This window comes from Nocardioides sp. AX2bis, from assembly GCF_902506435.1.
Taxonomy (GTDB): Bacteria; Actinomycetota; Actinomycetes; order Propionibacteriales; family Nocardioidaceae; genus Nocardioides.
Window position 1 is genome coordinate 1,873,915 of the sequence record NZ_LR733215.1, and the last position, 113,997, is coordinate 1,987,911.

The window sequence follows — 113,997 nt, forward strand, 5'->3', positions numbered from 1 at the left end:
CGCGCGCTGGGCGTCGACCCGGACCGCCCGTCGGTGATCTTCGTCGGCCGGATCACCCGGCAGAAGGGGCTTCCGCTGTTCCTCCGCGCCGCCGCCGCGCTGCCGCCCGAGGTGCAGCTCGTGCTCTGCGCCGGGGCCCCCGACACCCCCGAGATCATGGCCGAGGTCGAGGCGCTCGTCGCTGGGCTGGCCGCCGAGCGGGACGGCGTCGTGTGGATCGACCGGATGCTCCCGCGCACTGACGTGGTCGCCCTGCTGACCGCCGCGACCGTCTTCGCCTGCCCCTCGATCTACGAGCCGCTGGGCATCGTCAACCTCGAGGCGATGGCGTGCGAGACCGCGGTCGTGGCCACCGCGACCGGCGGCATCCCCGAGGTCGTCGTGCCGGGCGAGACCGGCTGGCTGGTCCCGATCGAGCAGGCCGACGACGGCACGGGCACCCCGCTCGACCCCGAGCGCTACGTCGCCGACCTCGCCGAGGCGCTCGTCCGCGCGGTCTCGGACCCCGAGGTCGCAGCGGCGTACGGCCGGGCCGGCCGCCTGCGCGCCGAGCAGTCCTTCAGCTGGGACGCCATCGCCGGCACGACCATCGGGATCTACCGGGACCTCACCACCCGCTAGCCCCACGGTGGTCGAGGAGCGAGCGCAGCGAGCGTCACGAGACCAGCCCCAGCCCCACGGTGGTCGAGGAGCGAGCGCAGCGAGCGTCACGAGACCAGCCCCAGCACCACGGTGGTCGAGGAGCGAGCGCAGCGAGCGTCACGAGACCAGGGCCAGCCCCACGGTGGTCGAGGAGCGAGCGCAGCGAGCGTCACGAGACCAGGGCCAGCCCCACGGTGGTCGAGGAGCGAGCGCAGCGAGCGTCACGAGACCAGAGCTCGCTAGCCCTGGTTCACCCGCGCCGCCTGCCGCACGAGGTGGTCCCGCTCGGCGGTGCTCGACGCCGCGCGTGCCGCCTCGGCGTAGAGCCGCGCGGCGGTCGCCCGGTCGCCGTCGCGCTCGCGCAGGTGAGCCTCGACCGCGGTGCGCCGCGGCACCGCGTCGTTGACGTCGGCCAGCGCCGCCAGCCCGGCCCGCGGGCCGTCGGCCTCGCCCACGGCGACCGCGCGGTTGAGCCGGACGACCGGGGTGTCGGTGAGGCGGAGCAGCTCGTCGTACCACTCCACGACCTGCACCCAGTCGGTCTCCGCGACGCTCGCGGCGTCGGCGTGCAGGGCCGCGATCGCGGCCTCGGCCTGCATCGGGCCCAGCCGGTCGCGGGCGAGCGCGGCCTGCAGCACCTCGACCCCCTCCGTGATCGCCCCGGTGTCCCACCGGGACCGGTCCTGCTCGGCGAGCGGGACGAGGCTGCCGTCGGCGGCGGTACGCGCGTCGCGCCGTGCGTGGTGCAGCAGCATCAGCGCCAGCAGGCCGGCGACCTCGGGACGGGCGTCGTGGGCCGGGTCGACCGCGGCCAGGAGCTGTCGCGTCAGCCGGACCGCCTCGGCCACCAGGTCGACGTCGCCGGAGTGGCCCTCGTTGAACACCAGGTAGAGCACGCGCAGCACCGTGCCCAGGTCCCCCGGCTGGTCGAGACGGGTGCCGGCGACGGTGCGCTTGGCCCGGCTGATCCGCTGCGCCATCGTCGCCTCCGGCACCAGGTAGGCCTCGCCGACCTGCCGCGTGGTCAGCCCGCCGACGGCCCGCAACGTCAGCGCGACCGCCGAGGACGGGGTCAGCGACGGGTGGGCGCACAGGAAGTAGAGCGCCAGCGTGTCGTCCGCACCGGCCGCCGGGCCCGGCCCCGGCTCGTCCTCGACCCGCACCTCCCGGCGCCGGCGCGAGGTCTCCGACCGCGTCGCGTCCAGGAACCGGCGCCAGGCCACGGTGACCAGCCAGCCCTTCGGGTCGCGCGGCGGGTCGGTCGGCCAGGTGCGTACGGCCTCGACCAGCGCGTCCTGGACGGCGTCCTCGGCCGCCGCGAAGTCGGCCCCGCGGCGGACGAGGACGCCGGTGACGCGGGGGACGAGGGTCCGCAGCAGCGTCTCGTCGACGGTCACTCGCCGGTCACCCGGCCCGTCACTCGGTGATCGTCGGCGGCTGCTCGAGGAACGGGCGGAGCTCCAGCCACTCGTGCAGCGGCTCGCCGCCGGCCCCGGGGGCCGACGACAGCTCGGCGGCCACCTCGAGCGCCCGCTCGTGGCTGTCGACGTCGATCGCCATCCAGCCGGCGACGAGGTCCTTGGTCTCCGCGAACGGGCCGTCGGTGACCGCCGGACGCCCGGGCCCGTCGTAGCGGACCCAGGTGCCCTCCGGCGCGAGCGCCTGGGCGTCGACCAGCTCGCCGGCGGCCTCGAGCCGCCCGGCCAGGTCGTTCATGAACCCGATGTGTGCCGTGACCTCGTCGGGGGTCCAGCGGTCCATCGGGACGTCGTTGCCGGCGGCGGGGGCGCCGCGGTAGTGCTTGAGCAGCAGGTACTTGGCCATCGTGGTCCTCCTCGGGTGTGCGACCCATCGTGGTCGCACTCACCCCGGGGACGGAACCGTCGGGTCGGTCTCGACATCGGCCCGGCTCGTCCTCGTGGGGATCCCGGCGGCGAGGCGGCGGGGTCATCCCCGCCACCACACCGAGCCGGTCATTGGCGTGGCGCCCACCCTTGACCTGCCTCCGACTGTGCCGCGTCGGGGGAGGGGTCCGCCCAGTGCCGAAAGTCCTCTCGGGCTGGGCGTCGTCGCGAAGGTGACGTCCGGTCCCGGGTTTGAGACGATGCTCGCGAGCCCTCCCGGCTCCCGGACGAGCGGCGCCGTACCCGGAACGCGACAAGACGGCGACCTGGGAGAGGTGTGTCATGGCATGGATCGTGCTCGTGGTGTCGGGGCTGCTGGAGGCCGTGTGGGCCACCGCGCTGGACCGCTCGGACGGCTTCAGCCGGATCGGCCCGACGGTCGTGTTCGGGGTCGCGCTCGTGCTCAGCATGGGCGGCCTGGGGTGGTCGCTGCGGGAGCTGCCGGTCGGCACGGCGTACGCGGTGTGGGTCGGGATCGGTGCGGTGACCACCGTGAGCTTCGCGATGGTGACCGGCGCCGAGTCGGTGTCGGTGCTCAAGGCGGTGCTGCTGGTCGGTCTGGTCGGCTGCATCGCCGGGCTGAAGATCGTCGAGGGCTGATCCGCCGGGCCGCTGCCTGCCGGACGGGGTTGCGGTGAGGCGGCAGGACGGCACAGTGGGGGCATGCGTCGCCCAGCTGCCGTCCTGCTGTCCTCCACGACGTGCGTCCTGGTCCTGGGGCTCGCGGTGCCCCTCGCCGGGGCTGCGGGGGCTGCGGGTGCCACCGGGGCCGCGGCCGGGCGGCAGGACTGCGTGACCCGGGCGGAGTTCCGCGCCGTCGAGCAGGGGACGACGAAGCGGGCGGTGCACGCGACCTTCGGGACCGCGGGCGTCTTCGGTGACGGGGGCGCCGGCGGGTTCAGCCGGCTCTACGACCAGTGCCGGGCCTCGACGCCCGGCGGGGAGCAGTGCGACGTGGTCGTCGAGTACGCGGCCGGCCCCGAGCAGCGGCCGCGTGTCGGCGCCAAGAGGTTCGACGGCGTCTGCGGCTGACCCTGCGCGTGACCCTGCGGCTGACCCTGGCGCCCGGACGTGGCTCAGAGGTGCTGGAGGACCGCGGCCGCCACGGCGCCGAGCGCCACGATCAGGAGCACGGCCACGGCCTGCTGCGCGTCGGACGCCCCGCGCTCCCGGGCGCTGCCGGGGCCGGTGGTGGGGCGCGCGGGGCGGGCGGTGCGGCGCTGTGGTCGGGTCACGCGGTCCTCCGAGACGGGTAGGGGCCCGGCTGCGGGCCTCGGACTGTCAGACGCGGTGAGGCGGACATCGGTTGCCTGGGTGCCCAGGAGTCGTCAGGTGGCACGAACAGGCGTACGTTCGAGGAACTGATGCGGGTCGGCCCGAGGGGCTGACAGCACGCGCAGAGTTCTATGGCCCGCGATCTGGTCACTTGCCCGGACCAGATCGCGGTTCGTCGATCACCCCGAATCAGGTGGACGACCACCCGGGCGTGGCGAGTCACTCGACGACCAGGACCGTAGCCGTTGCGAGGCCCCCGGGTGGATCACCCCTAGGGGCCCGAGGTCGTGGTGGGTCCGTGCGGCCACTGGTCCTAGGACGACCGGCCAGGTCGTTCGGTCCTGGTAGCCGGGACCGCGGGCGCGGCATGCTCTGAGGGCAGGACCGGACGGACCAGGAGCTGGTGTCCCTCCGAAGGACGGCCGGCGCGGAGCGTGACCCCATGCACCGCTCCGCCCGGTCGTCATCCGGATCCGTCCGACCGCGGGACGCCGCTCAGTGCGCGGCGCGACCTGCCGTTGGGTGGTGCGGCGGCGCCTGCGGTAGGGGCCCGAGCGGGCGGATCGCCGTGGCGGGCAGCCAGCTCTGCCGCACGTACGGCCCGTCGCCCCGCGCCCCGACGCCTGCCTGGGCGGAGATCACCCAGCCCTCCCACCCCTGCGGCGTGGAGCGCCACGACAGCAGCAGTCCCGGCACCCGGTCGTCGGCCCAGACCCCCGTCAGCGACACCCAGACGTGCTGGGCGCGGGGGAGGACGGGCATGGGCCCACGTTAGAACATGTGTTCGACCGGTTCCATCCCCGGCGTCAGTGCGCGTGCGCGGGGTGGCGGCAGTCGCAGGACGAGGGCGATCCGTGGGCGTCGTACGCGTCGAGGTCCTCGGAGCACCCGGGCGCCAGGCGCAGCAGGCGGTCGACACGACGTCCCAGCCGGGTGCGCGGCGGCGTCGCATGCCTGCAGTCCGGGCAGCGCAGTGTTGTCCACTGGGGAGTCTCCGTCACGAGACTCACCCTAGGTCCGGACCTCCTCCCCGGGGTCGATCCGCACGCTCCGGGCCTGTTCTGGACGACCCGGTGTGAGGTAACCCACAGGTCTGGACCGCACAGGTGCACAAGGCCGTGCCCAGGGGGGTTCGGCCCGCGAGACGCCCCGACACGCACTGGATCCGGGCCGCCGGCGCGTTTGGTCCTCGCGCTCCCGTCTCCTACGTTCACCCGCGGCCCCTCATCAGGGAGGCCGCACCCCGACGTCGCCGAGACCCGCCGCGTCGGAGTGCCAGCAATGAAACGACGGCGGGTGCGGAGGAACCATCGTGGCGCCGCGACGCGGTGCCACCGGGGTGAAGCCGCCACCGGGTCCACCAGGGCCCACCGGCGGCCGGGCACCTCCAGGCCCGAACCCGACAGCTAACTTCGTAGGCGTCCGGAGGAACACATGTCTTTCGCACGCAAGAACGCCCAGCGCCCCGGCAAGCACCGCGCCGAGGTCGAGCACCACCACGGCCGCCGCGCGGCGGCCACCGTCGCCCTGGCCGCCGGCCTGGCCGCCGGTCCCGCGCTGACCAGCCCGGCCAGCGCCGCCGACTACACCGTCCAGTCCGGCGACACCCTGTCCTCGATCGCCCAGAGCATGGGCACGTCGTGGCAGGACCTGTACGCCGCCAACCGCGACGTCGTCTCCAGCCCGACCACGATCTACCCGGGCCAGACACTGCAGACCGGCGGCGGCTCCTCGAGCTCGTCGCAGGCGGCCCCCGCGGCGCCCAGCAGCGCCGCGTCCGGCGTCGTCGAGGCGGCCAGCCAGTACGCCGGCGTGCCGTACGTCTACGGGGGCTCCACCCCGTCCGGCTTCGACTGCTCGGGCTTCACCAGCTACGTCTTCGCGCAGGCCGGCAAGACCATCCCGCGCACCTCGGCCGCCCAGGCCGCCGCGGCCACCCCGGTCTCGGCGGACAACCTCCAGCCGGGCGACCTGATCTTCTACTCGCCGGGCGGCTCGGTGTCGCACGTCGCGATCTACGCCGGCGACGGCATGGTCTGGGAGGCGCCGGGCACCGGCGGCTCCGTGCAGTACGCCCCGATCTGGGACGTCGAGCGCTCGTACGGCCGCTTCTGAGCCGACCGCTCGAGCACTGAGTGAGTCGTGTGCCTGAGCACGGTCGAGAGGCCGTGCTCAGGCACACGACCCGTTCCCAGTAGCGCCGACCCGACGTACGTTGGGCCCGTCCGGCCCGCCACGGGTCGGCGCTCTCGGGAAAGGCACGACACGATGAAGCGAGCCCTCGTCCGCACCTCGGTGGTCGCGGCGGCACTCGGCGCCTCCGCGCTGACGTCTCCGACCTCCGCCGCACCACCCGCTACGGCAGTAGCCGCAACGCCCGCAGCAGCAGCGCCGGCCGCCGGCCCCCTCGCCGACGGCGTCACCCACGACGAGAACCCCGGCGTACCCGTCGGGGCGTCGTGGACCGAGCACTACTTCGCCGCGCCGCAGGCCGGCTCGCCCACGAAGGTCACGCTGCACGCCGACGTGCTGCGCCCGGAGGGACTCGCTCCTACCGAGGAGACACCGGTGGTCCTGTCGGTGGGGCCCTACTTCAACCACGCCGGGCAGACCGGTCGGGAGACCGACGAGGTCCAGCCGAGCTCGCGCTTCGACGACCTGATCGACGGTGCCCGGCTGATGGAGCGCGGCTACACCGTCGTGCTGGTCGACAACCGCGGCTTCGGCGCGAGCACCGGCTGCCTGGACTGGATGGGCGCCGGCGAGCAGGCCGACGTACGCAAGGCCGTGCGCTGGTCGGCCTCGCGACCCTGGTCGACCGGCAAGGTCGGCATGTACGGCAAGTCGTACGACGCGGTCACCGGTCTCTGGGGCGCCGACCTCGACCCGCGGGGGCTCGAGGCCGTGGTGGCCCAGGAGCCGCTGTGGAACATGTACCCGTACCTCTACTCCAACGACGTCCCGCGCGGGAACCAGACCGGGACCCCGCTGGCGTACAACTCGATCGCCTCGCTCGGCGGCACCAGCGGGGACACCGACCGCTACAACGAGGCCGCGGCCTACGAACAGCAGCACCCGGAGTGCCTGGCGCGCAACCTGCGCGACAACGTGGCGAACACGAGCCAGCAGGACCCGTACTGGACGCTGCGCAACCAGGCCGTGAAGGCCGAGGGCGCGCGCACCCCGCTGTTCGTCACCCAGGGCTTCACCGAGAGCAACACCAAGCCCGAGCAGATGGAGCAGTACCTGCGCAACCACGTCGGGCCCACCCGCGGCTGGCTCGGGCCGTGGGAGCACGTGCGCGGCAACGAGGTCGATCCCGAGACCGGGGATCTCTCGCAGGGCCGGTCCGGCTTCTTCGCCGAGGTCGGACGCTTCTACGACCGCCACCTGAAGGGCATCGAGCCGTCCTCCGGCAACGACCCGGCGTTCGTGGTCCAGGACAACTTCGGGGACTGGCGCGCGCAGCGCACCTGGCCGATGGCCGACACGACCCGTGCCGTCGCGCTCGGCTCCGGGCGGTACGTCGACGCCGGCCCGGTCGACGAGGCGGCCGTACGCCGCGGCGACGCCGCCGGCACCGGCCTCAGCGCGGCCCAGGCGCGGCGCGTGGCCGAGCAGCAGGTCCCGCCCACGACCGTGGAGCGGCGCGACGGGGACGTGGACCAGCAGGTCCGCAGCTCGCTGGGCACCGCCGCCGAGCGTGCGGACGCCGAGCTGTCCGCGGCCGGGCTGCTCCCCACGTCGTACCAGACCTGGTCGCGACCGGTCCGTCAGGAGACCCGGGTGACCGGGACCCCGCGGGTCACGCTCAAGACGCGCGGCGAGGGCCAGGTCTACGTCTCGATGTGGGACGTCGACCCCGAGTCTCAGACCGCGACGCTGATCAACGAGAACGTCGCCGAGCTGCGCACCACCGGCCGCACCTTCGACCTGAAGGGGATGGACTGGACGCTGGCGAAGGGCCACTCGATGGCCATCGGCATCGGGACGATCACCGGCGGCAGCTGGCGCGCCCTGCCCAGCGGGCGGGTCGTGACCGTCAAGGACGCGGCCGTGCGCCTGTCCACGCAGTCGACGGCCGACGACCGCCCCACCCAGGGCGCGGAGTCGCCGTGGCTGTCGCGCTACATCGAGGACAACACGATCGGCAGCGGCGAGGTGCCGACGGGGACGTTCCGGGTGCCGACGCCCTGAGGTAGCCCGGAGGTAGTCGCGAGGCGTGAGTCGTGTGCCTGAGCCCTGTCTGTAGGCCGTGCTCGGGCACACGACTGCGTGCGCCGGGTCCGCCCACGCCCGCCTGAACGCGTCGGTCGCCGTAGCGCCACGGACACCGCGTGGAAACACCGCCGGGAGAGGTTTCAGGCAGACGACACGGTGTCGTCCCTCGTGAACGACGGAGCTCCTTCCTTGCCTCACCAGCCTCTCCCTCTCGGGTCCGCTACTCCCTCCACCCCCGGTACGCCCGCGCGTGCTGGGGCCCGCTCCACACGCTGGCGGGCCCGCCTCGCCGTCGGCGGGGTCGCCCTGTCGGTGGCCGCGACCGCCTTCGCGATCCCGGCCCCGACCCTCGCCGCGGCGCCCGCCGCCGCGACGCCGTCGGGCCCCGCCCCCACGCCGGCCGGCCTCGACCTCGCCGACGCCTCGATCGCCGACCTGCAGGCCGCCCTGGCCGCGGGGGAGACGACCTCGGTGGAGCTGGTCGAGGCCTACCTCGACCGGATCGCGCGCCTCGACGAGGACGGGCCGTCGCTCAACACGGTGCGCCACCTGTCCGCCGATGCGCTCGCAGACGCCGAGGCCTCGGACGCCGCGCGTGCCGCCGGTGAGGACCTCGGCCCGATGGCCGGCATCCCGATCCTGATCAAGGACAACATCGACCACGCCGGCGACCCGACGACCGCGGGCTCCGTGGCGCTGGCCAACTCCTACCCGTCGGGCAACGCCACGGTCGTGGACGCGCTGGAGGAGTCCGGCGCGATCATCCTCGGCAAGACGAACCTGACCGAGTTCGCCAACTTCATGACCAGCGGCATGCCGTCGGGGTACAGCTCGCTCGGGGGACAGGTGCTCAACCCGTACGACCTGTCGCAGACGCCCAGCGGCTCCAGCGCCGGCTCCGGCGCGGCCGCCGCCGCGTCGCTGGCCGCGGCCACGGTCGGGACGGAGACCTCCGGGTCGATCCTGAGCCCGGCCAACGCCAACTCCCTGGTCGGCATCAAGCCGACCGTGGGCCTCATCAGCCGGACCGGCATCGTGCCGATCTCCGCGACCCAGGACACCGCCGGTCCGATGACCCGCTCGGTGGGCGACGCGGCCGCGATGCTCTCGGCGATGACGACCGGCGCGGACCCGGAGGACCCGGCCACGCAGGACGGCCAGGCCGACGCCTTCGACGACGTCGACTACACCGAGTCCCTGTCGACCGACGCGCTCGCCGGCACCCGCCTCGGCTACGTCGCCTCGAGCAACGAGACCTACCTCGCGGCGCTGCAGGTGCTGCGCGACCAGGGCGCCGAGCTGGTCGAGGTCGCCTCGCCGACCAACACGACTGCGCCGAGCATCCTGACGTACGAGTTCGAGCGGGACCTGAACGCCTACCTGGCCCGGTTGCCCGAGACCGCCCCGGTCTCGACGCTGGAGGAGGTCATCGCGTTCAACGAGGCCAACGCCCGGGTGGCGCTGAAGTTCGGCCAGACGCTGCTCACCGCGTCCGCCGAGGTCGACCTCGAGGACCCGGAGCAGGCCGCGGCCTACGAGGCGGCGCGCACGCAGGGGCTCACCGAGACCCGGGCCGGCATCGACTCGACGCTCACCGCGAACAACATCGAGGCGATCGTCAGCAACGCCGGCACCACCGGCATCGGCGCTCGCGCGGGCTACCCGTCGCTCACGCTGCCGGCCGGCTACGCCGCCGCCAACCGGCGTCCCGTGCCGATCACCTTCCTCGGCACGGCCTACACCGAGGAGACCCTGATCGCCCTGGCCTCGGACTACGAGGAGGCCGCGGCGGTCCGCCGCAGCCCGCAGGAGATCAACCCGACGGCGTTCGACTGCACCTGGGTCAGCCCGGAGACCGCGCCCGATGAGGACTGCCTCGCCGAGCCGGCCGCCGACCCGGTGGCCTCGACCACGCTCGCCGCGGCGGTCCGCCCGGTCGTGAAGAAGGGCACCGCGGCCCGCATCCGCGTCGCGGTGGCCGCCGGCGACGTCGTGCCCGAGGGTCGGGTCACCGCTGCGCTGGACGGCAGGCGGGTCGACCGGTCCACCCTGGACGGCGGTCGTGCGGTGCTCACGCTGCCGCGCCGCCTGGCTGTGGGCAGGTACGTCGTCACCGTCGCCTATGCGGGATCCGACGAGGTCGCCCCCTCGCAGGACCGGGTACGCGTCCGCGTGCGCCGCTGACCGGAGCCGCGAGGCGTGAGTCGTGTGCCTGAGCACGGTCCCTGCGCCGTGCTCGGGCACACGACTCCGCGGGGTGGGGGTCGTGGGTCGGATGACGCGCTGGAGCGCGTCGGATGACCCACGACTGCGTCCGCGCCTTCTCTGCCCGGCCCCGCTAGCCTGCGCAGGATGCACCGCATCTTCACCACCAGCGTCGCCTCGGTCTACCCGCACTACGTCGCGAAGGCCGAGCGCAAGGGGCGCAGCAAGGCCGAGGTCGACGAGGTCATCACCTGGCTCACCGGCTTCGACGCCCCCGCCCTGGCCGCCCACCTCGAGGCCGGCACGACCTTCGCGGATTTCTTCGACCAGGCCACGCTCAACCCGGACGTGGACAAGGTCACCGGGGTCGTCTGCGGGGTGCGGGTCGAGGACGTCGAGGATCCGTTGATGCGGAAGATCCGCTACCTCGACAAGCTCGTCGACGAGCTCGCCCGGGGCAAGGCCATGGAGAAGGTGCTGCGGTCCTGACGGTCGCCCGCGCCGGTCACCCGACCAGCGGCAGGCGCACCGTGAAGGTGGTGCCCACGCCGACGACGGAGCGCACGTCCACCCGCCCGCCGTGGTTCTCCACGAGCGAGGCCACGATGTGCAGCCCCAGCCCGGTGCCCTGGATCGCCTGCCGGCGGGCGGAGGAGCCGCGGAAGTAGCGGGTGAACAGCCCCTCGACCTCGTCGGCGGGGATGCCCATCCCGGTGTCGGTGACCTCGAGCAGCGCCTGGGTGGCGTCCGCCGTGACCCGGCAGGTCACGGAGCCGCCGGCCTCGCTGAACTTGATGGCGTTGCCGGCCAGGTTCAGCACGACGCGCTCGAGCTGTCCGGCGTCGCCGGTGACCAGCACGGGCCCGTCGGCGAGGTCGAAGGAGACGTCGAGGTGCAGCCCGGCGGCGAGCGCGTCCACGAGGTCGCGGACCTGGTTCACCACCTCGCGGAGGTCGACCTCCTCGTCCTCCATCGGCACCTCGCCGGTGCTGAACCCCGAGAGCAGCAGCAGGTCGTATGTCAGCGCAGTCAGCCGGCCGGCGTTGCGGGCGATCACGTTCGCCCACGTGCGCTGGGCCTCGGTCAGCGACTCCTCTTCCTGCAGCATCTCGGCGTAGCCGGAGATGCTGGCCAGGGGCGTACGCAGCTCGTGGCTCACGGTCGCGACGAACTCGTCGGTGGCCCGGTTGAGCTCACGCAGCTGTTCCGCGCTCTTCCGCTCGAGCTCCAACGCCTTGACGAGCAGCTCGTGGGTCAGCTTCTCGGCCCGGCTGCGCTGCAGCCCTCGCAGCAGCGCGTCGGCCAGCCGCGGCCCGTCGTGCTCGCCCTTGACCAGGTAGTCCTGGGCGCCCTCGGCCAGCGCCCAGAGTGCCAGCGTGTTGTCGTCCGTGCCGGTGATGACCATCAGCGCGGTCTGGGGGGAGGCCCCGCGCACCGCGCGTACGACGGTCCCGCCGTCGGCGTCCGGCAGGGTGAGGTCGGCCAGGACGAGGTCGTACTCGTTCGTGGCGAGCAGCCCCATCGCGTGATCGAGGTCGGGGGCGATCTCGATGACGACATCGGCGAACTCGTCCTCGAGCAGGCTCCGGATCAGCTCGCAGTCGGTGGGGGAGTCCTCGATCAGCAGGAAACGCAGCCGGGTACCGCGGTCCAGCGCGAGCACGCCGCTCGAGCGGTGGTCCCGGGCCGACCGTTCCGCCGCCGACGTCATGTCCGCGGCCCGGCCGGCCCGGAGCCGGCCGCCGTCCACGGCCGGCGCGGCGGGCAGCGTCACGCAGAACCGGCTGCCGCCCAGGGGGGACGCCTCGACCCACGCCGTGCCCCCCGAGCGCTCCGCGACCTGCTGAACGATCGCCAGCCCGATGCCGGTGCCGGGGTAGGCCTCACGGCCGTGGAGGCGGGCGAACATCGCGAAGACCCGGTCGGCGTGGTCGGGCTCGATGCCGATGCCGTCGTCGTCGACCTGCAGCAGGACGCGCCCGTCCTCGAGGCGTCCGGTGACCTCGACCCGGGACACCGTGCCTGGGCGGTGGAACTTCACGGCGTTGCCGACCAGGTTGGACAGGACCGCGACGACGGAGGACTCGTCGTAGCCGACCACGGGCAGGTCCCCGACGCTGACCCCGGTGGCGGCGAGCGTGTCGACGACCCGGCGCGCGACGGCGGTGGTGTCGACGTGGTCGCCCGGCGGGTCGACCAGGAGGTAGCGGGAGTACTCGAGCAGGTCGTCGATGAGGACCTGCATCCGCGCGGCCCCGTCGACGACGTGGCCGACGTAGCGCAGCCCGCGCTCGTCGAGGACCGCGGAGTAGCGCCGCTCGAGCAGCTCGGCGAAACCGGTCATGGCCCGCAGCGGCTCGGAGAGGTCGTGGGAGGCCACGAAGGCGAACTGCTCGAGGTCGCGGTTGGAGCGGGCGAGCGCGGTGTTGGCCCGCTCCTGGGTACGCCGCAGCGTGTCGAGCTCGGTGGTCGACCGCACGCGCTCGGTGACGTCCTGGACGCTGGTGGCCAGGCCCGCGACCTCACCCTCGGCGCCGCGCAGCGGCGAGACGGTGAGCGAGACCGCGATCCGTCGCCCGTCGGGCCGCAGGTGCCAGGTGTCGAACCGCTCCACCCGCTCGCCCGAGAGCGCGAGGTCGCGCACCTGCTGCAGCTGCTGGGTGCTCACCTCGGGCAGCAGGTCGCCGGCCGAGCGCCCGACCATCTCGCGGGCGGAGCAGCCGTAGACCCGCTCGGCGGCGGCGTTCCAGCTGGTGATGGTGCCGGCCAGGTCCTCGCTGAAGATGGCGTCCGCAGAGGCCTCGACGATCTGGGCCAGCAACCGTGGGTCGCTGATCTGCGGGGTTCCGCGCACGAGGGGGACGCCGAGGCCCGTGGGAGCGCGCATCGCGCCTCCGTCTGAGGTTGTCCGACCCGGTGGGGACGACGACGGGCGAGAGATGGTCGGGGACCGGTGGGTTCCAGCTGACCATCTTGTTCCGCCGCTGCGATTCCACCCTACGCGCGGGGGACGTGCACCGTGGTGACGCCGGGATCCGGGTACCAACAGCGGGAGGAAGGGGACCGACGGCCCCCGCCCCCGTGGTGCGTGCTCTCAGGACATGTCCACCGTGGGCTCGACCGAACCGGTCGGGCACCTCGGGTCACGGCACCCGCCGAAGGTCAGGTCGGCCTCGAAGTGGTGGACGCCGGTGCCGTCGGTGCCGGTAACGGCGCCGTGGCCGAGGGTGGACGCGGTGGGGGTGGAGGTCATCTCGACATCTCGTTCTCTGGGGACGGGGCCCCGGTCGCTGCGTAGGAACAGGATCGGCCGGAGCCCCTCGCCGCCGCACCAAGGCCTTCGGTGCGGCGACTGCTCGGGGAGGTGCCGTCGGGTCGGTGACCCGGGCGCCTTACTTGGTGTTGACGGTGATGGTGGCGATGCCGACCAGCAGGCCGGGCGTGACGGCGTCGGTGCCGAAGGTGTCGTTGAGCAGCGGGGCCGCGACGTCGGAGATCTGGACCTCGGTGCCCTGGAGGATCGCCTTGTTGCCCTGGGTCTGGAGGGGCTTCAGGGTGCTGCCGTCGAGCTTGAACAGGTAGGCGCTGGTCACGGCGACCTCGCCGTTGACGGTCACGTCGCCGTAGACCCGCGAGACGCCCGGGTCGACGTTGAGGTTGGTGAGCTCGACGGTGGTGCCGCCCGCGGAGAGCGAGAGGCCGGAACCCTCGTGCTGGACCTGGCCGATGACGTACGGCGAGACCTGGCCGGGCTCGAAGACGGTGACGTTGCCACCGGTGATCGGGAAGACCAGCGAGCCGTCGGTGAGCTTGGCGTCCCCGGTGACGCCCGGGGTCAGCTTGAGCTGGGTGAGGGCGTCGGTGAAGCCCTTGTCGAGGGCGATCTTGGTGTCCTGGCCGGTGAGCGCGTCGATCGCGGCGACCGGCTGAGGCGGGGTCTGGGCCTCGGTGGACGACGAGCTCGACGAGCCGGCGGAGCTGGCCGAGGCGGGGGCCGCGTCGCTGTCGCTGCTGCACGCGGCGAGGGGGCCGGCGAGGAGGCCGACCGTGGCGATGGCGGCGAGGCCGCGGCGGGTGCGGGTGGAGAACGTGGTGGAACGCATGGTGGAGCCCTTCAGAAGGAAGCGCCCAGCTCGGGAGACCCCCGTGGGCGTTGCTGCACACGTCGTTCGGTGCGGGGGCGCCCTGCGCTTGGTCTGCCGCGGAATCTCAGCCGACTATCAGGAAGGCGTCTCGTGTTCTGGCGCTCGTCGTCCGGTTCGGTCAGCCGCCGAGCTCGAGCGTGAGCAGGTGGTAGCTCAGCGTCTTGCCGTGGCCGTCCAGCGTGGCGGCGCCGGTGACGCCGCCGGCCAGCACCCCGGGGACACGGAAGACCAGGCCGGGCAGGAGCGGGAGCTCGTGCCTCAGCACCTGGCCGCGCACCGCCGCGCCGAAGTGTTCGGCGACCCGCGCGACGGTGAGCCGCTCCTGGAGCAGGTCCCAGCCTGCGGCGTCGCGGGGCAGCACGGCCAGGATCAGGGTGTCGCCCTTGTCGCCGGCGCGCACGTCCGCCACGTCGTCCACTCTCATGTCACGCCACCTCGATGATGTCGACGCCGGTGTTGACCAGGTCGCGGGGGATCAGGCAGGACCGCACCGCGACCAGGGGCCGGACGCCGGTACGCGCGCCGCCACCGCCCGCGGGCCCGTTGGTGTAGAGCGCCTCGACCTCCCAGCCGACGGCGTGGGCGGCCACCTCGCTGTCCACGCGCGCGGCCACGCGCAGCCGCACCTCCGGCGGGTCGACGGCGGGGGAGGCGAGTCCGCGGAAGGCGGCGCCGGTGCCGATGAGCTCGACCTCCGCAGCGCCCGGGGGCAGGCCGTGCACGGCGACCAGGCGCTCGAGGACGACCTCGGCGGCCAGCTCGGCGCGCTGGAGCGCCCGCGGACCGGCGTACGAGATCTGGCCCTCGCCGAGCCAGCCACCGTCCTGGCCCAGGGTGACCTTCAGCTGGGCGGGCCGGGTCCTGCCGGTCGCACCGCCGGCCAGCACCTGGTCGGGGCCGGTCTCGGTGAAGGTGACACCGGTGAAGTCGGCGGTCACGTCCGGGGTCAGGTAGCCCCCGGGGTCGTCGACCTCGTAGAGGAGCTGCTCGGCGCAGGTGCGGGCGTCGAGACGGCCACCGGTGCCGCTCAGCTTGCTTAGGCGCACCTCGCCGGCCGCGCTGACGTCGGCGTACGGGAACCCCAGGCTGGCCAGTCCGGTGACCGGCTTCGTCACGGGGTCGGCGAAGTAGCCGCCGGTCAGCTGACCGGCGCACTCCAGCAGGTGGCCGGTCATCGTCGCTACGCCCATCATGTGGTCGTCCTCCGGGTCCCAGCCCAGCTCATGGCGTATTGGGCCGACGTAGAGCGAGGGGTCGGCCAACCGCCCCGTCACGACGACGTCGGCGTCCTCCTGCAACGCCTGCACCACCGGGTCGGCGCCGAGGTAGACGTTGGCCGAGATGAGCGGGCGGCCCGCCGAGACCGGCTCGCCGGTCTCCCACACGACCGGGTCGACGGCCCGGACGGCGTCCAGCACGTCGTCGCCGGAGACGACGGCGACGCGCGTCCCGCGTAGACCCAGGTCACGAGCGACGCCGGCCACCGCCGCCCCGGCCGCGCCGGGGTTGGCGGCGCCCGCGTTGGTCACCACCCGGGTCCCCGAGGCCCGGCACGGTGCGAGGACCGCACCCATCCGCCGCTTGAGCAGGGGGTCGTACCCGAGAGCGGGGTCGCGGCGCCGGCGGGCGTGGCCCTCGGCCACGGTGCGCTCGCCGAGGCACTCGAAGACCAAGTACTGCAGTCCGCCCCGCACCGCCAGTTCGACGGCGGGGTCGAGCCGGTCGCCGGCGAAGCCCGCGCCGGCGCCGAGCCGGACGCTGGTACGTCGCGTAGTCACGACGCCCACAGGGGGACGGCGCCGGTGGCGACGGCCACGACGAGCATGATCAGGCTCAGCAGCCAGACCCACCCGAACAGGGCGCGGATGTGGCGTCCGATGTCGACCCCGGCCAGCCCGACCAGGAGGAAGAAGGAGCCGGTCAACGGGCTGATCGGGAACCCGACGGTCTCCTGGCCGACCAGGGAGGCGCGTGCCAGGTCCGCGTTGGCGACGCCGAACTCGGCGCCCAGGCCCTGGAGCACCGGCAGCACGCCGAAGTAGTAGGCGTCGGGACCGAAGAGCAGGCTGAGCGGGACGCCGAGCACGCCGACGAGGAGGGGGAGCCCCGGCGCCCAGGAGGCGGGCACGATCTCGGCGGTGCTGGTCGCCATCGCGGTCACCATGCCCGAGCCGTCGAGGATCCCGAGGAAGGCCCCGGCCGCCAGGAGCGTGGAGGCCATCAGCATCGCGCCCTCGGCGTGTGCCTGGATGCGGGCCGTCTGCTCCTTCAGGCCGGGGTAGTTGACGACGAGCGCCACCACGAGCGCGACGAGGAACAGCAGCTCCGGCGGCGCCAGCGTGGTGACGAGGCCGGCGATCGTGAGCACGGTCAGCGCGATGTTGATCCAGAACAGGCGGGGGCGACGCAGCGCCGCCTCCTCCTCGGTGAGGTGGTGTCCGGGGGCGGACGGGGTGTCGTCGTCTGAGGGCCCGGCCGCACCGGTGCTGCCGGACCCGGCGTCGGGGCCTCCCACCGTGCTGAGCGACCGGTCGTCGGCCGTCGCTGCGAGCCGTGTCGTCTCGCGCCGCCCGAGGAAGTAGGAGATGGCGAGGGCGCCCAGCATGCCGGCGATCTGGGCCGGGATGAGCGGCACCCAGAGCTCGTTCACGCCGACCCCGGAGGTGGTGGCGGCTCGTGCGGTCGGACCTCCCCAGGGCAGCAGGTTCATCACGCCGGCACCCATGCCGACGCAGACCGTCAGCGTGAGGCGCTTCATCCCCAGCCGGTCGAAGAGCGGCATCATCGCGGGGATGGTGATCAGGAAGGTGGTGGCCCCGGCGCCGTCGAGGTGTGCCGCCATCGCCAGCGTGGTGGTGGCCAGGCAGACCGTCACAGGGGCGTTGCCGGCGAACGCCACGATGCGTCGGATGATCGGGTCGAACATGCCGGCGTCGCGCATCACGCCGAAGTAGGCGATCGCGAAGACGAACATGGCGGTCACCCCGACGACGCCGGCCAGGCCCTCGGACACGTAGGCGCCGATCTCGGCAGGGCTGTTTCCGGCCACCAGGGCGGTGACGACGGGCACGCCGGCGAGCGCGACGACGGCGGCCACCCGGTTGGTCAGCAGGAGGGCGAGAATCACGCCGATGGTGAGGAACCCCAGGAAGGTCAGCACGGTGTCTCCGATCAGGTGGGCAGGACCCGCTCACTGTGACGGGCGCCATACGTGCCGGTCCAACATTCGTTCGCGATAGATTGATGCGCTATGGGCATCGACGTCGGGATTCGACACCTCCGGGCGGTGGTCGCGGTCGCGGACGAGTCGGGGTACTCCGCTGCCGCGGCGCGGCTGCACACGGCGCAGTCCTCACTGAGCCGGACGGTGCAGGACGTCGAGCGCCGGATCGGGGTGCGGCTGTTCGAGCGCACGACCCGCTCCGTGGTGCCGACCCGGGAGGGCGCAGAGTTCTGCCTGCTCGCGCGAGGGGTGCTGGCCGAGCATGACCGGGCCCTGGCTCACTTCGAGGGGTTCCTGCGGGGCGACCGCGGGACCGTGTCGGTGGCGGTCCTGCCGTCGCTGGCGGCGACCCTCCTGCCGCCGGTGCTGGCGGCCTACCGGGCGGCACGACCCGACGTGGCGGTCGAGGTCCGCGACGGGCTGGCGGGGGAGGTCACCGCGCTGGTGCTGAGCGGAGCGGTCGACTTGGCGCTCACGGTGGCCGAGGACCTGCCGGCCACGCTGCAGGCCGTCACGATCGCCGAGGACGACTACTTCCTGCTCGTGCCCTCGAGTCACGCACTCGCCACGCAGGCCGGGGTGACCTGGGCGGAACTCGGGGGCGAGCCCTTCGTCGCCTTCGACCACGCCTCGAGCATCCGCACCTTCACCGACCGGGTCCTCGCACGCGAGGAGGTCCCGCTCGGCCCGGTCACCGAGGCACGCAACGTGGGGTCGGTCGCCGGCCTGGTGGGCGCCGGTCTGGGTGTGTCCGTCGTCCCGGCACTGGTGCTGCCGATGACCGGTTTCGCCGACGTCGTGGCCGTCCCGCTGCGCGACCCCGTGGGGCGCCGGGCCGTACGCCTGTTGCGCGACCCGCGCCGCCCGGTGGCCCCGGCCGTGGCCGGTCTGGTCACGATGCTGGCCGACGCGGCCACCCACGGCATCGGGCTCCCGGCGGGGGCACGATGGACCGCGTCCGGCTCGCCTGACCCACGACTCAGCCCATCGAGTGGACGCGCCTCGGGGTGATCGCGAGCAGCAGCCGCTGCTGGTCGCGGCCGCCGTACCAGGGGTAGGGGTCGCCGAGGTAGCGCTGGGCGAGGACCTCGATGTGCTCGGTCGCCCCGTCGGTGGTGGCGCGGGTGACCCGCCCGCGGATCTCGTGGTACCTGCTCGGATTGGCCGGGTCGGAGACGGCGACGCTGACGCGGGGGTCCCGGTCGATGTTCCTGGCCTTCTGATGGCCCACCACGGTGTTGATCAGCACGTGCTCGCCGGCCGCGTCGACGTCGACCCAGGTCTGGGTCAGCTGGGGCGAGCCGTCGGGCATGGTGGTGGCCAGGTAGCAGGTCGCCCCCGAGCGCAGGAGCGCGACGAGGTCGGCGCCCATGGTCGGCGGCTCGGGCGCAGGGGCCGGTCGTGAGGAGGTCATGCGCCCATCGTCCCCCGGCACGGTCAGGACACGGACGCGTGCGACGGCCGGTTCGCCGGGTCCGGGGCAGGCTGCTCGGGGGCGGGCTGCTCGGGCGGCGCGTCGTCGGCGGGGCGCTCCGAGGGGATCCGGGCGATGAAGGTGCTGCCGTGCCCCAGGGTGCTGTAGAGGGTCACGGTCCCGCCCATCAGGCCGGTCAGCTCGCGACAGATCGCCAGGCCGAGGCCGGTGCCGTCGTAGCGCCGGGTCATCGAGTCGTCCACCTGGCTGAAGGACTGGAACACCGACTCCTGGTCCGCCTCGGCGATCCCGATGCCGGTGTCCCACACGACCAGCTCCAGCACCTCACGCGGCCCCTCCTCGCCCGTCTCCTGGAGGGTGGCGACGCGCAGGGTCAGGCCGACCCGCCCCTCGTGGGTGAACTTCAGGGCGTTGTCGAGGAGGTTGGTGACCACCTGGAAGAGCCGGCCGGGGTCACCCACCACCAGCCTTGGTACGGCCGGGTCGACCTGCCACTCGAAGTCGATCGCGGCCCGCGCCGCGCGGGGCTCGTACAGCTCGGCCACGTCGGCGGCCATCGCGTGGACGTCGAACACCTGGGTCTCCAGCTCCACCCGGCCGGCCTCGATCCGGGAGAAGTCCAGGGTCCGTTCGACGAGCGCACCGAGCCGGGTCCCCGAGCGGTTCATCCGCTCCAGCAGTCCCGCCTGGAACTCGTCCAGCTGGGTGTCGGCGAGGATCTCACCCATGCCGAGCACCGCCGTCAACGGCGTCCGGAGCTCGTGGCTCATGTTGGCCAGGAACATCGACTTGGCGCGGGAGGCCTCGAGGGCGGCGTCGCGGGCCGCCTCGAGCTGGCGACGGGTGCGTTCCTCGGAACGGATCAGCCGCGCCGTGCGTACGACGGCCAGGGCGATCAGGACCGCCGTCCCGACCAGGAGCTGCAGCAGCCGGTCGGGCTCACCACGCAGGTCCCTGGCGAGCTCGAGGAGGGGCGGCACCGCGAGAGGCCCCAGCGCGACCGTGAGCTGCGCGGCCGAGCTGCGGAACGCCGGCGGGCCCGCGGTGTCGGTCGGAGGTTCGGCGCTCCAGCCGGCGGCGAGAGCCAGGAAGACGGTCGCCGTCATCCATGCCAGCCCGGTCAGCGTGGTCGCGGTGTCGCCGTCGAACCCCAGCGCGTAGGTGATGTCGGCGACCAGCCACAGGCACACCCCGGTGAGCAGCGGGATGCCCAGGCTCGCCCGGGCCCTCCTGCTGACCAGGACCCGGACCACGAGGGCCAGCAGGATCGCGTCCGCGAGGGGGTACGCGATCGCCACCACCCGCGCCAGCAGGGACAGGCTCGAGTCGGCCGCGATCGACTGGAGCGAGAAGCTCCAGAACAGCAGCACGCTGACCGCCACGATCGTGAGGAGGTCGATGGTGAAGTCCAGGTCGACGCGAGCACCACCCCGACCCGAGCCCCGGGCGAGCACGACCCACAGGGCGGCGCACAGGGCGACGTAGCTGGCGAAGAAGAACGGGTCCGCGACCGAGACGTCGGTCCGCGCGCCCATCAGGTCCAGCGCGAACCACAGCACCTCGCCCATCGAGGTCAGGGACACCCCGAGAGCGATCAGGTACGGCACGACCCGGTGGCCCCGCGGGGCACGCGAGGCCCCGATCCAGGCACCCACGCTGGCTCCGACCACCACCAGCATGTAGCAGGCGGTGGCCGTCATCCCCTCGGGGTCGACCCCGGCGTAGACCGCCATCGCGACCGCCGCGGCCGCCAGCGCGATGGCGACGCTCCACGATCGCCGTCCCTTGCTCGGCATCCCCGGACCGTAGGTCCTGGACCCTCGTCACCGTGGTCGTTTGACGGGGTTGTCTCGGTGACGAGGCACCTGCCGTCACCGTCGCGGAGACGGCTCGTTGTCCCGGCATGCCAGCACCTCTGGGGTTCGACCGCCGCGACGAGCGCGGCCCGGTCGGCGCGCTCGCTCGGTGGTGGTGCGTCCGCCGGGTACGCCGCATCCGTGCGGCACTGCGCGCCTGAGCGCGCGTGCTGTCGCGGCTCCGGTCAGGCCCGCCCCGTACCGTCGACGAGATGCGTACGACGATGCCCACCAGAACCACCCTCGCCGGCCTGGCCGCCGCGCTGCTCCTGCTGACCGCCTGCGGCGGTGGGGGAGAGGACGAGCCCAGCGGGGAGTCCTCGGCCTCGTCCGACTCCTCGGAGTCCGCGGCCGCGGAGCCCGAGGGGTCCGAGCCTGACGCGGCCGACGTCCCCGAGGTCGTGGCCGAGGTCAACGGCGAGGAGATCACCCGCGACGAGTTCACCGTGGCCTACGCCGCCCTGACCCAGCAGGCGACCGCGCAGGCGCAGGCCGGCGGCGCGCAGCCGGACGAGGACACGCTCAAGGAGCAGACCGCCCAGAACCTGGTCGACACCGAGCTGCTGCGCCAGGAGGCGGACGCGCGCGGGATCGACGCCTCGGAGCAGGCGGTCGACGACGAGATCACCTCGCTGGCCGAGCAGAACCAGCTGCCGTCCGCGCAGGCGTTCCTCGACGCCGTCGCGGAGCAGGGCACCTCGGAGGACGTGGTCCGCGACCAGGTCGAGACCCAGCTGCTGGTGGAGGGTCTCGTGGCCGACGAGGCCGGTCAGGAGATCGAGCCCACCGAGAAGGACCTGCGCACCCTCTACCAGCAGGTCAAGCAGCAGCAGTCCCAGTCGGGCCAGCAGGCCACGCAGGCGATCCCGCCGTTCGACCAGGTGCGCGCGCAGCTGAAGGACCAGGCGGTCTCCGAGGAGCAGGGCCGCGTCGCCCAGTCCCTCGTCGACGGGCTCACCGAGGACGCCGACATCACCATCAACCTCTGAGCTGACTCCCGCGTCGGTACGTCAGCCGTGCCGCGCCACGTCGGCCGCCAGCATCTCCGGCCACGTGGCCAGGTCGGCCGGCGTCCGCGCCACCTCCAGCCGGGCGTTCGGCAGCAGGTCCGCCAGCGCCTCGGCGGTGGAGACCGGGTGGGCGGGGTCGTCGGTCCAGGCCAGGATCGTCGTCGGCACCGCGACGTGGGTCAGTTGCGTCGTGGGTGGGAGGTCGGCGAGAGCGGCTCCGCGCAGCAGTGAGGGGAGCAGCTCCTCGCTCACCTCGGGCAGGGTCTCGGGGGTGTCCACCGTCGCCGGCGGCCGCGGCGCGAGGCGACCGGCCTCCACGAAGGCGGTCATCCCGTCGGTCTCGACCAGGTCGGCGGCCTCCCGGTAGTCCGCGGCCTTCGCGGCCCGGGTCTCCCAGGCGGTGGGCGGCACGACGAGGGTGAGCCCCACGAAGCGGCCGGGGTCGCGCACCGCCGCGTGCAGAAGGGTGCCGGTGCCCATCGACGGACCCACGCCGTGCACCTGCTGGCCGGGGAACCACTCGTCCAGCAGCCACAGCAGGTCCTCGGCCAGCACCGACCAGCGGTAGTCCTCGGGGGCGGTACGACCCGTGGAGCGGCCGTGACCGCGGGCGTCGTACCGCAGCAGGCGGGTCCCGCTGAGTCCGCGCCCGAGGTCGAGGTCGAGCAGGCGGTCGCGCCGGCGGCTGGAGGTGAGGCCGTGGAGCTGGACGACGGGATGCCCGCCCTCGTCACTCAGCTCCACGTCGAGCTCGGCCCCGGGGACGGTGAACGTCGGCACGGTTGCTCCTCGCAGACGCAGGTGAGGCTCTACGGTACCGGGATGCGGCTTACCAACGTGGCGCAGCTGCGCCTGCCGTTCGGTCGGCTGTGGGGGTACGACCTGGCCGTCGGCGCCACCGGCGACGAGCTCCCGGTCTCCTTCGACCAGCGACGTCACGTCGGCAACGGGGACCGCGCCGGGTCGTGGATGGCCCTGTCGTTCCGGCTCACGGAGCCGGTGGACCGCGACGACCTCGCGACGGCGTGGCTCGCCGTCGTCGCACGGCACGGCACGCTGCGCTCGGTGTTCTCTCCCGGCGCGGACGGACCGGTGCTGCACCAGGTGGAGGTGGGACCCGGCGGGTGGGCCGAGCACGCCATCGCCCCCGGCCAGGCGCCCAACGACGCGCTGCGCGAGGTGCTGGACGAGGCGTGCTCGCCGTACCGGCGTCCCTCGCACCGGCTCTGCGTCCTGGAGACGGCGACTGGGCCGACGGTGGTGGTCGCCGCCGACCACGCCCACACCGACCTGTGGTCGATGCTCGTCGTCGCCCGCGACCTCCTCGGGGGTCTGGGCGCGGTGGGTGCCGGTCGCGCGCCCGCGGTCGGGGCGGTGCCGGCGTTCGCCGAGCACACCGCGTCCTTGCGGGAACGGCCCACGGCGCCGCCGGAGGTACGCGCGCGGTGGGCGGAGATCCTCGGCGCCTGCGGCGACGTGATGCCGCGGTTCCCGATGCCGCTGGGCGACGTCACGACGCCGCAACGCGAGCGGGTCGAGGTGCGCGACGTCCTCGACGTCGACGACAGCGCCGCCTTCTCGGCCCAGGCCCGCGACGACGGCGTCTCCACCCTGACGCTCGTCGTCTCCGCCATGACCGCCGTGACCCAGGACCTCGCACAGACCCCGCTGCGCGCGGTGTTCCCGGTGCACAGCAGGTACGACGCGACCTGGCACGACTCGGTGGGCTGGTTCATCACCAACTCCGTGCTGGAGTCGACCGACCCGGCCCCGCGGGCCTGCGCGGCTGCGCTCAAGGAGGCGATCGGGCTCGGGTCCTGGGCCCTCGAGGACATCCTGAAGCCGTGGGGAGGGATGCCCGAGGCGCCCGGGATGTTCGCGATCTCCTGGCTCGACCTGCGCCGCCTGCCGGTCCGCATCGACGCCACCGGCCTGGAGGCGCAGTACGTCGGGGCCGCGATCCGCACCGACGGCGTCATGCTCTGGTTCGTGCTGGACGAGTCCGGACTGCACCTGCGCTGCCGCTACCCCGACACCGTCGAGGCCCGGGACAGCGTGGGCCGTTGGCTCGACGCCCTGGTCGCACGGCTGCGTACGGCCGCCCGCGCCTCGGTGGGCGGCCGGCTGGTCCTCGGTGACCGGGTGTTCCGGGTGCAGCGGGCGGCTCGCGCCGACGTCGCTGCCCTGGCTGCGCTGTTGGCCGACGAAGAGGGCGATGGGGCGAGTGGGCTGGGGGAGGGGACTGACCTGGCGCACCACGAGGCGGCGTACGACGCCATCAGCCGCGACCCAGCCCAGTACCTCGCCGCGGTGCGTGACGAGGGCGACCGGATCGTGGGCACGATGCAGCTCACGGTCATCCCGGGTCTCTCGCGGGGCGGCACGACCCGGTTGCACGTCGAGGGCGTCCGGGTGGCTCCCGCGGAGCGCGGGACCGGCTTGGCCGCCGCGATGCTCGACTGGGCGCACGTGCACGGACGGGTACGCGGCGCCACGGTCGCCCAGGCGAGCACCGACTCCGCCCGGGACCGGCCGGACGCGTTCTACCGGCGGCTGGGGTACGAGAGCACGCACCTGGGGTTCGAGCGGCAGCTCTGACCCGTGCCGGCGCGGCCGTCCACCTGCGTCAGGTGCGGCGCCGGCCCAGTCGGAAGCCGACGGCCGCGGCGACGACCAGCAGCCCGATGGCTGCCAGTGCAGCGCCGGCCAGCTGCCACCACGACACGATCACGACCGACCCGTCGAGCGGAGAGTCGCCCCAGCCCATGGTCCAGTCGGGGTCCTCGCTCAGGGGCGTGTAGGCGAACCAGCCGAAGTCCGCCGGACCAGGCTGGTTGGCGAGACCAAGGACGACACCGCCGACCACGAGGACCAGGCCGAGGATCCACCACAGATGACGACGCATCTGGTGAGTATCGACGACCCGGCGGGGGAGCGGCGATGCCTTATGTCCATGAAGCGGCTGCGGGGGGATCGAGTTCTTGTTGAGGTGGAAAGCGAAACGGGTGATGTGAAAAGAATTGATCTACCTCCCATGAGCAATAGGAATTGGAGGCGATATTGGGTTTGAATTGTTGAGATCGGGGCTACCGCAAGACCTGGCCTGACGTCCAGTTTCGTCGTAAACTCGCAGGTCAGGCCATGTTTGGTCTTGTGACAGAAGCGGACGGCAATGGACACAAATAGACGCCGTTGTTCCTCGCTTGTTCCTCGAAAAGCGACACTGGGAGTGCACAAGATGCCTCGCAAGAAGGAGAGTCGACGGCGCAGTTTCGGCCGGATCGAGCCCCTCAACTCGGGTCGATATCGTGCGGCCTACATGGGCCCGGACGGCGAGCTCCACCGCGCACCCGTCACCTTCTCCGCCCGTGACGATGCCACCGCGTGGCTGTCGGCTCGCCGCGCCGAGATCGAGATGCAGGTGTGGGCGCCGGATGCGTCGTCGCGGGGCAGCTTTCGGCGGTCGACCCCGACCTTTCAGGCCTACGCCGACCTGTGGGTCGAGACGCGGAAGACGAAGGGCCGCGAGCTGCGGCCGACAACGCGTCGGCAGTACCTGATGTTGCTGGACAAGTTCATCTACCCGACGTTCGGCGAGGTACGCATCGACCGCATCACAGCAGAGGACGTCAACGCCTGGTACGACGGTCTGGCGCCCGGGCGGGAGACGATCCGGGCCCAGTCGTACAGCCTGCTGCGCACGGTCTTCAACAGTGCCGCGTCGGAGCGACCGACCCCGTTCATCCCCTATAACCCCGCCCATATCCGCGGCGCCGGCAACACCAAGCGCGCCCATCACGTGGAGCCGGCGACGCTCGAGGAGTTGCGGATCATCGTCGACGAGCTGCCGGACCGCTACAAGCTGATGGCCCTGTTGGCCGCGTGGTGCGCCATGCGTTTCGGAGAGCTCGCGGAGCTGCGCCGAGGCGACATCGACCTACGGACGAACCGGGTCAAGATCCGGCGGGGTGTGGTGCGCGTGGACGGCAAGTTCATCGTCGGGCCGCCCAAGAGTGATGCAGGGAGCCGAGACGTCGCGATCCCGCCGCACCTCGCCCCGCTGGTCAAAGACCACCTCGCCGACCACACGGCGGCCGGCCGGGACGCCCTGCTGTTCCCGGCATCGGCGGACGAGAACCTGCACATGGCGCCGTCGACGCTCTACAAGGTTTTCTACCCGGCTCGGAAGGCGGCCGGTCGCCCGGATCTACGTTGGCACGATCTGCGCCACACAGGTGCTGTCCTGGCCGCTCAGACAGGCGCAACGTTGGCCGAACTGATGGGCCGCCTGGGTCACACCACACCGGGTGCCGCGATGCGGTATCAGCACGCTGCCGCTGACCGCGACGCCGAGATCGCGAGACGACTCTCTGAGTTCGCGCTGGGCGGTAGCGCGTAAGCTGCGGACCCACCTCGCGGTTCCCACCTGTTGGCCACAGAGGGCCGGGCGAGCCAACTCAGACCTTCAATTGTCGTCGTGGTCGCGGTGGTGGGTCTGAACGAAGTGGATCAATTCTTCGGCTTGAGCCTCCTCGTTGCGAGACCACGCGTAGGAGCGCGCATTCGCGTAGTCGCGACGAAAAGTCACGAAGGCGGGCGGCGGCGTGGGGGTCCCGGAATCCTGGATTTCTGGGCCTGCGTTGCGCGTCGATGCGATCCGGATCCCCGACCAGCCGTCCGCACGGATCGTCAGTCCTGTGCTGGCGCGAACGTCGGCGACATGCGGACGTTCTACCTGCACGCGGACGACCTCCCCGTGACCGTCCCGGGATGGTTCGTGGACCCAGCCGACCGGAAGTGTGGCGGGCGTCCCGTCGCCGGTTATCAGCGCGAGACCATCCGTATCAAGAATCATGTCCACGAAGACGGCCCAGCGAAAGAACTCGCCGAACCCGGGCGAGGACGAGACGTCGTGATCGGCCATCCACGTGAGCGCTGCCGCGCACATCTCTGAACGCCCAACAGCGAGCTCGTCCTCAAGGTTGAGCGCGGCCGTTAGGTCCTCGAGGGACGCCGGGTAGCCGAGGTGATGAGACGACTCAAGACCGGCCTGGTTGGTGGTGTGGAACACCGGGCCACGTGCGATCAGAGTGATCCCGACCACGAGCACCTGCCCCGAGTCGGTCGGGATTGCCCGCAGAGCGAGGACGGCAGCGTCGCGCCCGGTCTCATCGTCGTCAGATCGGATGCGGAGGTCCGATGTCATGAATGAAGGATTGCATCCACGACGCTCGATGGGGACCCTGGCGGAGGCGCACTTGTCGACCCAGAGTGACCTGCAGTGCGCCCGGAGTAACTGCGCGGCATCGATGTCAACTGCTGACCCCTTTGGGGGCACGGCGTCGCGCGCGACGTCGGAGCCCCGACGCATCGCGGTTGGCATTCTGAACTTGACTGACAGTCGCGGTGGAATGCGGCGGTCCAGCCGTCGGGGGTTACTGAGCTGGGCGGGCGGGTCGACTGCAGCTACGGTTCGGTTTGGTCCTGCTTCGCGCGCTGACGGCCGGCGGCGCTGAACTCGGTGTGTCGCGCTTACTGAAGCGGGACACCGAAGTGCGGGCCGGGCCGGTGGAGGCCAGTAGGTTGGCACGATGGCCAGTGCGGTGCGGCGACTCCTCGATGAGCTGTCGTGGGAGGGCAACGCTCGCAAGTACCGAGGGGGAGGTCTCGGCCTCGAGAACGTGTTAACGACCGAGGTGTTCCAGGCCCTCGACTTCCTTCCGCGCGATGCCTTTCTTGGTGCGGTGCTGCGCGCGGCCGCGGGCGCGGATGCCGTCCGTGATCACGCGGCCGCTCAGGTGGAGCGGGCGGTAGTCGATGTCCTGCCTGGTGACCTGATCGAGCCCGATCTGTCATTGCGGGTCCAGCCTGACGTGGTGATTAGTTCGCCGAGCACGTATGTGTTTGTGGAGGCTAAGAGGATCAGATCACCGTTGTTTTCGGTGGAGCAGGTGGCGCGTGAGCTGCTGGTGACCGCACACCACAGCGCGGGTCGTCAGTCGCTCCTGCTGCTGGTGCTTGGCACACCACCGCCGTTGCGGGTGAAGGGACACGGCGCAGCGCCGGTTGATGAAGCCCTGCAACTGGGCGTGGACAGTATCTCCGCGCGGCTGGGGCGCGAACTTCCGGTACTGGACGCGGCTTCATCGGTCGCCTATGTCACCTGGTCCGAGATAGCGGCGCAGGCCGAGCGTGCCGGCGCCGCTTACCGCGCGACCGATGACGGTGCGGGCCAGACCGTTCAACGGCTCGTGGCGTCACTGACACAAGCCGTGCGAGTCCACGGCTAGCGGTGGCTGCTCCCCGGGCAGCTCCGTGAAGGTTGCTGTGGCAACCGGGCGACGCCAGACTCTCCGGGATGCCTACCTTCCTCACGCAGCTCGCTCGTATCGACACCGATAGGGCGGTAGCCCTCGCCCGGGAGGAACTGGGCGAGCGTGGCTCGTGGCCTTCTCCGGTCCGTTTGGAGGGTCTCGGTCTGTGCGTGTTGAACGCGGTCTTCAGCACGGGTAACCAGTCCGACGCGGTTGTGCGCGTGCTGGGTCGCTACTGCGCACGTCGCGACGAGCAGGGGGCCGATCCCAAGCGCGACGGCCCAGATGAGTTGATCGCGGAGATCGAGCGGTGCGGAGGGCCGGATGAGTTCGCCGATGAGCTGGACAACCACTGGCGCGCGTGGCAGTCGAAGGCCGCCCCGTACAAGACCACGGTCATCCTCGGTGCCGCGCAGCTGTTGAAAGGATCAGACGTTCAGACGAGCGACGACTTAAAGCTGGCCATGGCATCGGCGGACGAGCACAACCGGCTCAAGTCCGGGTGGCTGGCCCTGCCTGGTCAACGAAGCGGGTTGACGTGGCGCTACTTCCTGATGAATTCCGGCATGCCGGGGATCAAGGCGGACCGAATGATCACGCGCTGGGTGAGTCGTGCTGTTGGCCGGACGGTCAAGCCGACGGAGGCGGAGGCGATACTGCTCGCGGCTGCTGAGCGTTTGAGCGTCGATGCGAACCATCTCGATCACGCGGTCTGGGCGGTCCAGCGAGGTCGGAGGTAACACCTGGCCCAGCGCCGTCGCGAAGGAAAAGAGCCCGCAGCCGACTTTCAGGTGGCTGAATTCGTGGTTGCACGACCAAGTTCAACAGTTGGCGGAGGTCGAACGCGGAGTGACGCACCACGGTCATACGCTCGAGTTCAGCAGGCGTCATTTGCCAGTTTTGATGAGGAAGAGGAGCCGACATGGCTGACGATTACACGTCAATTGTTTACGACTACTTGAGGTCCCTGGGCCAGCCCGGCGACGAAGTCATGACCGCCATTCGCCCGTGGCTCGAACGTGAGTACGGCCTCAGCTATGCGGAGGCCGCCAAGGCTCGGTCGATCGCGATGAAGGAACTCAAGGCGCAGGGCAGGGCCGAGCGGTTGAATACGCGCAGTCGGTACGTGCGCATCCTCGCCTGAGTCGGACCTGCTGCCGGATCGGCGCACAGCGTCCGCCAGCGCAGAGGCGGTGGTATGACGCGGGTCCCGATTGAAGTCAGCGGGCCTGGCGGCTAACCGGCGCTACTCGACCAAACTCAGCAGCGACTCCCGCGCTCTGTCCATGACGATCGAAAGTTCCTCGCGCACTTGATCTGCAGAATCGCCGAGCGCCTTCTGGTCGGCGAGCGCCTTAAACGTTGTCACGGCGTCGACGAGCGTCCTGGCCCCTTCGACGACCGCCTTGTCGCGCCACAACAGTTGGACCCGGTACAGAGCGCTCCACGCACTCGCTCGGAGTTCGCGGAGCTCGAAAGCCACAGCGGTGTGGTCTGCGTCCACGCCTTGCGCACGCGCTTCGTACCAGTTTTGGAGTTGAGCCCTCCGGTAGGACATCAGCGTGTCCGCAAACTCGGCAAGCGCTTCTCTGCGGAGGTCGCTGATACGCCGTTGTTCCTCCGCCAAACTCCGACGGTCTTCGGCTCGGGCATGGAGCAACTGTGTTGAGAGTGACGCAGACAGCGTTCCCAGGATGCCGATGATGGCGATCCACAATGAGGTCATGCGCCTAGCGTTTCATGCCATCGTCGCTGGGACCCGGGCTCAAGCGGTGGTATGACGCTGGTGCCTCGCCCTGCGACTACTTGGCCCTTGCTGTCTTTACCAGGGGACTGCTCCGATTGTCTCGCCAAAGCGTCAGATCATGCCGCACAGAGCACAGGCAGACGCGAGTCGTCGGCAGGGTGCTTTGCGCTGAAGACAGACGGTCAGCGAGGGTCTCCCTCGAGTTCATCCGGCGGTCGGGCACCATCGAGAGCTCGCTGCCACTGTTCGCGGTACGTTCCCTCTTGGTCGAGTTGACGCGACAGCTCCGCTAGTTGGCGTTGTGCCATGAGGAGCCTTTGGCTTTTCACCACGGCCGTCGACTCAAGATCCGCCTGCAGAGGATCTAGCCAACGCGAGAAGGTTTCCTCGTATCGATCGACAAAGGTGGCGAAGCCGATCCAACTGCCTGGTGCGCCGTTCACCCGCATCAGCTCGGCCACCGCACGTTGCTCTTCACGCCATACCATAAAGGACTGCCCGTACTTGTCGCTGGCGAGCGTTCGGCCGATCTCTCGAAGAAGAGCGGCCACTGGGCGGGTCGCCTCATCGTCTCGAAACTGCAGTAAGACGACGCGGTCGTAGAGAGATTCAACGACGCACCAATACCGCGCGAACCTATAGAGGGTGCTAAGACTTGCGATAACTGCGCGATGGTCATCAGCGGAAAGGTACGCGAGAAAGTGCCGGCGCCGCATGTTGTCGAGGCGATCGGCGAGGTCAACCGCAGCAGAGACGAGGGGCTCCCGCGCTCGGTCGAGCTCCGCCTTCGCCGTCTTTTCGTGCTCCTCTAGCTTGGCCCGTTGTTCGAGGTCGGCCGTCAGAACTGCAAGCTCCCGTTGCTGAGACTGCTGTGCATCGGCCAGCCTGCCATTTGCATTACGTGTACGAGAGTTGTCAGCAAAACTCAAGCAGGCGACGATCAGGGCGGCCAGCGCAGCGATGAACGCTACAAGTACGTCGACGGCCATAGGACATCCAGGCACTTCTTGGCGCCGGCGGTCAACCCCCGGCGAGTACCCGGCAACTATAGGCGCGTCGTGCCGAGGCGCGCACGATCGACGGCACCCGGGCGGGACATCTCGGAAGCGAGCCACACCGCGTCCGCGAAGCCAGCCACTGACGAGGCTGACCGGTTTCGTGGTACGAACCACCTTCAGGACTACCCGGGCGCCAAGGTGCGACTCCCGGACCAGAAGTTGTGGCATGTGAAGCGTCGTGATCGCGGCGGAAAGACGCACCCTCTTTACGCACCGATCGCGGCCGTTTCGGACGCCGCCGGGATCCGGCCCGCCGGGCCTGGCCGCGTGAGACCCTCACGCGCGACCTACCCGTTACGTGGTAAGCGACCGTCGATGAGCCCCCTGTTGCCTGCAACGATCACGGGTTCGTGACCTCGGCGTGGGCGTATAGAAGCTGCCGCCACGTCCGTCCCGGTTGTGGCTTCGGAGTGAGCAGACTGCAGTCAAGCGGAACTGAGCAACCGCCCATCAGCTGATTCGCATCTGGCCTCAAGACTTTCGACTGGCTCATCGCGCGCGTGAGCTCAGAGCGGTTGGGGTTGAGAAATGAGATGAGCAGGTCGACTTCTTCGGTGGCGTAGATCCGCCATCGGTAGTGCCGGTTCCGAAACTTTAGAAAGCTACGAAGTTCGGCTGTAGAGCCCAAGGCCGTCGCAACGATGATCCAAGTGTGTATGTCCGCTGCGACGATCGGTACCAAGTCGCGCTCGGCCGTCGTCAAGTCGAGCATCATCGGATTGACTACCGACCCGCCGTAGGGATGAGCAAGGACGCAGATCCCCGAAACCTCCTCGGCACGAACGAACCGGGCCCCGGTCGCGTCGACAATAGGACTACGACCTGTTGTGAGAGCGTCGAGGCGCTCCCTGACCTGACCGATGGCCGCGACGACGTCGGTCTCGAAAGCGCCTCCGATCCCACCGATGCCGTTTGGCGTCATTCGTGCCTTGCATTCAAAGATCACCTCGACCGGATTGCCTAGGGCGCCGTCGAGTTCACCCTCGTCTGCCGGGGAAACCCGCACCTTTAGCGGCCTACCGGTGCTCGCTGGCTGAATGTTCAAGGCGTCAGCTAGACACAGCTGTGTGACGCGCTCGAAGAACTCTCCCTTGGAGGTTGCTGGCAAGCGCAGAGACGCAAGGCGATCGTCAGCGAGTTGGAGGACGGCGTGCTCGAGACCGAGGGCAGCCGGCAGAGTGGCGATCGGAAGAAGCTCACCGTTGGGGTACAAAATCCATGGCTTTGCGTTGATGTCCCGGTGGAAGATCGCGTCCTGAAGAGGCCTCCCCGCGAGGCTGCCCGCACGTTGCGCGAAGTTTTGGGCGAGCGCTTTGGCTGGTTGTGACAGGTTCAACGTGCCCGTGGTGAAGTAGCCGATAGTCGCGTCAAGCAACGCGTCGACGGCGCCCGGCGTCAGTTCGGGGATGCGCTGACTAGCGACCGGGTTCTGCGCCACCTCTTGAGCCATTGACGTACAGATGAGCCTGGTAACCCACGCGTACCGGATCTGCTGCGACGCGACACGGTGCAGGCCCTCCGCGTCAGCAGAGGTCGTGGCTAGAGACTGAGGGTCCGCGGTGATGAGGGTCAGAATGAAACGGACGGCCCACCACTCGCCGAGTTTCTTATAGCAACGCGTTGCGAGTTCCTTGGAACGGATCGTGCCCGAAGCAGTCGTCGCGAGCGTCCAAGTCAGTCTGGTAGCGAGGGACGACTTGACCAGCCACCGGACGTCCGGGTCATCCACATCCACAAATTCTGGAATCGCGATCATGGGGTCGGCGTCGCTAGCCAGGGCCCGGAATTCCTGCTCAAGCCGTGTCAGTTCTCGAGTCAACGCGGCGACTGACGACCGGAAAGTCGTTGTGCCCTTGACCTTCACGATTCGCGTGGTGCGGCTCGCCTCGCCTGAAAGCCAACCGAGCAAGTCCTTCGCGAGCGCTTCGTTCATTCTCTCCCCATATGCGTTTCGTCGATGGTCTGGCGCTTGTTCTCGACGCCGCCATTTGGCAACGCTCGCGCGGGCAGGCTACCGGCAGCCTTCGCGACCACGGCTTAAGCGCCGACCCGACCCCAGAACGCGATCACAATCGCGACGTACGCAACACCCCGCACACCCACGGCCAGAGACCACCTAGTCGGTCAACTGACATGGGGCGCGGGTCGCGGATTTCGACCACACAGGCTCAGGAACCGATTGAGCGTCCGTTCTCTCGCTCTCGTCCGCCCGGTCAATGTGCTGACGGCCAGAGGATGAGTGGGAGCCCGCTGCTGGGCCAGTAGTCGCACTTCCACCTATTGCGGCGACCGCTCATCGGCACGACAGTGCGTTCCGGGACCGCGCCAGCTCGCGGCTACTAGACGATTCCGTTAGGACCGGTGTCTGGCCAGACTCGGTCTAGGTGATCGGCGGGCAGCTCTCCATGCGGCTGCCCACCGGCTGTTCTGGTGTGGCTCACTTCCGGTCTTCGGCCCGCCGGTCACCGTGACGAGGCGTGGCTCAAGAAGGGGACTGCCCAGCTCGTAGTAGCAATGCCCACCTCGCCGTCCACACCGGATCGAGCACAGGCGGGAGCAGTACATGGTTCAGCAGTCAGAGCGCGTGATTATCGGGGTCGATCCCCACAAGCTGTCCGCGACGATCGAGGTCGTCGACCAGCATGAGCAGTTGCTCGGGTCGGGCCGGTTCACTACAGACCGTGCCGGCTACGCCGCGATGCGCGGATACGCGAAGACTTGGCCGGACCGGGTTTGGGCCGTCGAAGGAGCCAACGGTGCCGGACGACCTCTCGCGCAACGGCTCCTCGAAGACAGCGAACGTGTTGTCGACGTGCCAGCCAAGCTGTCTGCTCGGGTCCGGCTTTTCGACACCGGCCACAACCGCAAGACCGACGCCCACGACGCCCACGCGGTCGCGGCCGTCGCGGTACGCACCAAGAATCTGCGAGTGCTGCAGGTCGACGGCGAACTCGAAGCACTGCGAATGCTCACCGACCGCCGCGAAGCACTCACCCGCCGGCGGTTCCAGACCGTCGACCGTCTTCAGGCCCTGCTCGCAGAACTCCTGCCAGGACAGGCCAAACGCGACCTCACCACCGGCCAGGCCAAGGCCATGCTCGCCTCTGTCCGGCCTCGCGACATCGCCGGGAAGACCCGACGACGCATCGCCGCCGAGGAGCTCGCCGAGCTGATCGCGGTCGAGGCCAAGATCAAGAAGTCGACCGCCGAGTTGATGGCCATCGTGTTGGCCCGCGGCTCACACCTGATGAACATCCACGGCGTCGGACCCGTCGTCGCCGCGAGGACGCTCGCCGACGTCGGTGACGTCACCCGGTTCGCTGACCGCAACCGGTTCGCGTCCTGGACCGGCACCGCACCCCTCGACGCCTCGTCGGGTGAGCAGAACCGGCACCGGCTCTCACGCGCCGGGAACCGGCGGATGAACCACATGATCCACATCGCCGCGATGAGCCAGATCCGCCTCGACACCGACGGCCGCGTCTACTACCGACGCAAGCGAGCCGAGGGCAAGAAGTCCCTCGAAGCAATCAGGTGCCTCAAGCGCAGGATCTCCGATGCCATCTACCGCCAACTGATCGAGGACGCACAACGCGCCGCCGGGGACGCTGGCACGGGTCCGGGAGGGCACTGCGGGGCGACTCTTCGATCCAGCGCGGTCGACCTGCACCCGCACATCGACACTTCGGATCAGCCACTTCCCGGACCCGCGAATCAGACGCTACGCCCGACGCCGCCAACCCGGAAGAGGTCACTCGAGACCACCGGTTGACAACAGAAGGGAGCCGGAATGACGCTGGGACGCCGTCCGTCCACGAGCTGAGGAGCTGTTGACCTTAAGTGGCTAACTAGGAGGATCTGCGAGCTCAACTCAGCGCTTGAGGGCGAGCGCTGACTGCGCCGAATCCTTCTGGAATCTGGCAGGCTCAACTCGTGCTCCAAGTCTCCTTGCCTTCGGTCCAGTCTTTGCGCGTCTTCATGACGGTGCGAGATCAGGTTCTGTCGTCGGGTACGGCGTTCCTGATCGAGGAGGGCGGAACCACGTTTCTCGTTACGAACCGCCACAACCTCTCCGGTCGACGCTCAGACACTGACGAGGTGCTCAGCAAGACTGCAGCGACCCCTGACTCAGTCACAGTCCTTCACAATTCTGACTCGGGCCCCGGCCACTGGGTAGTCGTCAAGGAGCCCCTGCTCGATCAAGATGGTCGGCCCCTCTGGCTAGAACATCCAGTTCATGGTGGTCTGGTGGACGTCGTTGCCCTTCCACTTACGCAACTTGCAGGAGTGAGTACGTTCCCCTACGCCTTCGATGAGCTTGCGATTCAACTCCCGCGCCACATCACCCTGGACTTGTACGTGGTGGGCTACCCCTTCGGTCAAGGCTCGCTCGGGGATTCGGCAGCACATGGAGTCGCACTTTGGACTCGAGGCACGATCGCGTCTGAATGGACCCTCGATCACAGTGACCTACCGCGGTTCCTGATCGACGCTAGAACTCGCCCTGGACAGTCCGGTTCGCCAGTGATCTATTACAGTCCAGGTGGCAGCCTGATGCTGCGCGACGGGACTATCGGCGTTGCGAATGGTGAAGTCGTAGAACTATTCGGGTGCTATTCCGGACGTGTCAACGCCGAGAGTGATCTCGGGGTGGTTTGGAAGACCTCTGCTATTGAACAGGTCGTGCACCGTGGAGTGCGCCCCGCAATGCTGTGACAGGCAGCACAGGTGTAGCAACGAGGGACAGTATGCGCGAAGGGTCCCTCATAAGGACTGAGAATACCGCGGACGAAGAGGCAATCCACGATCTGTGGCCCACCGCTCTACGTCCTGAGCCTGCCTGCCCCATCCCCAAGCGATGATTGCGCCATCGGCATCGAGTTGGCCCGATTCGGACAACCCGAAATGGTGAAGGAGCACCGTATGAGCGTTGCGCGCTGCGCGTAGTCTACCGACCTGGTCTTGGCCTTGATCAAGGTCGACAGCGCTCCGGGCCTGAATCGGGCGGGGGATCGCGCGGGTACCCCGAATCCGATGCAAGCCCTCATTCGATGCGGACTGAATTGTTAATGGAGTATCGAATGGTTCGGTGACCAGGCCCTGCTTCGCAAGCCCAATCACCACCTCAGCCGATCCCCAGGATCCTGCTTGATAATTAGCCCAGGAAACGGCGATGTCTGCAAGCAAGATCGTGTCGTCCGCGAGCGTGAGTTCGCCGATGCACGCTCGGTCCTCGCGACTGGATCTGGTAGTGATCGGCGTTGCCGCAAACACCCTTCCGTCCACATACAACTCTAGATACGCATCTCGCGGGTCGGTGTCTTCGCCGCCCACGCGAGCTGCCGAGCCTGAGATCGTGACACGCTCCGGAGCAGCTGTAGGCGTTCCATGAAGGTTGAAAATTCGGCTCAGTGGCGAAGCAAATCCGTACTCGCGCCACCAGTTCGTAATGGTTTCGACTGCGTGCTGGTCCAGACGTTGAGGTGCCGGTGACTCGGGGACGATCGCCAGGTATAGCCAGATCTCGTCCTCAGCCCGCTGGAGGGCACCAAGCCCTGCCTCGAGTGTCTCTACCCGGAGCGCCTGGCGCGCTGAGCGTCCGGCAAAGCGGGCTCGGTAACGCTCCGCCACTTCGTGCTCGAGGAGCCAGCGCGTGTCGGTGCCGTCTCGAACTGGGTACTGCAGCGGTCGCCGAGTGTTGCCTGTTGCGCCTTGGACCGCATGCGGCGCAGCTGGGCTCGGCGGGACAATCAGTGCTAGGTAGTATCCGCCGTCAGCGGACTCGATGGCGATGGAATAGAACTGTGGCGATGGGCTGGAGTAGTTGAGAAGCGCCTGACGCAGGCGCTGGGTGACTGCGCCGGGGTCGGCAACAGTGGGCTCGGCCCTTGTCGCGATGTCGTTCTCATCACGAATACCGACCAGGATGAGGCCGCCGAGGTGGTTGGCGAAGGCGCAAACGTCCTTCGCGAACTCCTGCTCAGCGCCCCAGCTTCTATCCGCCTGAGTTGCAACGGTTCCAGACTCGCTGAGGTGCGGCCTCAACTTGAAGTCCAGTTGGTCGGTTTCGCGCGCACCAACCTCGACCAGGCGCTTGATAACGGCTTCCGTCAACCCGCTCTCGTCGAGCGAAGTCTCGAGCACGGCTTCGAGTGCGGCTGAACGCCAGATTGGCACGGCAAGGTCCTCCAAAAGTCGGGGTACGCCAAACCTATCGGGAGCTAGCGGCGGAACGGGCAAAACTCGGCGGACACCGACGAGTGCAGCGCAACACGGTTGACGCCACGGCGCCCCAGCCATGGGTAGGTTGACGTCGAACAAGTTGACGGAAGAGGAATCGAATGTCTACAGACGGTCGCGGACCAGGCTACGTGGATTACTCGCAGAACATGTTCAAGAAATTGGACAAGCAACACAACATTATGGTGCTCGTCGGGAACGGATTCGACATCCAAGTTCTGAAAGACTACAGACAACCGGTCGATTCTCGTTACTCGTCCTTTTATTACCACCTTAAGATGCGTGACTTCGACTCGGCGAACCGCCTGCTAGTCCATATGGAGGAGGCGCTAGCGGATGGTTGCGAGAACTGGGGTGACATCGAAGCTGCAGTCACGGCCGCAGTGGAGACAGGTCGGCATCGGGCGGGAGAGATTTTCGCAGACCTCCGAGCTATGCAGGCGCAATTCGCGGAGTTCCTGCAGGGAGTGGTTCCGAACCGACTGCTGGGTGACCTAGGGGCGGACGCTGTCGCGAACGGATGGAGCATGAGGAGCCTCGCCGAATTCCTGCACGACATCAGAGACGCACAAACGTTCAATTCCATGCAATTCCCGGTCAACGCCGGAACCCACTATGGTCTGTTCAACTTCCTCTTCGTGAACTTCAACTACACAACGTTGCTCGACAATTATGTCTTCCTTGATCAACTGCAGTTCACTCCACGAAAGTGGTCGACAGTCGACACCAACTTCTCGTTCAAGAACGACCCGGGTGGGCACCTTCACCCGAGCAACGCCACCGATGCCGGGCAGTCTGGCTACGTCCTCACCGATGTAGTACATCCTCACGGTGTTCTGAGCACCCCCCGCTCGCTGCTCTTGGGCATAGATGCGGAAGACGACTACGACAAGGGCCAGAACCCGTACAACCAGCTAAAAAAGCCCTACTGGGCGCAGAGCAACGTGCTTTTCCGAAGCCACTTCGCTCAGACCGAACTCTTCATCGTCTTCGGGTGCTCGCTCGGTGAGAGCGACGGATGGTGGTGGCGCAACATCGCCCAGGCCGTAAGCAGTGGCAATGCCGAGGTAATCATCTATCGTCGGAAAGAGATCGGACTGACGCAGCAGTCGGTCAAGGACTTGTTCCTGAGGGTTGCCGGGTTCGAGCGCCCAAGCGAAGTTCGAACGGAACTAGAGAAGAAACTATGCGTCATTATCTACGAGGATTCCGATGATCGCGTTTTTTTGAGCACTAAACGCATTTGAGGGACCGCCTTTCGCGCGTAGCCGCCCTCAACGGGGCCACGGCGCAGGAGTCGAACCGAACGAGCCTCGCGCGTGCAGTTAAGGGACACTCGCAGGGGCGATCGCGATCAGAAAGGCGGCTTGTCCCGCGTGTTGGCGGACGGTTCAGGGGCTAGAGGCTCAGGCCCGAGCTCGCTCGTCTTTTGCGCAACGTAAGTGAAGATAGTGCGTCCTGCATTGATCGCGAGAAGAGCCTCGGGATCGCCCAACAGTCTCCGATTGGGGTGCGCAGCGCTCGCGTTGTTGCGGATGGTGTTCAGCGCATCGAGCGTCGCGGCCATCGAGTATAGGACCTGACTAACGTCGCCCGCCCGCGCTCCTGCCGGCCTGAGTCTTGGATGATGCGTACGGAGTTCTTTCATCGCCTTCTGCAATGTCGCGGCCTCAGGGAGCTGAATTCCTTCCGCTGCGCAGAGCGCCTTCATGTGCCCGTGGAGCGCCGTATGGACGCGATCGACGGCGCTTACTGGCCCGCCACTTCGCAGCAGACTCTCTGCATCGGATAGCGCCCTGCGAACGACTTCGCTGGTGCTAGCCGCCTGTAGCTTCGGGCCCGCGACCACGGGCTCGCCATCGAGTTCCGCAATCCATCTCAGAATTTCGGGTTTGAACCTGGCTCTTGCCTCCGGGCGCCCGTCAACCGGGAACCGTTCGAGTACACCTCTCAGAATCCGAGACTGCCGTGCGGCGGTCTGCGACGACAGAATCTCGATGAAACGCTCACGCGTAGTCCCAGCAAGTTCGTCGGGAAAGATGTCGTCGATGTCGCAGTATTCTGGGTAGAATTCGGTGTGGGTGCGATAGGAGAAGTCACCTAGATAGCCACTCTCTACCCCGATATAGCGGCTGACTACCTGCATTACCTGTTGCTTGGTCAGAGCCATCAATCAAGCACCCGCCCTCGACGGGGCACACTCACAGTCTTGCTCCGTCCCGACCTTCATCACACACTCCATTTTGAGCGAACGCTGCCGGCGCACGCCGGGACGCTCTCAGAGTCAATCACTGCCTCAGCATGCCAGTCGGCGCCGAGAGTTGAACAGCCTCAAGCGGCTTTCCGGAGCACTGTGCCCAGTGCACGTCAGTCCGGGCGAAGCGCATCACCCGAGGTTTGTCAGCGCCGTGCCGAGGGGATTGGCCGTAGCGCGGCCTCGAGTTCGTCGAGACGGATGCGGATGGGGCGTCGGCCGCACTGGTAGGCGGGGATCGTACCGTCGCTGATGCGGCGCCTAATTGTCCTGGTGGAGAGCGACATGATCTCGGCGGCTTCCTCGAGGCTGACATAAACAGGGAGCTCGGCCTTCCTGCTCATGATGCATCCGCCTTGCGCATCGTGGGGTCCGAGTGGCCGGGTGTTGCCGAGTTGAGGAAGCGGCGTGCTTCGGCGACGGTGATGTAGAGGCGGCCGCAGCCGTCAAGGCGCGCCCAGCGAGGTCCGACGCTGCGCCGTCGCCAGTCGCGGACGGTGCGTTGGGGCGTGCGAATGAGGGTGCAGAAGTCCTCAAAGGTGAGCAGGCCGTTGTCGTTCCACTCGGCGGGGATCTGGATTGGCTGCACGGGCGTCTCCTTAGTTATGGCTGTACCCACTGATGTCCGTACGGGTGCCGGTGGGATCGACGGCGGCCCGTCGATCGTGGTCAGCGGTGGAATGACGGTGTCCCTGAGGTACATGAGGAGTCGAGAACTGGCGGGGTGATCCTCCGGGCCGCGCGCCTCTGCCTGGTGGCGGGGTGGGGGAGCTTCGTGCGGGCGCAGGTCATGTGCGCGCCTTCGGAAGGGATGCCAGGACGTTGCGGCGCGAGGCACTGCCGGGAGGGCGACGTGAGTGCGGCTCCTGTCAGATTCTGAATCCGGGTGGCGCTGAATGCGGCCGGAGACGCTCCTCGTGATGCTCGTCGATCCGTTGCTCCTTGCGCAGCTGTCGGCGGGGGGATGCGTGAGGGCCGTAGCGATCGATGTTCTCAAGGGCGCGTTCACGGGCGTCAGTGGGTCCGAGGTCGGCGCGGTCGCGCGCGAACACAGCTGTCCATTGGTCGCGGGCGTCCTCGCTGTTCTCCGCGACGAGGTGGGCGGTGTTGGTTCGACGGCCGCGGGTCATGCCGACGTACGCCGCAGCGGCGCCGGTGGCCTCACCGACGAGCAAATGGGCGTGGTCGACCGTTTCGCCTTGGGCGCCGTGGACGGTGGTGGCGTACGCGAGCTCGACATGTTGGCGGACATAGGGCGCGGGCAGGATCCGTTCGCCGCGACGTCCACGCACGAGCAGACCGCCGTCGTCGCCGATGCCGGCCACCGTCCAACAATCGCGGTTGGCCACGCCCAGGTTGCGGTCGTTGCGGCGGGTGGTGATGTGGTCGCCGAGGCCGATGGGTTCACCGGCTGAGGTGATCAGTGCTCCGGTGGAGACGGTCTGGCCGGTGGCCAGGCGTTGGTCGCGGATCGCGGCGTTGAGTGTGGTGACCTGTTCGCGGGTGTCGGCGATGATCCTGCCGCCGTCTTGTGCGGCTCCGGCGACGGCGGCGAGGCGCTCGACCTCACTGCGATGGATAGTGATCTGGCCGCGTTGGTGCAGCGCGTCGAAGACCTTGCCGGAGTCCTTCCCGGTCCGCATGAGGAGGCTGAGGGCGGCGTACTCGGGATCGCTGAACCGGTGCACGGTGTCCAGGACGAGACATGCCTCGGGGCGTGCCCAGCGGGCGGCGTGGTCGAGTACGCCGCCGCGGCCGACCGCGGGGAGCTGGTGGCGGTCGCCAACGAACGCGACGCGAGCGTGGGCCTGGTCCGCGATGGTGAGCAAGGCGCGTGCGGTGTCCTGGTCGAGCATGCCGGCCTCGTCGACGAGCAGAAGATCACCTGGCAGCAGCCGCGCCCGCGCGCTGGGCTCCGCGTGGCGGCGGGTCCAGTGGCTGTCGGTGTCCCAGCGGTACCCGTGCTGGTGGACCAGCCAGGCTGCGGAGAACGCGTCGGTACCGAGCTGTGCCTCGGCTGCCCGGGCGGCTTTCAGCGTCGGGGTGACCACCACGAGCCGGTGCGACCGGATCTCGACGAGTCGTCGAGCCACGTCAAGCGTGCTGGTCTTACCCGCTCCGGCGGCGCCTTCGATCACCAGGAGAGGACCCGTGCCGGTCAACGCGGCCACCACCCGCCGTTGTGCGGGGTCCAGTTCGCCTCCGAAGGCCAGGAGGCCGATCCAGGAGGGGGTCGCGGGTTGCTCGGCGCGTGCAGCGAGGCGGGTGACCAGGTCTGTCTCGACGTTAAGTACGTCGCGGGAGGTGAGGGTGCGGATGTGCTCGGGTACGTCGTCTCGAGTCAGCAGAAGCTCGCAGCGGTCGACGGTGCGGCTGGTCAGGTCCTCGACCAGTTCGCGGCGTACCGGCGCCGGGGTGACGACGCCGGCGGCGGCGATGATTCGTTCGACCTCGCCACGGATGTCGGCGGCGTTCCAGGCCGACCGCCGGGCACCGAGCCTCGTCAGGACGAGGTCGGTGACTGCGTCGCGGTTGATCCGACCGATCGCGGTCCACGGCCGGTCGCCTTCCTGAACAGGGGAGTGGGGCGGGGTGAACCCGAGGCCCCGGAGCTCGTCGCGCCACCGCTCGGCCAGCTGGGTGCCGTCGTTGGGGACGACCTTGTCGGGTCGCGCAGTTGCCCAGGCGCGGCGGTCCCATGCGCGGCGTAAGCGTGGGCCGGGTTCTTCGGCGGGGTGTTGCCTGCGCCAGGCGGCCTCGTAGCGGTCGATGTTGCGCGTGATCTGCGCGGCGCGGGCGCTGAAGGCGCCGGTGTACGGCGCGAGCTGGGCGATCTCACCGGAGTCGGGGTCCACGGTGTAGCCGTGGGCGGCGAGGGTCTCGCGGAACTGGGGGTCGCACGCGACGGCGGCATGCCCGATCCCGTTGATCGCCTCGATGCTGTCCACCACGCCCACCGAGTGCAGCCCCCGCCACCGGCCTGCAGCGAAGACGCGCGCGTTCATCTGCAGGTGCAGGTGGCGGTGCGGGTCTCCGGCACGGGAGGTGTAGTGCCGCACCACGGCGGCCTCGAGTTGCTCGACCGGCACCTGCACCTGACGGCCCCGTGGCCCGACGCGCGTGGTGGCGTGCTCAGCGAGCCAAGCGATGATCTCGGTCGCAGCACGGTCTTGGGCTGCGTCGTAGGCGGCAGCGATCTTCGGGTGCAGCGTTGCCGCCAGCGACCAGGTCTTCGGACCGTTCACCACGACCTCGACGAACCGCAACCCCCGCTCGTCTGTGCGGAGCCGGCCCTTCGCCGCACCGGTCGCGATGTCGTAGCCGGCGACCCACCGCTCGTAGGCGTCCCCGTCCAGCGTCCCCCCGTCCTGAACTGCGGCGATGCTGCGTCCCCCCACCGCCGGGGGAGCGGTGGCGACGTACCTGGTCGCGACCCCCGTGCCCTCAGCGAGGTAGTAGTCGTCGACCCGGGAGCGGTCGGCTTCCACGTAGGAGCGCGCCGCAGAAGGGGAGCCGCGGTAGAACTTGACCCCACCGTGCACGCCTCGTCACCGCCCGTCAGCCGTCGTCACCTAGCCTTGAAACGACGTTCGGCCCGCCCCGAGGGGCGGACCGATCTACGGACCTTCGTAGCATGCGTGCCGCTCGATTTAGAGGCGGTTGTGGCGTTGGGCGGTGACTGAAAGCGGGACTCGTCATCCGTCGTCAGGGGCGGGGCTACAAGCGAGGTGAGTGCTCGGTTCCGGCACGTCGAGGGGCCAGGGCTTCTTGAAGGTCCGGTGGGCGGTACTCCAGTCCCTTGACGGCTTTCCCGTTCCCCGCCGGGGTCTTCGTCATGTTGGACCGGTGAACCTCAGCAACCACCGCGTCGAGGTCAATGCCGTAGTGCAGGGCTGCGCCGTAGACCACGTAGGCCAAGTCCCCGAGGGCGTCAGCGACTCCCGTCACGTCGCCGCCCTCGACGGCGAGCCGCAACTCTGCGGCTTCCTCGTCGATGAAGTCGCACCGGAGCATGGCTCCGTCGACGTCAACCGTCGGGGTGGAGCGGATAGAAGCACCGACGTACTCGTGAAACTGCCGTAGGAACTTGCTGGGTGACTCAGCCATGCGCGAACGGTACGGAACGAACGACTCGGCAGGTTAGGGTCGCGGCGTAATCCGCTTCGGCCCGACAGTGCGCGTCACGACGACAAGCCTCCAACCCGTGCGGGAAGACATGCGTGCCTTCCTGGAGTCGTCGTGCCCCTGCTTCGCGCGTCCGCATCGGGCGTTCGGACGCTCATCGAGAGCGGCCGGTTGGTCGATTCGTTGACCGAACAGTTCCGATTCCGTCGAGGCCACTCCCCGTCGCCAGGCGAGGTCCGATCCTGGGATCGCAGCATCGGCGTCGTGGTCAACGACCTCCGTGACGCCGGGCTCGACGACGTCGAAATGCTGCTCGAGTACCAGCTCCCGCTCACGAGCAAGCGCGCCGATGTGGTGCTCTGCGGGACCCATCCGCGGACCGGCAACTCGTCGTACGTCGTGCTCGAGCTCAAGCAGTGGACCGAAGCAATGCTGAAAGACGGCACCGATGATGTCGTCTCTATCGGGGGCTACGGTGACCACCTCCACCCCGGCGAACAGGTCCGTCGGTACTGCGTGCATCTCACTGATTTCGTTGCCAGCTTGGCGGACGAGCCACACCGCGTGACTGGGGCCGCTTACCTCCACAACGCAACCGATCTTGGTGTCGACGGATTGTTCCAACTGCCGGCGACCGAGCAGAGCAGGGTGTTCACGGGACAGGGTCGCGGCACGTTTGTGGACTTCCTCAGGACCAAGCTCGCCCCGGAGAGCGGAGCGGCCGCCGCGGATGAGCTCTTGAACGCGGCTGTCCGGCCGAGCAAGCAGCTGATGGCGCTAGCGGCTGAAGAAGTGCAGCAGCGCGAGATGTTCAACCTCCTCGACGAGCAGCAGGTCGCCTACTCCGAGGTGCTGCGTGCGGTTGAGGCGTCGCGTCGCGGCAACACCAAGGAAGTCATCGTGGTCACCGGGGGCCCAGGGTCTGGAAAGAGCGTTATTGCCTTGAGCCTGCTCGGCGAGCTCTCCCGACGAGGTCGCCCTGTTCTCCACGCCACCGGGTCCTCGGCCTTCACCCAGTCGCTTCGCCGCATCGCGGGCAGCCGGGCCCCTCGAGTCCAACAGATGTTCAAGTACTACAACCAGTTCATCGATGCCGAGAAGAACGGCCTCGACGTCCTGATTCTCGACGAGGCCCACCGCATCAAGGAGACCTCGACGAACCGGTATACGCGCGCATCGTTGCGGACCGGCCGTCCACAGGTCGAGGAACTGATCGACGCCGCACGTGTGCCGGTCTTCTTGCTCGATGAGCACCAGGTCGTTCGCCCGTCCGAGCGCGGAACAGTTGCGGAGATCGAGGGCGCCGCCCTGCGCATGGAGTGCAAGGTGACGCACATCGATCTGGACGGGCAGTTCCGGTGTGGCGGTTCCCGCGTCTACGAGATGTGGGTGCTGCGACTCCTTGGCCTCGAGCCGGGCGGCCCCATCAGGTGGGAAGGCGATGACGGGTTCGAGCTCTCAGCCGCTCTGACTCCGTCGACCATGGAGCTCAAGTTGGCGAAGTTGCTGGACGAGGGCTACTCCGCTCGAATGGCCGCTGGCTACTGCTGGAAGTGGCGCGACCCAGAAAAAGGATCCGACTCCTTGCCGGAGGACGTCGTCATCGGCGACTGGAGCAAGCCATGGAACAACAAGCGGGACACGTCGTTCGCCGGAGCACCCGGGACGCCGTACTGGGCCACCGACCCAGCCGGTTTCAACCAGGTTGGTTGCGTCTACACGGCTCAGGGTTTCGAGTACGACTACGGCGGCGTAATCATCGGACCGGATCTGGTGTGGCGCACCGACGAGTGGGTCGTACGGCCCGAGTACAACCAGGACACCCAGTTGAAGCGCGGCAATCCGACCGGGCTGGAGCGAGCAATACTCAACACCTACAAGGTGCTCCTGACCAGGTCGATGCGCGGCACGTCGGTGTTCTCGACTGATCACGAGACCAACGAAATGCTGCAGCGCCTGGTGCGTGCCTGACAGTGTCACTAGAGCAGTGAGTCTCGCCGATCGGTGCCGTTCTCGGCGGCATCCTCTCGGCTTGGTGCTAGGCGTCAGGCATCTTTCCTGGCGCTCTCCACCATGTCGATGAACGACTCCACGCGGTGCGCGTCGCACGAAGAAGGCCACGACGGGCAAGTCCAACGCAGCCGAGATCCGGGCATGGGGCCGGGAGAACGGGTATGAGGTTCCGGATCGCGGACGCGTTCCCGTGGCAGTCGTTGAGGCATACGAAGCATCGAACTGACACCTGCACGACGAACGTGCCCAGCACATCATGTGCCGGGCCCGTTCGTTGCTTCACTAGAACGTCGCGCAAGTCAGTCATGGTGCTGACGGAACACAGAGTAGGGCGATGCGATGGACTCGTCGCTTCTGCGCGTGACAGCTCGTCTCGATGAGTTCGACAACACCTACGTTCTTCGCCCGATCAGGCCTCCAACCGCAGCTGCGTACGGCTACAACCGCGACGCCAGGCGGGCTGTAGCCGACGGTCTCAGGAAGCTGCAGGCACCGGACAACACGTCCAGTCCTGATGCTGCCCGCCGGGTTCCTTTCGTAAGAACTGCCAATCTGGCGCAGGCGAACTTCGGTGGCCCTTAGCCTTCGCGGCATGCGTCTCGGACTAGTTGCACTGACCTGCACGCTCGGTGTCGTCGTCGCAGGGTGCGCTGACTTGCCGAGTGACTCGTCATCGTCGTCGTACTCGAATCCAAGTAGCGAGGCTTCGCCGAACGATGAGCCGCAGTCGAGCCCACGTAAGCAGAATGCTGGACGGGAGAAGGCCGCAGCGAAACCATCGCCTACACCCACTCCCACGCCGAAGCCTGCGCCCCAGGGGCCAGGAGGTTTGTCACCGACAGAGGTGTCAGCCGTCCACAACATCGCGCTGCAGACTGGGTATTCGTTCCAGGGCATCGCGCCACGCGACTCGGCGCTCCTCGCCGTCACAGTTTGCGAGCGTGTGGCAAGCGGGGCCACTAGCTGGGAAGCGGAGGAGCGCGAAGCCATCGCGAGCGGGGCGCCGCCGAGCGCAGCCTCTAAGTGGAACGACTACATCCGCGATTACGTCTGCTAACTCACGAGTAAGTTTGGCGGCTCACTTCGACGGCAGGGCAGCCTTGTAGACGTAAGGCTTGGCCACATCCAATGCCTGGTCGGCGGTGTAGTGCCAGACCTTCGGGGAGTTGAGGGCCGACGTGACGACGGCCAGGCGCCAACCAACCTGATTCTCTGCCGCCCTGATCTCGTTCGCTGTCAGAAACACGATTGGCTTCGTGCCGCTGAGGCCCTTCACCTCGGCGCGAACTATCTCACCCGACCTCGTGTGTTTGAAGGTGATGTCCCAGCCGACCTTGTCGGAGCTGACGTCGTCATACGTCCACTCGTCGCCGTAGTGCTCGATGACTGCCGCCATCGCGATGGCTTCAACGATGGCGTTCTTGGCAGGGGAGCCGTGACCTGCGCCCCCGCCAGTAATGGTGATGGTCTCTTGATCCGGAACGTCGTCAGTCCAGCCAGGCAGGACTTGTTCGAGTAGCTTTAGCTGCTCTTTCGACACCCAGGACGGATTAGATCCGATGGCCATGCGTTGCACCTCGAGGTCGGTGACACCAGACGCCGCGATCTCGTCAGCACTGACCGCAGCGTTGAGCAGAGGGATGTCGACCGGCACGAACAGTTCGACGGCATCGCGTGCTTGCTTGTCCAGCCAGTAACCAATGTCGCTGAAGTAATCGTCGTCGTCCTCGGGCTCGACCTGCCCCGTGACCCGTCCGACGCCCCAGATGCCGCGGGTCATCCGCCGGCCGTTGCCGGACACCCAGAGAATGATCTTGTCGTTGGGCGCCATCATGTCCGCGCGGTAGCCAGGGACGACGCTCCAACTATTGATCTCGTCCATTCCATCGGCCATTGCGCCTGGCAGGTCAAACTTGGTCTCGGGATCGCACTTGATCAGCCACGCGCCGAGGTTGTCCTCCGTGATTGCCCGCTCCGCCATGCCGCGTTCCTACCACGCCAACTTCACCGTTCGGCCTGATCTGGCGCAGCAGTCGGTCGACAAGGGCGACCAGCTGAACGTCGACCGCGGGGAGAGCAAGACGCCATACAAGCTCAAGCTCGACTACGAAGACGTGTCAACATGCCCGCTTCACAGCCGCTGCCGCTGTCGCATCCTGCCGGTGCGTTAGCTCAACAACTTGGCGAGCAGGAACGGCAGCTGACTGGTCAGAACCGCAGTGGGAATCACGTCTGCAGTCACAGAGCGAAGGTGCCCGGGAGCAATCGCGGTCTCGACTGCCAGCTTGGCGGGTCTTCTGGATCCCGGGACGATCAATCGGACTGACCCAGGGAACGAGATCAGGCTCTGGCTCCGTGTGACGAAGCAACCACCGTCTCCGGCAACCCACAGGCCGGCGCTGGCAATGACGACGGCACGAAAGGCTTTCGACCTGTCGGGTACATCGCCTTGGGTGGCCACGGAACCCTGTGGGATTACCGGAACGCCGGCCCCGTGTGGGACCTCGGGCGGAATTTGAATCCCATAGTCGATCGAGGCTGGTTTGGTGACTTTGCAGATCACGGTGCTCGCAAACGGCAAGCCCCAACGCCCAGTGACTCTCTTCGGTGCGGTTCGGCAGCGCATAGGGGCCATCGTGGTTCACTGGCCGACTTGACCGGACCGCTGGGTCCTTGCGCTTATGAGGCCGCGAGCAGAAACCGTTGACCTCTGATTTCGCCTGAAAACGCACCAGGTGCTCGACATGTGTGACTTTGAGCCATTGGGCCCCAAAAGGCGGTTAGCAATCTGCCTGAACGATCGAGCGTACTGAGACAATCCCGTCTCATTTCGAAAAGGCTCCTGCGGTACTGCGTGTCTTTCTTGCTGGGCAGCCATATCGCATTCTTCGCTGTTAGCCAGACCCGCCACAACTTGATTTCTGTGGCTTCATCCTTTTTCATGGCTCTATGGGGGCTACGAAGCGCTACATGGAACTGATCGAGTCGCGCGGATGGTCCGAGACAGACACCGTCATCTGCAGCTCTTGCGTCACTGACGAGGCTCTCCAAGAGGCAGTGAGGGCTGAGGGGGGTGACGACCCCTGCGACTACTGCGACGAGACACCTGTTGCGCCAGAGGGGACCGCTCCCTTCGACGTGATCACTGAACTCGTAGTCGATGGCCTGCGCTCTGAGTACGAGGATCCGAACCAGAGCATGGGCTGGGAGGGGGGTTATGTCGGGGCCATCACCCATGACACGTGGGATCTCGTCTGGGACCTAGAGATCACTGAGATCGAGAAGGTCCATGACGACCTCCTGCGTGCCATTCAGCTGGATCTGTGGTGTCAGCGAGACCCGTACGCGGCTACGCCCACCCAGGCCCTGACCTGGGGGTGGCAGGGCTTCCGGGACTACGTCAAGCATCGGCGGCGCTTCACGTTTCTAGTTCAGGACGACTCCACGCTCGACGGTGCGGGAAGTCTGCCCATGCACGCCGTCCCATCAGCGGTCGTCAACGCGGTTGCGGAGTCCGACCTCGTGATCACGCTCCCGGCAGGGACTGAGTACTGGCGTGCTCGCGTGCATGAACCGGGGGAGTCCTATGAAACCGCAGCCGACATTGGCACGCCCCCAGATTCACTGGCCAGGGACAACCGAATGAGTCCGAAGGGGATCGGCGCCTTCTATGGAGCGTCCAGTGCTGGTGGCGCACAGGCCGAGGTTGGGGGATACGCCAGCCCGACACAGGAGGCAAGTCTCGGTTGTTTCTCGACCACAGTTCCCTTGAACGTTGTCGACCTTCGAGTCCCACCGTCCGTCCCTTCGCTGTTCGCCTCAGATCGGCACCTTCGTCCCTCGCGACAGTTCCTTCACGACTTCATCGCAGACGTCACGAAGGTCGCAGATCCGGCTGACAGTCAGTACTTGGAGTACGTGCCTACCCAGGTTGTCGCGGAGCACTTCCGCTACGAGCTCGCAGGGAACGTGAGAGGCGTCCTCTGGCAATCGTCAAAGGGTTCTGATGTCACGTCGTGCGTCCTGTTCATCCCGAGCGATGAGGTAGCTGATGGCAGCGCGGTGGCGCCCGACGCACTGTTGGTGCTTGATCCTGCCTCGGTCACCGAACTGGCCGCGCCATTAAAGCCAGCCTGACGCTCGAGCTATCTGTGCGACGGCGAACTACGGGTCCGTTATAGGCCAACACTTGCTCGGGACGTCGTCTCGTGCGTGCGAACCCGCGCCCGCACCCCCGCGCCCGCTTACTCATCGACAGCAGGAGCCGCGGGCGCAGGATGGGTGCAGGGTTTGCGCACCGAACATGGGCGCTGCCGTCAGGCTGCGGTCTCTGCTGCGCCACCCGTCAAGGAGCGTTGCCGAGTCGGACGAGCCTGCCCGGTCGGCTGCTCGCCACTGTGAACGCACAACGGGGCCCACCAGAACCCGCCCGGGTCTGCTGCACGTGTTGATCCGGGCGCACGTGTCGGTGGCTCGACGTAGGCTCCGACCCATGACACGGGAGGAGGACGGGCACGAGTACGTCACGGAGAAGATGAACGTCACCCGGCGCAAGGACTCCACCTACTCGAAATCACGTGTCAAGCCTGGTGAGGCCAGTCCGTTGACCCGCAGCGCCAACGGCGAGCTGGGTCAGGTGACTCTTAGCCCCGTTGACGACGATGATGACGAGACTGCGACCTACCCGGATCCGGTTTACGTATACGTCGAGACCGAGACGCCACGACGCACAGAGGAGCAACTGTCCCGCGAGGAGTTCGCGGGGATCATTGTTCGAGCTCTTCTCGAGATGGCCATTGAGCACGGAACGCCGCATGCCAAGCGTCTGTGGATCGAGAAGTTACAGCCCGCCATCAAGGCGCGCGTCGAGCGCAGGCGTGAGCGCAGGGTTCTTCGTCGCCTCCGTCGCGCCGAGAAGAAGAACACCGTGGTGGAAGCAACGACAATTGAACCCACCCACGACATTGCGGTCGTCGCTAACGAGTTTAAGCTCGACATGACCAACTCGGAAGCGCAGGCTCGGTACCTGATGGCGCTTGCTGCACAACGTTTTGCGGATGAGCAGATGCAACTCATCGCCGATGCTGACATACGAGCCGACGACGGTTACCGCGAGTTGGAACAGGCACTGTCATCATTGCCGCCCAAGCAGGTCGCATCCATGCTTCAAAAGGTCGAGACCAACCCCGAACTGCTCGCGGGCGACGTGCTGACTGGGCTCGGCATGGTCCTAGGCGTGGAGCGCGCCAGTGGTCCCTTGGCGATCAAGGAACGTCACGAGTCTTAACGAGCTCAAATTTTCTTAAGGTAGCGCGCTCGCAGGCTCCCATGCGGCTTGGACCGAGGTGGCCGTGGCGGCGAGAACGACCATACGTAGACATGCCGACTCCGGGTTTCAGTCCAGGTCGAACAGGTCGAAGAACCAACTGAACAGACCGTCCAGCGCGTCTACTGGACTCGAACCGGGCTAGCCAACACTCGCAACCTTGCTCAGTTGATGGTCTTACTGCTTGAAAATGCGCATGGCTCGAGGGCAGGACTTTGCCGTTTGCCGTCTACGCCGTGCCCGCTCCTGAGCGTCACTTGCCTTCGGTGCACCACTGCGTCGCGGTGTCGTGGGCTTGCTGTTGGTGTGCGGTGCACTGGCTCCGACCGGCCCCACGCTCGTCGTGACGGGTCCTGCCACTACTGGTGTGGCACGGCGAACAACGATGGCGTCATCGACGTCGCTGAACTCAATCGGTGGCAGCACCCAATGCTTCGGCATGCGGTCGCGCACGGCTGCATCAAGGTCAGTGCCAGATACCTTCGCAGACTGTTCTGCTTGAAGCTTCGGGAGTAGGACCTGGCGTAGGTACGCGGAGCGGTCTCGCGCTCGGATAAGTGTGCCCTCGGCGTCGTACGTCCGCGCATCACCGTTGGCAGTGAAGGCGCCGGCTCGCTTCCGCAGTGGAGTCCGCGGCATCAGTGACCTAGAGGGTGGGCACGACGCCGCCACCTCGCCTGTCCTCAGCACGCCCGCTACAACCGCACGTGGCAGGGGCGTAGCGCTGACGTCTCACGTTTCTAGCCGTGAGAATGCGCGGGGATCGTTGCGGCTGCATCACGCATCAGCCTGACCGCGGTGCCAGCAGGGGCGCCGTTAGGTGCGGCCTTGTTGAGAAGCGTCCAAAGCGGTCTCCACCGCGTCGACAGCGTCCTCCACACCCACGTGCTCCCATACCCGAACGACGGTCCAGCCGGCATTCGCTAGCGCGTCGTCGTACTCGCGGTCTCGTTGGACGTTGCGGGCCAGCTTCAGCTGCCAATAGGTCGAGTTCTGCTCGGGTGCATTGCCATGCAGGGGACAGCAATGCCAGAAGCACCCGTCAACGAACACGGCAACGCGCGCGCGAGTGAACACGATGTCTGGGCGCGGCTTGACAGTGTCCAGCACGATCCTGAAGTCCTTACGGAAGCGCCGACCGCGGACATGCAACGCCGATCTCAGTGCAAGCTCGGGCTTGGTGTCCGTGCGACGGATCGAAGCCATGATGCGCGCGCGGCCAGGCGTTGTCGCGGCCGGAGGCGCTGGTATTCGTATCCGTGGTTCGTTCACAGCCTTCGTGTCCTCAGAACTTGAGGCGGTACCCCGTGATGATGCGAGGTGCTTGGGCGAGTTGGTCTCGTGTCAGCAGGTGCAGGTGGAAGGCGATGGGGGACAGGACGTTGGTGACCGCGATGACGACGAAGTCCGCGTCGGTCTCTACGCGCCAACTCTCCTTCGGCGTCAGGTTGAAGGCCAGGGTCGAACTCATGATGCCTTTGACCTCGACGTGCAGTTCCCTCTCACCCTTCACGTAGAGAAGGTCGTAGCCAACGCCTTCCTTCTGGCGGTCTCGCTTCATGGTCCAGCCCTGCGCTTGCAGAGCCTGGTCGGCCAGGTCTACCGCACGCGTCTCGGCCAACTTGTTGCGAGCCGAGTTGCTGGGTGTACGGGGGAGGTCCGAGGTGACCAGTTCGTCGCCTGCGTGACTCTCTGTGTAGGTGGGCATGGTGGCCTCAGTTGCCGTGAGGTCACCTGTCGGTAGGGCATCAGGAACGGTGAGGGCGGGCGCTACGGCAGGTGCAGGGATCTCCTCGAGGACGCGCTTCGCAACCACGTCACCGCCTGGGTCCTGCTCTGCCTGTCCGGAAGACTCTGGCAACGCCGTATCGGCCGCTTCGAGGAGGGCTCGATACGTCTCGAAGGTGACCTCGGTGATGGCGTGTTGGTGGTTCCACGCCGGTAGGTCTAGTTCTGACTCGGGCACAGGGCGGGCAAACTCGGTGTAGTTGGCAATGGTGGCTTCCCAAGGACCCGTCCACCCTGGCCCGATGTATGAGATCTCCGCATGCGCTATGAAGTGCTTGGGGTGCTCCGTGGACTTGCTGGTCGCGTAGTAGATGACGCGTGACCCGGGCCCTGCGTCATTAAGTGGCCCGCGGCCCGTGACGGTGGAGTCATAGCGGTACCGACGGTGATGGTCGGTTTCCCACTTGGCGCCAGCATCGGCGTCGGTGACGTTGAGAAGGAAGCATCGCGGCACCCGCGTGACGGCTGAGCGGATGCGGGAGTAAGCACGGTTGGTGACAGTGGACCCACCCGTCTCCGAAGACTCGCTCGAGTCCCAGAAGGGGTCGTAGGTGAGGCCAAGGTCGCGGAGCACTCGCTCGGCCTTGCGATACGCATCAGTCTCGGTGGATGTATCTCCCGTGATGGCCGTGTGAACCCGATTGAGGAAGGTGCTGTCAACGGACGATCCCCTCGACACGGCGGGCGGTTCGATCTGCAAGGCTGCCGCGATGTCCTCCGCCAATTGCTGCTTGGTTGGGTTGTGAACCTTCGCGCCGGCGATCTTGGATTGCGGTCCCGCTTGCTCGCTCATGGCCGCAGTGTGCCGAGCTTCAGAGGATCGTGTGAGTGAAGTGACACGATGGGCAAGAGAGCTCGAACACACGCTCGACACGCCGTAGCCAATGCTCAGATCCGACCTGGCGCCACATAAGCTTTGAGGCGTGACCACGGACGAGCCCGCCTTCAGATTCATCGACCTGTTTGCCGGGGTGGGGGGCTTCCACGCCGCGCTCAAGGCCTACGGCGGGGAGTGCGTCTACGCCGCGGAGATCGACAAGGCCGCAGCGGCCGTGTACGAGCGGAACTGGGGCCACAAGGCGCTCGGTGACATCACCGCCGACGCGGACAAAGACAAGAACCTGATGAACGTTCCGGTCCACGACGTGCTTGCGGCTGGCTTTCCCTGCCAGCCCTTCAGCAAGTCTGGCGCGCAGCGGGGGATGGATGAGACCCGCGGCACGTTGTTCTTCAACATTGCTTCGATCATCGAGGCCCACCATCCGTCTGTCGTCCTGCTGGAGAACGTCCGGAACCTGGCCGGCCCACGCCACATGCACGAGTGGCAGGTCATCATCGAGACGCTGCGTGAGCAGGGCTACCGCGTGTCCGAAGTGCCCGCAATCTTCTCGCCGCACTTGCTGCCGCCCGACCGCGGTGGACGTCCTCACGTGCGCGAGCGGGTCTTCATCACAGCTACCTACGACCCCGATGGAACCCGCCACCTGCCCGTGCACCCGGTGGCAACGAACGCTGATTCCATCGACGGGTGGGACCCAAAGGAGGAGTGGGACCTCGAAGACCTTCTGGACGACACCCACAACATCCCGGGTTGCAACCTGACGTCCGCCGAACGTCTTTGGATCGACGCCTGGAATGACTTCGTGGAGTTGATGTGGGAGCGCCGTGAGGGTCGACGCCTGCCTGGCTTCCCCCTGTGGGCCGACTCATGGCAGGACTACATGAAGCCCATCCCTGCTTCGACGCCAGCCTGGAAGGCCTCACACCTGCGGAAGAACTACGAGTTCTATGCAGCCCACAGAGATTTGCTGGACGTGTGGACGGCGAAGTGGGGCGTTTTTACGGACGCGTTTCCTGCCTCGCGTCGCAAGTTGGAGTGGCAGGCCCAGGACACGCCTCGGCTGTGGGACACAGTCATGCACTTCCGCCCATCCGGGATTCGCGCCAAGCGTGCGACCTACCTGCCGGCTCTGGTTGCCATCACGCAGACGTCCATCGTTGGACCGCGTGAGCGACGCATCTCTCCCCGCGAGACCGCTCGCATGCAGGGCCTTCCCGATTGGTTCGACTTCGGCGATCAGAAGCCATCTGCGACCTACAAGCAGATGGGCAACGGCGTCAACGTGGGTGCGGTTTGGCATGTCATGCGCGAGCACGTGCGACGCGATGAGGACGCACTGAAGCGCACTCCTGAGGGACGCCGCATCATTGGAGCAGTGGCCAACGCGCCGTTGTCGCCCGATGCGACCCTGGCCGTGATGAAACCCAACACCGGTAGCGCCAGCGCCTAGTGCGGGTTACGAGACGCTTGCATCATGGTCTGAACGGCATCTGCTGCAGACGGCGCTTGCCGTTGCTCCGAGAACTCCCGGCGCCCACCTCATCGCCTAGGCGGTGAGGTGGTCTACGCGGGACTAGCCGGCGAGCGGCGCGGTACGGGCATAACTGGTCGCCTCGGCGTCTACCTCACTGGCGAGGGCGCAGTGTCTGGCTGTGGCGAAACTTCATTCGATCGAGCGCGCGCAAACGCTGAATGGGTTCGGGCCAGACTCAGTCAGGCCGAGTTTACGGCCCGGAGCGTGCGAAGGCGTGGGCGGCAGCGGCGGGTCTGCTGCACGAACTGGTGACAGTTCGGTTAGGCCGCCTGGGTGGCGGTTGGGAGCATGATCAACTCGTACTCCACCGGGGTCAACCGGCCGAGAGTCGCCTGCCTACGACGGCGGTGATAGGTCCTTTCGATCCAGGTGACGATCGCGATCCGCAGTTCTTCTCGGGTGGCCCAGGAGCGGCGGTTGAGGACGTTCTTCTGCAGCAGGGAGAAGAAGCTCTCCNCCCCACCTGCCCCAGGAACCCCCGCTCGAGCGGGGATTCCCCGGCTGCGCGTGCCTTGCAAGGCGCGCGAACCCCGGGAAACGCCCACCCAGTCGCGGCGCCCACGCCCTGCCCGGCGTGCCCCCCGGGTCGGCTACCAGTGCACGCCGCGGAGCACGCGGGCGAGCATGATCTGCTCGGTCTCCCGCGCGCCGCCCTCGGGCACCGTGCCCTTCGCCGCGGCCGAGTCCGGGAAGACGTGGTAGGCCATGTTGAGCACCCGGAAGGCGGCCTTGGGGGCCACGGTGTGGACGACGGCGCCGGCGTTGCCGAGCAGCGTGTTGATCTCGTGCGGCCGGTCGACGACCGCCCGGATCACCAGGTCGGCGGCCTGGGCGGGGGAGATGGTGGGGAACTTGTCGTAGAGCTTCGTCGGCGCGATCATCGGCGTCCGCACCAGCGGCATGTGGATGCCGGTGAAGGTGACGCCGTCGCCCACCAGCTCGGAGGCGACGACGTTGCTCCAGGCGTCGAGCGCGGCCTTGGAGGCGACGTACGCCGAGAAGCGCGGCGGGGAGGTCTGGACCCCGATCGAGCTGATGTTGACCACGTGCCCGTTGCGCTGGTCGCGCATCGGGGGCAGCAGTCCCATGACCAGCCGGATCGCGCCGAAGTAGTTCAGCTGCATCGTGCGCTCGAAGTCGTGGAACCGGTCCTCCGACAGGCGCAGCGACCGGCGGATCGAGCGGCCCGCGTTGTTGACGACGACGTCGATCGTGGGGAGGTCCTCCGCGAGCCGGGCGCAGAGCTCGTCGATGGCGTCGAGGTCGGACAGGTCGCACGGGTAGACGTGCGCCGTGCCGCCGCGCAGCTCGATGGCCGCCCGCGTCTGCTCGAGCTTGTCCTTGCCGCGGGCCACCAGGACCGGGATGCCGCCGGCCTGGGCGACCTTGAGCGCGACGACCTGGCCGATCCCGGACGAGGCGCCGGTGATCACGACGTGCTTGCCCTCCAGGGCCGCGCGCGCCTTCGGGTCGCGGGCGGTGGCGGTGTCGAGGTGCTCCTCCCAGTAGCTCCACAGCAGCGCGGCGTAGGAGTCGAGGTCGGGCACCGCGATCCCGGAACCGGCGAGCAGCTTCTCGGTGCGGCGGGAGTCGAAGACGGCGGTGAAGGAGGTGTGCGCGAGGACCTCGGCCGGCAGGCCGAGCCGGCCGACGGTCTGGTCGAGCAGCGCCTGGGCCGGCGCGGTGCGGACGACGGCGTTGAGCAGGGAGGCCGGTCGCAGGGCGCGGGGGAGCAGGGGGCGCGAGGAGACCTTGGCCAGCCCCGACTCCACCGGGGTGCGGAACGTCGGCGCACCGGCCGCGGTGCCGAAGGCGTTGAACGCGTCGACCACCGGCTGCGGATCGGGGTCGACGAGGTGGAAGGCCTCGCCGTCGTGGCCGGGCAGGTGGGCGAGATGGTCCATCGCCGCGGCGACGTAGTCGACCGGCACCAGGTTGGTGCGGCCGAGGTCCATCCCGGCCAGCGGGACCCACGACGGCAGCGCGCCGCGCAGCGCCTTGAGCGCCGGGAAGAAGTAGTACGGCCCGTCGACCTTGTCCATCACGCCGGTCTCGGAGTGACCGACCACGATCGCGGGGCGGTAGACCCGCCACGGCACCGCGGACTCCTCGCGCACGATCCGCTCGGACTCGTACTTCGTGCGGTGGTACGGCGAGGGCAGGTGCTGGCCCTCGGCGAACATCGTCTCGTCGAACCGGCCCTGGAAGTCGCCCGCGGCGGCCACCGACGACACCTGGTGGAAGCAGCCCGCGTCCAGCGCCTCGGCCAGGCCGAGGGCGTGGCGGGTGCCGTCGACGTTGAGCGCCTCGTTGGTCGCCGCGTCCGCGGTCATGTCGTAGATCGCGGCGAGGTGGAAGACGTGCTCGACCTCGCCGGCGTGCTCGGAGACCCAGGCCGGGTCGACACCGAGCCCCTGCTGCCCGAGGTCGCCCACCACCGGGACGACGCGGTCGCTGTCCCAGCCGCGTCGCAGCGTGTCGAGACGGCCCCGGGAGCCCTCACGGACCAGGACGAACACGTCGCCCTCGCGGTTCGCGAGCAGCTCGGTGACGAGGTGACGACCGATGAAGCCTGTGGCGCCGGTCACGAAGTACGACATGGGCGGAGGCTAGCGGGTCACGGGCCTACTGGTCGCGGCCGCCGAACATGATCTCGTCCCAGCTCGGTACGGAGGCGCGGCCGCGCTTCTTGGTCACCGGACGGCGGGGCGGCTCCTCCTCGTCGGGGTCACCTGCCTGGTCGTCCGCACCGGACCCGTCGACGTCGGCAGCGGGCTCGCCCGGAGCCGGCGGGATCGTCGCCGCGGGGGCCTCGGTCCGGGCGGCGGGCTCGGCCAGTCGCTCCGCTCCGGCGTCGGTCCCGGCGTCGGTCCCGGCGTCGGTCCCGGCCTCGGGCGCCGTGCCCGTCGCCGGCACGGGGGAGTCGTCCGCGGGGACGGCGGGGGTGGTCGCGGTGTCGTCGTCGTCGCCGAGGACCGGCTTGGCGGGGGCGGGACCCGAGACCAGCTCGATCGCGTCGTCCCCGAGCGGCAGCTCGTCCTCGGCCGGCCCGGAGGCGCGGCGTCGGGCGCGTGCGGCGCTGAGGTCGTCGCCGGACGGCCGGGAGCCGGAGGTCGAGGAGGCGGTGGGGACCACGACCTGCTCACCGACCAGCCAGCGGGCGTCGTCGTCGTCCAGGGTGACGTAGGAGCCCGGGGCGTCGAAGGTGAACGAGGCGACGCCCTCGCGCCGGGCGGTGCGGTAGGTGCCGGTCAGCGTCCACCGGCCGTCCTCGCGCCGCCACGCGTCCCACTCCACCGCGGAGGGGTCGACCTGCTGGGTGCGCAGGTGGGCGGCGACCGCCTCGCCCAGGGTGCGGGCACCACCGGTCGACTCCCCGCCGCGGCGCAGGGACGACTTCTGGGCGCGCTCGGCGATGTGCTGCCGCTCGGCGACGACCGGGCCGGCGAAGGCCATGATCTTGTCGACCGAGGTCTGGGCGGCCTCGGCCACCGCCTCGGGTGACTCCCCGGCCCGGATCCGGGCCTGGATGTCGCGGGGACGCAGGGTTGACTCCATGGTGATCTCCAACTGGCCGAGGCGTGAGGTCTCTCCGCGCAAGGCGGCTCGCAGGCGTCCGTCGAGGGCGAGGGTGAACTCGTCCCCGGCGTCGTCGACGAGCAGCAGGCGGGTCCGGTCGTCGCTCATGCCGACCAGGGTCAGCTGCGGCACGCGTCCCACCTTCCCCGCCGGGCGTGGTGCCCGGCGCCTGCTCGTCGTGGTCCCACGGTCCGCCGAGCCTACGCCAGCGCGGGGCCGTTCTCCTCACGACGCGACCGGACGGGTGGCGGCGACGCTGCCTAGGATCGGGACGTGACCAGCAACGACATCGCCACCAGCACCGCCACGCCCGCAGCGCTCCCCGTCGAGCGGCAGGTGACGGACGTCGCGCCGTACGACGCGGTCCTGCTGGTCTCCTTCGGCGGCCCCGAGGGGCCCGACGACGTGCTCCCGTTCCTGGAGAACGTGACCCGCGGCCGCGGGATCCCGCGCGAGCGGCTGGTCGAGGTGGGGGAGCACTACTACGCCTTCGGCGGCCGCTCGCCCATCAACGACCAGAACCGGGCCTTCCTCGACGCGCTGCGCGTCGACCTCGACGAGGCCGGCATCGACCTGCCGGTCTACTGGGGCAACCGCAACTGGGACCCCTACCTGACCGACGCCCTCGCGCAGATGGCCGCCGACGGCGTGACCCGGGCGGCCTGCTTCGTCACCAGCGCCTACTCCTCGTGGTCGGGCTGCCGGCAGTACCGCGAGAACCTGTACGACGCGGTGGAGGACGTCGACGGTCGGTCCGGCCCCGCCGCGCCGCGCCTGGACAAGCTGCGGCACTACTTCAACCACCCCGGGTTCGTCGACCCCGTCGTCGACGCGACCCTGGCCGCGCTGGCCGACCTGCCCGAGGACGTCCGCGACGACGCCCGGATCCTCTTCGTCACCCACTCGATCCCCGACTCGATGAACGCGTCCTCCGGCCCGCCCGAGCAGGGCGGGGGGGCCTACGTGGCCCAGCACCTCGACGTGGCCGGGGTGGTCGCGGGCCGCGTGGGCGAGGTGACCGGCGTGGAGCGCCGGCACGAGCTGGTCTTCTGCTCCCGCTCCGGGCCACCGCAGATGCCGTGGCTCGAGCCCGACGTCAACGACCGGATGCGGGAGCTGGTCGCTGCGGGGGAGGCGCCGGCGGTGGTGCTGGTGCCGGTCGGCTTCGTCTCCGACCACATGGAGGTCATCTACGACCTCGACACCGAGGCCCGCGAGACCGCCGACGAGCTCGGCCTGCCGATGCGCCGCGCCGGGACCGCCGGGACCGACCCGCGGTTCGTCGCCGTCGTCCGCGACCTGCTCACCGAGCGCGCCGCCGTCGAGCGGGGCGAGGACGTCGCCCGGTCGTCGGTGGGCGGGACCGGCCCGATGTGGGACGTCTGCCCCGCGCAGTGCTGTGCGAACGGCAAGGGTCCGCGACCGGCGCTCTGCGGGCGCGACGCGTGAGCCCCGTCGAGGTCGGCGCGCTGGCCGACCTCGCCCTGAACGTCGCCCGTGAGGCGGCCGCGCTGGTCCGCGACCGCTCGGAGGGGGTCACCGTCGCCGCCACCAAGAGCAGCGACGTCGACCCCGTCACCGAGGTCGACCGTGCCTGCGAGGAGCTGGTCCGCCTGCGTCTGGCGCAGGCCCGCCCCGACGACGCGGTCCTCGGCGAGGAGGGCGACGACCTCGCGGGCACCAGCGGGGTCCGGTGGATCGTCGACCCCATCGACGGCACGGTGAACTTCCTCTACGGGCTCCCGCAGCACGCCGTGAGCATCGCGGCGGAGGTCACCGACGACACGGGCACCGCGACCGTGGTGGCCGGCGTGGTCCTCGAGGTGCCGACGGGCACGGAGTACGTCGCTCGTCCCGACGCGGACGGCGTCGTCCGGGCCACCTGCGACGGCCGCCCGCTGCGCGTCCGTCCCCGGGCGCCGCTGTCGCAGCGGCTGATCGGCACCGGGTTCTCCTACGACGCCGCGCTGCGGGCGCAGCAGGGCGCGGCGCTCGCCGCGCTGCTGCCACGGGTGCGCGACGTGCGCCGCCTGGGCTCGTGCGCGCTGGACCTGTGCCTGGTGGCCCGGGGCGGCCTCGACGGCTACCTGGAGGAGGGCACCCGGCTCTGGGACCACGCGGCCGCCGGCCTGGTGGCGCGCGCCGCGGGCGCGCGCTTCGAGATCACGACCGGTGTCGGTGGGCGCGAGCTCGTGGTGTGCGGGCCCGACGACGGCTTCGAGGAGCTGTGGGACGCGGTCCACGAGGCCGGGTTCGCCGCGGCCGGGGCGGCTCCTGGCCTGGTCGGGCCGGCCGCGAAGGCCGGGGAATAGCCGTGGGGCGGGGGGCGTTGACCGCTCACTGCCGCCCGCGGCGCGTGCGCCGCGCCACCTCCGTGGTGACCACCTGTCGACCCCCTGGACCGTGGGGTGGGGTGATGGTGCACAATCTGCCCCGCTAGAGGGGGCGAGCAGACATCTCGAAGGGAGTGAGTGAGGGCACATGGCGACCGACTACGACGCACCGCGCAAGAACGAGGAAGACCAGTCCGAGGAGAGCATCGAAGAGCTCAAGGCGCGACGGCACGACAAGAACTCGGGCAAGGTCGACGAGGACGAGGCGGAGGCAGCCGAGTCCTTCGAGCTGCCCGGCGCGGATCTCTCGCACGAGGAGCTGGCCGTCGAGGTCAAGCCCAAGCAGGACGACGAGTTCACCTGCATGAGCTGCTTCCTGGTGCACCACCGCAGCCAGCTGGCGGACGAGAAGAAGATGATCTGCCACGACTGCGCCTGACCTGCAGACGTAGGCGAACGGCCCCGGCCCCCTTCAGGGGGACCGGGGCCGTCGTGCGTCCGGGTCGGTCAGCTGGCGGGGGTGGGCGCGTCCTCGTCGAAGCGGTCGGCACCCAGGCCCGGGGGCATGTGGCCGGTCGAGCGGGCGTAGTAGTTGGCCGCCTTCCGCGTCGCGAGCATGCGCGCGATCTGGATCAGCGTCCCGCTCAGGGCCGCCCAGGCCACCGCCTCCCAGATGTCGACGTCGGGGTCGGCGGGGTTGGCCGGCGGCTGCTTGCCGGTGGCCTTCAGCCAGGTCGTGTTGAGGCCCTTCTTCGCCACGGTGGCGGCGCCGAGCGCCGCTGCCAGGGAGAAGACGGACCAGATCTTGGAGCTCTCCGATGCCATGGACGTCAGGCTATCGAGCCCGTTCGGGGCGCAGGCACCCCCCGCGGGGCGGCACGGCCGGCGGGTGGTCAGGCGTCGGTGGTGCGGGCCACCAGCGCGCGCAGCGCCGCGGCGAGCCGAGCGGGGTGGCGGGTGCTGACCAGCCAGTACGGCGCGGGGTCACGCGGGTCGAGCACCTCCACGCGGACCGCGCGCTTGCGGTACGGGCGCAGCAGCAGGTAGGCACGGGCGTCGGCGTCCCGGCCGGCCACCAGGCGCGCCTCCTCGGCGTCCAGCTCGTCCACCCGACCGAGGTGGTGACCCGCGATCGAGGCGCGACCGGCCCGGAAGGTGGAGTCGTCGACCCGGACGACCGCGGAGCCGTAGGCCACCAGCAGGCCCGCCAGCAGGGCCAGGCAGAGGCCGGCGACCCCGAAGGCCACCAGGGCGGGGGTGGCCACGACCAGGGCCAGCCACAGGGAGGCGACCAGCATGGTGCCCTGGACCCACCACCGCAGCGGCACGCCCAGGCGCTCGTCGTGCCCCGCGGCGCCGTCGGGGCGCTGGGTGGGCGTGGGCGAGTGCGCGGTCACGTCCCCAGGGTCCCACCCCGGGCCAGGCGCGGCACGCAGACCCCCGGCTAGCCTCCCGCCGTGAGCGACGACCACCACACCGACCCCGACGGGCACCCCGGCGCCGACCTGGAGATCGCCCTGGTGCGCCTGGACCCCGACCTCCCGCTGCCGTCGTACGCCCGACCCGGGGACGCGGGCGCCGACCTGTGCACCGCCGTCGACGTCGAGCTCGGCCCGCACGAGCGGGCTCTCGTCCCCACCGGGGTCGCCCTGGCGCTCCCGCCGGGGTACGTCGGGCTCGTGCACCCGCGCTCGGGCCTGGCCGCGCGGCACGGGTTGTCGGTGCTGAACACGCCTGGGACGATCGACGCGGGCTACCGGGGCGAGATCAGCGTGCTGCTGGTCAACCACGACCCCGTCACGTCCCTGCGGCTGCGTCGGGGCGACCGGATCGCCCAGCTGGTCGTCCAGCGTCACGAGCGGGCGCGGTTCGTGGAGGTCGACCGCCTGCCGGACTCCGAGCGCGGCAGCGGAGGCTACGGTTCTACCGGGGGCTACGACCCCGCGTCGCGAGGAGGAGAAGAGCAGTGAGGTTCCGCCGCAAGTCCACCACCGACGATGGTGACCAGGGGGTCGAGGACGCCGCCTCGGTCGAGCGCGACCCGGGTCCCTGGGACGTCGACGACCTCGGAGACGACGGGACCGAGCGGGTCGACCTCGGCTCGCTGCTCCTCCAGGGTGAGCCCGGCCGCGACCTCCGGCTCCAGGTCGACGAGGCCTCGGGCGACGTCCAGTCGGTCGTGCTGGCCGGGAACGACGGGGCGCTCGACGTCCGCGCGTTCGCGGCCTCGCGCCACGGCGACCTGTGGTCCGAGGTACGGCCGCGGATCGCCGCCGACATGGCCCGCCGCGGTGGCACCGCCACCGAGCAGGAGGGCCGGTTCGGCCCCGAGCTGGCCTGCGAGGTGCGCGTACGCACCCCCGACGGCGCCGTCGGCGTGCAGCAGTCCCGCGTGGTCGGCATCAACGGGCCCCGCTGGATGCTGCGCGCGACCTTCATCGGTCGCCCCGCCGTCGACGCCGAGGCCGCCGTGGCCTGGGAGGAGGTCCTCGAGCGCGTCGTGGTGCGCCGCGGGCAGAACCCGGTCCCGCCCGGTGAGCCGCTCCCGATCAAGCTGCCGGAGAACGCCCGCCGCGTCGAGCGGCCCCCGGCCGACCCCAAGCGGGCGCTGGCCCAGGAGCAGCCCGTCGACCAGCCCGTCGACCAGGCCGTCGACCAGCCCGTCGACCCTGCTCCGCAGGGCACCGACCCCGACGGGGACCCCCGGTCGTGAGGTCGCTGCGGCGCTCCCGCGACGTCGAGCGTCCCGGTCGCCGCGGGAACGACGACGACCGTCAGCCCGGTGAGGGGCCGCCGGCGGTGGAGGTCCCGGTCCAGCGGATCGGCGACGCCCCCGACCGGGTCCCGGTGTGCCTGGAGGGCAACCTGCGGATGATCACCCTGCGACCGCGCGGCGGCGTGCCGGCCCTGGAGGCCGAGCTGGCCGACGGCACGGGCTCGCTCATCGTGGTCTGGCTGGGTCGCCGTCACATCACCGGCGTCCACGCGGGTCGCTCGATGCGCGTGCAGGGCCGGATCGGGCAGCACGGCGGCGTGCGCACGATGTTCAACCCCCGCTACGAGCTGCTGCCGTGAGCGACCCGGACGGCGGCACCGCGCCGGGCGCCCCCGCCGCGCGCGCCGTCTCGGGCGTCGACTCGGTCGAGGCGCTGGTCCGGGCCCAGATGGCCCGGGCGCTCGGCGGGCGTCGCGGCATGGTCGAGGCCGGTGTCCCCGGGGCGTTGTTCACGGTGATCTGGCTGATCACCAAGGAGCTGTCGGTCGCGCTGGTGGCCAGCATCGCGGTCACCGTCGTGATGCTGGTGGTCCGCCTGGTGCAGCGCTCGACGGTCCAGTTCGTGATGAACGCGCTGGTCGCCATCGGGATCGGCTACCTGTTCGTGCGGCTCGCGGCCGCCTCCGGGGGGAGCGAGTCGGAGCAGGCGCTGGCGTTCTTCCTGCCCGGGATCCTGGTCTCCACGGGCTACACCGTGGTGATGGCCGGCTCCTGCCTGGTCGGGTGGCCGTTCGTCGGGTTCCTGCTCGGCAGCGTCACCGGCGACCCCACCGCCTGGCACGCCGACCGTCAGGTGGTCGGCCTGTGCAGCCGGCTCACCTGGATCTTCCTGCTCCCGGGCGCGATCGGCGCCGGGCTGCAGGGCCCGGTCTGGCTGGCCGGCTGGTCCGGTCTGATCGACATCGACCTGGCGGTCCTGGTCCTGGGGGTGCTCCGGCTCGGCCTGGGGTGGCCGCTGCGGATCGCCTCCTGGAGCGCGATGATCTGGGTGCTGACGCGCGACCGCACCCCGATCGAGCAGGCGACCGGCTCCCCGGCCACCTGATCCGACCCCGGGCGGCGGCTCAGGCCTGGCCGGCGGTCCGCTGGGCGCCGCCGGCCGGGTGGTTGGCCGGGGCCAGCAACCGCTCGAGCTCGTCCTCGCCGACGTCGGGCACCACGAACAGCAGCTCGTCCCCGGCCTCGACCGGCTGCTCGGCGTCGGGCACGTACACCTGGCCGTCGCGCAGGATGGTCACCAGGGCGCAGTTGTCCGGCAGCGGGATCAGGCCGACCTGCTTGCCGACGTAGGGGGAGTCCGACGGGAGGGTCATCTCGACCAGGTTGGCGTTGCCCTGGCGGAAGGTGAACAGCCGGACCAGGTCGCCGACCGTGACGGCCTCCTCGACCAGGGCGGACATGATCCGCGGGGTCGAGACGTTGACGTCGACGCCCCAGGCCTCGCTGAAGAGCCACTCGTTGTTGGGGTGGTTGACCCGCCCGACGGTGCGCGGCACCCCGAACTCGGTCTTGGCCAGCAGCGAGGTCACCAGGTTGGCCTTGTCGTCACCGGTGGCCGCGATGACGACGTCGCAGCGGTCGAGCCGGGCCTCCTCCAGCGACGACAGCTCGCAGCAGTCCGCGAGCAGCCACTCCGCGTCCGGCACCCGCTCGGGGCGGATCGCGGAGGCGTACTTGTCGATCAGCAGGACCTCGTGGCCGTTGCCGATCAGCTCCCGGGCGATGGAGCGCCCGACGGCGCCCGCTCCGGCGATGGCGACCCTCATGGCTGGTTCCTCACTCCTGCTCGGGTCCGCGCTCGATGACGCGGTAGGCGTGCTGGGCGTTCTCCTCGCGGATCACGAGGTGGAGCAGGTCGCCCTCCTGGACGACCGACTCCGACGTGGGCAGGACGCCCTCGCCCAGCCGGTCCAGCCACGCGATCCGGGAGCGGGACTGCTCCTCCAGGTCGCGGGTGCGGGTGCCGACCCAGGTCTCGGGCACCGGGACGTGGTCGACGCGGATCGTGCCGGAGGGGTCGCGGAAGTCCGGCTCGGCGCCCGCAGGCACCAGCCGCCGCAGCACCTGGTCGGCGGTCCACTTGACCGTGGCGACGGTGGTGATGCCCAGGCGCTGGTAGACCTCGGCGCGGCCGGGGTCGTAGATCCGGGCCACGACCTGCTCGATCCCGAAGGTCTCGCGGGCCACCCGGGCGGCGATGATGTTGGAGTTGTCGCCGGAGCTGACGGCCGCGAACGCGTCGGCGCGTCGGATGCCGGCCTTCTCCAGGACCTCCTGGTCGAAGCCCATCCCCGCGACCTTGTCGCCGTTGAACCCCGGGCCGAGGCGTCGGAACGCGTCCGGCTCGCTGTCGATGACGGCGACGGTGTGGTTCCGGTCCTCGAGGCTGCGCGCCAGGGTCGAGCCGACCCGGCCACAACCCATGATCACGACATGCACGCGTGCACCGTATCCCGCGCGGCGCCGGGGCGGGACGCGGTGCCGTACTCTTCCCGACCGTGGGTGTCCGCGACGTGTCCAAGCGCATCCTCCTGGGACGCAAGCTGCGCAGCTCCCAGCTCGGCGAGACCCTGCTGCCCAAGAAGATCGCGCTGCCGGTCTTCGCCAGCGACGCCCTCTCCTCGGTGGCCTACGCCCCCGACGAGATCTTCATCATGCTGTCCCTGGCCGGCGTCTCGGCCTACACGTGGTCGTGGAAGGTCGGCATCGCGGTCGCGATCATCATGACCGCGGTGGTCGCCTCCTACCGCCAGACGGTGCACGCCTACCCCAGTGGTGGTGGCGACTACGAGGTCGCCAGCGTCAACCTGGGACGCAACGCCGGCACCACGGTGGCCGCCGCGCTGCTGGTCGACTACGTGCTGACGGTGGCGGTCTCCATCTCCTCGGGGGCGCAGTACGCCGCCGCGGCGCTGCCGTTCCTCGCCGGGCACGAGCCGCTGGCGGCCAGCGCGATGGTGGTCATCCTGATGGCGCTGAACCTGCGGGGGATCCGCGAGTCGGGTGCGCTCTTCGCGGTGCCGACCTACCTGTTCATGGTCGCGGTGCTCGGCATGTGCGGGATCGGCCTGCTGCAGCTGATCACCGGCAACCTGCCGCAGGTCTCGAGCGCCGAGTTCACGATCCTCCCCGACCCCGGCTTCGACGGCGCGCTGACCACGATGGGGCTGCTGATCCTGCTGGCCCGGGCGTTCTCGTCGGGCTGCGCGGCCCTGACCGGCGTCGAGGCGATCAGCAACGGGGTCCCGGCCTTCCGCAAGCCCAAGAGCCGCAACGCGGCGACCACGCTGCTGCTGCTCGGCCTGATCGCGGTCACGATGATGATGAGCGTCATCGTGCTGGCCCAGCAGATGGGCGTGCGCTACGTCGACCCGACCGAGATCGACCGGTTGATCCAGGCCGACGGCACCCCCGTCCCCGAGGGCTTCCGCCAGGACGCGCTGATGGCCCAGATCGCCGAGGGCATCTTCCGCGACTTCCCGCCGGGCTTCTACTTCGTGGTGGTGATGACCGGGTTGATCCTGGTCCTGGCCGCCAACACCGCCTTCAACGGCTTCCCGGTGCTCGGCTCGATCCTGGCCCAGGACGGGTTCGCCCCCCGCGCGCTCGGCTCGCGCGGTGACCGGCTGGCGTTCTCCAACGGCATCGTCTTCCTGGCCGCCATGGCGATCGTGCTGATCCTCGCCTTCGACGCCCAGCCCACCCGGCTGATCCAGCTCTACATCGTCGGCGTCTTCGTCTCCTTCAACCTCAGCCAGCTCGGCATGATCCGGCACTGGACGCGCCTGCTGCGCTCCGAGCGCGACCCCGCCGCCCGCCGCCGGATGATGCGCTCCCGGGCGATCAACACCGTTGGGCTCAGCCTGACCGCGGTCGTCCTGGTGATCATCCTGATCACCAAGTTCCTCGAGGGCGCCTGGATCACGATCCTGGCGATGGGGTTCTTCTTCGCCCTGATGCGCAAGATCCGCAGCCACTACGACAGCGTCGAGGAGGAGCTGGCCGCCGAGGAGACCGACAAGGTCCTGCCCACGCGGGTGCACGCGATCGTCCTGGTCTCGAAGCTGCACAAGCCCACGCTGCGCGCCCTGGCCTTCGCCAAGGCCACCCGGCCCAACGTCCTGGAGGGCGTCTACGTCTCCAGCGACGCCCGGGACACCGCGAGGCTGCTCGCCGCGTGGGAGCAGCGCAACTTCGGCGTCCCGCTGAAGGTGCTGCACTCGCCCTACCGCGAGCTGGTCAAGCCGATCGTCGAGTACGCCACCGAGATCCGTCGGGCCAACCCGCGTGGCGTGGTCGCGGTCTACATCCCCGAGTACGTCGTGGGCCGCTGGTGGGAGCAGCTGCTCCACAACCAGACCGCGCTGCGGCTCAAGGGTCGGCTGCTGTTCGCCCCCGGCGTCATGGTCATCTCGGTGCCCTACCAGCTCCGCTCGTCGCGGATCGCGAAGGAGAAGGTCATGCGCGAGGGCAAGCGTGTCCAGCCCGGCGACCTCCGCCGCGGCCGCGCCGACGAGCCGTCGCGCCGATGAGCGCGCCGGACCGTCGCCGCGGGCGTCGCCCCGGGACCCGTACGGGCGCCCGACCCGCACGGGCCCGCACGCCCAAGGGGCGGGTGCGGGTGGGGGAGCGGTTCGAGGCCGAGGTCGGCCCGGTCGCCCACGGCGGTCACTGCGTGGCCCGGCTCGACGCGCGTGCGGGCGAGGACGCCGGCCGGGTGGTCTTCGTGCGCCACGCACTGCCCGGCGAGCAGGTGGTCCTGGTGGTCACCGAGGGCTCCGACGGGGACCGGTTCTGGCGCGGTGACGCCGTCGAGGTCCGCACGCCGTCCGCCGACCGGGTGGAGGCGCCCTGCCCGTACGCCGGCCCGGGCCTGTGCGGCGGTTGCGACCTCCAGCACGTGGCGCTGCCGGCGCAGCGTGACCTGAAGGCGGCCGTCGTGCGGGAGCAGCTGGCGCGCCTGGCCGGGCTCGACGTGGACGTCACCGTCGAGGCGGTGCCCGGGGACGACGAGGGCCTGCGCTGGCGCACGCGGCACCACTACGTCGACCTGCCCGGAGGACGCCAGGGGATGCGCGTGCACCGCTCCCACGAGGTCGTCGAGGTGGACGACTGCCTGCTCGACGCGCACCGGCCCCCGTCGTACGACGTCGGGCCGCACACCTTCGCCGTGGCCGACGGCGGCTTCTGGCAGGTCCACCCGGGCGCCCCGGGCGTGCTGGTGGAGTCGGTCCTGGCCGCGCTGGCGCCGCGCTCGGGCGAGCGCGCGCTCGACCTGTACGCCGGGGTCGGCCTGTTCGGCCGCTTCCTGGCCGACGCGGTCGGCGACACCGAGCTGGTGAGCCTGGTCGAGGCCGACGCCGAGGCGGCGAGCCTGTCGGCCGAGAACGTGCCGGGCGCCGAGGTCCACGCCGGGCCGGTCGAGCAGGTGCTCGGCGCCGGCGTGGCGCCCGAGGTCGACCTGGTCGTCCTGGACCCCCCGCGCACCGGCGCGCGGCGCCCCGTGGTCGAACAGGTCGTCGCCCGCGGCCCCCGCGCGGTCGCGTACGTCGCCTGCGACCCCGCCGCGCTGGCCCGCGACGTCGCCACCTTCGCCGAGCTCGGCTACGAGCTGCGCAGCCTCCGCGCCCTCGACCTGTTCCCGATGACGCACCACGTCGAGTGCGTGGCGCTGCTGGAGAAGGTCGGCTCCGACCTGGGGTGATGGGTTCGCGGCGCCCAGCGCCACGAGCGGGACGACCTCCGGGTGCGTGCCGGTACGGGGTACCAGCCCAGATGTCCGCTGTCGGGTGGTACCCCGTCTGCACGAGGCTCGGCACGTCCGAACAACCCGTCCCCTGGAGGTACCCCATGAACGTCCGCCGCACCCTCGCCGCCGGCAGCGCCGCTGTCCTGATCGCCCTCGCCCCGGCCACCGCCTTCGCCAGCAACGGCGCCGACGACGGCCCCCACCACGGCCATCACGGGTCCGACGACGGCCCCCGTCACCACGGTCACGGGTCGGACGACGGCCCGAACCACCAGCGTCACGGCGCCGACGACGGGCCCCGTCACCACGGTCACGGGTCGGACGACGGCCCGAACCACCAGCGTCACGGCGCCGACGACGGGCCCCGTCACCACGGTCACGGGTCGGACGACGGCCCGAACCACGACTGACCGCTCCGTCCCGGCCTCAGCGGCGCGCGGCATAGACCTTGCGGACGACGTCCTCGACCCGCGGCTCCTCGACCGAGAGGTCGACCACCTCGACGCGGGTGGAGACCGCGGCGAGCACCCGCGCCGCGGTGGTGCGCTGGGCGTCGAAGGCCAGCCGCTGACGCAGGCCGTGGCCCTCGCTGCCGAGGTGGCGGGTGTCCGGCACGTCGGTGAGGTCCGCAACAGGCTCGGCGAGGTCGACGACCAGCACCCGCTCGGCCCCGACGGTGCGGCCCAGGCCGGCCAGGTCGCCGTCGAAGACGAGCCGGCCGCGGTCGACCAGCACCACCCGGTCGCACAGCCGCTCCACGTCGCCCATGTCGTGCGTGGTCAGCAGCAGGGTCGTGCCGTGGGTGGCCCGCTCCTCGACCAGGAACTCGCGCAGGCGCTGCTTGGAGAGCACGTCGAGCCCGATCGTGGGCTCGTCCAGGATCACCAGGCGCGGGCGGTGCAGCAGGGCTGCGGCGACCTCGGCCCGCATCCGCTGGCCCAGCGACAGCTGGCGCACCGGGGTGCCGAGGATCTCGGCCATCTCGAGACGCTCGACCAGCTCGTCGGTCCGGGCCCGCGCGTCGGCGGGCGGACGTCGGTGGATGGCGGCGAGCAGCGAGAACGACTCCCGCACCGGCAGGTCCCACCACAGCTGCGAGCGCTGCCCGAACACGACCCCGACCTCGCCGGCCAGCCGTCGACGGTCGGGCACGGGCCGACACCCGCAGGTGCGGACCTCGCCGGAGGTCGGCACCAGGATCCCGGTCAGCATCTTGATGGTCGTCGACTTGCCGGCGCCGTTGGCCCCGATGTAGCCGACGGCCTCGCCGGGGGAGACCCGCAGGGTCAGGTCGTCGACGGCGCGGACCGTCCGCCGGCGCAGCCCGTCGCGGACCCGGAAGTCACGGGTCAGGCCGGTGGTCTCGATGATCGGCTCGCTGCTGCCGGTGCCGTCGTGCGTCATCCGCCTGCTCCTTGGTAGTGCCGCACGCCCCAGCGCCAGCAGGTCAGGGCCAGCACCCACGCCCACACCGCAGCCAGCGGGGCGCACCAGCCCAACCACCCCGGCAGCCCGGGCACGCCGGGGAGGTCGAGCAGGGTGCCCACCGGAAGGTAGCCGGTGAAGGCCATCGGGAAGACGAAGCCGAAGACCACGAGCAGCCCGCGGGGCCAGACCGACGCGGGCTGGCCGGCGGCGTACCGGCCCCCGTAGACGAAGGCGTTGGTCATCTCGGCGCCGTTGACGAGGAAGAACTGCAGGCCGGCCGCGGTCACGAACAGCGCCGCGAACGTGGCCGCGCCGGAGAGGACGGCGAGCACGAGCAGCGCGACGGCCGAGGGCCCCCACGTGATGTCGTTGAGCACCAGCCCGACGACCAGGGCCACCGCGCCGACCGAGGCGCGGGCCAGGCGCCGCAGGGAGATGTCGCTGGTGACCAGCTGCAGCAGCAGCGGCTGCGGTCGCAGGTAGAACACGTCGAGCGTGCCGGCACGGATGAAGCGCGGCAGCTCGTCGCAGTGCCCCACCACCATGTCGGCCAGGCTGAAGGTCAGGTCGGCGATCCCGAAGACCAGCACCACCTGGGCCAGGGTGAGCCCGCCGATGCGGTCGACGGCGAGGAAGAGCACCGCCACCTCGGCCAGCTCGACCAGGCCCACCAGCAGCGAGCTGCCCAGGTCGAGGGCGAAGCTGGCGCGGTAGCTGCGCTGCGACCGGATCCGCGAGGCCAGGACGACGCGGTACGGCTCCCAGCGCGCGCGCAGGGTGAGGGTCTCGTGACGCTCGCTGCGCTCGCTCCTCGACCACCGGGGCGGCCGCTGCCTGCGCTCGCTCCTCGACCACCGGGGCGGCCGCTGCCTGCGCTCGCTCCTCGACCACCGGGGCGGACGCTCGCTCCTCGACCACCGGCGGGTGTCAGCCACCCTGCACCTCCAGCCTGCGGCGCCCGGCCCGGGTCAGCACCTGTCCCAGGACCGCGGCGGCGGCCAGCCAGGCGGCCTGCTGCGCGACGAGCAGCAGCGCCGGGAGGCCCTCGACGCGCCCGGAGAGCAGGTCGACGGGGTACATCATCATCGAGGGGAACGGGGTCGACACCGCGACCGCGTGGAGCCAGTCGGGGAAGAGGCTGATCGGCACGAACAGCCCGGCCAGGAAGCCCGAGGCGACCATGTAGAGGATCTGCAGGCCGCGGGTCTCGACGATCCAGAACCCGACCACGGCCAGCAGGTAGACGCAGGCGCAGGACAGCACGATGCCGAGCAGCACGCTGACCGCCCCGAGGAGGTACGTCCACGCGGACCCGGGGGTGCTCATCCCGACCAGCAGCGCGCCGATCACCACCGACGGCACGCCGCGGGGGAGCAGGGCGAAGAGCCGGCGGCCGGTGTCGGTGGCGACCGCGGCCGCCTGGACGTCGAGCGGGCGCAGGAAGTCGACCGCGACGTCACCGGTGCGGACCCGGTCGGCCATGTCGGTGCGGCCGGTCAGGTTCACCGAGCCGAGCAGGCCCTGGGAGAGCCAGATGTAGGCGCTCATCTCGGCCAGGTCGTAGCCCCGCAGCTCCCCGCCGGCGGCCCGGACGGTGGCGAACAGGATCGCCACCTTCAGCAGCCCGAAGGTGGCGTTGGCGACCAGGCCGCCGAACGCGGCGAGCAGGTAGGCCGACTGCTCCCGGAACCCGGCCCGCACCAGGCGGAGGTAGGTCCCGACCGGTGAGCGCACAAGCGCGAGAACCTACTCCGGGGTGACCGGTGGGTCAACGGGCCGGGTTAGCGTCGCGGCATGGCTGACGACAAGACCTGGTTCATCACCGGTGCCTCCCGCGGTTTCGGCCGCGAGTGGAGCATCGCCGCCCTCGAGCGCGGCGACCGCGTGGCCGCCACCGCCCGCGACACCTCCACGCTGGACGACCTCGTGGAGCGCTACGGCGACGCCGTCCTCCCGCTCCAGCTCGACGTCACCGACCGCGACGCCGACTTCGCGGCCGTCGCGCAGGCGCACGAGGCGTTCGGCCGTCTCGACGTCATCGTGAACAACGCCGGCTACGGCCACTTCGGCTTCACCGAGGAGCTCAGCGAGGCCGACTTCCGCGACCAGATGGAGACCAACGTCTTCGGCGCGATGTGGGTCACCCAGGCGGCGCTGCCGTTCCTGCGCGAGCAGGGCAGCGGGCACATCCTGCAGGTGTCCTCGATCGGTGGGATCACGGCGTTCGCCGGCATCGGCGCGTACCACGCCTCGAAGTGGGCGCTCGAGGGCTTCAGCCAGGCGCTGGCCCAGGAGGTCGCGGAGTTCGGCGTCCACGTCACGATCATCGAGCCCGGCGGGTTCGCGACCGACTGGGCCGGGTCCTCGGCGAGCCACTCCGAGGTCGTCCCGGCCTACGAGGCCGCCCGCGAGCGGATGCAGGAGGCGCGCAGGAGCCGGGCCACCAGCGGGCCCGGTGACCCCGTCGCCTCGGCGCAGGCCGTCCTGCGTGTCGTCGACGCCGACGAGCCGCCGCTGCGGGTCTTCTTCGGCAGCGCCCCGCTCGCGCTCGCCAAGGCCGACTACGAGGGCCGTCTCGCCACCTGGGAGAAGTGGCAGGACGTGGCCGAGCTCGCCCAGGGATGATGTATCTTGACATCAAGAGACTTCGTGGTCCCCGGGTGACTCGCGGTAAGGGCAGCCTTCCTACCGTCCACCCGGGCGACGGCGGCAGGATGGGCGCGCGGGTCCCGCGACGCAGGTTGACGTGACAGAGGAGATGACGGGCATGGCCAGCAAGGACAGCTTCGGGGCGAAGAGCTCCCTCGACGTGGACGGGAAGTCCTACGAGATCTTCCGCCTCGACGCCGTGGAGGGTGACGGCCTCGACGTCGACACGCTCCCGTTCAGCCTCAAGGTGCTGCTGGAGAACCTCCTGCGCACCGAGGACGGCGAGAACATCACCGCCGACGACATCAAGGCGATCGCCGGGTGGGACGCCGACGCGGACCCGAGCCAGGAGATCCAGTTCACCCCGGCCCGCGTGATCATGCAGGACTTCACCGGCGTGCCGTGCGTGGTCGACCTCGCCACGATGCGCGAGGCGATGACCGAGCTCGGCGGCGACGCCTCCCGGATCAACCCGCTGGCGCCGGCCGAGATGGTCATCGACCACTCCGTCATCGCCGACGTCTTCGGCACCCCCGAGGCCTTCGAGCGCAACGTGGAGATCGAGTACGAGCGCAACCGCGAGCGCTACCAGTTCCTGCGGTGGGGCCAGGGCGCCTTCGACGACTTCAAGGTCGTCCCCCCGGGCACCGGCATCGTGCACCAGGTCAACATCGAGCACCTCGCCCGCGTCGTGTTCGCCCGTGAGGACGCCGACGGCACCACGCTGGCCTACCCCGACACCTGTGTCGGCACCGACTCGCACACCACGATGGTCAACGGCATCGGCGTCGTCGGCTGGGGCGTGGGCGGCATCGAGGCCGAGGCGGCCATGCTCGGCCAGCCCGTCTCCATGCTGATCCCGCGCGTGGTCGGCTTCAAGCTCAACGGCGACCTGCCCGAGGGCACGACCGCCACCGACCTGGTGCTGACGATCACCGAGATGCTGCGCGAGCACGGCGTCGTCGGGAAGTTCGTCGAGTTCTACGGTCCCGGCGTCTCCGCGCTGCCGCTGGCCAACCGCGCCACGATCGGCAACATGAGCCCGGAGTTCGGCTCGACGATCGCGGTCTTCCCGCTCGACGAGGAGACCACCAAGTACCTCGAGCTGACCGGCCGTACGCCCGAGGAGGTCGCGCTGGTCGAGGCCTACGCCAAGGAGCAGGGCCTCTGGCACGACCCGTCGGCCGAGCCGCGCTTCTCCGAGCGCCTCGAGCTGGACGTCTCCACCGTCGTGCCGTCCCTTGCCGGCCCGAAGCGGCCCCAGGACCGCGTCGCGCTCTCCGACGCCAAGATGTCCTTCCGCGGCGCGCTCACCGACTACGTCGAGCACGAGGAGGAGACCTCCGACAGCGGGGTCGACGAGTCGCTCGAGGAGACCTTCCCGGCCAGCGACGCCCCGTCCAGCAGCTCGGGCAACGGCAGCGGCAAGCCGCGCCACTCCGCGGCCCCCAAGGACGGCGGTCGCCCGAGCAAGTCGGTGCCCGTGCGTCTCGAGGACGGCACCGAGTTCGACCTGGACCACGGCGCGGTGACGATCGCGGCGATCACGTCGTGCACGAACACCTCGAACCCCTCGGTGATGATCGGTGCGGCCCTGCTGGCCAAGCGGGCCGTCGAGAAGGGGTTGGACCGCAAGCCGTGGGTCAAGACGTCCCTCGCGCCCGGTTCCAAGGTGGTCAGCGACTACTACGACAAGGCCGGCCTCACGCCGTACCTCGACAAGCTGGGCTTCAACCTCGTCGGGTACGGCTGCACGACCTGCATCGGCAACTCCGGCCCGCTCATCCCCGAGGTCAGCCAGGCCGTCCAGGACGCCGACCTCGCCGTCGTCTCGGTGCTCTCGGGCAACCGGAACTTCGAGGGCCGGATCAACCCGGACGTGAAGATGAACTACCTGGCCTCCCCGCCGCTGGTGGTCGCCTACGCCCTCGCCGGCTCCATGGACGTCGACCTGTTCACCGAGCCGCTGGGTCAGGACACCGACGGCAACGACGTGTTCATGAAGGACATCTGGCCGTCGGCGGCCGAGGTGGAGGAGGTCATCGCCTCCGCGATCACCTCGGACATGTTCACCTCCGACTACGCCGACGTCTTCGCCGGCGACGAGCGCTGGCAGTCGCTGCCGACGCCGGAGGGCGACACCTTCGCGTGGGAGGAGGACTCCACCTACGTGCGGCGTCCTCCCTACTTCGACGGGATGCCGGCCGAGCCGGAGCCGGTCACCGACATCGAGGGCGCCCGGGTGCTCCTCAAGCTCGGCGACTCGGTCACCACCGACCACATCTCGCCCGCGGGCGCGATCAAGAAGGACAGCCCGGCCGGCACGTACCTCGCCGACCACGGCGTGGGTCAGCGCGACTTCAACTCCTACGGCTCGCGCCGCGGGAACCACGAGGTCATGATCCGCGGCACCTTCGCCAACATCCGCCTGCGCAACCAGCTCGCACCGGGCACGGAGGGCGGGTTCACCCGCGACTTCGCCCAGGGCGGCGAGGTCACCTCGGTCTACGAGGCCTCGGAGAGCTACGCCGAGGCCGGCACCCCGCTGGTCGTCCTGTCCGGCAAGGAGTACGGCTCCGGTTCCTCGCGCGACTGGGCCGCCAAGGGCACCGCGCTGCTCGGGGTCAAGGCCGTCGTGGCCGAGTCCTACGAGCGCATCCACCGCTCGAACCTGATCGGGATGGGCGTGCTGCCGCTGCAGTACCCCCAGGGTGAGTCGGCCGAGTCGCTCGGCCTGACCGGCGAGGAGACCTTCTCGGTCACCGGCGTCACGGAGCTCAACGAGGGCCGTACGCCCAAGACCGTCAAGGTCACCGCGGCCAAGGACGGCGGCGAGAGCGTCGAGTTCGACGCCGTCGTGCGCATCGACACCCCCGGTGAGGCGAACTACTACCGCAACGGCGGGATCATGCAGTTCGTGCTCCGCAACCTGCGCAACGCCTGATCATCGCTGCGTCGACGGCCGGGACGGTCACGCTCCTCGGGGAGCCGCTGACCGTCCTGGCCGTCGTGCTGTGCGCGGTCCTCGTCGGGGCCGTCGTGCAGAACCTCGTCGGGCTCGGGCTGGGGCTGGTGGGAGCGCCGGTGATCACGCTGGTTGCGCCGGACCTGATGCCGGACGTCCTGCTGTGGCTCGCGGTGGCGCTGCCCCTGGTCACCCTCTGGCGGGACCACGGGGACATCGACTGGCGTGGGCTGATCTGGACCGCGCCCACCCGGGTGGTCGGCACCGTCGGGGGTGTGGCCGCGATCGCCGCCCTCTCCGGCGCCGCGCTCGGCGTCATGGTCGGTGTGATCGTGCTGGCCGCCGTCCTGCTCACCTGGCGCGCGGTGACCGTCCCGCTCAACCGGGGCACGCTGCTGGGCGCCGGTCTGCTCGGTGGGTTCGCCGGGACCGCAAGCTCGGTGGGCGGCCCGCCGATGGCCCTGCTCTACCAGCACAGCCCGCCGCAGCGGATCCGTACGACGCTGGCGGTCTACTTCACCACCGGCTCCGCGCTGAGCCTGGGCGGGCTGGCCCTCGGCGGCCAGCTCGACGCCACCCACTTCTGGGTCGCGGTCGCCCTGCTGCCCGTCCTGCTGGTCGGGACGCTGCTCGGCAGCCGGGTGCGGCAGCGGGTCCCGGCCGCGAAGGTCCGGCCCGCCGTGCTCGTGGTCTGCGCCGCGTCCGCGATCGTGCTGCTGGTGCGCAGCGGTCTCGCGCTCGGCTGAATCGGAAGTCGGTCTGCGGACCCCTCCGTCGGGGACCCTGGGTGCGTACTGACGGGTGAGAGCGGACGACGACGCCCCAGGAGGACCCGTGCCCACCCTGCAGGACCAGCTCGAGGAGCTCGCGCTGCGCGAGCCCGTCACCACGCCCACGACGGGGTTGTGGGAGCGCGGACGCAGGTACGGCCGCCGCCGGCGAGCGGGGGCGGTGCTGGTGGGCGGGGGCGCGGCGGCCGTGGTGCTGGCGGTGGTGGCGGTCGGCTGGCTCAGGGTGCCGGGCGCGGCCGACCTTCCCGCGACCGGCGGGACCCTCGAGCTTACGCTGCCGGACGCGTTCCACGAGCCGAGCCGCTGGCTCCCGACCACCGACGACCCGCCCGGACCGCTGGTCGCGGTGATCCCCACGCAGGACGCGAGCTTCTGGGGTGAGGAGGAGCCGGGCGTCGTGGGCGTCTCCGCCGCCACCGGGGAGTATGCGTTTCTCGACCTCCCGGGCCTGCCGGGGTCACCCACTGGTCCCGACGACTCGACGGCGCCGGCCCTCTCGGCCGACGGTCGGCTGGTGGCCTACTGGTACGTCGGGCAGACGCGGGGGGAGCCGGTGCGTCGTGGACCCGTGCTGGCCGGCGTCGCGGTGTACGACACGATCACGGGCGACGTGGTGCGGCGGCCGGTGCCGACCGAGCACGGTGTGAACGCGGCCGAGCTGACGTGGTCCGGGGACGTGCTGTGGATGACCTGGATGGCCTGGGACACAGTCCGCCCACGCTCGGCGACCGGGTCGGGCGCCGTGGCCTGGACACCGACCACCGGCGCCGAGGTGGTCCACCCCGAGGTCTCGGACCTGGACGGCCTGACCGCGGGCGGGGACGGGAGCCTGGTGGCCGGGGGTCGACGTCTCGGGCTGCGAGACGCCGAGGACCCCGATGCCCCTGTCATGTCCTGGCGGTTCTCCCGGCCCACCACCGGTACCGCATACCTCTCCCCGGACGGCACGCGCGTCGCGGCGCTGGCCGGAGGGACGGCGACCTCCGACACCGGCCGCCGGGGCAGGCTGCTGGTGGGCGAGGTCGGCGCGCCCGGCACGACGATCCGGCTCCGGGAGACGGCGGGGCAGGGCTGGAACGGCCTCGCGGGGTGGCGCGACGACGGGCACGTGGTCGCCAGCGACCTGGCCCGGGTTGCGGCGGAGGACCCCGAACCGTCGACGCTGCTCCACTCGGTCGACATCATCACGGGCGACGTCGAGGACCTCGTCGTGCAGCGCACCGCCGCTGACGGTCCCCTCGTCCTGGCCCAGGACGCGCTGGCCGCACCGACGTACGACGCCCCCGACCCTGCGCGGCCGCTGGACCCCCGTCTGGAGGCGGCGCTGCTGGCGGTGGCGCTGGTGACCGGCATCGCCGGCGTGCTGCTCTGGAGGCGTCGTGTCCGACCGTGACCTGAGCACGGACGCGCGCGCCTCGTTCGAGGCGTTCGTCATCGCCCGAATGCCCTCGCTGGTCCGTACCGCCACGCTGATCACCGGTGACCACCACGACGCCGAGGAGGTCGTGCAGGTGGCCCTGGTGAAGGCCGTCCCGCACTGGTCGCGGCTGGTCGGTGACCCCGAGCCGTACGTGCGTCGCATCGTGGCCCGCGAGTGCGTCTCACGGTGGCGGCGACGGCGCTGGCGCGAGGAGTCCCGTTCCTCGCTCCCGGACCGTGGGGTGAGTGGTGTCGACAGCGAGGCGGCCCTCGACCTGCGCGCAGCGCTCGACCGGCTCGCGCCGCGTCAGCGCGCGGTGCTGGTCCTGCGCTACTTCGACGACCTGACCGAGCGCGAGACGGCCGCGGCCCTCGGGATCGCGGTGGGCACGGTGAAGTCGCAGACCCGTGACGCGTTGGCGCGGCTGCGTCGGGACCTTCCTGGCCTGCAGGTGGCCGGGGAGCGTCGCGACGACGGGTTCGGTCCGGCGCGCCCGGCTACCGTGACCACATGATCGCCGCCTTCAGCATCAGCCCGGCCACCGCCGACGAGAGCGGGGGCGTGGCCGAGGCCGTGGCCGCCGCGGTACGCGTCGTCCGCGACTCCGGCCTGCCGCACGAGACCAATGCGATGTTCACCAACATCGAGGGGGAGTGGGACGAGGTGATGGCGGTGGTCAAGGCCGCCGTCGACGCCGTGGCCGCGGTTTCGCCGCGGGTCTCGCTGGTCCTCAAAGCCGACGTGCGGCCCGGCTGGGACGGCCAGCTCACCGCCAAGGTGGAGCGGCTCGAGCAGGCGCTGGACCAGGAGTGAGGTCGGAGACCAGGACCTACCGGACCGGCGACCGCGACGTCGTCCTCGACCTGACCCGCGACTGCGCGGACTTCCTCGGCGGGGCCGCCGACGGGGGAGACGGGCTGCTGCACCTCTTCGTCCCGCACGCGACGGCCGGGCTGGCCGTGCTCGAGACGGGCGCCGGCAGCGACGACGACCTCCTCGCCGCGCTGCAGGACCTGCTCCCGGCCGACGACCGCTGGCGCCACCGCCACGGCAGCGCGGGCCACGGCCGCTCGCACGTGATGCCGGCGCTGGTCCCGCCGTACGCCTCCCTGCCGGTCCTCGGCGGCCGGATGGCGCTCGGTACCTGGCAGAGCGTCTGCCTGGTCGACCTGAACGTCGACAACACCGAGCGCGAGGTGCGGTTCAGCTTCCTGGCCGGCTGAGGGCGGGTTACAGCTGGCTGGTGTTCGAACGTGTGTTCGACGTAGGCTCAACGGGTGAACCCTCCCGTCGCGCCACCCGGCTGGCCCGCGGAGGTGCGCCCGCCCGATGCCCCGGAGTGGGTGCGCAGCGCCACCGTGTGGCTGCTCGACCAGTGCCCGCCGGAGTACCGCGGCCACCGCGCCGTCCGCGAGCAACCGATCGTGCTGGCCCGGTTCACCGTGCACCACGTCGAGGCCAGCCGCGACGCCGTCCACCGGGCCCTGAGCGAGGCCCGCGCCGACCTGCCCAAGGTCGTCGACGCCTCGGTGGTCGAAGGGGCGGTCCAGGCCTGGTTGCACGAGGAGGCCCGGCTGCAGGGTCTGCGTCGGGCGGTGGGCCTGGTCGAGGAGGCGCTGCGCGGGCGTCGCTTCGCCGCCCGCCTCTGACGCCGAGGTGACGCTTGCGGCGCCTCGAGATGACACTTCCGGACACCCCGCCCGGCCCGGCCGCGGCCTATAGGCGAATGTTTGTTCTACTGTTACTCTCGCGTGGCCGGAAAGCCCCCTCTGAGCGGGAGGGATGTCGGCGGTCGGTGCTTGAGTAGACCCATGACCACCGCCCACGCCGAGACCGACCTGGGGTGCGAGACACCCTGGGGCCCGGGTCCGGTGCGGGTACGTCCGGGGGTCCGCGTGACCGGTGCGCTGCTCGAGGCCCGCGGTGCTGTGAGTGCGGCGGCGGGTGTCTCGACCACGGCGTTGTCGAACGACGACCTGACCACCGCCGCGCACGAGATCACCGCCCTGGAGTCCCAGGTCGCGGCCTACAAGCTCGCCGTCCTCGCCGAAGCCAGAGACCGCGGCCAGCACGGCCCCGTGGGCGATGAGGCCGACACCGACCCCGCAGCCTGGCTCGGCAAGCTCACCGGCGACCCCACCGAGGTCCTGCGCGGCGGGCTCTGGATCGCCCGGCTGCTTCAGACCAAGTACCACCACACGCGGCGCGCGCTGGAAGCCGGGACCCTGCGGCTCTCGCAGGCCAAGGTCCTGGTCCGCGCCGCCGAACGCGCCACCAAGACGTTGACGGCTGAGCAGATCGCGTCAGCGGAGGAATCGCTAGTGCTGACCGCGACCGGTCAGTCCTGCCCCACGAACACCAAGGGGCGGCCGATGTCCGCGGCCCGGCTGCGCGACGAGGCACGGCGGGTGTTCGCGAACATGCTCCCGTCGAAGACCGAGGCCGACACCGCCGAGGGCGACGACGCAGCCGCCGAGGAGGAGAACGCGGCCCGGGAGTGCTACCTCAGCTTGAACGACCGCGGGGACGGGACCTTCCGCGGGACGTTCGTGATCCCGACCCTGCACGGCAGGATCTTGCAAGCCGCCCTCGAGCGGCTCACCGCCCCGCGGCGTCACACCCGCGACACCGACGGCACGCCGATCACCGACGAGTCCGCCCAGCACGGCACCTCCTATGGCGAGAAGATCGGCGCCGGGTTCTGCGAGCTCCTCGAGCACCTGCCCACGAAGGGTTTCGACCACGGCAGCACCATCGGGCTGCTGATCACCGCAGCCCTCGACAAGATCGCCGCCGGCGTCGGGACCGGGACCCTGGCCACCGGCGAGACGATCAGCATCCGCTCGATCCGGCGCCTGGCCTGCAACGCCGGCCACCTCCCCGTGGTCCTGGGCGGGGACTCGATGCCCGTGGACGTCGGGAAGTCCCGGCGCAGGTTCACCCGCCATCAGGGCTACGCCCTGCGCGCGCTGCACCGCACCTGCGGTATCGCCGGCTGCGAGCGGCCCTTCGCGTGGTGCGAGCTCCACCACCTCCTGGAGTGGTCGCGTGGCGGGCCCACCGACCTACGAAACGCACTCCCGTTGTGTGGGCACCACCACCGCAAGGCCCACGACCCCGCCTACGAGATGCGCAGGCACCGAGGCCGCGAGTACGTCCTGAAGAAGATCCGCCGGTGAAGAGGGCCCCTACGCTCGGGTCTCCGAGACCCACCTCACCCGACCCCCGAGGAGACGCCCGTGCGCCGCTTCGCCAGTGCCCTGCTCGTCGACGCGCGCGGCTGGCTGCTGCTCCAGGAGCGCGACGAGCACCCGGTGATCGACCCGGAGCGGTGGAGTCTGCCGGGCGGCCACGTCGAGGAGGGCGAGGACGTCCTGGCCGCGGCGTACCGCGAGCTGGAGGAGGAGACGGGGCTGAGGCCGGCGCCGGGGACGCTGCGGCCGTGGCGCGAGCTGGCGGTCTTCCACGAGGGGTACGCGAGCACGGACCCGGTCCACGTCCACCTCGCCGCCACGGCCGTCACCGACGCGGACGTCGACTGCCGGGAGGGTCGGCGGATCGTGTTCGTCGACCCGGCGACGCTGGTCGACCTGCCCCTGTCGGCGCTGGCCTCGCAGGCGCTGCCGCTGCTGCTGGCCGACCCGGTGTACGCCGCCCTGGTCGCCGAGGCCCGCGACCTCGCCTAGGGACCCTCAGCCGACGAGGCGGTCGGCCGAGCCGAGACGCCACAGGGCCAGCCCGTGCAGCCCCAGCTCGGCGGCCAGCTCCCGGCGGCGCTCGTACGACGCGCCGTCGGACCACCACAGGACGTCGCCGCCCGGCAGCGTGGCCGTCCACTCGCCGGCCTCGTCGTCGTACCGTGCCTCGGCGCCGGACCGCGCGACGACCGATCGCGCCTGTGCCACGGTCAGGCTGCGGCCGGTGAGGCGGCCGGTCCAGCGGTAGCCGTACCCGGCGACGCCGAGGTCCAGCTTCTCGGCGGGCACCGCCCCCAGCACGACCTCGGCTGCGCTCCGCTGCCAGTCCAGGGGGCCGATCGGGCCCGGGCGGGACCAGGTCGGGCCGTGCATGTCGTAGGCCATCAGCTGGAAGACGTCGACGGCCTCGCCGATCGCGGCGAGCCGGTAGCCGGCGTCGCGGTAGGCCTTCTCGCTGGTGCGCGCGGAGACGTCGATCGACACCTCGCGGTCGTCGGGCAGCCGCGCCGACAGCGCACGCAGCAGGGCGACCAGCCCGTTCGCGTCGCGGGTCCGGAGCGCCTCGAGGTCGACGTTCACCCCGTCCCAGCCCTGGTCCACCACCTGGTCGACGAGGGAGTCGACGACGCGGTCGCGGTGCTCCGCGCTGCGCAGCAGCCGGTCGGCGGCGCGGGTGTCGAAGCCGCCGAGCCGCTCGGAGTAGTTGCTCAGGATCAGCTCGGCGCGCAGGCCGGACCCCTGCGCGGTGCGCAGCAGCCGGCGGGCGTCCCGCGTGGACGTGCCGACCGAGGCGCCGTCGCGGGTGATCTCGACCCCGGCCACCGTCACCGTGGTCAGGGCGTCCGCGTCGCGGGTCACCACCGCCGAGCGGGCGGACTGGATGACGTAACCGGTCACGGCCAGCGGGGAGGCCGCGACCGCGCCGTCGTCGGCGACCGCCGGACCGGGCAGGGCCGGGGCGGCCGCGGCGGCCAGGGCCAGGGTGAGCAGGGCCGCGGTGGCGCGGGTTCGGGTGAGCACGGGACAGCATCCCACCTGTGACGGGGACGGCCCCTCCGGAGATGTCGGACAGGCCGGGGTGGGACGTAAACTCGGCCACATGTCCCTCCTCCAGTCGATACAGAGCCCTCGTGACCTGCGGGGACTCTCCGACGACCAGCTGACCGGGCTGGCCAGCGAGATCCGGGACCTGCTGATCGGCACCTGCGCCCGCGGCGGGGGGCACCTCGGCCCCAACCTCGGCGTCGTCGAGCTGACGATCGCCGTGCACCGGGTCTTCGACTCCCCGCGCGACCGGGTCGTCTTCGACACCGGCCACCAGGCGTACGTGCACAAGATGCTCACCGGACGGGCGGGTGACTTCGCCGGGCTGCGCCAGGAGGGCGGGCTGTCGGGCTACCCCAGCCAGTCCGAGTCCCCGCACGACATCGTGGAGAACTCCCACGCCTCGACCGCGCTGTCCTACGCCGACGGCCTGGCCAAGGCGTACGCGATCCGCGGTGAGGACCGCCACGTCGTGGCCGTCATCGGCGACGGCGCGCTGACCGGTGGGATGGCCTGGGAGGCGCTCAACAACATCGCGGTCGCCGGCGACAGCCGCCTGGTGATGGTGGTCAACGACAACGGCCGCTCCTACACCCCGACGGTCGGTGGACTCGCCACCGCGCTCACCTCCCTGCGCACCGACCCGCGCTACGAGCAGCTGCTCGACCAGGTCAAGAAGCGGCTGACCGCCGTCCCCGGCGTCGGCGCGGCGGCCTACGACGCGCTGCACGCGATGAAGAAGGGCCTCAAGGACGCGCTCGCCCCGCAGGGCCTCTTCGAGGACCTCGGCCTGAAGTACGTCGGCCCAGTGGACGGTCACGACCGCGTCGCGATGGAGCAGGCGCTGGCGAAGGCGAAACGCTTCAACGGGCCCGTCATCGTGCACGCGCTGACCCGCAAGGGCTTCGGGTACGACGCCGCCGAGCGGCACGAGGCCGACCAGTTCCACTCCCCGGGCCCCTTCGACGTCGACACCGGCCAGGAGTCTCCCAAGGGACGGATCTGGACCGACCACTTCGCCGACGCCATGGTCGAGGTGGGTCGCCGTCGGCCCGACGTGGTCGCCATGACCGCCGCGATGGTGCACCCGGTCGGCCTCGACAAGTTCCAGGCGCGCTTCCCCGAGCGGACCTTCGACGTCGGCATCGCCGAGCAGCACGCCGCCACCTCGGCCGCCGGCCTGGCGATGGGCGGGATGCACCCGGTCTTCGCGGTGTACGCCACCTTCCTCAACCGGGCCTTCGACCAGGTCCTCATGGACGTCGCCCTGCACCGCTGCGGCGTCACCTTCGTGCTCGACCGCTCCGGCGTCACCGGCGACGACGGCGCCAGCCACAACGGCATGTGGGACATGTCGGTGCTGCAGGTCGTGCCGGGGCTGCGCCTGGCCGCCCCCCGCGACGCGACCAGGCTGCGTGAGCTGCTCGACGAGGCCGTCGAGGTCGACGACGCCCCCACCGTGGTGCGCTACCCGAAGGGCCCGCCGCCCGAGGACCTCGAGGCGGTCGGCAAGGCCGGCGGCGCCGACGTGCTGGTGCGCGAGGGCGCCCGCGACGTGCTCCTGGTCGGGGTGGGCTCGATGGCCACCACCGCCGTCGGGGTCGCCCAGCGGCTGGTCGACCAGGGCATCGGCGCGACCGTCGTCGACCCGCGCTGGGTCAAGCCCGTCGACCCCGCCATCGTCGAGCTGGCCCGTGAGCACCGCCTCGTCGTCAGCATCGAGGACAACGGCATCGTCGGCGGCTGTGGTGCGGTGCTGCTCCAGACCCTGAACGCCGCCGGCGTCACCACCCCGGTCCGGCTGCACGGCATCGAGCAGGAGTTCCTCGGCCACGCCAAGCGCGGCGTCATCCTGGAGCGGCTCGGGCTGACTCCGCAGGCGCTGGCACTGGGCATCGTGGAGGCCGTCTCCGCCCTGGACGGCGCGAGCGCCGAGCGCGACCGGGTCGAGCCGACCGCCTGATCCGGACCGTCCCGTTCCCGCGCGGGTCGTCGCGCGCGCCGCTCCCGTGTCCTACCGTTCCCCGGTGAGCAGAGACACCGGTGTGCTCCGGACCAAGAGCGTCGAGCAGTCCATCGCCGACACCGACGACCCCGAGACCAGGCTGCGCAAGGACCTCGGCGCGCTCGACCTCACGGTCTTCGGGGTCGGTGTCGTCATCGGTGCCGGCATCTTCGTGCTGACCGGCACGGTCGCGGCCACCAACTCCGGTCCGGCCCTGGCGCTGTCCTTCGCGATCGCCGCCGTCGCCTGCGGTCTCGCCGCGCTCTGCTACGCCGAGTTCGCCTCGACCGTCCCGGTGGCGGGGTCGGCGTACACGTTCAGCTACGCCACCCTGGGCGAGCTGGTGGCGTGGATCATCGGCTGGGACCTCGTCCTGGAGTTCACGATCGGCGCCGCGGCGCTCTCGACGAGCTTCTCGGGCTACCTCCAGCAGCTGCTGGCCGGCACGGCGTTCGAGGTGCCCGCCGCGCTCTCCAGCGCCGAGGACGGGCTGATCAACCTGCCGGCCGTCGTGGTGGCGCTGCTCGTCGCGGTCCTGCTGGTGCGCGGCACGAAGTTCTCCAGCCGCTTCAACCAGGTCGTGGTGGCGATCAAGCTCGCCGCCGTCGCCGCGGTCATCGTCATCGGCATCTCGCTGGTCGACCCGTCCAACTGGGTCCCGTTCATCCCCGAGTCCCAGCCCGTCGCCGAGTCCGGCGGCGGGTTCCGCGACCTGCCGCTGATCACCTCGCTGCTCGGGGTCGAGCCCGCCGTGTTCGGGCTCGGCGGCGTGATCGCCGGCGCCGCGATCGTCTTCTTCGCCTTCATCGGCTTCGACGTCGTCGCCACCACCGCGGAGGAGGCCAGGAACCCCCAGCGCGACGTCCCGATCGGCATCCTCGGCTCGCTGGCCATCGTCACCGTCCTCTACATCGCCGTCAGCCTGGTGGTCACCGGCGTGCAGGACTACCGCGACATCGACCCCGACGACGCCGCCCCGCTCGCGACCGCCTTCGAGGCGGCCGGGGTCAGCTGGGTCGGCGACGTCATCTCGGTGGCGGCGTGCATCGGCCTGGTCGTCGTCGCGATGATCCTGATGCTCGGCCAGAGCCGGGTCGCCTTCGCGATGGCGCGCGACGGACTGCTGCCCCGCAGCATCGCCAAGGTCCACCCGACGTACGGCACGCCGTCGCGGATCACGATGACCACCGGCGTGGTCGTCGCGGCGATCGCCGGCTTCGTCCCGCTCAGCACCCTGGCCGACCTGGTCAACATCGGGACGCTGTTCGCGTTCGTCCTGGTCAGCATCGGCGTGGTCGTGCTGCGCCGCACCCGCCCCGACCTGCCGCGCTCCTTCCGCACTCCGCTGGCGCCGGTCGTGGCGACCCTGTCGGTGCTGATGTGCGTCTACCTGATGCTCAACCTCACCGGGGAGACGTGGGAGCGCTTCGGCATCTGGATGGCGCTCGGCGTGGTCGTCTACTTCGTCTACGGGCGCAAGCACAGCCGGCTCGGGCGGCGCACGGCGGAGGCGGACGCGGGCTGACCTGGTCCGGCAACTATCGTGGGCAGGTGACATCACCACGACTGGTCCACATCGTCGACGACGTCCCCGCGCTCGAGGGCGTCTCGGACCTGACGATGGTCCTGGTCCTCGACGGGTTCCTCGACGCCGGCAACGCCGCCGCGCTCGCCGCCCGCCACCTGGTCGCCGTCGACGAGGCCGGCGTGACGTCCATGCCGGTCGCCGAGACGAACGCCGACACCTCCGGCACCGCCGACAGCGGCCCGCTCGACGGGCCCGGAGCCGCCGGGGCCGACCCGGCGATCGGCCCGGTGGTGGCCACCTTCGACGTCGACGAGCTGCACGACTACCGCGCCCGCCGGCCCCCGATGTCGTTCGTCCAGGACCACTACGCCGGCTACGAGGCGCCGCGCCTGCTCGTCCGGCTGCTGCACGACAGCGGCGGCACGCCGTACCTGCTCCTGCACGGCGCCGAGCCCGACACCCGCTGGGAGGCCTTCGCGCGGGCGGTGCGCGAGGTCGTCGAGCGGTTCGGGGTCACCCGCGTGGTCGGGATGGGCTCGGTGCCGATGGCGGTGCCGCACACCCGCCCGATCACCGTCACCCACCACGCGAACCGGCCCGAGCTGGTCACCGGCACCAGCCCGTGGCGCGGCGAGCTGCGGATCCCCGGCAGCGCCCAGGCGCTGCTCGAGGTGCGACTGGGGGAGTGGGGCCACGACGCGCTCGGCTTCGTCGCCCACGTCCCGCACTACCTGGCCCAGCTCGACTACCCGCAGGCCGCGGTGACGCTGCTGGAGCAGGTCGAGAAGCTCGGGCGGCTCACGATCACCCTCGACGCGCTCCGCTCGCAGGCCGAGCAGCGCGAGACCGAGATCGACCACTACCTGACCCAGAACGAGGAGGTCGGCGAGGTCGTCGCGGCGCTCGAACGGCAGTACGACGCCTTCGAGCGGGCCGAGGAGAGCGGCTCGAACCTGCTCGCCTCCGACCGCCCGCTGCCCACCGGCGAGGAGATCGGCCAGGAGTTCGAGCGGTTCCTGGCCGGCCTGGAGCACCCGGACGGGGAGCAGTGAGCGACACCGGCCGGGCCGACGGGGCCGAGGGCGTCGAGCGCACCGCCGAGCTGGTCCGGCTGCTCGACATCGAGACCCTCGACGTCGACCTGCACCGGGGCAGCCAGCCGGTCACCCGCCGCAAGCGGGTCTACGGCGGTCAGGTCGCCGCGCAGGCGCTGATCGCGGCGATGCGCTCGGTCGACGAGGGCTACCGCGTGCACTCGCTGCACTCCTACTTCCTGCTGGCCGGCGACTACGGCGTCCCGATCATCTACGCCGTCGAGCGGATCCGCGACGGCCGGTCCTTCCTGACCCGCCGGGTCGAGGCCCGCCAGCACGGGCGGGTCATCTACTACCAGACCGTCAGCTTCCACCGGCACGAGGAGGGCTTCGACCACCAGGACCAGATGCCGGTCACGCCGGGGCCCGAGGCCGGCGTGGACATGATGGACCTGATGCGCAAGGCCGGGAACACCGAGGTCGACTCGCTGGACAACGAGTGGGGCGCGATGGAGATGCGCTTCCTCGGCAGCTCCGAGCACGGCCTGGAGCGCGACCCGGCCCACCCGGCCCAGTCCCGGATGTGGATGCGGCTGCGTGGTGAGCTGCCGGCGGACCCGACGGTGCACCTGGCGATGTTCACCTTCGCCAGCGACGTCAGCCTGCTCGGCGCCTCGCTGGCCGCGCACCCGGTGCTGCCGACCCAGGTGATGATGGCCTCGCTGGACCACACGATCTGGTTCCACCGGCCGTTCAAGGTCGACGAGTGGTGGCTCTACGACCAGTGGTCGCCCTCGGCGCAGGGTGGCCGCGGGCTGTCGATCGGTCGCGTCTTCACCCCGGACGGCGTCCTGGTGGCCACGGTCGCCCAGGAGGGCATCATCCGCCCGCGTCGGGACCGCTGAGCCCGATCCGGCGGTAGCGGTCGCGCAGCGGGTCGTCGGGGGCCACGGCGTACGTCCGGCCCCACGCGATCAGCGCGTCCACGACCGGCGCCAGCGCCAGCCCGGCCTCGGTCAGCAGGTACTCCTCGCGCGGCGGCGACTCCTGGTAGCGGCGCCGCACCACCAGCCCGGCCCCCTCCAGCGACCGCAGCCGCGCGGTGACGCGGTCGCGGGGCGCCCCGGTGCCGCGCAGGACGTCGGTGAACCGGCGCGCGCCGAGCAGCAGCTCGCGGACCACCAGCAGCGACCAGCGCTCGCCCACCAGCTCGAGCGCCGCGGCCGCAGGGCAGGGCCGGCCGGCGAGGTCGGCCAGCGGGACCTGGCGTGGGGTGCTCGGGGCGCTCACGCCTGCTAGCGTCACCCGGGTGAGTTCGGAAGTCAAACCAACTCGGGCCTCCGGTCGCGACCGCACCCTGACCTGGGTCGCCGTCGGCACCGCGCTGGTCCTGGTCACCTACGTGACCCCGATCGCGACCCTGGCGCGCAGCGCACCGGACCTCGGGGCGGGGCCGGCGGCGCAGGCCTGGATCCTGAGCTCGATGAGCGTCGGCCTCGCCGCGGCGCTGCTCGCGGCCGGGGTCGCCGGTGACACCCGGGGCCGCCGCCGGGTCTACCTCGGCGGCCTGGTGCTGATGGGCGCCGGGGCCGCGGTCTGCGCCCTGGCGTGGGAGCCGTGGCTGCTCGTCGGGGCTCGCGTGGTGCAGGGCGTCGGTGGCGCGGCCGTCCTGGCCTGCGGCCTGGCGCTGCTGGCCGGCTCCACCGAGCCCGGCCCGGCCCGGACCCGGGCCACCGCCGTGTGGGGCGCCTCGGTCGGCGTCGGCATCACCGCCGGCTCGCTGCTGGCGCTCGCGCTCGACCTGGACGCCGCGTGGGCCAGCGGGTGGCGGGAGACGTACGCCGTGACCGCCGTGGTGGTGCTGGCCACCGTCGTGCCCAGCCGGCGGGGGATGCCGGCGCCCCCGGGCGTGCACGGTCGGGTCGACCTCGCGGGACTGGCGCTGCTCAGCCTGGCCGCGACGGCGCTCGTCGCGGCCCTGACCCAGGGCCGGGGCGGGGTCGACCCGTTGACCGGGGTGCTCGCGGTGGTCGCCCTCGCCGCCCTGCTCGGGTTCCTGGCCGTCGAGCGGCGGGTCCCCGCGCCGCTGCTCGACCCGGTGCTGCTGCGCGACCCCCGGTTCCGGGCCGCGACCACGGGCTCGCTGGTGCTGGGCCTCGGCATCATCGGGACCACGTCCTACCTGCCGACGCTGGTCGACGCCGGCCTCGACCGCGGGCTCGCCGTGGCCACGGTGCCCGTCCTGGGCTGGTCGATCACCAGCGTCGCCGCCTCCGTGCTGCTGCCGCGGCTGAGGGTCGCGCCGAGCGGCCCCCGCGCGATCGCGGTGCTCCTGCTCGGCGTGGCCCTCGGGCAGCTGCTGTGCCTGGGCGTCAGCGCCGGCTCGGCGCTGTGGCAGCTGACCGGCGCCATGGTGGTGGCCGGTGTCGCCACCGGCGCCCTGAACGCCACCCTCGGGCGCGAGGCGGTCGCCAGCGTGCCGCCGGACCGGGCCGCCATGGGCTCGGGCGCCAACAACACCGCGCGCTACCTGGGTGCGGCGTGCGGGATCACGCTCTTCGCGACCGTCGCGCAGATCCCCGAGGACGTCACGGTCGGCTTCGACACCGCGATCCTGGCCTCGGCCGGGCTGACGCTCCTCGGCGCGGCGACGATCGCGTCGTTCGGTCGCCGCCGCGCCGTGGTCTCACCCTCAGCCTCAGGCTGAGGGTTGGACGGGTCAGAGCGAGGTGGTCTGTCCGGCCAGGTGGGGCGCGCGGCTGCCGGGGCTGGTGAGCGAGAAGGCGTACCCGTCCTCCAGGGAGGCCGACCCGAAGGCGACCTTGCCGGGCAGGAGCACCGGCTTCTTGAAGGCGACCTCGACCCGGACGGCGTCGGGCAGCCGGTTCTCCAGCGCCGCCACGCAGCGGGCCTTGGTCCACATCCCGTGCGCGATCTGGCGCGGGAAGCCGAGCGCCTTGGCGGTCAGCGGGTAGAGGTGGATCGGGTTGTGGTCGCCCGAGACGGCGGCGTACGTCCGCCCGAGGTCGGCCGGCAGGCGCCAGACCGTCCCGGTCGGGGGCGCGTCGGGAAACGACGTGCCGCCCGGCGCCGTGTCGTCCCCGCGGCCGCGGCGCAGGTAGGTCGACGTGCTCTCCCAGGCCAGGCCGTCGTCGTCGCGCACCTCGGTGGCGAAGGTGTAGGTCGTGCCCTTGGGGTGCGGTCCGGGCGGGCCGACCCGGGTGCCGACCTCGAGGCGGCTCCCGACGGGGATCTGACGGTGCCGGGTGATGCTGTTCTCGACGTGCACCATCCCGACCGCGGGGGCCGGGAAGGCCGGGTCGGTCATGATCGCCATGTGCAGCCCGAACGCCAGCAGGTGCGGGTAGGTCAGCGGGACGGTGTCCTTGACCGGGAAGCCGCAGACCCGGGCGTAGGTGTCCACGTCCTCGCGCCGCACGGTGACCGGCGGGCGGTCGTAGGACAGGCCCTCGAAGCCGGCCGGCGAGGCCTTGCGGACGCCGGGCAGGCCGCCCACGACCGGCAGCGAGGGGAGCGCGGCGCGCAGCAGCGTGCCCAGGCCGGCGGAGCCGGCGACGGTGGTGGTCTCCACCTCAGGCCCCCAGCATCATCTGGCCGCAGACGCGGACCACGTTGCCGCTGACCGCGGTCGAGCCGGGGCTGGCGTACCAGGAGATGGTCTCGGCCACGTCGACCGGCAGGCCGCCCTGCGACATGGCGTTGAGGCGCTGGCCGACCTCGCGGGTCGCGAAGGGCACGGCGGCGGTCATCTGCGTGATGATGAACCCCGGGGCGACGGCGTTGATCGTGATCCCGCGCTCGAGGTCGTCGGCGAGGGAGTCGACCAGGCCGATGACACCGGCCTTGGAGGCCGCGTAGTTGGTCTGCCCCACGTTGCCGGCGATGCCGGCGATCGAGGCCACGCCGACCACGGAGCCGTGGTCGTTGAGGACGCCCTGGTCGAGCAGCTCGCGGGTGATCCGCTCGGGCGCGGTGAGGTTGACCGCGATCACCGAGTCCCAGCGCGACTCGTCCATGTTGGCCAGCTTCTTGTCGCGGGTGATGCCCGCGTTGTGCACCACGACGTCGACGCCGCCGTGCTTGTCCTTCAGGTGCTGGGCGATGCGCTGCGGTGCGTCCTTGGCGGTGATGTCGAGGGTCAGCCAGTCGCCGTCCAGCTCGTCCATCAGGCTCACGAGGGTGTCCGCGGCCTGGGGCACGTCGACGCCGACCACCGTGGCGCCGTCGCGGTGCAGCACGCGGGCGATCTGCTCGCCGATGCCGCGGCTGGCGCCGGTGACCAGGGCGACCCGGCCGGCGAGCGGACGGGTCCAGTCCGCGACCGGGGCGGCGTCGGTGGCGCCGTGCGCGCCGATCCGGACCACCTGGCCCGAGACGTAGGCGGACTTGGGGGAGAGCAGGAACCCGAGCGTGCTCAGGGTCGCGGCCTCGGCGCCCTCGGCGACGTAGACGAGCTGGACCGTGCCGCCGCGGCCGATCTCCTTGCCGAGGGAGCGGGTGAAGCCCTCCAGGGCCCGCTGCGCGACGCGCTCGGAGCCGGTGACCTGCTCGGGCGGGGTGCCGAGGACGACCACGCGGGGGCAGGACTCGAGGCTGCGCATCACCGGGGTGACGAAGTCGCGCAGGGCGTGCAGCTGCTCGCTGCCGGTCAGGCCGGTGGCGTCGAAGACCAGGCCCTTGAAGCGGGCGCCGTCGGCCGCGGCGGTCGCCGTGGTGACGTCGAGCTCGGCCAGCAGGCCGGGCAGCGACTCGGCCAGCCGGCCGCGGCCGCCGACCAGGACCGTGCCCTGGACCAGCGGGTCGCCCTCGGTGTAGCGGTCGAGCCGCATCGGGGCGGGCAGGCCGAGATTCTTGACAAGCAGCTTCCCGATCGGCGTGCTGGTGAATCCCTGGTAGCGGTCGCTCATGCGTGCGGTCCTCCGGTCGGTGCGTGCAAGGTCGGATCGATCATGTAACTCTATGTGTAACTCGGAGTCCACATTGCGTGACCTCCCCCTCACCGCCTTCCCCTCCCGGGGGCGGTCCGACAAGGATGTGCCCATGATCTCCAGCACCCGTCGTGTCGCCGTGATCGGCGGCAACCGGATCCCCTTCGCCCGTTCCAACACCGTCTACGCCACGGCCTCGAACCAGGACATGCTCACCGCCGCCATCGACGGCGCGGTGACCCGCTTCGGGCTCGAGGGCGAGCGCCTCGGCGAGGTCGTGGCCGGGGCCGTGCTCAAGCACTCGCGGGACTTCAACCTGACCCGCGAGGCCGTGCTCGGCTCGAAGCTCTCGGCCGAGACGCCCGCCACCGACGTCCAGCAGGCCTGCGGCACCGGCCTCCAGGCAGCGATCCAGGTCGCCAACAAGATCGCGCTCGGCCAGATCGAGGTCGGCCTGGCCGGCGGCTCCGACACCACCTCCGACGCGCCGATCGCCGTCGGGGAGGGGCTGCGCAAGATCCTGCTCGAGGCCAACCGCGCCAAGAGCCTGCAGGGTCGGCTGGCCGCGCTGGCCAAGATCCGTCCCGGCGACCTCGTGCCGAGCATCCCCCAGAACGGCGAGCCGCGCACCGGCATGTCGATGGGCGAGCACCAGGCGCTCACCGCGCTGGAGTGGCAGATCACCCGCGAGGCGCAGGACGAGCTGACGGTCGCCTCCCACCAGCACCTCGCCGCGGCGTACGAGTCCGGCTTCCTCGACGACCAGGTCACGCCGTTCCGCGGCCTGGAGCGCGACCAGAACCTGCGCGCCGACTCCACGGTCGAGAAGCTCTCCACGCTCAAGCCGGTCTTCGGCAAGGGCGCGGCCGCCACGATGACCGCGGCCAACTCCACCCCGCTGACCGACGGTGCCTCCGTGGTGCTGCTGGCCTCCGAGGAGTGGGCCGAGCAGCGCGGCCTGCCGGTGCTGGCCTACCTGACGGCCTACGAGACCGCGGCGGTCGACTACGTGCACGGCGGGGAGGGCCTGCTGATGGCCCCGGCCTACGCCATGGCGCGGATGCTCGAGCGCGAGGGCCACGCGCTGCAGGACTTCGACTTCTACGAGATCCACGAGGCCTTCGCCTCGCAGGTGCTCTCCACCCTCAAGGCGTGGGAGGACCCGGTGTTCTGCAAGGAGCGCCTGGGTCTCGACGCGCCGCTGGGCTCGATCGACCGCTCGAAACTCAACGTCAACGGCTCGTCGCTCGCGGCCGGCCACCCGTTCGCCGCGACCGGCGGCCGGATCGTCAACGTGCTGGCCAAGCTGCTCTCGCAGCAGGGTTCGGGCAAGGGCCTGATCTCGGTCTGCGCCGCGGGCGGGCAGGGTGTGACCGCGATCCTCGAGCGCCCCTGACGCATCGCGTCCCCGGCGTCGTCCGGCTCCCGGGGCCACGAGGTGGCCTCAGGGGGTGGGCGGCGCCGGTGCTGCGTCCGGGCGCGTGACCAGGGCCAGCGCGGATCCGACGAGGTAGTCGCGGACCTGCTCGGCGGAGACCTGGCCGACGGTCGGGATGCCGGGTGCGGCCTCCTTGACCAGGATGCCGACGCGGGCCAGCTGGAGCGCGCCGAGGCCGCTGGCGTAGAGCATGTTGGCCAGCAGTGTGGGGTCCTCGACGTGGAACACGCCGTCGCGGTCGCCGTCCTCCAGGACCGTCGACAGCGTGGCCAGGCAGGACGAGATCGAGCGGCCGAGCCGGAACAGGGCTCCCTCGCTGATCTCGTCGAGCAGGTCGTCGCCCTGCCGGCGCATCAGCGCCTGCGCGCAGTCGACGAAGGCGGGGTGCGCCACGCCGTACCCGACGAAGGCGGCGACGATCGCGCGCAGCCGGGCCGGGGCGGGCTCGTCGGTCGCCGAGGCCGTCGCGAGTGCCTCGCGCATCTCGTCGAGGTAGCTGACCAGGGTGAGCGCGAACAGCTCCTCCTTGCCGGTGAAGTGCCGGTAGACGATCGCCCGGTTGATCCCGACGGCGCGGGCGACGTCCTCGATCTGGGCGTCACCCGTGCCGCGCTCGTCGAAGAGCCGCCGGGTCGCGGCGATGATCTCGGTCTCGCGCGCGCGGCGGCGGGCGACCGCCGCCCTGCGACGGCCGTCGGTGGGTCCGGTCGTGCTCATGAGCGGAGTGTACGGCTCGTGCAACTGACTGTTGCAACACCGTCGCGGCGTCGGTGTGGCGTCCCTCAGCCGGTCCGGCCGACCAGGCCGAGCGGTGACGGCAGGGCGGTCGGCGGATCCAGCCCGTCGCGGGCCATCGCGACCAGGGCCGTCCAGAGCAGCGCGCCGAGCTGCTCCTGCGCGGCGCTGCCGGAAGCACCGGCGCGGTGGTGCAGGGCCGCGCGGACCAGGTCGCCCTCCGGGGCCGGCCCGCGCCCGGCGAGGCGTACCTCGGCGCACCTGGTCGACAGCTGCAGGGACCCCGGCCGGGCGGTACGTCCGCCGCCGGCGTCGGTGTCCGGCACGACCGCCAGCGGGGTCGGCGCGGGTGCGGGCGCCTCGAGCGACGCCTCCAGCTCGCCCGCCGCGTCGAGGAGGTCCCGCAGCAGCGCGCGCAGGCACCGCGCCGTCGCCGGGTCGACCGGGCGCGGGCCCGGCCGCGCGGCGGCCCGCACGAGGTCGGCGGCGTCGGCCAGGAGGTGGACGGGGGTCGGGTGCTCGATCGCTGCGAGGGCCATGCCCCCACCGTCGCCCTGTCGCGGCCGGCCTGCGAGCACGCCCTCGGCCAGGTGTGGACGGACGGTGCGGTGCCGGCGCTGTGGACGGCCCGTGGCCCACCGCGTCGTCGGGCCGCCCAGCGCAGCAGTGCAGCGGATCGGTACGCGTATTCGGCACCGATCCGCTGCACTGTCGCGACGGGCACACCAGTGCGGCAGCCGCGGCCCGAGGGCGGGCTGCGTCAGGCGAGCCCCGCGCGCACCGTCGCGACGGTGTCGATCTCGCCGACCGGCTTGTCGTCGCGGTAGCGGAGCACCCGGGCGAAGCGGAGGGCGACCCCGCCGGGGTAGCGGGTGGAGCGCTGCACGCCGTCGTAGGCGATCTCCACCACCTGCTCGGGCCGCACGTGCACGGTGTGGCCCGATCGGCTGGTCTCGAGGGCCAGGAACCGCTCGGTCTGCCAGGTGAGCATCTCGTCGGTCATCCCCTTGAAGGTCTTGCCCAGCATGACGAGGCCGCCCTGGCCGTCGGCGGCGCCGAGGTGCAGGTTGGACAGCCAGCCCTCGCGGCGACCGGAGCCCCACTCGACGGCCAGCACGACCAGGTCGAGCGTGTGGCGCGGCTTGACCTTGACCCACCCGGACCCGCGGCGGCCGGCCTCGTAGGTGGACCCGAGGTTCTTGACCACCACGCCCTCGTGCCCGGCGGCGACCGCGGCGTCCATGAAGTCCTGCGCGGTGGCCGGGTCGTCGGTGACCACCCGACCCACCCGGTGCTGCTCGGGGACGAGGGAGTCCAGGAGCGCGGCCCGCTCGTGGCCGGGCGCGCCGAGCAGGTCGCGGCCGTCGTGGTGGAGGAGGTCGAAGAAGTACGGCGTCACCTGCACCCCCGACGCCTGGGCGGTCCGCGACGCGGTCTCCTGGAAGGGTCGGGGCCGTCCGTCCTCGCCGACCGCCAGGGCCTCGCCGTCGAGGACCAGGCGCGTGGCCGGCAGCGCCCGGACCACCTCGACCACCTCGGGCAGCCGCGCGGTGATGTCGTCGAGGGTGCGGGTGGTGACCAGGACGTCGTCGCCGTCGCGGTGCACCTGGATCCGGATGCCGTCGAGCTTGGTGTCGACCGCGACCTCCCCGCCGCCGGCCTTGACCAGCGCGGCGCCGACGTCCGTAGCGGTCCCGGCCAGCATCGGCAGCACCGGGCGGCCCACCTCCAGCCCGACGGCAGCCAGCGCCTCCTCGCCGGTGAACGCCAGCGCGGCCACGTCGCGGGTCGAGCCGGCCAGCATCGCGGCCCGGCGCACGGCGGCCAGCGGCACCGCGGCGGCGACGGCGAGCGCCTCCTGCACCAGCGCGTCGAGCGCGCCCTGGCGCACCGCGCCCGTGACCACGCCCTGGAGCCAGGCCTGCTCCTGGTCCGTCGCGCGTCCGAACAGCGCCGCCACCGCCCCGGCCCGGGCCGCCTGCGAGCCGGACCCCGCGATCGCGGCGAGGTCCTCGAACGCGCCGTCCACCTCGGTGACCGTCAGCGACGACGTGGCGGCCGGCTCCGGTAGGGAGCCGAGCCCCCGCCAGCCCAGGCCCGTACGCCGCTGGGTCAGCGTCCCCCCGAGGTAGGACACCACGGTCGTCAGGTCGGTGCCGCCCTCCTCGTGGGCCCGGGCGAGCACCGGCGCCAGCGCGGCGACCTTGGCCTTGCGCGAGCGCGTGGCCGCCACGGCGGACGACGTGGTGACGACCTCGGCGAGCAGCATGGCCCGAGTCTGACCGCTGCCCCCGACAGCCGTGCCCACCTGCCCGGGTCGTGTCGGCCTCCTGGGCTAGCGTCGGGACGTGCACGAGGTGACGGGGACGGGCGGGGCCCGCACGCTGGTCCACCACCCCGCGACGCCCTGCAGCCTGCGCCAGGTGCTCGGCCTGCACCGACGCGGTGGCGGTGACCCGACGTACCGCGTCGACGGCGCCGGCCGGCACTGGCGCGGCATCCGGACGCCGGAGGGGCCCGCGACGCTCGCCCTGGAGCCGCGGGCCGGCGGCACCGAGGTGCGCGCCGCTGCCTGGGGGCCCGGCGCCGACTGGGTGCTCGGCTCCGTGCCGGACCTGCTGGGCGCCTCGGACGACTGGTCGGGGTTCGAGCCGCGGCACCCGGTCCTGGCCGACGCGCTGCGCCGGCACCCGCACCTGCGCCTGGGGCGCACCGGTCTGCTGCTCGAGGCGCTGGTGCCGGCGGTCATCGAGCAGAAGGTGACCGGCCAGGAGGCCTTCGCAGGGTTCCGGATGCTGGTGCGCCGGCACGGCGAGCCGGCCCCCGGCCCGGGGCCCGCGCTGGACCTCTGGGTGCAGCCGACGCCCGAGCGGCTGCGGGCCGTTCCGTCGTGGGGGTGGCTGCAGATGCACGTCGACCCCGCCCGCTCACGGGTCGTGGTGACGGCGGCTCGCGTCGCCGACACCCTCGAGCGGCTCGTGGCCCTGGCTCCAGAAGAGGCCGAGCGACGTCTCCGCTCGATCCCCGGGATCGGGGTCTGGACCAGCGCCGAGGTGCGCCAGCGGACCTTCGGCGACCCCGACGCGGTCTCCTTCGGCGACTACCACGTGGCCAAGGACGTCGGCTGGGCGCTGACCGGGGAGCCGTTCGACGACGAGCAGATGGCGGCCTACCTGGAGCCCTGGCGGCCCCAGCGGGGGCGGGTGGTGGCTCTGCTCGCGGCCTCCCGGCTGCACCGCCCGCGGCACGGCGCCCGGATGGCGCCCCGCACCCACCTGCCCTCCCGGACCACCCGCCCTTGACCCATTCTGGGTAAAGAGCGCGCCATCGGCCGGGGGTGTCGGCTGCTGCTTGATAACGTGCCTGGCGTCGTGGGGGACGTCAGGAGGTGGTGCCAGGCGCACCGGCTGGCTCGCCCGCGCTCACCCGACCGCAGCTCCGCGGAGGGGATCCGGCCGCTTGGGGAAACCGACGACATGCAGCGACGACACACCACGATCGCCACGACCGGGACCGTAGCGGTCCTCGCCGCGGCCCTCCTGGGCGCCTCGCCCGGGGCCCCGGCAAGCGCCGCGAAGGCCGACGGCCAGCTCTACCTCGTCCAGGCCGTGCCCGGCATCGAGGTCGACGTCGAGGTCGACGGCCGCCCGGTCGAGCAGGACGTCGCCACCGGTGACGTCGTCGGCCCGTGGGAGCTGCCCGCAGGTGCCCAGGAGCTCACCCTGAGCAACGACGACTGGAGCACCGACGTCGGCGTGCGCCTGACCTCCGGCGCGGCCACCGACGTCGTCCTGCACCTCCCCGCCGCCCGCGGTGGGGACCCGGTGGCCAGCACGTACGCCGTGCCCGACGCCCCGATCGGCCCCGGCAAGGCCCGGGTGGTGCTCGCGCACACCGCGACCGCGCCGCCGGCCGACGTCCGGGTCGACGGCCGGACGGTCTTCACCAACATCGCCAACGGCGAGTACGCCGAGGCGGACGTTCCCTCGGGCGGCCACGCGGTGGCGCTGCTGCCCAGCGGGTCCGACCGCGGCGCGTTCCTCGGCCCGATCGACGTCGACCTGCCGGCCGAGACCGTCACCATGGTCTACGCCGTGGGCTCGCCGCAGGACAACTCGATGCGCGCGGTCGCCCACTCGGCGGCGCTGGCCTCCGACGGCAGCGTCGCCCCCACCCGGATCGAGACCGGCTCGTCGGCCGGCCTGGCCCGCGACCTGCTGACCGCCGTCCTCGGCCCGCGCTGACCGGCCCGACCGAGCGACCACCCCGGCCCCCGGTGCCTGCCACGACGACGTCCCCGCGGAACGGCCTGCCCTCGGCGGCCTCCGTCGTCCTGCTGACCCTCGCCCTGGCCGCAGGGTGTGCGCCGGTCGGCGACGCGGCGACGTCGGCCGGCAGCGGACCGGACGACGCGCCGGCCGGCACCGACGACCGTGAGGTCCGCGAGCTCGAGGCCACGCCGGCCACCCGGGTCGGCTCGGCCGTGGCCCGCGTGCCCACCGCCGTACGCCTCCCCGGCACCGACCTGCTCGACGTGGTGCCGGTCGGCACCCGCGAGGACGGTCTCCTGGACGTCCCCGCCGACGTCGACGTCCTCGGGTGGTGGGAGGGCGGCGCGCGGGTCGGCGACCCGTTCGGCTCGGTCCTCCTGGCCGGGCACGTCGACTCCGAGGACGAGGGGCTCGGCCCGTCGGCCCGGCTGCTGACGGTCGAGCGGGGTGACGAGGTCGAGGTGCGCGCGGGCGGTCGGACCACCTCGTACGCCGTCGCGTCGCGCCGGTTCGTGCCGCTCGACGACCTCGGGTCCTACCCCCGGATCCTCTCCGCCGACGGCCCGGCCCGGGTGACCCTGGTCACCTGCGCGCCGCCGTTCCTGCCCGACGAGGGCGGCTACCAGAACCTCGCCGTCGTGACGGCCCTGCCCGAGCGGGGAGCGCGATGAGCGGCGAGCCGGGGGAGTCGCGGTCCGGTCCGCGCACCGCGGTCGTCGCGGTGGTGGCGCTCGTGCTCGTCGTCGTGCTGGTCGTGCTCCTCCGAGGCGGGGGCGACGACGCCGACGGGCCCACCTCGGACGGGCCGACGCTGGTCCCCGCCACCCCGCCGTCCGCGCCGGTCCGCCTGCCCGACCCCGGGGCGTACGTCGACGCCCGCGTCCAGCCGGACGGCTCGGTCGACGTGACGCACTGGCTGCGGCCCGCCCAGGGCGTCGACGAGGTCACCCTCGCCGCCTACCCGACCCTGAAGGCCGACGGCCGGCCGTCGGTGACCGACCTGCAGGTGCAGACCAGCCTGGGAGAGGTACGGCTGCCCGAGGCGCCCCGGATCGCCACCGACCCGGTGACGGTGCCGCTGGTGCGCTCGTCCCTGCTGGTCGTGCTGACCTACACGCTCGACGGCGTGACCGACGCGGACGGGACCGTCCCCGGCCGGGCCCTGGTGGACTCGGTCCTCGCCGACGTCGACTACCCCGGCGAGGACGGCGACACCCGGGTCCAGGTCGGCGGACGGAAGATCGAGTCCCTCGCCTGCGTGCCGGACCCGCGAGCCCCCCTGTCCCAGGTGGTCTGCGGTGCCGAGCGCGAGGGCGGCTGGGCGGTCAACCTCGCCCCGCGCCAGCTCGACGACAAGGTGATCGCCCAGGTCGACCTCGACCGGGAGCAGAAGAGGAACCCCGACGCCGGCGTCAACCTGGACTGAGCAGGACGGGCCCGGCGTCAGAGCAGGGCGCGCAGCGGGCGCAGGAACGCCTCGGTGAAGCGCCGGTGCAGGTCCCGGGCCTCCCACTCGCCCTGGGTCAGCTCCAGCGAGTGCGACTCGTCGAGGGCGAACACCTCCTCGAGCGTCTCGGCCAGCCCGGTGTCGATCACCTCGAGGTTGACCTCGTAGTTGCCCGAGAGGCTCAGCCGGTCGATGTTGGCGGTGCCGACGGTGCTCCACGTGCCGTCGACGGTGGCGGTCTTGGCGTGCACCATCGCCTCGCGGAACCGGAACACCCGGACCCCGGCGTCGAGCAGCTGGGAGAAGTACCCGCGGGAGATCCAGTCGGCCACGATGTGGTTGGACTTCAGGGGGAGCAGGAGGCGTACGTCCACCCCGCGCCGCGCGGCGCTCTTGAGCGCGTCGACGAAGTCCTGGTCGGGCAGGAAGTAGGCCTGGGTGATCCAGATCCGGGACGACGCCCGGGCGATCACCTCGAGGTACATCCCCCGGATCGGGAACAGCCACAGCCGGGGGACGTTGCGGTGCACCCGGATCCGGGGCTCCCACGTGGCCGCCGTCTCGAGCAGCAGCGGCCGCTCGCTGTGACGCAGCCGGCGACGGCGGTGCAGGTTCCAGAAGTCCGCGAACGCGCGCTCCAGGTCGTGCACGCCGGGGCCGACGACGCGGACGTGCGTGTCGCGCCACTCGGTCTCGTAGGCCGAGCCGATGTTGTAGCCGCCGACGAAGCCGACGTTGTCGTCGACGACGAGGATCTTGCGGTGGTCGCGGCCGTACCGCTTGAGGTCGAAGAACCGCCAGCCCGCGGAGTAGGCGGGGTAGCGCAGCACCTTCATCGACGGCGGGAAGTGCTTGAAGACGGGGGAGACGACGAGGTTGGCGAAGCCGTCGTAGATCACGTAGACGTCGACCCCGCGGGCCGAGGCGTCCGACAGCGCCTGCTTGAACCGCTCGCCCGTGGCGTCGCCCTTCCAGATGTAGGTCTCGAAGAGGATCTGGCGGCGGGCGCCCTCGATCGCGGCGATCATGTCGTCGTAGAGGTCGCGACCGAAGGTGTAGGTCGTCACCTCGCTGTCGCCGACGGCCACCGTGCGCGGCGGCATGGTCGGGAACGGCTGGGGCCGCTTGCCGCGCCGCCGGTAGGAGTCGACCAGCGACATCGTCAGCGCGAGGGCCACCTGGACGCCGAAGACGGTCAGCAGCGTGCGCCGCAGCACGCGTACCGCCCGGCCAGTCAGCCGGACCCTGCTCGACCTCACCCTCCCAACGTAGTCGAGGGGTGTCGGCGCGCGGACGTAGGCTCGACCCATGCGTCCCGTCACCGATCTCGAGCGCCGTGTCGCGCCGTTCCAGGTCGTCTCCGACTACCAGCCCGCGGGTGACCAGCCGGCGGCCATCACCGAGATCACCAAGCGGATCCGGGGCGGCGTCGAGGACGTCGTCCTGCTCGGCGCCACCGGCACCGGCAAGACGGCCACCGTCGCCTGGGTGGCCGAGCAGGTGCAGCGCCCGCTGCTGGTCCTGCAGCCCAACAAGACCCTGGCCGCGCAGTTCGCCAACGAGCTGCGCCAGCTGTTCCCGGACAACGCGGTCGAGTACTTCGTCTCGTACTACGACTACTACCAGCCCGAGGCCTACGTGCCCCAGACCGACACCTACATCGAGAAGGACTCCTCCATCAACGAGGAGGTCGAGCGGCTGCGCCACTCCGCGACGAACTCGCTGCTGACCCGGCGCGACGTGATCGTGGTCTCCACCGTGTCGTGCATCTACGGCCTGGGCACCCCGCAGGAGTACGTCGACCGGATGCTGCGGCTGCGGGTGGGCGAGGAGCGCGACCGCGACTCGATCCTGCGCCAGCTGGTCGAGATCCAGTACACGCGCAACGACATGAGCTTCACCCGCGGCACCTTCCGGGTCCGCGGCGACACCCTCGAGATCTTCCCGGTCTACGAGGAGCACGCCGTGCGGATCGAGTTCTTCGGCGACGAGATCGAGCGGCTGATGAGCCTGCACGCCGTCACCGGCGAGGTGCTCACCGAGGACCAGGAGCTCTACGTCTTCCCGGCCACCCACTACGTCGCCGGCCCGGAGCGGATGGAGCGTGCCGTCGCCGGCATCGAGGCCGAGCTCGAGGAGCAGCTCGCCGTCTTCGAGCGCCAGGGCAAGCTGCTGGAGGCGCAGCGGCTGCGGATGCGCACGACGTACGACATCGAGATGATGCGGCAGGTCGGCTCGTGCGCAGGCATCGAGAACTACTCGATGCACATGGACGGGCGCAGCCGCGGCTCGGCGCCGAACTGCCTGCTCGACTACTTCCCGGAGGACTACCTCCTGGTCGTCGACGAGTCCCACGTCGCGGTCCCGCAGATCGGCGGCATGTACGAGGGCGACATGTCGCGCAAGCGCAACCTGGTCGACCACGGCTTCCGGCTGCCCAGCGCCATGGACAACAGGCCGCTGCGGTGGGAGGAGTTCCTGGAGCGGATCGGGCAGACCATCTACCTCTCGGCGACGCCGGGCGACTACGAGCTCGACAAGGTGCAGGGCGACACCGTCGAGCAGATCATCCGCCCGACCGGCCTGATCGACCCCGAGGTCGTGATCAAGCCGACGAAGGGGCAGATCGACGACCTGATCCACGAGATCCGGACGCGGACCGAGAAGGACGAGCGGGTCCTGGTGACCACGCTGACCAAGAAGATGTCGGAGGACCTCACCGACTACCTCCTCGACGCCGGCCTGCGTACCCGCTACCTGCACTCCGAGGTCGACACGCTGCGCCGCATCGAGCTGCTCCGCGAGCTGCGGATGGGCGAGTACGACGTCCTGGTCGGCATCAACCTGCTGCGTGAGGGCCTCGACCTGCCCGAGGTGTCGCTGGTGTCGATCCTGGACGCCGACAAGGAGGGCTTCCTGCGCTCGGACAAGTCGTTGATCCAGACCATCGGTCGCGCGGCCCGCAACGTGTCGGGCCAGGTCCACATGTACGCCGACAAGATCACGCCGTCCATGGAGAAGGCGATCGACGAGACCAACCGGCGCCGTGACAAGCAGATCGCCTACAACACCGCGGCCGGGGTCGACCCCCAGCCCCTGCGCAAGAAGATCGCGGACATCACCGAGATGCTCTCGCGCGAGGGTGAGGACACCGAGGCGTTGCTGGCGACCTGGGCCGGGACGGCCGCGAAGGGCCGGGCCGGCGGGGTCAAGGCCAAGCAGCCGGTCCCGGCGCTGTCGGCCGAGGCGTCCGGGCGGCAGGCCAAGGACCTGGCCGGCATGCCGAGCGCCGACCTGGCCCAGCTGATCCAGGAGCTCACCGACCAGATGCGTGGAGCGGCCGCCGAGCTGCAGTTCGAGGTCGCCGCCCGGATGCGCGACGAGATCTCGGACCTCAAGAAGGAGCTCCGCCAGATGATGGAAGCGACCAAGTGAGCGACAGCGCCACGCGAGGATCGAGCGTGAGTGCTGGCGGCGAGCGCAAGAGCTGCGCGAGCGCAGCGAGCGCCGGCGACGAAGTGAGTCGCGCGAGCGAGATGAGCGCCGGCGACCGAGTGAGCGGGCGGTGAGCGGGGCGACCGTCCCCGCACCGGTCGCCGCGCCGCCGCTGCGGACCGCCCTCGCGGTCTGGTCGGTCGGGCTGCTGATCTACCTGCTCGCGGTCTTCCACCGCAGCTCGTTGGCGGTGGCCGGGCTCGACGCCACCGAGCGGTTCGGGATCTCGGCCGCCCAGCTGGCGACGTTCACCATGCTCCAGCTGCTCGTCTACGCCGGGATGCAGATCCCGACCGGGCTGCTGGTCGACCGGTTCGGCCCGCGCCGGGTGCTGCTGTCCGGCGTCCTGCTGCTCTCGGCCGCGCAGGCCGCGTTCGGGCTGGCCGACACCTACGGCCTCGCGCTGGTCGCGCGATTCTTCGTCGGGATGGGCGACGCGCTGACCTTCGTGTGCGTGCTGCGGCTGGTCGCCAGCTGGTTCTCACCCCGCCGGATCCCGCTGGTGACCCAGCTGACGGGGCCGCTGGGCCAGCTGGGCGCGATCGGTGCCGCGCTGCCGATGACCTGGGCGCTGGGCACCGTCGGCTGGACCACCGCGTACCTCGCCACGGCCTCGCTGGGCCTGGTGCTCGGGGCGGTCGGCCTGGTCGTGCTGCGCGACAGCCCGGCCCGGCGCAGCCTGAGCGGGGCGGCGCTGTCTCTCTCGGCGGTGCGTGCCAGCCTCGCCGCGTCCTGGGCGCACCCGGGCACCCGGCTCGGCTTCTGGGTCCACTTCACCACGCAGTTCAGCTCCACGATGCTGGCGCTGCTCTGGGGCTACCCGTTCCTGGTGCGGGGCGAGGGCCGGACGCCCACCGAGGCCGGCGCCCTGCTCACCGTGATGGTGCTGGCCCTCGCCGCGGCCGGGCCGCTGGTCGGCTGGATGGTCGGGCGGCACCCGTGGCACCGCTCGACCCTCGTGATCAGCATCGTGGTGGGCATCGTGACGGTGTGGACCGTCGTCCTGCTCTGGCCGGGGGAGGCACCGCTGTGGATGCTGGTGGTGCTCGTCGTCGTGGCCGGCATCGGTGGCCCCGGCTCGATGGTCGGCTTCGACCTCGGTCGTACCTCGAACCCGGCCGACCGGCTGGCCAGCGCCACCGGGATGATCAACGTCGGCGGCTTCCTGGCCAGCCTCCTGCTGGTCGTGGCGATCGGGCTCGTGCTCGACTGGCGCACGCCGGGGGCCAGCACGGCGTACACGCCGGAGGCGTTCCGGTGGGCGATGAGCACGCAGTACGTCCTCTGGGCCGTCGGGCTGACCCAGATCCTGCGCTACCGGGCCAAGGCCCGCCGGGTCATCGACCGCGACGCGTTGTACGCCCACCTGCGCTGACCGCGCCGACCTGGTCTCGTGACGCTCGCTGCGCTCGCTCCTCGACCACCGGGGCCGCCGCCTTGGGTCTCGTGACGCTCGCTGCGCTCGCTCCTCGACCACCGGGGCCGCCGCACTGGGTCTCGTGACGCTCGCTGCGCTCGCTCCTCGACCACCGGGGCCGACCCTGCGCTCGCTCCTCGACCACCGGGCACCGACGTGGTCAGTCGCCGGGGCGGCGGAGCCAGCGGGCCAGCAGCGGCAGGATCGCCAGGATGACCAGCAGCCGGAGCAGCTGCACGGCCATCACGTAGGTGGCGTCGGCGCCGCTGTCGGAGGCGATCGCCAGCACCGCGAAGAGCCCGCCCGGCGTGGTGGCCAGGTAGGCGGTGAGCGGGTCGGCCGGCGTGAGCCAGGTGAGGACCTCCCCGAGCCCGGCGGTGCCGACGACGACGACCGCGATCAGTGCCAGCACGACCGGCAGCATCCGGGCGATGCTGTGCAGGCTGGCGCGGGTGAAGCGCAGCCCGACCTGGACGCCGATCAGCGCGAAGGCCAGCCACTCGAGCGCGGTCGGCACCGAGACGGCCCCCAGCCAGCCGCCGGCCGCCAGGACCGAGGAGACGAGGAGCGGCCCCAGCAGGCTCATCGTGCTGACCGGGACGACCCGCGCCAGGAGCAGGCCGGCGGCGAGGCTGACCGCGACGAAGGTGAGGTCGGCGGGGAGGCCGGCGTCGGTCGAACCGGGCGTGCCGCCGCCGGAGGGCGGGTGGAAGACCAGGGCGGTGACGACGGGCATGGTCAGCAGCACGACCAGGACGCGCAGGTACTGCACGACGGTCACCACCCGGTCGTCCGCACCGAGGTCGCGTGCCACCGCCACCACGCCCGACGCCCCGCCGGCGACCAGGCTGAAGACGCCGGTGGTGGGGGAGACGTCCCGTCGCAGGGCGAGCACCCGGCCGGCGCCGATGCTGAGCACGAGCGTGCCCACCACGACCAGCACCACCGGGACGGCCTCGGTGCCCAGGCGCCGCAGGGTGGCCAGGTCGACCAGGGCGCCGACGGTGATCCCGATCAGGCCCTGCGCCACCAGGACACCCCACCCCGGCAGGGCGAGCGGTGTCGGCGAGGTCAGGGCGTGCGCCATCCCGCCGAGCACAGCCGCGAAGAGCACCGGCGAGGGGACCTGCACGGCCGTCAGCACGGCGCTCAGCACCACGGTGACCGCGAGGACGAGGGCGACCGACCGGAGCGGGGAACGCGGGACCGTCGACATCGCCTACGACCCTAGGCGGGCCCCGCCTGGCCGTCGGCGCGGCCCCTCAGCGCGGGATGACCGAGAACAGGACCTTCTTCTTCACCATCAGCCAGATCAGGCCGATCACGACCGTGTGCACGACCAGGCCCTGCCACCACACCATCCGGTCGAGCCCGGGCACGTTGGCCACGGCGAGGGCGAAGAAGACGTGGACGATGAAGACGTACAGGCTCGCCTGGCCCAGGGGGATCCACAGCCACCCGATCACGCGGTCGACCGGCTTCCACATCCGGGTGAGCACGGCGTACGTCACGACCAGCATGAAGGCGAGGTCCACCAGCCGGCCGGGCTGCAGGAAGATCCGGGTGTAGGCGTTCTCGTAGAGCCAGACGTACGAGGAGTCCGGGAACGGCGTGGGCACCCCGAAGCGGTACCCGAGCCAGATCCAGCCGAGCGAGACGGCGTAGCCGACGACGAACACCGTGCACCCCAGGACGCCCCACCGGCCGGTGAGCGCCCTCTGCACGCGCCCCCGGTAGTGGCCCAGCACCAGGCCGTGCGTGAACGCGACCTGCCAGGTGAGCAGCGGGAAGACGAACTCGAACTGCGAGGGCAGCCAGTGGACCTCGTTGAGCGCCATGTAGACGAACGCGATCCACGAGACGGCCAGCAGCAGCCACCAGAGGCCGCGGCGGACCAGCCACATCACCGCGGGCAGCAGCAGGCTCAGCACCACGAAGAGGCCCATGATGTTGAAGACCCACGGGCCCATCTCGAGCAGCAGCAGCTGCTTGACGGCGTACCACGGCGGCGGGTAGTCGAACAGGCGCGGGAAGTTGGCGTAGAGGTCGTAGACCTGCCCGGTGGTCGAGGCGCCGTCCTCGCCGGTGCCGCGGTCGGTGAAGGTGGTGATCGCTGCCGTCGTGACGAACGGCAGCACCCCGACGAGGTAGACCAGGACGACCACCGCGAGGGAGACGAGGTACTGCTTGCGGGCGCGCTTCCACATCGCGACCGCGGTACGCCGCTCACCCAGCTTGCGGACCGTCGGCTCGTAGATCATGCCCAGCACCACGCCGGAGAGCAGGACGAACATCTCGGCGCCGGTGATCGCGCCGACGGCGTTGAGCGTGACGTAGGTGTAGGGCCCGGCCACCTCGATGTGGGTGACCACCACCGCCAGGATGATGAAGCCGCGGAACAGGTCCAGGCGCCGGTCGCGGGGGTCGTGCTCGTCGGGGTAGCGCCACGACGGCACGAGCCGCCCCACCACCCCGGCCAGCAGGAACAGCAGCGCGCCGAGGACCACGCAGAACACGATCCAGCCCATCTCCGCGCCGACGTCGGTCGGCTGCCGGCCCTGGGCGGTCGCCGCGGCGCCGGTCTCGAGGTCCAGCACCTGGGTGACCGGCCCGAGCGTGACGTCCGCGGCTGCGAGGTCCTCGCCGAGCGCCTCGGCCAGGTCGCCGATCTCGGCGGCGCGCCAGTCGACCTCGGCGTCGTCCACCTCGGCCTCGGGTCGCACCCGCTCGAGCCAGGTGATGCCGGCCACCAGCGGGTGGTCCTCGCTCTCGGCGAGGACCTGCGACCACCAGGCCTGCTTCAGCGCCGTCTCGTCCTGCTCGTCGCCCTCGGGGTTGAACAGGGCACCGGTCTCGACCAGCATCGGCTGGTCCTCGGTGGCGAAGCGCTCGTAGAACGGCGCCCGCACGGCGCTGTCCTGGACCGAGCCGTACCCCCACTCCTCGTCGAGGCGCTCGGCGTACTCGCCGTCGCGGGGCAGGTCGTTGTCGCCGAAGGCGCCGCGCTGGCCGAAGTAGTACAGCGACAGGCCCACCCAGTCGACGGCCTCGTCACCGGGGTAGTAGGGGCCGTACGGGTCGTCGGCGTCGGTCAGCGCGCCGTCACCGTCGGTGTCGAGCGCGGCGGTGTCCGAGGGACCGCTCTTGCCGACCGCACCGAAGGCCTCGCCGAAGGGGTAGCCGGACCCGTAGGCCGGGGACCACACCATCGAGACCTGGTCGGTCGTGGCGTGGACCGTGTCGGCGAGGACCCGGAAGGCGTCGGCGTACTTCAGCGGCTGCTGGCCCCAGGTGACCCAGGAGCCGTTCATCTCGGGGGCGAAGCGGACCAGGAAGAAGGTGTCCAGCTCGCGGTGCAGCCGGGCGAGCTCGTCGGCCAGCGCCTGGGCGTCCTCGGCGCTCAGCGCGTCGAGCGCGATCTGCGGCTCCAGGTCGATGACGGCCACCGCCCCCTGGGCGGCGGCCTGCTCGACGAACTGGCGCAGGAAGGTGCGGTCCTCGCTCTCCAACGGGTAGTGGACGCGCTGGCCGTACAGGGAGGGCACCTCGCCGAGCCGGTCGGCGTACCCGTCGGCGCGGTCGTCGGTCCAGTCCAGGCCGGGGCCGAACCAGGGCGCGCCGATCGGCGCCGTGGGTGGCGCGGTCGGAGACGGGTCGCCCTCGGTGTCGACCGCGGCGGCCGGCGTCGCGGCGAGCAGCGGCCCCAGCAGGCCCAGCAGGAGCGCGACCAGCAGGATGGCCGGCCCGGTGCGCCCCCGGAGGGTGGAGGTCGAGGTCAGGCCCCGCGATGGCATCGCAGGTCCCAGTAGTTCCTGCCCCCGACGTGGCGGTACTGGAGGTCGTCCACCGCGGCCAGGGCCAGCGCCAGACCACGGCCGGACTCGGCGTCCTCGCCCGGCATGATGACCGCGCTCAGGTCGACCCCGGCCGGCTCGCCGTTGTCGGCGAGCAGCGCGGTCAGCTCGGTCGGGGTCACCGTCAGGGTGAGCCGGAGCCGGCGGAGGCCCGCGACCTCGTCACCGGTGAAGGCGTGCTCGACGATGTTGGCCAGCACCTCCACCACCGCGGTCTCGAACCGGAAGCGGTCGCGCGCAGAGAGGTCCGGGTGCTCGCCGAACAGCTTCTCCACGAGGTCCTGCGCGTGGTCGAGGGCACCCTCGTGTGCGGCCATCTCGACCTCGAACCGGGTCGACGGCACGCCCTCGGGCCCGACCGCGCCCAGGGTGGTGTCAGGCATCGAACGCCCCCTCCACCGTGTCGCGGGCGCGCAGCACCCGGTCCAGGTTGGTCATCTCGAAGACGCTGTGGACCGCCGGCGTGGGCCGCGCGATGCGGAGGTCACCCCCGGCCTGGCGGGCGGACTTCAGCCCGGCGATGAGGGCGCCGAGGCCGGAGGAGTCCAGGAACGTGGTCTCGCCCATGTCCACCACGATCCGCGTGGTCCCCCCGTCGACGAGCTCGGCGAGCAGGTCCTTGAGGCGCCGCGCGGAGACCATGTTCAGCCGTCCCCGCGGTGTGACCACCCCGATCCCCTCGCTGGTGGTGTCGATTCCGAACTCGATCATGAGGCCCCCTGGGCGTGGTCGGTGTGCTGCTGGTCGTGGTGGTCGTGGTGGTCGTGCCGGTCGGGCGGCTCCTGCGGGTGCCGCTGGACGATCCGGGCGACCTGCTCGGCCCGGTCCGGTGCGTCGCAGCTACCAGGTGGCGGGGTCGGCAGGCCGTGGACGGCCGGGTCGAACCCGCGGTAGCGCACGGCGCCGATCACCACGGAGAAGATGAGGAGGTCGAAGGCGACCCAGAACAGGTTGATGCCGGTGGCCAGCGGCTCGGCCTGGCCGACCGCGAGCCGGACGACCCCGATCGCCGCGCCGGCGACCAGGATCCCCATCGCCCACAGCTGGGGCTTCACCAGGTGCCACGGCAGGGACTCCTGGGCCTGCTTGGTCTTCGGGGTCACCGCGAAGTCCAGGGAGCGGCCGAACCACACGTTGCCGACCGCCGAGGTCACCGAGCGGATCCACACCGGGAAGAGCGCCAACGAGTACTGCTGGCCGCGCCACGTGGGTCTCCCGTTGGCGACCACCATGAACAACAGCTGGTTGAAGACCAGGAACGGGATCAGCCGCCAGAAGAAGTCGGCGCTGAAGGCCTGCACCGGCAGGACCCCGAAGGCCAGGTAGAGCACCGGTGCGCCGATGTAGACCAGGGCCGCGAACCCGGCCAGGTAGCTCCACATGGTGCCGAAGTACATGAGCCGCTGCGCCACGCCCAGGCCGCGCTGGGTCAGCGGGTTCTCGCGCAGCATCACCTGGATCGTGCCCTGCGCCCAGCGCAGCCGCTGGGTGAGCATGGTCTGCAGGTCCTCGGGGGCGAGCCCGACGGCCAGCACCTCGTCGTGGTAGGCCGTGTGCCAGCCGAGGCCGTGCAGGCGCATGCAGGTCGCCATGTCCTCGGTGACCGAGATCGTGGCCATCGGCATGATCGCCTGCGCCTCGTCGCCGCGGTCGACGTCGACCGCCCGGACCAGCGCCTCGACGGTGTCGACCGCGCCGAGCGGGGAGAAGTCCCGCTGCGACATCCGGCGCAGGGCGCCCTCGTCCACGGTGGCCAGACCCAGGTCGGGGTCGGCGGCGATGCCCTCGAGCTCGGCGATCACGGCGAGGTCGGCCTGCAGCGCCTCGAGGTCGGCCGAGACCAGCCGGCGGCGGACAGCCGCGACGCGCTCCTGGAAGCGGTAGGTGACGTCGAAGAGGGCCTCGCCCCGGCCGAGCCGGCGGCGGGCCTTGCCCACCTCGTACTCGATGGCCTCGAGGGCGTCGCGGACCAGGACCTCGTCCTCGTCGAGGCCGCGCAGCGCGCTGCGGACGACGGTGCGGGCGGTCCGCAGCGCGCGGTGCACGCCGACCTCGACCTCGCCGACGTACCGGCTCACGCCGAGCATCATCAGCGCCTCGCGGCGGATCACGGCGTTGGAGCCGCAGAAGAACGCGGAGTTCCACCCGTCCTTGCTCTGCTGGATCGGCCCGTAGAACAGCGGGGCCTGGCTGCCCAGCGGGTCGTGGTCCGGCACGTTCTCGAACCACTGGGGCGTCTGCACCAACGCCATCTTCTCGTCGTCGAAGTAGCCCAGGGTGCGGTCGAGGATGTCCGGGGAGGGCACCTGGTCGGCGTCGAGGATGAGCAGGAACTCGCCCTCGGTCGCGAGCAGGGCGTTGTTGAGGTTGCCGGCCTTGGCGTGCCGGGAGTGCCCGGCCCAGTCCGCGCTGCGCGTGATCCAGCCGATGTCGAGGCGCTGCGCCAGGTCGCGCATCTCCTCTCGTCTGCCGTCGTCCAGGATCCAGGTCCGGTGCGGGTAGGCGATGGCGCGAGCGGCGACCGCGGTGCGCTCGACGAGGTCGAGGGGCTCGTTGTAGGTGGTGATGAAGACGTCGACGGTGAGGTCCTCGGGCGCGGGCGGCGGCTGGCCGCGCTCGCGCAGGCGGAGCATCCCGAAGCCGAAGAGGAGCGAGTCGATGAGGCTGTAGGTCTCGGCCAGCACCAGCGGGACCGCGATCCACCAGTAGGACCAGTTGACGGAGAACATCCACCGCCAGGCCACGTAGTTGACGCCCAGGAGGGCGGTGGCCAGGACGATGGTGCGGATCAGGAGCAGCCTGCGGCTCATGCCCCACCATCGAGGCGGACGGGCCGCGGCCCTCGGAAGACCGGCGTACGGAAGACGCCGACCGCGGTCACGTCGTCCAGCGGCGTACGGCGCCTGGCCAGCAGGCCCACCGAGCCCAGCAGGTCGCTGACGTCGTCGGCCTCGCGCACCATCGCCTCCACCGCCTCCCACCACGCCATCGGGTCGTCGAGCAGGTCGAGCAGGCCGTCGCTGAAGAGCACCATCCGGTCGCCGGGGAGGAGGTCCAGCTCGTGCTCGGTCCAGTGGTCGTCGGGCAGCACCCCGATCGGTCGGTCGAGGCTCGACAGGCGGGTGCAGGTGCCGTCGTGGTGCGCGACCAGGCCCAGCCCGGCGCCACCGTCGACGTAGCGGGCCGTGCCGTCCTCCAGGTCGACGGCCGCCTGGACCAGGGTCACGAAGGACTCCGCGCGCTCGAGGTCGGTGTTGACCGAGCGCGCCACCTGCGTCGTGGTCACCCCGAGGTCGACGCCGGCGACGACCGCGGGGGTGGTGCCGCGGAGCGCTGCCCGGATCCCGGCGCCGACCAGGGCGGCGCCCGTGCCCTTGCCCATCACGTCGCCGAGCATCACGTGGAGGACGTCGTCGGTGACGGTGTAGTCGTAGAAGTCCCCGCCGACCGCGAGTGCGGGCAGGCACATGCCGGCGACCTCCCACTCCTCGGTCGAGACCGGCAGCACCGGCAGCATCGAGTTCTGCACCTGGCGTGCCTGGCGCATCTCGCTCGAGGCCGTGAGCTCCTGCTCGGCCCACCGGGCCAGGTCGGAGAGGGTGTCGAGGTCGTCGGGGTCCAGGTGCCTCGGCTCGGTGTCCGAGACGCACAGGCTCCCCAGCACGTGTCCCATGGAGTCCCGCAGCGGCACGCCGGCGTACGAGACGAGCAGGCCGCCCGTGACGATGGGGAAGTCCGCGAAGCGGGGATCCTCGCGGGCGTCCTCGATGACCAGGGTCTCGCCGAGGCCCTGGGTGGTGTTGCACAGGGTCTCCTCGCGCGGCATGTCGGCCGGCACGCCCGGCGGGAACCCGGTCGCGCTGGGCCACCAGGCCCGGTCGCGGTCCAGCACCGTGATGTAGGCCATGGGCATCGACAGCGACCTGCAGGCGATCCGGGTGATCCGGTCGAACCGTTCCTGCTGGCCGTCGTCCTCGAGCGCGAGGCTGTCGAGCGCCCGCTGGCGCTGGTCCTCGACGGCTCGCAGCGCGCGGGCGGAGGGTGTCACCAGCGGGTGCACCGTGGCGCGCGGGCCCGGCGGAGCAGGCCACTGCTCGGCGTGGGGGGTGAGCGGCTGGGAGGTAGCAGGCATGGGGGGGTCCTGTTCCGGGGAGCACGGGGAGCACGGGGGGCGGGGTGACCGGGCCCCCGACCGGTCCCGGCCAGTCTCACCGACGAGGGGGGGCGCTGCAACCG

General features: G+C 70.8%; 106 protein-coding genes, 1 pseudogene and 2 riboswitches (1 of these 109 only partly in view). Of the genes and pseudogenes, 55 read left to right on the forward strand and 52 right to left on the reverse strand.

What is annotated here, in order from left to right:
* On the forward strand, nt 1-621 hold the 3' portion of the coding sequence (glgA, locus tag GV155_RS08920; RefSeq protein WP_160007219.1) for a glycogen synthase. Its footprint begins 573 nt before the window's first position; 621 of the gene's 1,194 nt are visible here — the last part of the coding sequence; the start codon falls outside the window, past its left edge; the stop codon is at nt 619-621.
* Nucleotides 622-881: 260 nt separating this feature from the next.
* Here glgA and GV155_RS08925 read toward each other — a convergent pair whose 3' ends face one another.
* Both GV155_RS08925 and GV155_RS08930 read right to left on the reverse strand, forming a co-directional pair.
* Nucleotides 882-2,039, reverse strand: a complete 1,158-nt coding sequence (locus GV155_RS08925) for an RNA polymerase sigma factor (protein WP_160007220.1) — start codon at nt 2,037-2,039, stop codon at nt 882-884.
* Between the two features lie 19 nt (nt 2,040-2,058).
* The gene (locus tag GV155_RS08930) at nt 2,059-2,466 is read right to left on the reverse strand and encodes a YciI family protein (protein WP_160007222.1); all 408 of its coding nucleotides are present in this window, start codon (nt 2,464-2,466) and stop codon (nt 2,059-2,061) included.
* A gap of 283 nt (nt 2,467-2,749) precedes the next feature.
* Nucleotides 2,750-2,814, forward strand: a riboswitch (guanidine-III (ykkC-III) riboswitch).
* Between the two features lie 14 nt (nt 2,815-2,828).
* On the opposite strand from GV155_RS08930, the gene GV155_RS08935 reads away from it, so the two are divergent.
* Both GV155_RS08935 and GV155_RS08940 read left to right on the forward strand, forming a co-directional pair.
* On the forward strand, nt 2,829-3,146 hold the full coding sequence (locus GV155_RS08935; RefSeq protein WP_160007224.1) for a DMT family transporter: 318 nt from the start codon (nt 2,829-2,831) through the stop codon (nt 3,144-3,146).
* A 63-nt stretch (nt 3,147-3,209) separates the two neighbouring features.
* Complete coding sequence (locus GV155_RS08940) at nt 3,210-3,578, forward strand: hypothetical protein (protein WP_160007226.1); 369 nt, start codon at nt 3,210-3,212, stop codon at nt 3,576-3,578.
* A 44-nt stretch (nt 3,579-3,622) separates the two neighbouring features.
* Here the strand turns inward: GV155_RS08940 and GV155_RS08945 are convergent, their stop codons facing one another.
* The 3 genes from GV155_RS08945 to GV155_RS08955 all read right to left on the reverse strand — a co-directional run bounded on the left by GV155_RS08945 (nt 3,623) and on the right by GV155_RS08955 (nt 4,822).
* Entirely contained in the window at nt 3,623-3,781 is a 159-nt protein-coding gene (locus GV155_RS08945) for a hypothetical protein (protein WP_160007228.1), read from the reverse strand.
* A 535-nt stretch (nt 3,782-4,316) separates the two neighbouring features.
* The gene (locus tag GV155_RS08950) at nt 4,317-4,583 is read right to left on the reverse strand and encodes a hypothetical protein (protein WP_160007230.1); all 267 of its coding nucleotides are present in this window, start codon (nt 4,581-4,583) and stop codon (nt 4,317-4,319) included.
* 44 nt (nt 4,584-4,627) lie between these two features.
* The gene (locus tag GV155_RS08955) at nt 4,628-4,822 is read right to left on the reverse strand and encodes a hypothetical protein (RefSeq protein WP_160007232.1); all 195 of its coding nucleotides are present in this window, start codon (nt 4,820-4,822) and stop codon (nt 4,628-4,630) included.
* Between the two features lie 262 nt (nt 4,823-5,084).
* Nucleotides 5,085-5,257, forward strand: a riboswitch (cyclic di-AMP (ydaO/yuaA leader).
* On the opposite strand from GV155_RS08955, the gene GV155_RS08960 reads away from it, so the two are divergent.
* The 4 genes from GV155_RS08960 (at nt 5,256) to GV155_RS08975 (ending at nt 10,736) form a co-directional block, all read left to right on the forward strand.
* Nucleotides 5,256-5,936: a C40 family peptidase gene (locus GV155_RS08960; RefSeq protein ID WP_201300116.1), complete on the forward strand. Its 681-nt coding sequence runs from the start codon at nt 5,256-5,258 to the stop codon at nt 5,934-5,936. (Overlaps the previous riboswitch by 2 nt.)
* A 153-nt stretch (nt 5,937-6,089) precedes the next feature.
* A complete protein-coding gene (locus GV155_RS08965) occupies nt 6,090-8,018 on the forward strand; it encodes a CocE/NonD family hydrolase (protein ID WP_160007234.1) in 1,929 nt (642 codons plus the stop codon).
* A gap of 336 nt (nt 8,019-8,354) precedes the next feature.
* Nucleotides 8,355-10,226: an amidase family protein gene (locus GV155_RS08970; protein ID WP_160007236.1), complete on the forward strand. Its 1,872-nt coding sequence runs from the start codon at nt 8,355-8,357 to the stop codon at nt 10,224-10,226.
* A 168-nt stretch (nt 10,227-10,394) separates the two neighbouring features.
* Complete coding sequence (locus tag GV155_RS08975) at nt 10,395-10,736, forward strand: DUF2200 domain-containing protein (protein WP_160007238.1); 342 nt, start codon at nt 10,395-10,397, stop codon at nt 10,734-10,736.
* Between the two features lie 16 nt (nt 10,737-10,752).
* On the opposite strand, the gene GV155_RS08980 is transcribed toward GV155_RS08975, so the two are convergent.
* The 6 genes from GV155_RS08980 to GV155_RS09005 all read right to left on the reverse strand — a co-directional run bounded on the left by GV155_RS08980 (nt 10,753) and on the right by GV155_RS09005 (nt 17,552).
* Nucleotides 10,753-13,134 carry a sensor histidine kinase gene (locus GV155_RS08980; RefSeq protein WP_160007240.1) on the reverse strand — a complete coding sequence of 794 codons (2,382 nt, stop codon included), beginning with the start codon at nt 13,132-13,134 and terminating at the stop codon, nt 10,753-10,755.
* Between the two features lie 207 nt (nt 13,135-13,341).
* Entirely contained in the window at nt 13,342-13,500 is a 159-nt protein-coding gene (locus GV155_RS08985; RefSeq protein WP_160007242.1) for a hypothetical protein, read from the reverse strand.
* A 139-nt stretch (nt 13,501-13,639) separates the two neighbouring features.
* Nucleotides 13,640-14,350, reverse strand: coding sequence for a hypothetical protein (locus GV155_RS08990; RefSeq protein WP_201300117.1), 711 nt, complete (start codon nt 14,348-14,350; stop codon nt 13,640-13,642).
* 160 nt (nt 14,351-14,510) lie between these two features.
* A complete protein-coding gene (locus GV155_RS08995) occupies nt 14,511-14,816 on the reverse strand; it encodes an AtuA-related protein (RefSeq protein WP_160007244.1) in 306 nt (101 codons plus the stop codon).
* Between the two features lies 1 nt (nt 14,817).
* Nucleotides 14,818-16,170 carry an acyclic terpene utilization AtuA family protein gene (locus tag GV155_RS09000; RefSeq protein ID WP_201300118.1) on the reverse strand — a complete coding sequence of 451 codons (1,353 nt, stop codon included), beginning with the start codon at nt 16,168-16,170 and terminating at the stop codon, nt 14,818-14,820.
* Nucleotides 16,167-17,552, reverse strand: a complete 1,386-nt coding sequence (locus tag GV155_RS09005; protein WP_160007248.1) for a CitMHS family transporter — start codon at nt 17,550-17,552, stop codon at nt 16,167-16,169. The genes GV155_RS09000 and GV155_RS09005 overlap by 4 nt, the downstream gene beginning before the upstream one ends.
* A gap of 90 nt (nt 17,553-17,642) precedes the next feature.
* Between GV155_RS09005 and GV155_RS09010 the strand changes: the two genes are divergently transcribed.
* Entirely contained in the window at nt 17,643-18,626 is a 984-nt protein-coding gene (locus GV155_RS09010) for a LysR family transcriptional regulator (protein WP_160007250.1), read from the forward strand.
* Here the strand turns inward: GV155_RS09010 and GV155_RS09015 are convergent.
* Together GV155_RS09015 and GV155_RS09020 are read right to left on the reverse strand one after the other, a co-directional pair.
* A complete protein-coding gene (locus GV155_RS09015; RefSeq protein WP_236554212.1) occupies nt 18,595-19,029 on the reverse strand; it encodes a PPOX class F420-dependent oxidoreductase in 435 nt (144 codons plus the stop codon). The two genes, GV155_RS09010 and GV155_RS09015, sit on opposite strands and share 32 nt — an antisense overlap.
* A gap of 23 nt (nt 19,030-19,052) precedes the next feature.
* The gene (locus GV155_RS09020; RefSeq protein ID WP_160007251.1) at nt 19,053-20,846 is read right to left on the reverse strand and encodes a sensor histidine kinase; all 1,794 of its coding nucleotides are present in this window, start codon (nt 20,844-20,846) and stop codon (nt 19,053-19,055) included.
* Nucleotides 20,847-21,130: 284 nt separating this feature from the next.
* Here GV155_RS09020 and GV155_RS09025 point away from each other — a divergent pair, with 284 nt between their 5' ends.
* Nucleotides 21,131-21,895: a SurA N-terminal domain-containing protein gene (locus GV155_RS09025; protein ID WP_160007253.1), complete on the forward strand. Its 765-nt coding sequence runs from the start codon at nt 21,131-21,133 to the stop codon at nt 21,893-21,895.
* A gap of 21 nt (nt 21,896-21,916) precedes the next feature.
* Here GV155_RS09025 and GV155_RS09030 read toward each other — a convergent pair whose 3' ends face one another.
* The gene (locus GV155_RS09030; RefSeq protein ID WP_160007255.1) at nt 21,917-22,696 is read right to left on the reverse strand and encodes an alpha/beta fold hydrolase; all 780 of its coding nucleotides are present in this window, start codon (nt 22,694-22,696) and stop codon (nt 21,917-21,919) included.
* Between the two features lie 42 nt (nt 22,697-22,738).
* Here GV155_RS09030 and GV155_RS09035 point away from each other — a divergent pair, with 42 nt between their 5' ends.
* Complete coding sequence (locus tag GV155_RS09035) at nt 22,739-24,514, forward strand: GNAT family N-acetyltransferase (RefSeq protein ID WP_160007257.1); 1,776 nt, start codon at nt 22,739-22,741, stop codon at nt 24,512-24,514.
* 28 nt (nt 24,515-24,542) lie between these two features.
* On the opposite strand, the gene GV155_RS09040 is transcribed toward GV155_RS09035, so the two are convergent.
* On the reverse strand, nt 24,543-24,821 hold the full coding sequence (locus tag GV155_RS09040; protein WP_160007259.1) for a hypothetical protein: 279 nt from the start codon (nt 24,819-24,821) through the stop codon (nt 24,543-24,545).
* 333 nt (nt 24,822-25,154) lie between these two features.
* On the opposite strand from GV155_RS09040, the gene GV155_RS09045 reads away from it, so the two are divergent.
* On the forward strand, nt 25,155-26,315 hold the full coding sequence (locus GV155_RS09045; protein WP_160007261.1) for a tyrosine-type recombinase/integrase: 1,161 nt from the start codon (nt 25,155-25,157) through the stop codon (nt 26,313-26,315).
* A 66-nt stretch (nt 26,316-26,381) separates the two neighbouring features.
* Here GV155_RS09045 and GV155_RS09050 read toward each other — a convergent pair whose 3' ends face one another.
* Complete coding sequence (locus tag GV155_RS09050) at nt 26,382-27,122, reverse strand: hypothetical protein (RefSeq protein WP_160007263.1); 741 nt, start codon at nt 27,120-27,122, stop codon at nt 26,382-26,384.
* 385 nt (nt 27,123-27,507) lie between these two features.
* On the opposite strand from GV155_RS09050, the gene GV155_RS09055 reads away from it, so the two are divergent.
* The 3 genes from GV155_RS09055 to GV155_RS09065 all read left to right on the forward strand — a co-directional run bounded on the left by GV155_RS09055 (nt 27,508) and on the right by GV155_RS09065 (nt 29,374).
* Entirely contained in the window at nt 27,508-28,206 is a 699-nt protein-coding gene (locus tag GV155_RS09055) for a hypothetical protein (protein ID WP_160007265.1), read from the forward strand.
* 68 nt (nt 28,207-28,274) lie between these two features.
* Entirely contained in the window at nt 28,275-28,970 is a 696-nt protein-coding gene (locus GV155_RS09060) for a hypothetical protein (RefSeq protein ID WP_160007267.1), read from the forward strand.
* A gap of 182 nt (nt 28,971-29,152) precedes the next feature.
* Nucleotides 29,153-29,374 carry a hypothetical protein gene (locus GV155_RS09065; protein WP_160007269.1) on the forward strand — a complete coding sequence of 74 codons (222 nt, stop codon included), beginning with the start codon at nt 29,153-29,155 and terminating at the stop codon, nt 29,372-29,374.
* Between the two features lie 102 nt (nt 29,375-29,476).
* Here GV155_RS09065 and GV155_RS09070 read toward each other — a convergent pair whose 3' ends face one another.
* From GV155_RS09070 to GV155_RS09080, 3 genes are all read right to left on the reverse strand, one after another.
* Nucleotides 29,477-29,956, reverse strand: a complete 480-nt coding sequence (locus GV155_RS09070) for a hypothetical protein (protein WP_160007271.1) — start codon at nt 29,954-29,956, stop codon at nt 29,477-29,479.
* Between the two features lie 203 nt (nt 29,957-30,159).
* A complete protein-coding gene (locus GV155_RS09075; RefSeq protein ID WP_160007273.1) occupies nt 30,160-30,966 on the reverse strand; it encodes a hypothetical protein in 807 nt (268 codons plus the stop codon).
* A gap of 409 nt (nt 30,967-31,375) precedes the next feature.
* Nucleotides 31,376-32,968 carry a hypothetical protein gene (locus GV155_RS09080; RefSeq protein WP_160007275.1) on the reverse strand — a complete coding sequence of 531 codons (1,593 nt, stop codon included), beginning with the start codon at nt 32,966-32,968 and terminating at the stop codon, nt 31,376-31,378.
* 630 nt (nt 32,969-33,598) lie between these two features.
* On the opposite strand from GV155_RS09080, the gene GV155_RS09085 reads away from it, so the two are divergent.
* Nucleotides 33,599-34,807, forward strand: coding sequence for an IS110 family transposase (locus GV155_RS09085; RefSeq protein WP_160007277.1), 1,209 nt, complete (start codon nt 33,599-33,601; stop codon nt 34,805-34,807).
* Between the two features lie 161 nt (nt 34,808-34,968).
* Nucleotides 34,969-35,751: a trypsin-like peptidase domain-containing protein gene (locus tag GV155_RS09090; RefSeq protein WP_160007279.1), complete on the forward strand. Its 783-nt coding sequence runs from the start codon at nt 34,969-34,971 to the stop codon at nt 35,749-35,751.
* Nucleotides 35,752-35,799: 48 nt separating this feature from the next.
* Here the strand turns inward: GV155_RS09090 and GV155_RS09095 are convergent, their stop codons facing one another.
* Nucleotides 35,800-37,212, reverse strand: coding sequence for an AlbA family DNA-binding domain-containing protein (locus GV155_RS09095; RefSeq protein ID WP_160007281.1), 1,413 nt, complete (start codon nt 37,210-37,212; stop codon nt 35,800-35,802).
* 194 nt (nt 37,213-37,406) lie between these two features.
* Between GV155_RS09095 and GV155_RS09100 the strand changes: the two genes are divergently transcribed.
* Nucleotides 37,407-38,522, forward strand: coding sequence for an AbiH family protein (locus tag GV155_RS09100; RefSeq protein WP_160007283.1), 1,116 nt, complete (start codon nt 37,407-37,409; stop codon nt 38,520-38,522).
* Nucleotides 38,523-38,629: 107 nt separating this feature from the next.
* On the opposite strand, the gene GV155_RS09105 is transcribed toward GV155_RS09100, so the two are convergent.
* From GV155_RS09105 to GV155_RS09125, 5 genes are all read right to left on the reverse strand, one after another.
* Complete coding sequence (locus GV155_RS09105; RefSeq protein WP_160007285.1) at nt 38,630-39,445, reverse strand: abortive infection family protein; 816 nt, start codon at nt 39,443-39,445, stop codon at nt 38,630-38,632.
* 230 nt (nt 39,446-39,675) lie between these two features.
* Nucleotides 39,676-39,873 carry a helix-turn-helix domain-containing protein gene (locus GV155_RS09110; protein WP_160007287.1) on the reverse strand — a complete coding sequence of 66 codons (198 nt, stop codon included), beginning with the start codon at nt 39,871-39,873 and terminating at the stop codon, nt 39,676-39,678.
* Nucleotides 39,870-40,118 carry a hypothetical protein gene (locus tag GV155_RS09115; protein ID WP_160007289.1) on the reverse strand — a complete coding sequence of 83 codons (249 nt, stop codon included), beginning with the start codon at nt 40,116-40,118 and terminating at the stop codon, nt 39,870-39,872. The genes GV155_RS09110 and GV155_RS09115 overlap by 4 nt, the downstream gene beginning before the upstream one ends.
* Nucleotides 40,119-40,398: 280 nt before the next feature.
* Nucleotides 40,399-43,071 (reverse strand): MobF family relaxase, encoded by a 2,673-nt coding sequence (gene mobF, locus GV155_RS09120; RefSeq protein WP_160007291.1) that lies wholly within the window; start codon nt 43,069-43,071, stop codon nt 40,399-40,401.
* 175 nt (nt 43,072-43,246) lie between these two features.
* On the reverse strand, nt 43,247-43,636 hold the full coding sequence (locus GV155_RS09125; RefSeq protein ID WP_160007293.1) for a hypothetical protein: 390 nt from the start codon (nt 43,634-43,636) through the stop codon (nt 43,247-43,249).
* A gap of 282 nt (nt 43,637-43,918) precedes the next feature.
* Here GV155_RS09125 and GV155_RS09130 point away from each other — a divergent pair, with 282 nt between their 5' ends.
* Together GV155_RS09130 and GV155_RS09135 are read left to right on the forward strand one after the other, a co-directional pair.
* On the forward strand, nt 43,919-45,625 hold the full coding sequence (locus tag GV155_RS09130; protein WP_201300119.1) for a DUF2075 domain-containing protein: 1,707 nt from the start codon (nt 43,919-43,921) through the stop codon (nt 45,623-45,625).
* 166 nt (nt 45,626-45,791) lie between these two features.
* A pseudogene (locus GV155_RS09135) lies at nt 45,792-45,893 on the forward strand (Lsr2 family DNA-binding protein); the annotation flags it as partial.
* An 852-nt stretch (nt 45,894-46,745) separates the two neighbouring features.
* Here the strand turns inward: GV155_RS09135 and GV155_RS09140 are convergent.
* Complete coding sequence (locus GV155_RS09140) at nt 46,746-47,648, reverse strand: DUF3883 domain-containing protein (protein WP_160007297.1); 903 nt, start codon at nt 47,646-47,648, stop codon at nt 46,746-46,748.
* On the opposite strand from GV155_RS09140, the gene GV155_RS09145 reads away from it, so the two are divergent.
* From GV155_RS09145 to GV155_RS09155, 3 genes are all read left to right on the forward strand, one after another.
* The gene (locus GV155_RS09145; protein ID WP_160007299.1) at nt 47,629-47,838 is read left to right on the forward strand and encodes a hypothetical protein; all 210 of its coding nucleotides are present in this window, start codon (nt 47,629-47,631) and stop codon (nt 47,836-47,838) included. The genes GV155_RS09140 and GV155_RS09145 overlap by 20 nt on opposite strands.
* A gap of 799 nt (nt 47,839-48,637) precedes the next feature.
* A complete protein-coding gene (locus GV155_RS09150) occupies nt 48,638-49,804 on the forward strand; it encodes a HEPN-associated N-terminal domain-containing protein (protein ID WP_160007301.1) in 1,167 nt (388 codons plus the stop codon).
* A gap of 355 nt (nt 49,805-50,159) precedes the next feature.
* Nucleotides 50,160-50,954 (forward strand): hypothetical protein, encoded by a 795-nt coding sequence (locus GV155_RS09155; RefSeq protein ID WP_160007303.1) that lies wholly within the window; start codon nt 50,160-50,162, stop codon nt 50,952-50,954.
* An 855-nt stretch (nt 50,955-51,809) separates the two neighbouring features.
* Here the strand turns inward: GV155_RS09155 and GV155_RS09160 are convergent.
* Both GV155_RS09160 and GV155_RS09165 read right to left on the reverse strand, forming a co-directional pair.
* Nucleotides 51,810-52,265 carry a very short patch repair endonuclease gene (locus GV155_RS09160; protein ID WP_268892593.1) on the reverse strand — a complete coding sequence of 152 codons (456 nt, stop codon included), beginning with the start codon at nt 52,263-52,265 and terminating at the stop codon, nt 51,810-51,812.
* A gap of 13 nt (nt 52,266-52,278) precedes the next feature.
* Nucleotides 52,279-53,574, reverse strand: coding sequence for a protein NO VEIN domain-containing protein (locus tag GV155_RS09165; RefSeq protein WP_160007307.1), 1,296 nt, complete (start codon nt 53,572-53,574; stop codon nt 52,279-52,281).
* 130 nt (nt 53,575-53,704) lie between these two features.
* On the opposite strand from GV155_RS09165, the gene GV155_RS09170 reads away from it, so the two are divergent.
* Nucleotides 53,705-55,072, forward strand: a complete 1,368-nt coding sequence (locus GV155_RS09170) for a DNA cytosine methyltransferase (protein ID WP_160007309.1) — start codon at nt 53,705-53,707, stop codon at nt 55,070-55,072.
* A 344-nt stretch (nt 55,073-55,416) separates the two neighbouring features.
* On the opposite strand, the gene GV155_RS09175 is transcribed toward GV155_RS09170, so the two are convergent.
* The 3 genes from GV155_RS09175 to sepH all read right to left on the reverse strand — a co-directional run.
* Nucleotides 55,417-55,612: IS3 family transposase (locus GV155_RS09175; protein ID WP_236554214.1), on the reverse strand; the 196-nt coding region annotated here is incomplete at its 5' end.
* Nucleotides 55,613-55,746: 134 nt separating this feature from the next.
* Nucleotides 55,747-57,756 (reverse strand): SDR family oxidoreductase, encoded by a 2,010-nt coding sequence (locus GV155_RS09180; RefSeq protein ID WP_160007311.1) that lies wholly within the window; start codon nt 57,754-57,756, stop codon nt 55,747-55,749.
* 25 nt (nt 57,757-57,781) lie between these two features.
* Nucleotides 57,782-58,867 carry a septation protein SepH gene (gene sepH, locus GV155_RS09185; protein ID WP_160007313.1) on the reverse strand — a complete coding sequence of 362 codons (1,086 nt, stop codon included), beginning with the start codon at nt 58,865-58,867 and terminating at the stop codon, nt 57,782-57,784.
* Between the two features lie 204 nt (nt 58,868-59,071).
* Here sepH and GV155_RS09190 point away from each other — a divergent pair, with 204 nt between their 5' ends.
* The 3 genes from GV155_RS09190 to GV155_RS09200 all read left to right on the forward strand — a co-directional run bounded on the left by GV155_RS09190 (nt 59,072) and on the right by GV155_RS09200 (nt 61,507).
* A complete protein-coding gene (locus GV155_RS09190; protein WP_160011068.1) occupies nt 59,072-60,184 on the forward strand; it encodes a ferrochelatase in 1,113 nt (370 codons plus the stop codon).
* Complete coding sequence (locus GV155_RS09195; RefSeq protein ID WP_160007315.1) at nt 60,181-61,047, forward strand: inositol monophosphatase family protein; 867 nt, start codon at nt 60,181-60,183, stop codon at nt 61,045-61,047. Before GV155_RS09190 ends, GV155_RS09195 begins: the two co-directional genes overlap by 4 nt.
* Before the next feature lie 169 nt (nt 61,048-61,216).
* Nucleotides 61,217-61,507 (forward strand): DUF4193 domain-containing protein, encoded by a 291-nt coding sequence (locus GV155_RS09200; RefSeq protein WP_160007317.1) that lies wholly within the window; start codon nt 61,217-61,219, stop codon nt 61,505-61,507.
* 68 nt (nt 61,508-61,575) lie between these two features.
* Here GV155_RS09200 and GV155_RS09205 read toward each other — a convergent pair whose 3' ends face one another.
* Both GV155_RS09205 and GV155_RS09210 read right to left on the reverse strand, forming a co-directional pair.
* On the reverse strand, nt 61,576-61,893 hold the full coding sequence (locus GV155_RS09205) for a DUF4235 domain-containing protein (RefSeq protein ID WP_160007319.1): 318 nt from the start codon (nt 61,891-61,893) through the stop codon (nt 61,576-61,578).
* Nucleotides 61,894-61,961: 68 nt separating this feature from the next.
* The gene (locus GV155_RS09210; protein WP_160007321.1) at nt 61,962-62,465 is read right to left on the reverse strand and encodes a DUF3093 domain-containing protein; all 504 of its coding nucleotides are present in this window, start codon (nt 62,463-62,465) and stop codon (nt 61,962-61,964) included.
* 147 nt (nt 62,466-62,612) lie between these two features.
* On the opposite strand from GV155_RS09210, the gene dut reads away from it, so the two are divergent.
* Genes dut through GV155_RS09230 form a run of 4 tightly spaced genes read left to right on the forward strand, consistent with a single transcriptional unit; the run spans nt 62,613 to nt 64,889 of the window.
* Nucleotides 62,613-63,038: a dUTP diphosphatase gene (gene dut / locus GV155_RS09215; RefSeq protein ID WP_442938866.1), complete on the forward strand. Its 426-nt coding sequence runs from the start codon at nt 62,613-62,615 to the stop codon at nt 63,036-63,038.
* Nucleotides 63,035-63,781, forward strand: coding sequence for a DUF3710 domain-containing protein (locus tag GV155_RS09220; protein ID WP_160007325.1), 747 nt, complete (start codon nt 63,035-63,037; stop codon nt 63,779-63,781). The genes dut and GV155_RS09220 overlap by 4 nt, the downstream gene beginning before the upstream one ends.
* Complete coding sequence (locus GV155_RS09225; protein ID WP_201300120.1) at nt 63,778-64,143, forward strand: OB-fold nucleic acid binding domain-containing protein; 366 nt, start codon at nt 63,778-63,780, stop codon at nt 64,141-64,143. The genes GV155_RS09220 and GV155_RS09225 overlap by 4 nt, the downstream gene beginning before the upstream one ends.
* Nucleotides 64,140-64,889, forward strand: coding sequence for a DUF3159 domain-containing protein (locus tag GV155_RS09230; RefSeq protein ID WP_236554215.1), 750 nt, complete (start codon nt 64,140-64,142; stop codon nt 64,887-64,889). The genes GV155_RS09225 and GV155_RS09230 overlap by 4 nt, the downstream gene beginning before the upstream one ends.
* Before the next feature lie 19 nt (nt 64,890-64,908).
* On the opposite strand, the gene GV155_RS09235 is transcribed toward GV155_RS09230, so the two are convergent.
* Together GV155_RS09235 and GV155_RS09240 are read right to left on the reverse strand one after the other, a co-directional pair.
* Nucleotides 64,909-65,610 carry a potassium channel family protein gene (locus GV155_RS09235; protein ID WP_160007327.1) on the reverse strand — a complete coding sequence of 234 codons (702 nt, stop codon included), beginning with the start codon at nt 65,608-65,610 and terminating at the stop codon, nt 64,909-64,911.
* A 10-nt stretch (nt 65,611-65,620) separates the two neighbouring features.
* A complete protein-coding gene (locus tag GV155_RS09240) occupies nt 65,621-66,283 on the reverse strand; it encodes a potassium channel family protein (RefSeq protein ID WP_160007329.1) in 663 nt (220 codons plus the stop codon).
* Between the two features lie 59 nt (nt 66,284-66,342).
* Here GV155_RS09240 and GV155_RS09245 point away from each other — a divergent pair, with 59 nt between their 5' ends.
* The 3 genes from GV155_RS09245 to GV155_RS09255 all read left to right on the forward strand — a co-directional run bounded on the left by GV155_RS09245 (nt 66,343) and on the right by GV155_RS09255 (nt 70,003).
* Nucleotides 66,343-68,376 (forward strand): APC family permease, encoded by a 2,034-nt coding sequence (locus GV155_RS09245; RefSeq protein ID WP_160007331.1) that lies wholly within the window; start codon nt 66,343-66,345, stop codon nt 68,374-68,376.
* The gene (locus tag GV155_RS09250; protein ID WP_160007333.1) at nt 68,373-69,548 is read left to right on the forward strand and encodes a class I SAM-dependent RNA methyltransferase; all 1,176 of its coding nucleotides are present in this window, start codon (nt 68,373-68,375) and stop codon (nt 69,546-69,548) included. Before GV155_RS09245 ends, GV155_RS09250 begins: the two co-directional genes overlap by 4 nt.
* A 146-nt stretch (nt 69,549-69,694) precedes the next feature.
* Nucleotides 69,695-70,003 (forward strand): hypothetical protein, encoded by a 309-nt coding sequence (locus GV155_RS09255; RefSeq protein ID WP_160007335.1) that lies wholly within the window; start codon nt 69,695-69,697, stop codon nt 70,001-70,003.
* A gap of 16 nt (nt 70,004-70,019) precedes the next feature.
* Here GV155_RS09255 and GV155_RS09260 read toward each other — a convergent pair whose 3' ends face one another.
* The 3 genes from GV155_RS09260 to GV155_RS09270 are packed head-to-tail and all read right to left on the reverse strand — an operon-like array spanning nt 70,020 to nt 72,755.
* Nucleotides 70,020-70,997 (reverse strand): ABC transporter ATP-binding protein, encoded by a 978-nt coding sequence (locus GV155_RS09260; RefSeq protein ID WP_160007337.1) that lies wholly within the window; start codon nt 70,995-70,997, stop codon nt 70,020-70,022.
* Nucleotides 70,994-71,956, reverse strand: a complete 963-nt coding sequence (locus GV155_RS09265) for an ABC transporter permease (RefSeq protein WP_236554216.1) — start codon at nt 71,954-71,956, stop codon at nt 70,994-70,996. The genes GV155_RS09260 and GV155_RS09265 overlap by 4 nt, the downstream gene beginning before the upstream one ends.
* Nucleotides 71,949-72,755, reverse strand: a complete 807-nt coding sequence (locus tag GV155_RS09270; RefSeq protein ID WP_160007339.1) for an ABC transporter permease — start codon at nt 72,753-72,755, stop codon at nt 71,949-71,951. Before GV155_RS09270 ends, GV155_RS09265 begins: the two co-directional genes overlap by 8 nt.
* Before the next feature lie 60 nt (nt 72,756-72,815).
* On the opposite strand from GV155_RS09270, the gene GV155_RS09275 reads away from it, so the two are divergent.
* From GV155_RS09275 to GV155_RS09320, 10 genes are all read left to right on the forward strand, one after another.
* A complete protein-coding gene (locus GV155_RS09275) occupies nt 72,816-73,646 on the forward strand; it encodes an SDR family oxidoreductase (protein WP_160007341.1) in 831 nt (276 codons plus the stop codon).
* 142 nt (nt 73,647-73,788) lie between these two features.
* A complete protein-coding gene (locus tag GV155_RS09280; protein ID WP_160007343.1) occupies nt 73,789-76,614 on the forward strand; it encodes an aconitate hydratase in 2,826 nt (941 codons plus the stop codon).
* A gap of 65 nt (nt 76,615-76,679) precedes the next feature.
* A complete protein-coding gene (locus GV155_RS09285) occupies nt 76,680-77,381 on the forward strand; it encodes a TSUP family transporter (protein WP_236554218.1) in 702 nt (233 codons plus the stop codon).
* Between the two features lie 88 nt (nt 77,382-77,469).
* Nucleotides 77,470-78,819, forward strand: coding sequence for a hypothetical protein (locus GV155_RS09290; RefSeq protein WP_160007345.1), 1,350 nt, complete (start codon nt 77,470-77,472; stop codon nt 78,817-78,819).
* The gene (locus tag GV155_RS09295) at nt 78,806-79,360 is read left to right on the forward strand and encodes a SigE family RNA polymerase sigma factor (protein ID WP_236554220.1); all 555 of its coding nucleotides are present in this window, start codon (nt 78,806-78,808) and stop codon (nt 79,358-79,360) included. Before GV155_RS09290 ends, GV155_RS09295 begins: the two co-directional genes overlap by 14 nt.
* A complete protein-coding gene (locus GV155_RS09300; RefSeq protein ID WP_160007347.1) occupies nt 79,357-79,659 on the forward strand; it encodes a thiamine-binding protein in 303 nt (100 codons plus the stop codon). The genes GV155_RS09295 and GV155_RS09300 overlap by 4 nt, the downstream gene beginning before the upstream one ends.
* The gene (locus tag GV155_RS09305; RefSeq protein WP_160007349.1) at nt 79,656-80,069 is read left to right on the forward strand and encodes a YjbQ family protein; all 414 of its coding nucleotides are present in this window, start codon (nt 79,656-79,658) and stop codon (nt 80,067-80,069) included. Before GV155_RS09300 ends, GV155_RS09305 begins: the two co-directional genes overlap by 4 nt.
* A 54-nt stretch (nt 80,070-80,123) precedes the next feature.
* The gene (locus GV155_RS09310) at nt 80,124-80,495 is read left to right on the forward strand and encodes a hypothetical protein (protein ID WP_160007351.1); all 372 of its coding nucleotides are present in this window, start codon (nt 80,124-80,126) and stop codon (nt 80,493-80,495) included.
* Between the two features lie 162 nt (nt 80,496-80,657).
* On the forward strand, nt 80,658-82,025 hold the full coding sequence (locus GV155_RS09315; RefSeq protein WP_160007353.1) for an HNH endonuclease signature motif containing protein: 1,368 nt from the start codon (nt 80,658-80,660) through the stop codon (nt 82,023-82,025).
* Nucleotides 82,026-82,085: 60 nt separating this feature from the next.
* On the forward strand, nt 82,086-82,532 hold the full coding sequence (locus GV155_RS09320; RefSeq protein WP_160007355.1) for an NUDIX domain-containing protein: 447 nt from the start codon (nt 82,086-82,088) through the stop codon (nt 82,530-82,532).
* 6 nt (nt 82,533-82,538) lie between these two features.
* Here the strand turns inward: GV155_RS09320 and GV155_RS09325 are convergent, their stop codons facing one another.
* Nucleotides 82,539-83,564, reverse strand: coding sequence for a glycosyl hydrolase family 18 protein (locus GV155_RS09325; RefSeq protein ID WP_160007357.1), 1,026 nt, complete (start codon nt 83,562-83,564; stop codon nt 82,539-82,541).
* A gap of 79 nt (nt 83,565-83,643) precedes the next feature.
* On the opposite strand from GV155_RS09325, the gene dxs reads away from it, so the two are divergent.
* From dxs to GV155_RS09350, 4 genes are all read left to right on the forward strand, one after another.
* Complete coding sequence (gene dxs, locus GV155_RS09330) at nt 83,644-85,551, forward strand: 1-deoxy-D-xylulose-5-phosphate synthase (RefSeq protein ID WP_160007359.1); 1,908 nt, start codon at nt 83,644-83,646, stop codon at nt 85,549-85,551.
* 64 nt (nt 85,552-85,615) lie between these two features.
* Nucleotides 85,616-87,118: an amino acid permease gene (locus GV155_RS09335; RefSeq protein WP_160007361.1), complete on the forward strand. Its 1,503-nt coding sequence runs from the start codon at nt 85,616-85,618 to the stop codon at nt 87,116-87,118.
* Between the two features lie 26 nt (nt 87,119-87,144).
* Nucleotides 87,145-88,173 (forward strand): proteasome assembly chaperone family protein, encoded by a 1,029-nt coding sequence (locus tag GV155_RS09345; RefSeq protein ID WP_236554222.1) that lies wholly within the window; start codon nt 87,145-87,147, stop codon nt 88,171-88,173.
* A complete protein-coding gene (locus GV155_RS09350) occupies nt 88,170-89,060 on the forward strand; it encodes an acyl-CoA thioesterase (protein ID WP_160007363.1) in 891 nt (296 codons plus the stop codon). Before GV155_RS09345 ends, GV155_RS09350 begins: the two co-directional genes overlap by 4 nt.
* Here GV155_RS09350 and GV155_RS09355 read toward each other — a convergent pair.
* Complete coding sequence (locus tag GV155_RS09355; protein ID WP_236554223.1) at nt 89,035-89,445, reverse strand: winged helix-turn-helix transcriptional regulator; 411 nt, start codon at nt 89,443-89,445, stop codon at nt 89,035-89,037. The genes GV155_RS09350 and GV155_RS09355 overlap by 26 nt on opposite strands.
* A 19-nt stretch (nt 89,446-89,464) precedes the next feature.
* Between GV155_RS09355 and GV155_RS09360 the strand changes: the two genes are divergently transcribed.
* The gene (locus GV155_RS09360) at nt 89,465-90,862 is read left to right on the forward strand and encodes an MFS transporter (RefSeq protein WP_160007365.1); all 1,398 of its coding nucleotides are present in this window, start codon (nt 89,465-89,467) and stop codon (nt 90,860-90,862) included.
* 12 nt (nt 90,863-90,874) lie between these two features.
* On the opposite strand, the gene GV155_RS09365 is transcribed toward GV155_RS09360, so the two are convergent.
* Both GV155_RS09365 and GV155_RS09370 read right to left on the reverse strand, forming a co-directional pair.
* Nucleotides 90,875-91,747, reverse strand: coding sequence for a MaoC family dehydratase (locus GV155_RS09365; protein WP_160007367.1), 873 nt, complete (start codon nt 91,745-91,747; stop codon nt 90,875-90,877).
* 1 nt (nt 91,748) lies between these two features.
* Nucleotides 91,749-93,083, reverse strand: a complete 1,335-nt coding sequence (locus GV155_RS09370; protein WP_160007369.1) for a 3-oxoacyl-ACP reductase — start codon at nt 93,081-93,083, stop codon at nt 91,749-91,751.
* Between the two features lie 133 nt (nt 93,084-93,216).
* Between GV155_RS09370 and GV155_RS09375 the strand changes: the two genes are divergently transcribed.
* Entirely contained in the window at nt 93,217-94,500 is a 1,284-nt protein-coding gene (locus GV155_RS09375) for an acetyl-CoA C-acetyltransferase (RefSeq protein ID WP_201300122.1), read from the forward strand.
* A 48-nt stretch (nt 94,501-94,548) separates the two neighbouring features.
* Here the strand turns inward: GV155_RS09375 and GV155_RS09380 are convergent, their stop codons facing one another.
* From GV155_RS09380 to GV155_RS09390, 3 genes are all read right to left on the reverse strand, one after another.
* Nucleotides 94,549-95,259, reverse strand: a complete 711-nt coding sequence (locus GV155_RS09380) for a TetR/AcrR family transcriptional regulator (RefSeq protein ID WP_160007373.1) — start codon at nt 95,257-95,259, stop codon at nt 94,549-94,551.
* A gap of 65 nt (nt 95,260-95,324) precedes the next feature.
* The gene (locus GV155_RS09385; protein WP_160007375.1) at nt 95,325-95,816 is read right to left on the reverse strand and encodes a hypothetical protein; all 492 of its coding nucleotides are present in this window, start codon (nt 95,814-95,816) and stop codon (nt 95,325-95,327) included.
* A 221-nt stretch (nt 95,817-96,037) separates the two neighbouring features.
* On the reverse strand, nt 96,038-97,546 hold the full coding sequence (locus GV155_RS09390; protein ID WP_160007377.1) for an ATP-dependent DNA ligase: 1,509 nt from the start codon (nt 97,544-97,546) through the stop codon (nt 96,038-96,040).
* Between the two features lie 79 nt (nt 97,547-97,625).
* Between GV155_RS09390 and GV155_RS09395 the strand changes: the two genes are divergently transcribed.
* The 4 genes from GV155_RS09395 to GV155_RS09410 all read left to right on the forward strand — a co-directional run bounded on the left by GV155_RS09395 (nt 97,626) and on the right by GV155_RS09410 (nt 100,974).
* Nucleotides 97,626-98,579, forward strand: coding sequence for a DNA-3-methyladenine glycosylase family protein (locus GV155_RS09395; RefSeq protein ID WP_236554225.1), 954 nt, complete (start codon nt 97,626-97,628; stop codon nt 98,577-98,579).
* A 174-nt stretch (nt 98,580-98,753) separates the two neighbouring features.
* Nucleotides 98,754-99,521 (forward strand): DUF4397 domain-containing protein, encoded by a 768-nt coding sequence (locus GV155_RS09400; RefSeq protein WP_160007379.1) that lies wholly within the window; start codon nt 98,754-98,756, stop codon nt 99,519-99,521.
* Nucleotides 99,522-99,553: 32 nt separating this feature from the next.
* On the forward strand, nt 99,554-100,219 hold the full coding sequence (locus GV155_RS09405) for a class F sortase (protein WP_160007381.1): 666 nt from the start codon (nt 99,554-99,556) through the stop codon (nt 100,217-100,219).
* Nucleotides 100,216-100,974: a hypothetical protein gene (locus tag GV155_RS09410; RefSeq protein ID WP_160007383.1), complete on the forward strand. Its 759-nt coding sequence runs from the start codon at nt 100,216-100,218 to the stop codon at nt 100,972-100,974. Before GV155_RS09405 ends, GV155_RS09410 begins: the two co-directional genes overlap by 4 nt.
* Before the next feature lie 17 nt (nt 100,975-100,991).
* Here GV155_RS09410 and GV155_RS09415 read toward each other — a convergent pair whose 3' ends face one another.
* Nucleotides 100,992-102,254 (reverse strand): phospholipase D-like domain-containing protein, encoded by a 1,263-nt coding sequence (locus GV155_RS09415; RefSeq protein WP_236554227.1) that lies wholly within the window; start codon nt 102,252-102,254, stop codon nt 100,992-100,994.
* 49 nt (nt 102,255-102,303) lie between these two features.
* Here GV155_RS09415 and uvrB point away from each other — a divergent pair, with 49 nt between their 5' ends.
* Both uvrB and GV155_RS09425 read left to right on the forward strand, forming a co-directional pair.
* Nucleotides 102,304-104,430, forward strand: a complete 2,127-nt coding sequence (gene uvrB / locus GV155_RS09420; protein WP_160007387.1) for an excinuclease ABC subunit UvrB — start codon at nt 102,304-102,306, stop codon at nt 104,428-104,430.
* A 130-nt stretch (nt 104,431-104,560) separates the two neighbouring features.
* The gene (locus tag GV155_RS09425) at nt 104,561-105,865 is read left to right on the forward strand and encodes an MFS transporter (protein ID WP_236554229.1); all 1,305 of its coding nucleotides are present in this window, start codon (nt 104,561-104,563) and stop codon (nt 105,863-105,865) included.
* A 202-nt stretch (nt 105,866-106,067) separates the two neighbouring features.
* Here the strand turns inward: GV155_RS09425 and GV155_RS09430 are convergent, their stop codons facing one another.
* Genes GV155_RS09430 through GV155_RS09455 form a run of 6 tightly spaced genes read right to left on the reverse strand, consistent with a single transcriptional unit; the run spans nt 106,068 to nt 113,893 of the window.
* On the reverse strand, nt 106,068-107,123 hold the full coding sequence (locus GV155_RS09430) for an AbrB family transcriptional regulator (protein ID WP_160007389.1): 1,056 nt from the start codon (nt 107,121-107,123) through the stop codon (nt 106,068-106,070).
* 46 nt (nt 107,124-107,169) lie between these two features.
* Nucleotides 107,170-109,701, reverse strand: coding sequence for an OpgC domain-containing protein (gene opgC, locus GV155_RS09435; RefSeq protein ID WP_201300123.1), 2,532 nt, complete (start codon nt 109,699-109,701; stop codon nt 107,170-107,172).
* A complete protein-coding gene (locus GV155_RS09440; RefSeq protein WP_160007391.1) occupies nt 109,683-110,144 on the reverse strand; it encodes an ATP-binding protein in 462 nt (153 codons plus the stop codon). Before GV155_RS09440 ends, opgC begins: the two co-directional genes overlap by 19 nt.
* On the reverse strand, nt 110,137-110,472 hold the full coding sequence (locus GV155_RS09445) for an STAS domain-containing protein (RefSeq protein WP_160007393.1): 336 nt from the start codon (nt 110,470-110,472) through the stop codon (nt 110,137-110,139). The genes GV155_RS09440 and GV155_RS09445 overlap by 8 nt, the downstream gene beginning before the upstream one ends.
* Nucleotides 110,469-112,571, reverse strand: a complete 2,103-nt coding sequence (locus tag GV155_RS09450) for a glycosyltransferase (RefSeq protein ID WP_160007395.1) — start codon at nt 112,569-112,571, stop codon at nt 110,469-110,471. The genes GV155_RS09445 and GV155_RS09450 overlap by 4 nt, the downstream gene beginning before the upstream one ends.
* Entirely contained in the window at nt 112,568-113,893 is a 1,326-nt protein-coding gene (locus GV155_RS09455) for a PP2C family protein-serine/threonine phosphatase (protein WP_160007397.1), read from the reverse strand. Before GV155_RS09455 ends, GV155_RS09450 begins: the two co-directional genes overlap by 4 nt.
* Nucleotides 113,894-113,997 lie beyond the last annotated feature (104 nt).

Excerpts from the sequence above, each read along its gene's own strand:
- uvrB (WP_160007387.1), top strand. The coding sequence starts at position 102,304 with ATGCGTCCCGTCACCGATCTCGAGCGCCGTGTCGCGCCGTTCCAGGTC.
- GV155_RS08995 (WP_160007244.1), bottom strand. The coding sequence starts at position 14,816 with ATGAGAGTGGACGACGTGGCGGACGTGCGCGCCGGCGACAAGGGCGAC.
- GV155_RS09380 (WP_160007373.1), bottom strand. The coding sequence starts at position 95,259 with ATGAGCACGACCGGACCCACCGACGGCCGTCGCAGGGCGGCGGTCGCC.
- GV155_RS09390 (WP_160007377.1), bottom strand. The coding sequence starts at position 97,546 with ATGCTGCTCGCCGAGGTCGTCACCACGTCGTCCGCCGTGGCGGCCACG.
- GV155_RS09010 (WP_160007250.1), top strand. The coding sequence starts at position 17,643 with ATGGGCATCGACGTCGGGATTCGACACCTCCGGGCGGTGGTCGCGGTC.
- GV155_RS08980 (WP_160007240.1), bottom strand. The coding sequence starts at position 13,134 with ATGCGCGCTCCCACGGGCCTCGGCGTCCCCCTCGTGCGCGGAACCCCG.
- GV155_RS08990 (WP_201300117.1), bottom strand. The coding sequence starts at position 14,350 with ATGCGTTCCACCACGTTCTCCACCCGCACCCGCCGCGGCCTCGCCGCC.
- GV155_RS09275 (WP_160007341.1), top strand. The coding sequence starts at position 72,816 with ATGGCTGACGACAAGACCTGGTTCATCACCGGTGCCTCCCGCGGTTTC.
- GV155_RS09045 (WP_160007261.1), top strand. The coding sequence starts at position 25,155 with ATGCCTCGCAAGAAGGAGAGTCGACGGCGCAGTTTCGGCCGGATCGAG.
- GV155_RS09235 (WP_160007327.1), bottom strand. The coding sequence starts at position 65,610 with ATGAGGGTCGCCATCGCCGGAGCGGGCGCCGTCGGGCGCTCCATCGCC.
- GV155_RS09455 (WP_160007397.1), bottom strand. The coding sequence starts at position 113,893 with ATGCCTGCTACCTCCCAGCCGCTCACCCCCCACGCCGAGCAGTGGCCT.
- GV155_RS09205 (WP_160007319.1), bottom strand. The coding sequence starts at position 61,893 with ATGGCATCGGAGAGCTCCAAGATCTGGTCCGTCTTCTCCCTGGCAGCG.
- GV155_RS09055 (WP_160007265.1), top strand. The coding sequence starts at position 27,508 with ATGGCCAGTGCGGTGCGGCGACTCCTCGATGAGCTGTCGTGGGAGGGC.
- GV155_RS09065 (WP_160007269.1), top strand. The coding sequence starts at position 29,153 with ATGGCTGACGATTACACGTCAATTGTTTACGACTACTTGAGGTCCCTG.
- GV155_RS09075 (WP_160007273.1), bottom strand. The coding sequence starts at position 30,966 with ATGGCCGTCGACGTACTTGTAGCGTTCATCGCTGCGCTGGCCGCCCTG.
- GV155_RS08975 (WP_160007238.1), top strand. The coding sequence starts at position 10,395 with ATGCACCGCATCTTCACCACCAGCGTCGCCTCGGTCTACCCGCACTAC.
- GV155_RS09025 (WP_160007253.1), top strand. The coding sequence starts at position 21,131 with ATGCCCACCAGAACCACCCTCGCCGGCCTGGCCGCCGCGCTGCTCCTG.
- GV155_RS09020 (WP_160007251.1), bottom strand. The coding sequence starts at position 20,846 with ATGCCGAGCAAGGGACGGCGATCGTGGAGCGTCGCCATCGCGCTGGCG.
- GV155_RS09040 (WP_160007259.1), bottom strand. The coding sequence starts at position 24,821 with ATGCGTCGTCATCTGTGGTGGATCCTCGGCCTGGTCCTCGTGGTCGGC.
- GV155_RS09315 (WP_160007353.1), top strand. The coding sequence starts at position 80,658 with ATGACCACCGCCCACGCCGAGACCGACCTGGGGTGCGAGACACCCTGG.
- GV155_RS09260 (WP_160007337.1), bottom strand. The coding sequence starts at position 70,997 with ATGACGCACGACGGCACCGGCAGCAGCGAGCCGATCATCGAGACCACC.
- GV155_RS09400 (WP_160007379.1), top strand. The coding sequence starts at position 98,754 with ATGCAGCGACGACACACCACGATCGCCACGACCGGGACCGTAGCGGTC.
- GV155_RS09300 (WP_160007347.1), top strand. The coding sequence starts at position 79,357 with ATGATCGCCGCCTTCAGCATCAGCCCGGCCACCGCCGACGAGAGCGGG.
- opgC (WP_201300123.1), bottom strand. The coding sequence starts at position 109,701 with ATGCCATCGCGGGGCCTGACCTCGACCTCCACCCTCCGGGGGCGCACC.
- GV155_RS09430 (WP_160007389.1), bottom strand. The coding sequence starts at position 107,123 with ATGTCGACGGTCCCGCGTTCCCCGCTCCGGTCGGTCGCCCTCGTCCTC.
- GV155_RS09280 (WP_160007343.1), top strand. The coding sequence starts at position 73,789 with ATGGCCAGCAAGGACAGCTTCGGGGCGAAGAGCTCCCTCGACGTGGAC.
- GV155_RS08965 (WP_160007234.1), top strand. The coding sequence starts at position 6,090 with ATGAAGCGAGCCCTCGTCCGCACCTCGGTGGTCGCGGCGGCACTCGGC.
- GV155_RS09385 (WP_160007375.1), bottom strand. The coding sequence starts at position 95,816 with ATGGCCCTCGCAGCGATCGAGCACCCGACCCCCGTCCACCTCCTGGCC.
- GV155_RS09450 (WP_160007395.1), bottom strand. The coding sequence starts at position 112,571 with ATGAGCCGCAGGCTGCTCCTGATCCGCACCATCGTCCTGGCCACCGCC.
- GV155_RS09370 (WP_160007369.1), bottom strand. The coding sequence starts at position 93,083 with ATGAGCGACCGCTACCAGGGATTCACCAGCACGCCGATCGGGAAGCTG.
- GV155_RS09085 (WP_160007277.1), top strand. The coding sequence starts at position 33,599 with ATGGTTCAGCAGTCAGAGCGCGTGATTATCGGGGTCGATCCCCACAAG.
- GV155_RS09035 (WP_160007257.1), top strand. The coding sequence starts at position 22,739 with ATGCGGCTTACCAACGTGGCGCAGCTGCGCCTGCCGTTCGGTCGGCTG.
- GV155_RS09060 (WP_160007267.1), top strand. The coding sequence starts at position 28,275 with ATGCCTACCTTCCTCACGCAGCTCGCTCGTATCGACACCGATAGGGCG.
- GV155_RS09440 (WP_160007391.1), bottom strand. The coding sequence starts at position 110,144 with ATGCCTGACACCACCCTGGGCGCGGTCGGGCCCGAGGGCGTGCCGTCG.
- GV155_RS09080 (WP_160007275.1), bottom strand. The coding sequence starts at position 32,968 with ATGAACGAAGCGCTCGCGAAGGACTTGCTCGGTTGGCTTTCAGGCGAG.
- GV155_RS09410 (WP_160007383.1), top strand. The coding sequence starts at position 100,216 with ATGAGCGGCGAGCCGGGGGAGTCGCGGTCCGGTCCGCGCACCGCGGTC.
- GV155_RS09375 (WP_201300122.1), top strand. The coding sequence starts at position 93,217 with ATGATCTCCAGCACCCGTCGTGTCGCCGTGATCGGCGGCAACCGGATC.
- GV155_RS09165 (WP_160007307.1), bottom strand. The coding sequence starts at position 53,574 with ATGAGCGAGCAAGCGGGACCGCAATCCAAGATCGCCGGCGCGAAGGTT.
- GV155_RS09445 (WP_160007393.1), bottom strand. The coding sequence starts at position 110,472 with ATGATCGAGTTCGGAATCGACACCACCAGCGAGGGGATCGGGGTGGTC.
- GV155_RS09110 (WP_160007287.1), bottom strand. The coding sequence starts at position 39,873 with ATGAGCAGGAAGGCCGAGCTCCCTGTTTATGTCAGCCTCGAGGAAGCC.
- GV155_RS09180 (WP_160007311.1), bottom strand. The coding sequence starts at position 57,756 with ATGTCGTACTTCGTGACCGGCGCCACAGGCTTCATCGGTCGTCACCTC.
- GV155_RS09015 (WP_236554212.1), bottom strand. The coding sequence starts at position 19,029 with ATGACCTCCTCACGACCGGCCCCTGCGCCCGAGCCGCCGACCATGGGC.
- GV155_RS09150 (WP_160007301.1), top strand. The coding sequence starts at position 48,638 with ATGGAACTGATCGAGTCGCGCGGATGGTCCGAGACAGACACCGTCATC.
- GV155_RS08935 (WP_160007224.1), top strand. The coding sequence starts at position 2,829 with ATGGCATGGATCGTGCTCGTGGTGTCGGGGCTGCTGGAGGCCGTGTGG.
- GV155_RS08950 (WP_160007230.1), bottom strand. The coding sequence starts at position 4,583 with ATGCCCGTCCTCCCCCGCGCCCAGCACGTCTGGGTGTCGCTGACGGGG.
- GV155_RS09200 (WP_160007317.1), top strand. The coding sequence starts at position 61,217 with ATGGCGACCGACTACGACGCACCGCGCAAGAACGAGGAAGACCAGTCC.
- GV155_RS08940 (WP_160007226.1), top strand. The coding sequence starts at position 3,210 with ATGCGTCGCCCAGCTGCCGTCCTGCTGTCCTCCACGACGTGCGTCCTG.
- GV155_RS09070 (WP_160007271.1), bottom strand. The coding sequence starts at position 29,956 with ATGACCTCATTGTGGATCGCCATCATCGGCATCCTGGGAACGCTGTCT.
- GV155_RS09105 (WP_160007285.1), bottom strand. The coding sequence starts at position 39,445 with ATGGCTCTGACCAAGCAACAGGTAATGCAGGTAGTCAGCCGCTATATC.
- GV155_RS08985 (WP_160007242.1), bottom strand. The coding sequence starts at position 13,500 with ATGACCTCCACCCCCACCGCGTCCACCCTCGGCCACGGCGCCGTTACC.
- GV155_RS09050 (WP_160007263.1), bottom strand. The coding sequence starts at position 27,122 with ATGACATCGGACCTCCGCATCCGATCTGACGACGATGAGACCGGGCGC.
- GV155_RS09255 (WP_160007335.1), top strand. The coding sequence starts at position 69,695 with ATGAACGTCCGCCGCACCCTCGCCGCCGGCAGCGCCGCTGTCCTGATC.
- GV155_RS09155 (WP_160007303.1), top strand. The coding sequence starts at position 50,160 with ATGACACGGGAGGAGGACGGGCACGAGTACGTCACGGAGAAGATGAAC.
- dxs (WP_160007359.1), top strand. The coding sequence starts at position 83,644 with ATGTCCCTCCTCCAGTCGATACAGAGCCCTCGTGACCTGCGGGGACTC.
- GV155_RS09140 (WP_160007297.1), bottom strand. The coding sequence starts at position 47,648 with ATGGCGGAGCGGGCAATCACGGAGGACAACCTCGGCGCGTGGCTGATC.
- GV155_RS08930 (WP_160007222.1), bottom strand. The coding sequence starts at position 2,466 with ATGGCCAAGTACCTGCTGCTCAAGCACTACCGCGGCGCCCCCGCCGCC.
- GV155_RS08960 (WP_201300116.1), top strand. The coding sequence starts at position 5,256 with ATGTCTTTCGCACGCAAGAACGCCCAGCGCCCCGGCAAGCACCGCGCC.
- GV155_RS09125 (WP_160007293.1), bottom strand. The coding sequence starts at position 43,636 with ATGGCTGAGTCACCCAGCAAGTTCCTACGGCAGTTTCACGAGTACGTC.
- GV155_RS09250 (WP_160007333.1), top strand. The coding sequence starts at position 68,373 with ATGAGCGCGCCGGACCGTCGCCGCGGGCGTCGCCCCGGGACCCGTACG.